This window comes from Bradyrhizobium sp. USDA 241, assembly GCF_049739505.1.
GTDB classification, from domain to species: domain Bacteria; phylum Pseudomonadota; class Alphaproteobacteria; order Rhizobiales; family Xanthobacteraceae; genus Bradyrhizobium; species Bradyrhizobium liaoningense.
This window is the reverse complement of record NZ_JBMGPZ010000005.1, coordinates 1-115,343: the sequence shown is the minus strand read 5'-3', so window position 1 is coordinate 115,343 and position 115,343 is coordinate 1. Positions and strand designations below refer to the sequence as shown.

General features: G+C 59.8%; 91 protein-coding genes and 28 pseudogenes (1 of these 119 running past the window's edge). 57 read left to right on the top strand and 62 right to left on the bottom strand.

The window, feature by feature from the left end:
* Both sctJ and ABIF91_RS22305 read right to left on the bottom strand, forming a co-directional pair.
* A protein-coding gene (sctJ, locus tag ABIF91_RS22310) for a type III secretion system inner membrane ring lipoprotein SctJ (RefSeq protein ID WP_011084621.1) crosses the window boundary here: on the bottom strand, positions 1-851 show its 5' portion. The gene continues 13 nt to the left of window position 1, outside the view; 851 of the gene's 864 nt are visible here — the first part of the coding sequence; it begins with the start codon at positions 849-851; its stop codon lies off the left edge, out of view.
* Between the two features lie 8 nt (positions 852-859).
* Positions 860-1,360: a nodulation protein NolB gene (locus tag ABIF91_RS22305; protein ID WP_424579396.1), complete on the bottom strand. Its 501-nt coding sequence runs from the start codon at positions 1,358-1,360 to the stop codon at positions 860-862.
* Between the two features lie 182 nt (positions 1,361-1,542).
* Here ABIF91_RS22305 and ABIF91_RS22300 point away from each other — a divergent pair, with 182 nt between their 5' ends.
* A complete protein-coding gene (locus ABIF91_RS22300) occupies positions 1,543-2,235 on the top strand; it encodes a secretin N-terminal domain-containing protein (RefSeq protein WP_020608155.1) in 693 nt (230 codons plus the stop codon).
* Positions 2,236-3,384: 1,149 nt separating this feature from the next.
* Positions 3,385-3,588, top strand: a complete 204-nt coding sequence (locus tag ABIF91_RS22295; RefSeq protein ID WP_011084616.1) for a hypothetical protein — start codon at positions 3,385-3,387, stop codon at positions 3,586-3,588.
* A 200-nt stretch (positions 3,589-3,788) separates the two neighbouring features.
* Here ABIF91_RS22295 and ABIF91_RS22290 read toward each other — a convergent pair.
* Positions 3,789-4,984, bottom strand: a protein-coding gene (locus ABIF91_RS22290) for an IS3 family transposase (protein ID WP_424578816.1) whose coding sequence is annotated in 2 segments (ribosomal slippage) — positions 3,789-4,733 and positions 4,736-4,984 — 1,194 coding nt in all. Because the reading frame shifts where the segments join, the coding sequence is not laid out codon by codon here.
* A 509-nt stretch (positions 4,985-5,493) separates the two neighbouring features.
* Here ABIF91_RS22290 and ABIF91_RS22285 point away from each other — a divergent pair.
* Positions 5,494-6,254, top strand: a protein-coding gene (locus tag ABIF91_RS22285; RefSeq protein ID WP_110115998.1) for an IS5 family transposase whose coding sequence is annotated in 2 segments (ribosomal slippage) — positions 5,494-5,833 and positions 5,833-6,254 — 762 coding nt in all. Because the reading frame shifts where the segments join, the coding sequence is not laid out codon by codon here.
* 22 nt (positions 6,255-6,276) lie between these two features.
* Here ABIF91_RS22285 and ABIF91_RS22280 read toward each other — a convergent pair.
* Positions 6,277-7,341 carry an IS630-like element ISRj1 family transposase gene (locus tag ABIF91_RS22280; protein ID WP_424579395.1) on the bottom strand — a complete coding sequence of 355 codons (1,065 nt, stop codon included), beginning with the start codon at positions 7,339-7,341 and terminating at the stop codon, positions 6,277-6,279.
* 154 nt (positions 7,342-7,495) lie between these two features.
* A complete protein-coding gene (locus tag ABIF91_RS22275) occupies positions 7,496-8,950 on the bottom strand; it encodes a DUF1521 domain-containing protein (protein WP_028181670.1) in 1,455 nt (484 codons plus the stop codon).
* 908 nt (positions 8,951-9,858) lie between these two features.
* Here ABIF91_RS22275 and ABIF91_RS22270 point away from each other — a divergent pair.
* The 9 genes from ABIF91_RS22270 (at position 9,859) to ABIF91_RS22230 (ending at position 17,540) form a co-directional block, all read left to right on the top strand.
* Positions 9,859-10,167 carry a hypothetical protein gene (locus ABIF91_RS22270; RefSeq protein ID WP_028181671.1) on the top strand — a complete coding sequence of 103 codons (309 nt, stop codon included), beginning with the start codon at positions 9,859-9,861 and terminating at the stop codon, positions 10,165-10,167.
* 42 nt (positions 10,168-10,209) lie between these two features.
* Positions 10,210-10,401, top strand: coding sequence for a hypothetical protein (locus tag ABIF91_RS22265; RefSeq protein ID WP_014497948.1), 192 nt, complete (start codon positions 10,210-10,212; stop codon positions 10,399-10,401).
* A gap of 116 nt (positions 10,402-10,517) precedes the next feature.
* Positions 10,518-11,411: a SctD/MshK family protein gene (locus ABIF91_RS22260; protein ID WP_011084612.1), complete on the top strand. Its 894-nt coding sequence runs from the start codon at positions 10,518-10,520 to the stop codon at positions 11,409-11,411.
* A 33-nt stretch (positions 11,412-11,444) separates the two neighbouring features.
* On the top strand, positions 11,445-11,981 hold the full coding sequence (locus ABIF91_RS22255) for a hypothetical protein (RefSeq protein ID WP_011084611.1): 537 nt from the start codon (positions 11,445-11,447) through the stop codon (positions 11,979-11,981).
* A 2-nt stretch (positions 11,982-11,983) separates the two neighbouring features.
* Positions 11,984-12,412 (top strand): tetratricopeptide repeat protein, encoded by a 429-nt coding sequence (locus ABIF91_RS22250; RefSeq protein ID WP_011084610.1) that lies wholly within the window; start codon positions 11,984-11,986, stop codon positions 12,410-12,412.
* A gap of 9 nt (positions 12,413-12,421) precedes the next feature.
* Positions 12,422-14,521 carry a type III secretion system export apparatus subunit SctV gene (gene sctV / locus ABIF91_RS22245; RefSeq protein ID WP_011084609.1) on the top strand — a complete coding sequence of 700 codons (2,100 nt, stop codon included), beginning with the start codon at positions 12,422-12,424 and terminating at the stop codon, positions 14,519-14,521.
* Positions 14,522-14,551: 30 nt separating this feature from the next.
* Entirely contained in the window at positions 14,552-15,142 is a 591-nt protein-coding gene (locus tag ABIF91_RS22240; protein WP_011084608.1) for a tetratricopeptide repeat protein, read from the top strand.
* A 672-nt stretch (positions 15,143-15,814) separates the two neighbouring features.
* Complete coding sequence (locus ABIF91_RS22235; RefSeq protein ID WP_038952271.1) at positions 15,815-17,083, top strand: IS256 family transposase; 1,269 nt, start codon at positions 15,815-15,817, stop codon at positions 17,081-17,083.
* 34 nt (positions 17,084-17,117) lie between these two features.
* Positions 17,118-17,540 carry a hypothetical protein gene (locus tag ABIF91_RS22230; protein ID WP_424579394.1) on the top strand — a complete coding sequence of 141 codons (423 nt, stop codon included), beginning with the start codon at positions 17,118-17,120 and terminating at the stop codon, positions 17,538-17,540.
* Between the two features lie 534 nt (positions 17,541-18,074).
* Here ABIF91_RS22230 and ABIF91_RS22225 read toward each other — a convergent pair.
* The 6 genes and pseudogenes from ABIF91_RS22225 to ABIF91_RS22200 form a co-directional block, all read right to left on the bottom strand.
* Positions 18,075-18,359 (bottom strand): annotated as a pseudogene (locus ABIF91_RS22225) (transposase); the annotation flags it as partial.
* Positions 18,360-18,406: 47 nt separating this feature from the next.
* Positions 18,407-18,844, bottom strand: coding sequence for a UPF0149 family protein (locus ABIF91_RS22220; protein WP_424579393.1), 438 nt, complete (start codon positions 18,842-18,844; stop codon positions 18,407-18,409).
* A 210-nt stretch (positions 18,845-19,054) separates the two neighbouring features.
* Complete coding sequence (gene tnpC, locus ABIF91_RS22215) at positions 19,055-20,605, bottom strand: IS66 family transposase (RefSeq protein WP_035681142.1); 1,551 nt, start codon at positions 20,603-20,605, stop codon at positions 19,055-19,057.
* A gap of 50 nt (positions 20,606-20,655) precedes the next feature.
* Positions 20,656-21,012 (bottom strand): IS66 family insertion sequence element accessory protein TnpB, encoded by a 357-nt coding sequence (tnpB, locus tag ABIF91_RS22210; protein ID WP_424579392.1) that lies wholly within the window; start codon positions 21,010-21,012, stop codon positions 20,656-20,658.
* A complete protein-coding gene (tnpA, locus tag ABIF91_RS22205) occupies positions 21,009-21,431 on the bottom strand; it encodes an IS66-like element accessory protein TnpA (RefSeq protein WP_424578819.1) in 423 nt (140 codons plus the stop codon). The genes tnpB (ABIF91_RS22210) and tnpA (ABIF91_RS22205) overlap by 4 nt, the downstream gene beginning before the upstream one ends.
* Positions 21,432-21,520: 89 nt before the next feature.
* Positions 21,521-22,374, bottom strand: a pseudogene (locus tag ABIF91_RS22200) (IS3-like element ISRj2 family transposase); the annotation flags it as partial.
* 89 nt (positions 22,375-22,463) lie between these two features.
* Between ABIF91_RS22200 and ABIF91_RS22195 the strand changes: the two are divergent.
* From ABIF91_RS22195 to ABIF91_RS22175, 5 genes and pseudogenes are all read left to right on the top strand, one after another.
* Positions 22,464-22,694: pseudogene (locus tag ABIF91_RS22195) on the top strand (IS256 family transposase); the annotation flags it as partial.
* A 35-nt stretch (positions 22,695-22,729) separates the two neighbouring features.
* Positions 22,730-23,345, top strand: a pseudogene (locus tag ABIF91_RS22190) (M16 family metallopeptidase); the annotation flags it as partial.
* Positions 23,346-23,864: 519 nt separating this feature from the next.
* Complete coding sequence (locus ABIF91_RS22185) at positions 23,865-24,614, top strand: hypothetical protein (RefSeq protein ID WP_424579391.1); 750 nt, start codon at positions 23,865-23,867, stop codon at positions 24,612-24,614.
* 54 nt (positions 24,615-24,668) lie between these two features.
* Positions 24,669-25,397 carry a hypothetical protein gene (locus ABIF91_RS22180; protein ID WP_028182371.1) on the top strand — a complete coding sequence of 243 codons (729 nt, stop codon included), beginning with the start codon at positions 24,669-24,671 and terminating at the stop codon, positions 25,395-25,397.
* A gap of 59 nt (positions 25,398-25,456) precedes the next feature.
* Positions 25,457-26,586, top strand: a protein-coding gene (locus ABIF91_RS22175; RefSeq protein ID WP_129557670.1) for an IS3-like element ISRj2 family transposase whose coding sequence is annotated in 2 segments (ribosomal slippage) — positions 25,457-25,709 and positions 25,709-26,586 — 1,131 coding nt in all. Because the reading frame shifts where the segments join, the coding sequence is not laid out codon by codon here.
* Between the two features lie 167 nt (positions 26,587-26,753).
* Here the strand turns inward: ABIF91_RS22175 and ABIF91_RS22170 are convergent.
* Both ABIF91_RS22170 and ABIF91_RS22165 read right to left on the bottom strand, forming a co-directional pair.
* Entirely contained in the window at positions 26,754-27,050 is a 297-nt protein-coding gene (locus ABIF91_RS22170; protein ID WP_161170740.1) for a hypothetical protein, read from the bottom strand.
* 109 nt (positions 27,051-27,159) lie between these two features.
* Complete coding sequence (locus ABIF91_RS22165) at positions 27,160-28,428, bottom strand: IS256 family transposase (RefSeq protein WP_038379337.1); 1,269 nt, start codon at positions 28,426-28,428, stop codon at positions 27,160-27,162.
* A 1,655-nt stretch (positions 28,429-30,083) separates the two neighbouring features.
* Here ABIF91_RS22165 and ABIF91_RS22160 point away from each other — a divergent pair.
* From ABIF91_RS22160 to ABIF91_RS22090, 15 genes and pseudogenes are all read left to right on the top strand, one after another.
* On the top strand, positions 30,084-31,352 hold the full coding sequence (locus ABIF91_RS22160) for an IS256 family transposase (protein WP_038952271.1): 1,269 nt from the start codon (positions 30,084-30,086) through the stop codon (positions 31,350-31,352).
* Between the two features lie 581 nt (positions 31,353-31,933).
* Complete coding sequence (locus ABIF91_RS22155; protein WP_245285620.1) at positions 31,934-32,380, top strand: ATP-binding cassette domain-containing protein; 447 nt, start codon at positions 31,934-31,936, stop codon at positions 32,378-32,380.
* A 37-nt stretch (positions 32,381-32,417) separates the two neighbouring features.
* Positions 32,418-32,546 (top strand): annotated as a pseudogene (locus tag ABIF91_RS22150) (transposase); the annotation flags it as partial.
* A 178-nt stretch (positions 32,547-32,724) separates the two neighbouring features.
* Positions 32,725-34,266 (top strand): IS21-like element ISFK1 family transposase, encoded by a 1,542-nt coding sequence (gene istA, locus ABIF91_RS22145; protein ID WP_424578664.1) that lies wholly within the window; start codon positions 32,725-32,727, stop codon positions 34,264-34,266.
* 18 nt (positions 34,267-34,284) lie between these two features.
* Positions 34,285-35,046 carry an IS21-like element ISFK1 family helper ATPase IstB gene (istB, locus tag ABIF91_RS22140; protein ID WP_011090937.1) on the top strand — a complete coding sequence of 254 codons (762 nt, stop codon included), beginning with the start codon at positions 34,285-34,287 and terminating at the stop codon, positions 35,044-35,046.
* Positions 35,047-35,143: 97 nt separating this feature from the next.
* Positions 35,144-35,511 (top strand): annotated as a pseudogene (locus ABIF91_RS22135) (IS3 family transposase); the annotation flags it as partial.
* Between the two features lie 105 nt (positions 35,512-35,616).
* A complete protein-coding gene (locus tag ABIF91_RS22130) occupies positions 35,617-36,885 on the top strand; it encodes an IS256 family transposase (protein WP_038952271.1) in 1,269 nt (422 codons plus the stop codon).
* A gap of 43 nt (positions 36,886-36,928) precedes the next feature.
* Positions 36,929-37,114: pseudogene (locus tag ABIF91_RS22125) on the top strand (IS3 family transposase); the annotation flags it as partial.
* A gap of 106 nt (positions 37,115-37,220) precedes the next feature.
* The gene (gene istA / locus ABIF91_RS22120) at positions 37,221-38,978 is read left to right on the top strand and encodes an IS21-like element IS1631 family transposase (RefSeq protein ID WP_100214066.1); all 1,758 of its coding nucleotides are present in this window, start codon (positions 37,221-37,223) and stop codon (positions 38,976-38,978) included.
* Between the two features lie 4 nt (positions 38,979-38,982).
* Positions 38,983-39,372, top strand: a pseudogene (gene istB / locus ABIF91_RS22115) (IS21-like element IS1631 family helper ATPase IstB); the annotation flags it as partial.
* Positions 39,373-39,467: 95 nt separating this feature from the next.
* Positions 39,468-40,736 (top strand): IS256 family transposase, encoded by a 1,269-nt coding sequence (locus tag ABIF91_RS22110; RefSeq protein ID WP_038952271.1) that lies wholly within the window; start codon positions 39,468-39,470, stop codon positions 40,734-40,736.
* Between the two features lie 23 nt (positions 40,737-40,759).
* Positions 40,760-41,158, top strand: a pseudogene (gene istB / locus ABIF91_RS22105) (IS21-like element IS1631 family helper ATPase IstB); the annotation flags it as partial.
* Between the two features lie 69 nt (positions 41,159-41,227).
* Positions 41,228-41,677: pseudogene (locus ABIF91_RS22100) on the top strand (transposase); the annotation flags it as partial.
* A 427-nt stretch (positions 41,678-42,104) separates the two neighbouring features.
* Positions 42,105-42,657 (top strand): annotated as a pseudogene (locus ABIF91_RS22095) (peroxiredoxin).
* A 6-nt stretch (positions 42,658-42,663) separates the two neighbouring features.
* Entirely contained in the window at positions 42,664-43,212 is a 549-nt protein-coding gene (locus ABIF91_RS22090; RefSeq protein ID WP_011084585.1) for a carboxymuconolactone decarboxylase family protein, read from the top strand.
* A gap of 211 nt (positions 43,213-43,423) precedes the next feature.
* Here the strand turns inward: ABIF91_RS22090 and ABIF91_RS22085 are convergent, their stop codons facing one another.
* From ABIF91_RS22085 to nifH, 6 genes are all read right to left on the bottom strand, one after another.
* A complete protein-coding gene (locus ABIF91_RS22085; protein WP_011084584.1) occupies positions 43,424-43,720 on the bottom strand; it encodes a ferredoxin family protein in 297 nt (98 codons plus the stop codon).
* A 38-nt stretch (positions 43,721-43,758) separates the two neighbouring features.
* A complete protein-coding gene (locus tag ABIF91_RS22080) occupies positions 43,759-45,066 on the bottom strand; it encodes an FAD-dependent monooxygenase (protein WP_011084583.1) in 1,308 nt (435 codons plus the stop codon).
* Positions 45,067-45,077: 11 nt separating this feature from the next.
* Positions 45,078-46,187, bottom strand: a complete 1,110-nt coding sequence (locus ABIF91_RS22075) for an electron transfer flavoprotein subunit alpha/FixB family protein (protein ID WP_424579390.1) — start codon at positions 46,185-46,187, stop codon at positions 45,078-45,080.
* A 950-nt stretch (positions 46,188-47,137) separates the two neighbouring features.
* On the bottom strand, positions 47,138-47,479 hold the full coding sequence (gene nifW, locus ABIF91_RS22070) for a nitrogenase stabilizing/protective protein NifW (RefSeq protein WP_011084580.1): 342 nt from the start codon (positions 47,477-47,479) through the stop codon (positions 47,138-47,140).
* A gap of 654 nt (positions 47,480-48,133) precedes the next feature.
* Positions 48,134-48,952 (bottom strand): nitrogen fixation protein NifQ, encoded by an 819-nt coding sequence (locus ABIF91_RS22065; RefSeq protein WP_011084579.1) that lies wholly within the window; start codon positions 48,950-48,952, stop codon positions 48,134-48,136.
* Between the two features lie 109 nt (positions 48,953-49,061).
* A complete protein-coding gene (gene nifH / locus ABIF91_RS22060; protein ID WP_011084578.1) occupies positions 49,062-49,946 on the bottom strand; it encodes a nitrogenase iron protein in 885 nt (294 codons plus the stop codon).
* 567 nt (positions 49,947-50,513) lie between these two features.
* On the opposite strand from nifH, the gene ABIF91_RS22055 reads away from it, so the two are divergent.
* From ABIF91_RS22055 to ABIF91_RS22040, 4 genes and pseudogenes are all read left to right on the top strand, one after another.
* Positions 50,514-50,939 carry an ArsC/Spx/MgsR family protein gene (locus tag ABIF91_RS22055; RefSeq protein WP_011084576.1) on the top strand — a complete coding sequence of 142 codons (426 nt, stop codon included), beginning with the start codon at positions 50,514-50,516 and terminating at the stop codon, positions 50,937-50,939.
* 297 nt (positions 50,940-51,236) lie between these two features.
* Positions 51,237-51,896: pseudogene (locus ABIF91_RS22050) on the top strand (OmpW/AlkL family protein); the annotation flags it as partial.
* A 415-nt stretch (positions 51,897-52,311) separates the two neighbouring features.
* Entirely contained in the window at positions 52,312-53,376 is a 1,065-nt protein-coding gene (locus ABIF91_RS22045; protein ID WP_424579389.1) for an IS630-like element ISRj1 family transposase, read from the top strand.
* Positions 53,377-53,508: 132 nt separating this feature from the next.
* Positions 53,509-53,826: pseudogene (locus tag ABIF91_RS22040) on the top strand (IS256 family transposase); the annotation flags it as partial.
* 24 nt (positions 53,827-53,850) lie between these two features.
* Here ABIF91_RS22040 and ABIF91_RS22035 read toward each other — a convergent pair.
* A pseudogene (locus ABIF91_RS22035) lies at positions 53,851-55,118 on the bottom strand (IS256 family transposase).
* A gap of 100 nt (positions 55,119-55,218) precedes the next feature.
* Between ABIF91_RS22035 and ABIF91_RS22030 the strand changes: the two are divergent.
* A pseudogene (locus ABIF91_RS22030) lies at positions 55,219-56,184 on the top strand (IS256 family transposase); the annotation flags it as partial.
* Here ABIF91_RS22030 and ABIF91_RS22025 read toward each other — a convergent pair.
* Positions 56,071-56,583: a Mu transposase domain-containing protein gene (locus tag ABIF91_RS22025; protein ID WP_424579388.1), complete on the bottom strand. Its 513-nt coding sequence runs from the start codon at positions 56,581-56,583 to the stop codon at positions 56,071-56,073. The pseudogene ABIF91_RS22030 and the gene ABIF91_RS22025 sit on opposite strands and share 114 nt — an antisense overlap.
* Positions 56,584-56,702: 119 nt before the next feature.
* Between ABIF91_RS22025 and istA (ABIF91_RS22020) the strand changes: the two genes are divergently transcribed.
* Together istA (ABIF91_RS22020) and istB (ABIF91_RS22015) are read left to right on the top strand one after the other, a co-directional pair.
* The gene (gene istA, locus ABIF91_RS22020; RefSeq protein WP_100214066.1) at positions 56,703-58,460 is read left to right on the top strand and encodes an IS21-like element IS1631 family transposase; all 1,758 of its coding nucleotides are present in this window, start codon (positions 56,703-56,705) and stop codon (positions 58,458-58,460) included.
* A gap of 4 nt (positions 58,461-58,464) precedes the next feature.
* Entirely contained in the window at positions 58,465-59,232 is a 768-nt protein-coding gene (istB, locus tag ABIF91_RS22015; RefSeq protein WP_038952109.1) for an IS21-like element IS1631 family helper ATPase IstB, read from the top strand.
* Here istB (ABIF91_RS22015) and istA (ABIF91_RS22010) read toward each other — a convergent pair.
* The 11 genes from istA (ABIF91_RS22010) to ABIF91_RS21960 all read right to left on the bottom strand — a co-directional run bounded on the left by istA (ABIF91_RS22010) (position 59,186) and on the right by ABIF91_RS21960 (position 67,449).
* Positions 59,186-60,073: an IS21 family transposase gene (gene istA, locus ABIF91_RS22010; RefSeq protein WP_424579169.1), complete on the bottom strand. Its 888-nt coding sequence runs from the start codon at positions 60,071-60,073 to the stop codon at positions 59,186-59,188. The two genes, istB (ABIF91_RS22015) and istA (ABIF91_RS22010), sit on opposite strands and share 47 nt — an antisense overlap.
* Positions 60,074-60,229: 156 nt before the next feature.
* Positions 60,230-60,655 (bottom strand): IS66 family transposase, encoded by a 426-nt coding sequence (locus tag ABIF91_RS22005; RefSeq protein ID WP_424579387.1) that lies wholly within the window; start codon positions 60,653-60,655, stop codon positions 60,230-60,232.
* The gene (locus ABIF91_RS22000; RefSeq protein WP_424579386.1) at positions 60,607-61,284 is read right to left on the bottom strand and encodes an IS66 family transposase zinc-finger binding domain-containing protein; all 678 of its coding nucleotides are present in this window, start codon (positions 61,282-61,284) and stop codon (positions 60,607-60,609) included. The genes ABIF91_RS22005 and ABIF91_RS22000 overlap by 49 nt, the downstream gene beginning before the upstream one ends.
* 50 nt (positions 61,285-61,334) lie before the next feature.
* Positions 61,335-61,691 carry an IS66 family insertion sequence element accessory protein TnpB gene (gene tnpB, locus ABIF91_RS21995; protein ID WP_018273742.1) on the bottom strand — a complete coding sequence of 119 codons (357 nt, stop codon included), beginning with the start codon at positions 61,689-61,691 and terminating at the stop codon, positions 61,335-61,337.
* Positions 61,688-62,110: an IS66-like element accessory protein TnpA gene (gene tnpA, locus ABIF91_RS21990; protein WP_424578819.1), complete on the bottom strand. Its 423-nt coding sequence runs from the start codon at positions 62,108-62,110 to the stop codon at positions 61,688-61,690. The genes tnpB (ABIF91_RS21995) and tnpA (ABIF91_RS21990) overlap by 4 nt, the downstream gene beginning before the upstream one ends.
* A gap of 245 nt (positions 62,111-62,355) precedes the next feature.
* A complete protein-coding gene (locus tag ABIF91_RS21985) occupies positions 62,356-62,670 on the bottom strand; it encodes a nitrogen fixation protein NifZ (RefSeq protein ID WP_028153326.1) in 315 nt (104 codons plus the stop codon).
* A 250-nt stretch (positions 62,671-62,920) separates the two neighbouring features.
* Positions 62,921-63,145 carry a 4Fe-4S binding protein gene (locus tag ABIF91_RS21980; RefSeq protein ID WP_011084569.1) on the bottom strand — a complete coding sequence of 75 codons (225 nt, stop codon included), beginning with the start codon at positions 63,143-63,145 and terminating at the stop codon, positions 62,921-62,923.
* A gap of 10 nt (positions 63,146-63,155) precedes the next feature.
* Positions 63,156-64,655 (bottom strand): nitrogenase cofactor biosynthesis protein NifB, encoded by a 1,500-nt coding sequence (nifB, locus tag ABIF91_RS21975; RefSeq protein WP_085966638.1) that lies wholly within the window; start codon positions 64,653-64,655, stop codon positions 63,156-63,158.
* Between the two features lie 747 nt (positions 64,656-65,402).
* Complete coding sequence (gene nifT / locus ABIF91_RS21970; RefSeq protein ID WP_011084566.1) at positions 65,403-65,627, bottom strand: putative nitrogen fixation protein NifT; 225 nt, start codon at positions 65,625-65,627, stop codon at positions 65,403-65,405.
* Positions 65,624-66,805 carry a cysteine desulfurase NifS gene (gene nifS / locus ABIF91_RS21965; RefSeq protein WP_011084565.1) on the bottom strand — a complete coding sequence of 394 codons (1,182 nt, stop codon included), beginning with the start codon at positions 66,803-66,805 and terminating at the stop codon, positions 65,624-65,626. Before nifS ends, nifT begins: the two co-directional genes overlap by 4 nt.
* Before the next feature lie 323 nt (positions 66,806-67,128).
* The gene (locus tag ABIF91_RS21960; RefSeq protein WP_028181931.1) at positions 67,129-67,449 is read right to left on the bottom strand and encodes an iron-sulfur cluster assembly accessory protein; all 321 of its coding nucleotides are present in this window, start codon (positions 67,447-67,449) and stop codon (positions 67,129-67,131) included.
* A 259-nt stretch (positions 67,450-67,708) separates the two neighbouring features.
* Between ABIF91_RS21960 and ABIF91_RS21955 the strand changes: the two genes are divergently transcribed.
* Complete coding sequence (locus ABIF91_RS21955; protein WP_014497969.1) at positions 67,709-68,299, top strand: hypothetical protein; 591 nt, start codon at positions 67,709-67,711, stop codon at positions 68,297-68,299.
* Between the two features lie 21 nt (positions 68,300-68,320).
* Here ABIF91_RS21955 and ABIF91_RS21950 read toward each other — a convergent pair whose 3' ends face one another.
* The 3 genes and pseudogenes from ABIF91_RS21950 to ABIF91_RS21940 all read right to left on the bottom strand — a co-directional run bounded on the left by ABIF91_RS21950 (position 68,321) and on the right by ABIF91_RS21940 (position 70,735).
* Positions 68,321-68,704 (bottom strand): Rieske (2Fe-2S) protein, encoded by a 384-nt coding sequence (locus tag ABIF91_RS21950; RefSeq protein ID WP_011084562.1) that lies wholly within the window; start codon positions 68,702-68,704, stop codon positions 68,321-68,323.
* 185 nt (positions 68,705-68,889) lie between these two features.
* Positions 68,890-69,465, bottom strand: a pseudogene (gene istB / locus ABIF91_RS21945) (IS21-like element ISFK1 family helper ATPase IstB); the annotation flags it as partial.
* A 140-nt stretch (positions 69,466-69,605) separates the two neighbouring features.
* Positions 69,606-70,735, bottom strand: a protein-coding gene (locus tag ABIF91_RS21940) for an IS3-like element ISRj2 family transposase (protein ID WP_129557670.1) whose coding sequence is annotated in 2 segments (ribosomal slippage) — positions 69,606-70,483 and positions 70,483-70,735 — 1,131 coding nt in all. Because the reading frame shifts where the segments join, the coding sequence is not laid out codon by codon here.
* Between the two features lie 337 nt (positions 70,736-71,072).
* Here ABIF91_RS21940 and ABIF91_RS21935 point away from each other — a divergent pair.
* A complete protein-coding gene (locus ABIF91_RS21935) occupies positions 71,073-71,417 on the top strand; it encodes a peptide ligase PGM1-related protein (RefSeq protein WP_354269217.1) in 345 nt (114 codons plus the stop codon).
* Positions 71,418-72,810: 1,393 nt separating this feature from the next.
* Here the strand turns inward: ABIF91_RS21935 and ABIF91_RS21930 are convergent.
* From ABIF91_RS21930 to ABIF91_RS21890, 9 genes and pseudogenes are all read right to left on the bottom strand, one after another.
* Positions 72,811-72,996 (bottom strand): annotated as a pseudogene (locus tag ABIF91_RS21930) (IS256 family transposase); the annotation flags it as partial.
* 107 nt (positions 72,997-73,103) lie between these two features.
* Positions 73,104-74,233, bottom strand: a protein-coding gene (locus ABIF91_RS21925) for an IS3-like element ISRj2 family transposase (RefSeq protein ID WP_129557670.1) whose coding sequence is annotated in 2 segments (ribosomal slippage) — positions 73,104-73,981 and positions 73,981-74,233 — 1,131 coding nt in all. Because the reading frame shifts where the segments join, the coding sequence is not laid out codon by codon here.
* Positions 74,234-74,321: 88 nt separating this feature from the next.
* Positions 74,322-74,543: pseudogene (locus tag ABIF91_RS21920) on the bottom strand (IS21 family transposase); the annotation flags it as partial.
* 76 nt (positions 74,544-74,619) lie between these two features.
* A pseudogene (locus ABIF91_RS21915) lies at positions 74,620-75,237 on the bottom strand (transposase); the annotation flags it as partial.
* Positions 75,238-75,464: 227 nt separating this feature from the next.
* Entirely contained in the window at positions 75,465-76,142 is a 678-nt protein-coding gene (locus ABIF91_RS21910; RefSeq protein WP_014497804.1) for a 2OG-Fe(II) oxygenase, read from the bottom strand.
* Complete coding sequence (locus ABIF91_RS21905; RefSeq protein ID WP_424579385.1) at positions 76,127-77,278, bottom strand: GFA family protein; 1,152 nt, start codon at positions 77,276-77,278, stop codon at positions 76,127-76,129. Before ABIF91_RS21905 ends, ABIF91_RS21910 begins: the two co-directional genes overlap by 16 nt.
* Before the next feature lie 1,211 nt (positions 77,279-78,489).
* Positions 78,490-79,356: an electron transfer flavoprotein subunit beta/FixA family protein gene (locus ABIF91_RS21900; RefSeq protein ID WP_028181712.1), complete on the bottom strand. Its 867-nt coding sequence runs from the start codon at positions 79,354-79,356 to the stop codon at positions 78,490-78,492.
* Between the two features lie 517 nt (positions 79,357-79,873).
* The gene (nifA, locus tag ABIF91_RS21895; RefSeq protein WP_028152566.1) at positions 79,874-81,622 is read right to left on the bottom strand and encodes a nif-specific transcriptional activator NifA; all 1,749 of its coding nucleotides are present in this window, start codon (positions 81,620-81,622) and stop codon (positions 79,874-79,876) included.
* A gap of 252 nt (positions 81,623-81,874) precedes the next feature.
* On the bottom strand, positions 81,875-82,711 hold the full coding sequence (locus tag ABIF91_RS21890; protein WP_011084833.1) for an SDR family NAD(P)-dependent oxidoreductase: 837 nt from the start codon (positions 82,709-82,711) through the stop codon (positions 81,875-81,877).
* Positions 82,712-83,511: 800 nt separating this feature from the next.
* On the opposite strand from ABIF91_RS21890, the gene tnpA (ABIF91_RS21885) reads away from it, so the two are divergent.
* From tnpA (ABIF91_RS21885) to tnpC (ABIF91_RS21865), 5 genes and pseudogenes are all read left to right on the top strand, one after another.
* Complete coding sequence (gene tnpA, locus ABIF91_RS21885) at positions 83,512-83,934, top strand: IS66-like element accessory protein TnpA (protein WP_424578819.1); 423 nt, start codon at positions 83,512-83,514, stop codon at positions 83,932-83,934.
* A pseudogene (gene tnpB, locus ABIF91_RS21880) lies at positions 83,931-84,059 on the top strand (IS66 family insertion sequence element accessory protein TnpB); the annotation flags it as partial. The gene tnpA (ABIF91_RS21885) and the pseudogene tnpB (ABIF91_RS21880), both read left to right, overlap by 4 nt.
* A gap of 88 nt (positions 84,060-84,147) precedes the next feature.
* A protein-coding gene (locus ABIF91_RS21875; RefSeq protein ID WP_129557670.1) for an IS3-like element ISRj2 family transposase occupies positions 84,148-85,277 on the top strand; the annotation gives its coding sequence in 2 pieces (ribosomal slippage) (positions 84,148-84,400 and positions 84,400-85,277; 1,131 coding nt in all).
* A gap of 107 nt (positions 85,278-85,384) precedes the next feature.
* On the top strand, positions 85,385-85,654 hold the full coding sequence (gene tnpB / locus ABIF91_RS21870; RefSeq protein WP_424579811.1) for an IS66 family insertion sequence element accessory protein TnpB: 270 nt from the start codon (positions 85,385-85,387) through the stop codon (positions 85,652-85,654).
* A 50-nt stretch (positions 85,655-85,704) separates the two neighbouring features.
* A pseudogene (tnpC, locus tag ABIF91_RS21865) lies at positions 85,705-86,898 on the top strand (IS66 family transposase); the annotation flags it as partial.
* A gap of 57 nt (positions 86,899-86,955) precedes the next feature.
* Here tnpC (ABIF91_RS21865) and ABIF91_RS21860 read toward each other — a convergent pair.
* Genes ABIF91_RS21860 through tnpA (ABIF91_RS21845) form a run of 4 tightly spaced genes read right to left on the bottom strand, consistent with a single transcriptional unit; the run spans position 86,956 to position 89,979 of the window.
* Positions 86,956-87,606, bottom strand: coding sequence for a UPF0149 family protein (locus tag ABIF91_RS21860; RefSeq protein ID WP_063712394.1), 651 nt, complete (start codon positions 87,604-87,606; stop codon positions 86,956-86,958).
* Positions 87,603-89,153, bottom strand: coding sequence for an IS66 family transposase (gene tnpC / locus ABIF91_RS21855; RefSeq protein WP_035681142.1), 1,551 nt, complete (start codon positions 89,151-89,153; stop codon positions 87,603-87,605). The genes ABIF91_RS21860 and tnpC (ABIF91_RS21855) overlap by 4 nt, the downstream gene beginning before the upstream one ends.
* A gap of 50 nt (positions 89,154-89,203) precedes the next feature.
* Positions 89,204-89,560 (bottom strand): IS66 family insertion sequence element accessory protein TnpB, encoded by a 357-nt coding sequence (tnpB, locus tag ABIF91_RS21850; protein ID WP_018273742.1) that lies wholly within the window; start codon positions 89,558-89,560, stop codon positions 89,204-89,206.
* Positions 89,557-89,979, bottom strand: coding sequence for an IS66-like element accessory protein TnpA (gene tnpA / locus ABIF91_RS21845; RefSeq protein WP_424578819.1), 423 nt, complete (start codon positions 89,977-89,979; stop codon positions 89,557-89,559). The genes tnpB (ABIF91_RS21850) and tnpA (ABIF91_RS21845) overlap by 4 nt, the downstream gene beginning before the upstream one ends.
* A 97-nt stretch (positions 89,980-90,076) precedes the next feature.
* Here tnpA (ABIF91_RS21845) and ABIF91_RS21840 point away from each other — a divergent pair.
* Together ABIF91_RS21840 and ABIF91_RS21835 are read left to right on the top strand one after the other, a co-directional pair.
* Positions 90,077-90,424: pseudogene (locus tag ABIF91_RS21840) on the top strand (IS66 family transposase); the annotation flags it as partial.
* Positions 90,421-91,071, top strand: coding sequence for a UPF0149 family protein (locus ABIF91_RS21835; RefSeq protein ID WP_063712394.1), 651 nt, complete (start codon positions 90,421-90,423; stop codon positions 91,069-91,071). The pseudogene ABIF91_RS21840 and the gene ABIF91_RS21835, both read left to right, overlap by 4 nt.
* Positions 91,072-91,144: 73 nt before the next feature.
* Here the strand turns inward: ABIF91_RS21835 and ABIF91_RS21830 are convergent, their stop codons facing one another.
* Complete coding sequence (locus ABIF91_RS21830) at positions 91,145-92,257, bottom strand: nodulation protein NodZ (protein ID WP_080660152.1); 1,113 nt, start codon at positions 92,255-92,257, stop codon at positions 91,145-91,147.
* 439 nt (positions 92,258-92,696) lie between these two features.
* Here ABIF91_RS21830 and ABIF91_RS21825 point away from each other — a divergent pair.
* A protein-coding gene (locus ABIF91_RS21825) for an IS5 family transposase (RefSeq protein ID WP_110115998.1) occupies positions 92,697-93,457 on the top strand; the annotation gives its coding sequence in 2 pieces (ribosomal slippage) (positions 92,697-93,036 and positions 93,036-93,457; 762 coding nt in all).
* A gap of 2 nt (positions 93,458-93,459) precedes the next feature.
* Here ABIF91_RS21825 and ABIF91_RS21820 read toward each other — a convergent pair.
* The 8 genes and pseudogenes from ABIF91_RS21820 to ABIF91_RS21785 form a co-directional block, all read right to left on the bottom strand.
* Positions 93,460-95,285: pseudogene (locus ABIF91_RS21820) on the bottom strand (carbamoyltransferase family protein); the annotation flags it as partial.
* A gap of 256 nt (positions 95,286-95,541) precedes the next feature.
* Positions 95,542-96,330, bottom strand: a complete 789-nt coding sequence (locus ABIF91_RS21815; RefSeq protein WP_011084828.1) for an ABC transporter permease — start codon at positions 96,328-96,330, stop codon at positions 95,542-95,544.
* A 3-nt stretch (positions 96,331-96,333) separates the two neighbouring features.
* Positions 96,334-97,254, bottom strand: coding sequence for a nodulation factor ABC transporter ATP-binding protein NodI (nodI, locus tag ABIF91_RS21810; protein ID WP_424579384.1), 921 nt, complete (start codon positions 97,252-97,254; stop codon positions 96,334-96,336).
* Position 97,255: 1 nt separating this feature from the next.
* On the bottom strand, positions 97,256-98,959 hold the full coding sequence (gene nodU, locus ABIF91_RS21805) for a nodulation protein NodU (RefSeq protein ID WP_424579383.1): 1,704 nt from the start codon (positions 98,957-98,959) through the stop codon (positions 97,256-97,258).
* Positions 98,960-98,972: 13 nt separating this feature from the next.
* The gene (gene nodS / locus ABIF91_RS21800) at positions 98,973-99,602 is read right to left on the bottom strand and encodes a nodulation methyltransferase NodS (RefSeq protein WP_014497813.1); all 630 of its coding nucleotides are present in this window, start codon (positions 99,600-99,602) and stop codon (positions 98,973-98,975) included.
* A complete protein-coding gene (gene nodC / locus ABIF91_RS21795; RefSeq protein WP_035718548.1) occupies positions 99,529-100,986 on the bottom strand; it encodes a chitooligosaccharide synthase NodC in 1,458 nt (485 codons plus the stop codon). The genes nodS and nodC overlap by 74 nt, the downstream gene beginning before the upstream one ends.
* Before the next feature lie 14 nt (positions 100,987-101,000).
* Positions 101,001-101,660 carry a chitooligosaccharide deacetylase NodB gene (gene nodB / locus ABIF91_RS21790; RefSeq protein ID WP_011084823.1) on the bottom strand — a complete coding sequence of 220 codons (660 nt, stop codon included), beginning with the start codon at positions 101,658-101,660 and terminating at the stop codon, positions 101,001-101,003.
* Positions 101,657-102,289 carry a NodA family N-acyltransferase gene (locus tag ABIF91_RS21785; RefSeq protein ID WP_011084822.1) on the bottom strand — a complete coding sequence of 211 codons (633 nt, stop codon included), beginning with the start codon at positions 102,287-102,289 and terminating at the stop codon, positions 101,657-101,659. Before ABIF91_RS21785 ends, nodB begins: the two co-directional genes overlap by 4 nt.
* Before the next feature lie 663 nt (positions 102,290-102,952).
* On the opposite strand from ABIF91_RS21785, the pseudogene ABIF91_RS21780 reads away from it, so the two are divergent.
* Positions 102,953-103,404: pseudogene (locus ABIF91_RS21780) on the top strand (IS3-like element ISRj2 family transposase); the annotation flags it as partial.
* A 34-nt stretch (positions 103,405-103,438) separates the two neighbouring features.
* Here the strand turns inward: ABIF91_RS21780 and ABIF91_RS21775 are convergent.
* Positions 103,439-104,707 carry an IS256 family transposase gene (locus ABIF91_RS21775; RefSeq protein ID WP_038952271.1) on the bottom strand — a complete coding sequence of 423 codons (1,269 nt, stop codon included), beginning with the start codon at positions 104,705-104,707 and terminating at the stop codon, positions 103,439-103,441.
* Positions 104,708-104,806: 99 nt separating this feature from the next.
* Here ABIF91_RS21775 and ABIF91_RS21770 point away from each other — a divergent pair.
* Positions 104,807-105,037, top strand: a pseudogene (locus ABIF91_RS21770) (IS3 family transposase); the annotation flags it as partial.
* A gap of 32 nt (positions 105,038-105,069) precedes the next feature.
* Here the strand turns inward: ABIF91_RS21770 and ABIF91_RS21765 are convergent.
* A complete protein-coding gene (locus ABIF91_RS21765) occupies positions 105,070-106,338 on the bottom strand; it encodes an IS256 family transposase (RefSeq protein ID WP_014497957.1) in 1,269 nt (422 codons plus the stop codon).
* Positions 106,339-106,426: 88 nt separating this feature from the next.
* Here ABIF91_RS21765 and ABIF91_RS21760 point away from each other — a divergent pair.
* The 3 genes and pseudogenes from ABIF91_RS21760 to nodD2 all read left to right on the top strand — a co-directional run.
* Positions 106,427-106,894 (top strand): annotated as a pseudogene (locus ABIF91_RS21760) (IS3-like element ISRj2 family transposase); the annotation flags it as partial.
* A 367-nt stretch (positions 106,895-107,261) separates the two neighbouring features.
* Complete coding sequence (gene nodD1, locus ABIF91_RS21755; RefSeq protein ID WP_018646994.1) at positions 107,262-108,206, top strand: transcriptional regulator NodD1; 945 nt, start codon at positions 107,262-107,264, stop codon at positions 108,204-108,206.
* A gap of 633 nt (positions 108,207-108,839) precedes the next feature.
* Positions 108,840-109,832, top strand: a complete 993-nt coding sequence (gene nodD2, locus ABIF91_RS21750) for a transcriptional regulator NodD2 (RefSeq protein ID WP_035696200.1) — start codon at positions 108,840-108,842, stop codon at positions 109,830-109,832.
* Between the two features lie 440 nt (positions 109,833-110,272).
* On the opposite strand, the gene ABIF91_RS21745 is transcribed toward nodD2, so the two are convergent.
* Positions 110,273-111,337 carry an IS630-like element ISRj1 family transposase gene (locus tag ABIF91_RS21745; RefSeq protein WP_026192128.1) on the bottom strand — a complete coding sequence of 355 codons (1,065 nt, stop codon included), beginning with the start codon at positions 111,335-111,337 and terminating at the stop codon, positions 110,273-110,275.
* A gap of 533 nt (positions 111,338-111,870) precedes the next feature.
* Here ABIF91_RS21745 and ABIF91_RS21740 point away from each other — a divergent pair.
* From ABIF91_RS21740 to ABIF91_RS21730, 3 genes are all read left to right on the top strand, one after another.
* Complete coding sequence (locus ABIF91_RS21740) at positions 111,871-112,584, top strand: MerR family transcriptional regulator (RefSeq protein WP_424579810.1); 714 nt, start codon at positions 111,871-111,873, stop codon at positions 112,582-112,584.
* 316 nt (positions 112,585-112,900) lie between these two features.
* Positions 112,901-113,299, top strand: a complete 399-nt coding sequence (locus ABIF91_RS21735; RefSeq protein WP_424579382.1) for an ABC transporter substrate-binding protein — start codon at positions 112,901-112,903, stop codon at positions 113,297-113,299.
* Positions 113,300-113,330: 31 nt separating this feature from the next.
* Positions 113,331-113,999 carry a branched-chain amino acid ABC transporter substrate-binding protein gene (locus ABIF91_RS21730; RefSeq protein WP_080670247.1) on the top strand — a complete coding sequence of 223 codons (669 nt, stop codon included), beginning with the start codon at positions 113,331-113,333 and terminating at the stop codon, positions 113,997-113,999.
* Positions 114,000-114,656: 657 nt separating this feature from the next.
* Here ABIF91_RS21730 and ABIF91_RS21725 read toward each other — a convergent pair.
* A pseudogene (locus ABIF91_RS21725) lies at positions 114,657-115,070 on the bottom strand (transposase); the annotation flags it as partial.
* 30 nt (positions 115,071-115,100) lie between these two features.
* A pseudogene (locus ABIF91_RS21720) lies at positions 115,101-115,343 on the bottom strand (IS256 family transposase); the annotation flags it as partial.

Below are 115,343 nucleotides of genomic sequence, written 5' to 3'. Positions count from 1 at the left end.
GCAATCATCTTGCCCGCCGCTTGGTCAGCAGACAGGCGCGAGCCCCTACCGAACACGCTCAGCTTACGCGATGATTTTCCAAACTGACGCATGCGCGGGCCCAGCAATACGCAAGCGACGATGCCGAATACCGCTCCGGCGCTTCCTACAGCAAGCGCAAGTAACGGCGATGAGCCGGCTCTTGCTGACTGAGCCACAGGGACTCCCGGACCGGCAGACTGCTCGACTGGAGCGCGCTCGACCGGCACGAAGACAACGGCGACCTTGTCATAGGACAGCCCTTCAATGCTGTTTGCGACGAGCATCTTGATCTGCGGCAATAGTGCCGAAAGCCTCGCGCTGGAGCCATGTCGAATGAAGACCGATGCCGAGGACGGGGTCGCACCTTGCCGCAACAAGTCGTTCTTCGGCAGAACGACGTGAACGCGTGCTGAAAGGACGCCATCTATATCGCTGATCGTGCGCGACAATTCTTCGCTTAGAGCATAAACGTATCGTGCCCGCTCCTCGATCGGCGAGGCAACGAGGCCCGATCCCTTGAACACCTCGCCGAGATTCTTGAAGGATTGGCGCGGCAGCCCCTCAACATTGAGCAGGTCAATCGAATAAGCGAGCTGCTTTTCCTCGACCTGGATTGTGCTGGTTCCGTCCTTGGCGACAACACGGACAGCATCAACGCCCTTGCCAAGGAGAAGCGCGAGCATCTCATTAGCCTCGCGCTCCTGAATTTTGGTGTAGAGATCGGTCTTACAGCCGATCAGCGAGAGGAGAAGGGGCATAGCAAGAAACACGCGAAGCCGTCGCCACGATTGACGGCCGCCGGAGCTCCCCCTCTTCATATCGCCAGTCATCAGCTTACTCAGCCGGCCGATAGCAGCTTGTTTAGCGACGAGCTGACGGCGCTGGTGCCCTTGGAGACGAGGGAAACCTGAACAACGTCTTTGTAGACGTCTCGCAGATTCGTCATCATCGATTCGAAATCAGCTCCAACCGGCTTAACAGCCGCATTGGCTCCGGCGTTATCCACCGGCAAAAGTGGCTGCGCAGCCGGCCCAGGCTGCACCCCATTTACGACAGCCGGCGCAATCGCCGGAGAAACGGCTCGACCCTGGTAGATGCCGGAAAGGGTTTGGAGGATTCGGTCGCCCGGCGGACTTGCCAGCACATTCGTGCGCTGGACCTCCAATATCGGAGGAGTCGCTGCGGGTGGATTCGCGGACGGGAAAGCAGCCCCCTGATTGGGAGCTACTTGCGCCAGGGACTGCTCGAAACGCGCCTGCTCGCCAGCAGCTGCCGGAGAGCAGGCACCGGAAAGACAACCGGCTGAACTGGGAGGGATCGGCGTTGCGCCTAACAACATGGAGTGTGTCATTGTGCTGGTTTGATGACCTAAGCTTTAGCCGATGAACCGATCAAGTTCATAGGCTGCCGAGCTGACGAAAACCTGACGGAGATCAGGTTGACTTGGTCATCTAATGATCACGTTTGGCTTCCAAGCTGCGGCGAAACTCTAACTTCATAATGAGCGGAAGGCGTCAAGGAATGCTCGCGCGGTCCACGGTGGTACATATCTTAAAAAGAATTTTTTGTGCCGGTGTTCTCATCTGTGTCGGAATTTTGCGCACGTCTGCTGCATCCCTTTCGCTGCCGCCCGCCCCTTATAGCTACACCGTTCTCGATCAGGATCTTGCTGCGGCGCTGCAGGAGTTCGGAAACAATCTCAATATCAGGGTCAATGTCAGCGCCGACGTCAGGGGCCGGATTCGTGGACGAATGCCGGACCTGCCGCCACGAGAATTCCTTGACCGTTTGACTGCTTTGTACAATCTCCAGTGGTACTATGACGGACTTGTCCTTTACATCTCCGCCGCCCAAGAGGCGCAAAGCCGGCTCATTGTATTGAACCCAATCAGCTTCGATGCGCTCAAGGCCGCGCTCGACGCGCTCAACATCTCGGATGAGCGCTATATCGTGAAACCTGCCCCGGGAGAGGGCCTCATCCTTGCTTCTGGCCCACCCAGATTTGTTGCGCTGGTGGACCAGACCCTCAAGGGCCTTGTGGCGGAAGCGCAGGCCCGGCGCAGTCCCGCCGCCGAGAGGTCACAACACGAGTCGGTTTTGATGTTGTTTCGCGGCTCCTCGAGCACGGTCTTCCGGGACGGGCGGCCGGAAGCTTCTCCCGAAACGCCGCTTCATGGGGGCGCTGTGCGCGAAGCCGGTCCAGGCCAGAAGTGATGGTCGAAGATGCAAGACCGCTCCGACTGAAGTCGCATCCGATCGTCAGCTTTTCGAAAGCTAAAGCCCCCAGCATGAGCCTGCGAGGTCTTGACGGCTGCCCTGCTTGAGGCAGCCCGATAGATGGATAAGAGACCGGATGCTCGAGGGAAATTGGGTAGCGCTGCCTTCACGCAGTGCGAGGCATTAAAGATCAATGTGGGCCTCCGCACGCGCGCTTCCGAGCTAGCTGAGGCTTCGCATAGCTCAATGCGCGTCATCAGTTGGAAGGAGAAACAGGGTGGATTTCAATGCAGTCGCCCGGGCGAATACGAGCCCGGAGCCCGACACAGCACGGACGGCTACAGATGCAACCGAGTTCGAGCGGCAGCTCAGCGGTTCAGAGGCTCCCGCTTCGGCGCAGGGAGTCGCCCATCCAGTGCTGCAGGGCGAGGCTTATTCACCCTATCTCGACGCGGGCCATCCCTACTCTCCATACTTGGAGACAGGACACCTCTATCCGCCTTACCCAGATTTAGCGCATCCCCTTGGGCCAGACTCGGGTTGGCAGGATAATCTATATGCCGCGCCTGCGGCCGTCGCTGCGCCAGAGCCGGACAACGGCCAGCAGCATCTCTCGCCGCAGGCCATAGCTCAGGCGATCGAGGAACATCCCGGCTTCGATCAAGATGTGATATGGCAGACTCTGGATGTCGGCCCCTCGGAAGCCGAGCCACGGCACGGTGAGCCTCAAGCGGGGACATCGCATGCAGGACCATCGCGCACCGCCCCTTTTTCAGGATGAGCCGCCGCACGCCGGCCCCTCGCATGCCCGGCCATTGCAGGCGGGACCGCCCCAACCTGGGTCTTCTGAAGCTCCGCCAGAAAGGACCGCGAGGCGATCCATGTCGTCGAGATGAAGGTAAGCGCGTTGCGGATCAGGATAGTCTGGGTATGACCGGCCCCCCTAAATACCTTCAACATACCGGTTGTTAGAACCAGCACAGTTCTTCGCACAAACCTCCAAACACCGGACCACCTGAGATCACTCGGGGCACGAATCGCGGCATCAATCCGGCCTCACTCTTCGTCAGCTTCTTGCAAGCTGCCCCTGCTAGCACGAAAGGAATAGGTCATCTCGCGGCACCGCCGCTATCTGAGTTTTATGACATGGACACAGGCGCAGCCGATATCGCAGCAACGGCGCCAGACGCTGGCACAAACACCGATAACGCCGCGAACGGCGGCGACAACTCGCACGCAGCATTGTTGCAGCGGGCCTTCGAAAAAGCTCTGGTTGCCGTCGCTACCCAGGTCATAAGCGATACCCAGTCAGACATGGATGACGCTATGAGCGAGCTAGATGATGGCTGAAGGCCGGATTATCAGACGCGCACAGGGAGGACCTGACGGACGGCAAGCCGAACCGAAAACGATCGGGTGAAGCAGGCGGACTTGGCAACAGCAGCCGCTAGACCGTCTTAGGTGATCCTCCAGGCAGGCGGTGCGGCCGTTCTGCAGGACCTCGCAACTTTCGGAAGACGCCGCAGCGACTTTGGTCTGAGCCCCTCGCTTCATCCAGCAATGGAAAGAGTCCCGGTTGAATATGAGCCCAAGGGGCTCGGTGAAGCAACGGGGCGGGGCGCGGAGCCCTCGGCATAGCGCAGCGTCCCGTCCCGTTGCGGCCCAAGAGCGTTGCGTTTGGCGTATTCGGTCGGCGTGAGGTTGCCCAGGGCGCTGTGCGGCCGGGCGTTGTTGTAGTCGTCTTTCCAGGCCGCCAGCACGGCTCGCGCCTGTGCGAGCGAAGTGAACAGCGTCTCATTGAGAAGTTCATCGCGCAGGCGGGCGTTAAAGCTCTCGATGAAGGCATTCTGGGTCGGTTTGCCGGGCGCGATGTAGTGCCACTCGATCTGCCTCTCTTGGCTGAAGCGCAGCACGGCCATTCCGGTCAGCTCAGTGCCGTTGTCGGACAGGCACATCGCCGGCCGGCCGCGCCAGGCAATGATGACATCGAGCTCGCGTGTGACCCGCAGGCCCGACAGCGAAGTATCGGCGACGAGCGCCAGGCATTCGCGAGTGAAGTCGTCGACCACAGCCAGAATCCGGAACCGTCGGCCATCGGCGAACGCATCCGACAGAAAGTCGAGACTCCAGCGCTGGTTGGCGCCTTGCGGGATCGCCATTGGCGCCCTGCTGCCGAGCGCCCGTTTACGGCCGCCACGCCGGCGGACTTGCAGCCGTTCCTCGCGATACAGACGTCGAAACTTCTTGTGGTTCATGACCAGCCCCTCGCGGCGCATCAGCACCAGCAGACGACGGTAGCCGAACCGGCGGCGGATGGCCGCCAGCTCGCGCAGGCGGGCGCGTACGGCCGCATCATCGGCTCGCCCGTTGCGATAGCGCACCGATGCGCGATCTGCCCCCAAGGCTTTGCACGCCCGCCGTTCGCTCACTTCGAAGTTGGTCCGCAGATGAGCGACGGCCTCTCGCCTCGCGGCGGGCGTCACCATTTTTTTGACGCAACGTCCTTGAGCATGGCGTTGTCGAGCATTGCCTCGGCCAGGAGCTTCTTCAGCTTGGCGTTCTCGTCCTCCAATGCCTTCAGCCGCTTGGCATCGGATACCTCCAGGCCACCGTACTTGGCCTTCCATTTGTAGAATGTTGCGCTCGAGATCCCGTGTTTGCGGCAGACATCAGCCGTCGCCACACCCGCCTCCTGCTCCCGCAAAATCCCGATGATCTGCTCTTCCGTGAACCGACTTGGCTTCATGGTCCATCTCCTCAGAGGTGACGGACTCTACCCATTCTTGGAGGAGTTTGCGGGGCTCAGACCAACTTGCTCATGCCGCCGTGTCACATATTCTTCGATGAGGGTTCATCAGGAGCGCTCTTTAGCCAGGGCACCAGACGTTCTAAGCGAGCCCGAGCGCTCCCCGCCGATGAACTTCGTCAGCTATTATCCTCGATTGGTTCTGCAGCCGCCCGCGAGATCGTGCGCTAGAGAGATCCTCCGAGATTTTCCGGAACATAGGCAGACTTGGCGCTCGCTGCGCCCATATCTGCAGAACTCCGGGGACCGCTACCCCTCAGCATCGAGGCATGTTGCTGCTGCCTGATCCTGAGTTATGGCGTATTTGTCGCTACGAATTGGCGCCAAAGCTCAGACTGCCCCTATCACGCTAAGAGCTAAGATCCTCATCGAGGCCGCCGCACCTAGGGTCTGTACCTAAATAGCGCCACGTGATTCTCTTGCCTACGTGTTGATTCGGGGGCGAGAGAATGCGCGCTGGTTTGTTTTGGCTGAACGACAGGCAATGGGCGCGTATCGAACCGCATCTGCCGAGGGGACTGACGGGGCCGGATCGGGACGACGACCGACGCATCGTCAGCGGCATCATTCACATGCTGCAATCGGGTGCACGATGGCGTGATTGTCCACGTGAATACGGCCCTTACACGACGATCTACAATCGCTTCAATCGCTGGGCCAAGCGAGGACGATGGTGCGCAATCTTCGAAGCGCTGGCCAAGCCTGGCGAAGACGGCGTCGTACTGTCGCTCGACTCGACCTCGATTAAAGCTCACCGGTGTGCCTCCGGCGGAAAAGGGGGGAGCACAATCAAGCAATCGGCCGCTCGCGCGGAGGCCGCACGACAAAAATCCATGCGCTGAGCGATCCGCTCTGCCGGCCGGTCGTCCTGCATCTGACTCCAGGCCAGGATGCCGATATCGCTGCGGCTCCCGATGTCCTGGCGCTCGCGCCACCCATGAGCGTGCTCCTCGCCGACAAAGGGTATGATGGCGACAAGCTTCGCGGCGAAATCATTCGTCGTGGCGCCAAGCCCGTAATCCCCAATAAATCTAACCGTGTCGTCATCCATCGCTTCAACAAACGCGCCTACAAAGGACGAAATGTCATCGAACGCTGCTTTTGCAGGCTCAAGGACTTCCGGCGCATCGCCACGCGATATGACAAGCTCGCCCGTAATTTTTTGGCCGCTGTTCATCTCGCCGCTCTCGTCGCATATTGGCTCAATTGAGTCTGGACCCTAGTACCCGGAATCAGAGCTGAGTGATACGGCGGCCTTTGAAACGGCGTTGACGGACCTTTTTCTTGGTCCAGACGAAGGGCTCGGCTCTGTCGTTGTATGCGTTGACGTAGGCATCGATGTGTTCCTGAAGCTGCTTGAGGCTCGTGAAGGAGGTGCCGCTGAGCGACTGCCCCTGCAAGATGGAAAACCATACTTCGACCTGATTGAGCCATGGCGCACTTGTCGGCGTGAAATGAAATTGCACGTTGGGGTGGGCCTTGAGCCAGTCCTCGTTCTTTTTATGGGTGTTGAGGTTGTCGAGGATGACGTGAAGCTTGCGGTTCGGAAAAGCCGCGGTGACGCTGTTCATGAAATCGAGAAACTCGACGCGGCGCCGGCGTTTTGAATGGGTCGCGATGATCTTTCCGGTGGCGACTTCGAGCGCCGCAAACAATGTTGTGGTGCCATGCCGCTTGTAATCGTGGCTTTGGCCGGTCAAGGCGCGGCCATTGGGCAACTTCAGATAACCCTGCGCTCGCTCCAAAGCCTGGATCGAGGGCTTCTCGTCCACGCACAGCACAATGGCCTTCGTCGGCGGCGCGACATAGAGGCCGACAACATCGGCGGCTTTGGCCGTAAAGTTCGGGTCGTTGCTCTCGCACCAGGACTTGCGAGCCACCAGGTCAATCTTGTGGCTGCGCAGGAACCGCCAGACATATTGGACATCGACATCGCCCAGCGCCTCGGCCAGCAGGGGGCCGGTCCAGCGCGCAAACCCTTGCGGTGGCGGCTTATCCAGCAGCTTCAGAATCCGCTTGTCGGTCGTCTTCGTATAGATCGGCTGCTTGCCAGGCCGCGGCTTGTCTTGCAGCCCTTCAAGGCCATGGTCGGCATAGCGATGCCGCCAAAGGCTGACAATCCGCGGCTGGACCCCAACTTCCTTGGCGATCGACCGGGTGCTGCGCCCATCCGCCGCCAACAGAACTATCCGCGCCCGCTTCAAATCGCGCTGCAACGTCACCGGTGAGCGACAGCACGCCTCAAGCACCTTGCGATCTTTCCTCGAAAGGTGGACTTCTCTTGCTTCGGGTATCATCCCGACCTTGAATCACGACTCACGTTCCAAGAAAAGTGGGTACTAGTATCTTCATCTCCTCACTGAACACGAAAAGCGGGCGCTAGCGCCCACTTCAGTGACTTATCCCATAAGCTGGAACCGCTTCGCAGTACCAGCCAGACCTCAGGCCAACTCAAGCATCGGACGTTGTGCCTGGATTCTCATTGCTGTCGATGATTTCCTGGTTCACCTGGCGTCCAGACCGGTCAACCCAGCCCGAGCCTGGTTGCTCATAAATCGTCTGGGCTCCGTCCGAAGTCAATTGATCAAGCGTACGGCCCGCATTCGACTGCGTCACCTTGAGATTGTTCTTACCGTCAAAGCGGTCTCCAAGCCCTTCGACGACCATGGCATTGTCGCCGTTAGTAATGGTCAGCTTCGAGGCCATCGTTTTGCCCTTGCCGATATCAACGGTGTCGACAGTAATCTTCGTGCCGTCGTCGAGCTGGAAAGTCATGTTCTTCTTGAAGTCAAAGTCGACCTTGCCGTCACCGTCGGCATCGACGTGGGGATCGCCTTTAATCGAGGTGATCTTGCCTGTTTGACTGTTACGAATGAGCACTGTTCCGTCATTTTCGTCGACCAAGATCGAATACTTATCACCAAGCTTGATCTCAGCCTTGCCGTCCCTGACCTCATGTGACCACACTGGCGCCGGCTGAGAAGACTGCGTGGGCACCTGGGCAGCCGCAACAGGCACCATCGCAAGAGGCGGCGGCGGAGGAGGAACGAAGAAGACGGGCGCCGTAGAGGTGGGCGCTCCGCTTGCATACTGGTAGTTGCCCGGCCCACGCCCTTGCTCGCCGTCGTCGATACTCGCCTGATTCACGGCGCGTCCGGCGCCATCGACCCATCCCTGTCCACTCTCATGGATCGTTTGGGCACCATCAGACGTCAACTCGTCAAGGGTCATCCCAGCGTTGGACTGCGTCACCCTCAGATTGTTTTTGCCATCCTTGTCGTCGCCGAGCCCCTCGACAACGATCGCGTTGTGGCCGTTCGTAATCGTAAGCTTTGAAGAGATGGCCTGGCCATTGCCGTAGTCGACATTATTCACAGTAATCTTCGTGCCGTCGTCGAGCTGAAACGTCATATCCTTCTTGAAATCGAAGTCATCCTTGCCGTCTCCGTCGGCATCAACGTGCGGGTCGCCATGAATGACCGTGACATGGCCGGTCTGGTTGTTGCGGACTGTCCACGTGCCATCCTTCTCATTGGCCGTAATCGTATACTTGTCCCCAAGGTTGATCGTGGCCTTGCCATCCTTGACCTCATGCGTCCACACCGGATCCACAGCAGGCTCGGCATTCTGATTCAGCTGGCTCATCAGCATGGTGGAAGGAGGAGGCGCCATCATGTACGCCTGCGTCGTAACGACGGCTGGCGCCACGACGACCGGAACGACACTCCCAACGGCCGTACCGACGAGGGCTGGTGAGGCTACCGGCAAGTACTGGTAGCTCGCCGGGGCATATTGCCCCAACATGGCGTTGAAGGTGGGAGTGACAACAGCGCCCTCCGGCGCCACTCCGTTCATCGAGTCGGGCGCACCCACCACTGGCAGGCCAACCACGGGAAGATACTGCATTTAGTTCACTCCTGTTGCATAGACGACATCTGTAAAACTGTGAGCGTTACGCGCATAGTCACCCAAGATCCGCCGCTTCAGATCTGCATGAGAGCGCCTGATCAGCTCATCCGAACGAACGACTAATTCCCTTGCCAGAACCGGCAGCCTATGGAGATCCTCTCTCGCCCCATCACCGTAACCGCACGAGCACATCACGCGCATTCAACTCACAGATACGGTAGCCCGAACACCTGTCGAAAAGCTGACGATGATCAGCGAGCCAAGCCGCACGCACTTTGGCATCGATCGGATGTCCGAAACGCATCCTTCGCTGAACGTATCGCAAGATTTAATATTCCCTCCTGGCAAGATTCGTCTGGTACCAGCGGCGCTCCCATGTCTTCAGGCAAATGACACGACGTTGCCGGTTATCAGCCAATCATCTCATCCTCACCGCAATCAGCGCTCCCGCCGGAACTGCACATCATCTGCGAGGAGCGATCAACAGCTTGAACTCTCGCTGCATTTTCCCAGGCATCAAGACTTCGCGAAAGGTGAGCTTTCGCAAGCCGCCATCTTAGCCAAACGGGACAAGCGAGGGCTGAGATCCGCACGGCTCGATGACCTTATCCCGCTTCCGTGCTCCACCCTGCAAGCCACGCGCCTGCGAAGGTTCCGCCAAGTCAAATCATTCCTGAACGCGCAGCTAAGCACGGCTCAACTCGCCTTCATCCAAGCCGGCTATAGGGCGCCGCCGGGAGCGACAGGGCGATCCGATGATTGCGAGCAGATGCAAGCCTGCCGCAAAATATCACTCGCCTCAACGTGAGGCTCGTCAGCTTTTCGAAAGCTAGCGCCCCTAGCATGAGGCCGCTGAAGCTAGGCGAACAGTCTTCTGCGCAACAAGACGAACATAGGAGAACGCAATGATCGGAGAAATGATTGGAAGCGCCGCCGGCGGTTACCTAGGCGGCCCGGCCGGAGCGGCAATTGGTTCGGCACTGGGCGGGACCGTGGACAAGGTCTTTGACAAGGTGGTCCACACCTTGGTGCCCGACGAGGGTCACCATGATAAGGCCGAAGACCACAAAGACGCCGGCGAAAAGACCGAGGTGCAATCCAAGCACGACACTGCCTGCAAGAGCCCGGAGCTGAACCTCGGGCTCAGCACGCTCGGCGGTACGCCCATGTTCCTTTCCATTCCTGCGATCGTCTCGCCGGCCCGCACCTCGTAACAAATCAGAACCAGCGTTATCCCAAAAGAAAGGCAAATAGACATGGCGGTTGACAATGTTGGCGGAAATGGCGGCGCTGCTGGTGCCCAGCAGACCGGCGATAGCGGCTTCCAGAACCAGATGGCTGAATTCGAGCGTGTGAGCCAGAAGGTTCAGGCCCAGGCCGTGGCAATGCGCAGAATTACGACCGAACTCTCGTCCGAGAAGAAGGTCGCCGACGAGCGCGTCCAGTAATTCTGCAAGACGGGTGGCTCACCGCAGTTGCTACCGTCGCCGCGCTGTGAATGACGAAGTCTGGATGAGCCGTACGGCACCGCCGTACGGCTTCTCTCGTTATTCGGGGGATTATCGTGAACGACTCTGTTTCGCTTGAGTTCGAGGTGCTTTCGGGGGTCTATACCGGGCTCAAAGGAAAGACGGCGGGCGGCGAGAGCATTGTGGGCAGCGGCCTCGATGCGGACATGATCTTCGTTGAACAAGGGCTCGAACCGCATCATCTTCGCGTCATCCCGCAGCGCGATTCGATCGAGCTCGAAGCGCTCGCTGCCAGAATCAGCATTGACCGTCACGCTAGCATTGCAACAGGTGAGCGCGTCAGAGTGCCGCTTCCCGCGATCATTCATGCCGGCGCGATGTCCATCCGCTGGTCGGCAGAGGATTTCCAACCAATTGCTTCGAGCAAGCGATCTCGCCGCTCGATCGTGGCACTCAGCCTGATCTTGCTCAGCTCTGTCGCGATCGGCACCGTCTCAATCATCTTTGCCCCCGGCGATAGGGCGGTGGCGCCAAGCACCGGATCATCGCACGCGGTCGAAATTGCCGCTAAACCAACCGTCGATCATTTTGACGCGAGAGCTGCTGATGAAATGGCCGCATCACTGCGCCAACAGATCGAACGAGAGGGCCTTCCTGACGTCAAGATCGGGCACGGGCCCGGCGTCGTGACCGCGGAAGGGACGATTGCGCCGGACCTCGTCGCAAAATGGAAAGAAATCCAGCAATGGTTCGATCGTCAAAGCAATGGTACCCCGACCCTTGTGAACGCTGTCGCGGTGAAAGAGGAAAAGATGCCGTCTTCGATTGCTGTCCAAGCCGTCTGGCGCGGAAGCGAACCTTATCTGCTTATTGCCGGGCAGAAGTATTTCGTCGGCGCGCTCTTAAGTAATGGATGGACCGTTGATCGAATCGAGGATGGACGAGTTCTGCTCAGCCGCAACGGCCGATCTGCCGCTTTGCCCTATTAAGGTCTCTACCCTGCAAAAGAGAAGGAGAAGGCTATGGCTAGGCTGCCTCAGAACTCCGTAGGGCCCGGCAACTCATCGCAGGGGTTAGATGCGGGCCAGCACGCACCAGTCATCGGCTCGCCTCCTTCGCGAGGTGATAAGCTCGAAGTCGGAGGCGCCCATGCGGATAGCGGCACGAAGCGGGCGTCGTGGCAGGATGCGGCTTCGTATGATCTGCCAATTGATGGCGCGAGCGAAGCGGCGCTCGGGGTCGATTCCGTCGGCGCCATCTCACGCGTCACTTTATTCGAAAGCGAAGCAGGAGCGAATGAGGTAGATGCACGCGCGAGATTGGCTTCGCTTTATGGTCCCAATCTGTCCCGCGGACTACTCTCCTTCGTAGTTCCGCGCCTTCGTCATCCCGACGTACTGCGCGCTGACAAGCATGGTGTTCTTCTGGAACGCTTGACGCGAACATTGGAGGCGACGCCGGAAGACAAGACGGCGCGAGAGTGCTTGGCAATCCTGCAGCAGGAGCTGCAGCGGTTACTAATGCTCCGACAAAACCAAAACAGCTTAATCAAGGGTTAGCCATGGCCGATCCTGATGGATTGCATCGCGTCGCCGTTCCCCTGGCTCCAGGAGTCTCAAAATCCGGCGATATTCCGTCGATCTCCGGGCCAGAGCGCGACCTGCTTTGCGCACTCTCATATGTCCATCTCGCGTGCGGGCAGAGCGCACACAGCCTGGCTCTGTTGCGAATTGCAGCTCGCGAGCATTCCAACGACGTCGGTCTACTCCGCATTCTAGCCTACACGCTCATCGCCGAGGGCCTCGGCGAGGAAGCACTCCATGTGCTGGACCGGCTGGACGCACTTGATACGCAACCCTCTTCTCGCATACCGATGACGCTGTTGCGCAGTCACGCGCTACGGCACGCTGGCCGCATGGCCGAGGCTCGCGAGGTCTTCCAGACCTATGTGTCATTGCGCGCGAGTACAGCCCTCATCCGAAAGCAATAGGGATCTATCATGGCCAACACCTTGCGCGGCTTTGTCGTGCGCGCTCCGGCCCACCCGGATTTCATGGTTGCCTTGATGCTGCTTCTAGCGATCGGCATGATGATCATGCCAATCCCAATCATCGTGATCGACATGCTGATCGGCTTCAATCTTGGCTTTGCCATATTGCTGCTGATGGTTGCCCTCTATCTCAGCACACCGCTTGATTTCTCGTCCTTGCCGGGCGTCATCCTGATCTCCACCGTATTTCGGCTGGCGCTGACGATTGCAACAACACGGCTGATCCTCGCCGAAGGCGACGCGGGCAGCATCATTCACACCTTCGGCGACTTCGTCATTTCAGGGAATATTGCGGTCGGAATTGTCATATTCTTGATCGTGACCATGGTCCAATTCATGGTTCTTGCCAAGGGTGCCGAACGCGTCGCAGAGGTGTCTGCGCGCTTCACGCTTGACGCGCTACCAGGCAAGCAGATGGCGATCGATGCGGAGCTACGCAACAGCCACATCGATCAACACGAAGCACGCCGCCGACGTGCCGCCTTGGAACAAGAGAGTCAGCTTCATGGCGCTATGGATGGTGCCATGAAGTTCGTTAAGGGAGACGCGATCGCCGGGCTGATCGTGATCTGCATCAATATGCTTGGCGGAATAAGCATCGGCCTGCTCTCCAAGGGCATGTCGCTCGATGAAGCGCTGCATCAATATACTCTTTTGACGATTGGTGATGCGCTCATTTCGCAGATTCCGGCGCTGCTGCTGTCAATTACCGCCGCGACCATTGTCACGCGCGTCAACGGACCCTCCAAACTCAGACTCGGCGCCGATATCGTTCACCAACTTACCGCAAGTACGGAGGCACTTAGGCTAGCCGCTTGCGTCTTGGTATTCATGGGGCTCGTTCCTGGCTTTCCTTTGCCCCCGTTTGCCGTGCTGGCCGTCCTGTTCGCTGCCGCAAGCTACGTCAAGGTCGGCCCCAAAGACGACAAGCCTGCCGCCAAAATAGGAGCTAGCGCCGCGGCATCGGCGCCGGTTCCTGCAGCGGTCCAAAAGCAGGCCGCACATGCGGAAGCGCTTCCGATCGCGTTGTTCCTTGCACCAAACCTGACGGATTCGATCGACAAAGACGAGCTGGAAGAGAGCATTTCGCGTGTTTCAAGGCTCGTGTCGGCGGACCTTGGCATCACCATTCCGCGGATCCCTGCGCAGATTGGCGACAGCTTGTCCTCGTCGCAGTTCAGGGTCGATGTCGATAGTGTGCCAGTTGAGCGTGATGTGATCAATCCCGGGCACTTGGCACTCAACGACGATGTCGCGAACATCGAATTGAGCGGCATCCCCTTTCAACAAGACCCTGAAACGAATCGGGTCTGGATCGAAGAACGGCATGCAGCGGCTCTCAAGGCCGCCGGAATCGGATATCATCGGCTAAGCGAAGTTCTTGCCTTACGTCTCCATTCCACATTGACGCGCTTTGCACAGCGCCTGGTCGGTATTCAGGAAACCCGCCAATTGCTCGCTCGGATGGAGCAGGAATACCCTGATCTGGTGAAGGAGGTACTGCGTACGGCCACCGTCCCTCGGATCGCCGAGGTCCTGCGCCGCTTGCTCGATGAAGGCATTCCAATCCGCAATACCCGCTTGCTTCTGGAGGCATTGGCAGAATGGAGCGAGCGCGAGCAAAACGCCGTCCTGCTCACCGAGTATGTTCGTGCTACCTTAAAACGCCAAATCTGCTTCCGGTATGCTAATGCCCATCGCGTCGTGGTCGCCTTTATCATCGAGCGTGAGAGCGAGGAAATCATCCGCGGCGCAGTACGGGAAACGGCCGTAGGCCCATATCTCGTCTTGGATGAATGGCAGAGCGAAAAGCTGCTTGCACAATTTCGTCAGATTCATGCGACCATCGCGCAAAGTAAGAGCCAGCCTGTCGTCCTCGGTTCGATGGATATCCGGCGTTTCGTGCGCGGTTTTCTCACGCGCAACGGAATCGACTTGCCTGTTCTGTCCTATCAAGATCTCGCCGCGGACTTCACGGTCCGGCCGATCGGATCCGTCAAGCTTCCAAAGGCGCCTTCCTCAGGAGGGCTCCTAACAGCTGCAAGCTAAGAGTGCGCAGCACTACCTTGTGAGTAGCCGATGAAATCTAATGACACCAGCTTCCGCCGATATCTGTGCTCCGCCAGTCCAAGGCTGCGGCCGGCTCTGCTTGCGATGCTGACTGTTGTGCTGCTCGCTGGTTGCGCTACCGCAGACAAACATGGCCTTTCACCGCAGCAGAGGTCCGCATCAGACCTCGCAGACAGCGAAGAGATCGACCCCGCCGCGCGCGAGCGCATTTCGCACGCGCTTGGCCGAGATGCTGATGAAGGGGCTCTGCGCGACGCATTGAAGCAACAGCCGAACAACATTGATGCGGCTATTCCTCTTGCGCGAGCCCTGCTGGCACGCAACTGTCCGAATGATGCGCTTGAGGTGCTCGACGGCGTGTTATTGGCAACCCCTGGCGACCTGCGCGCATTAAATGCCAAAGCAGTTGTTCTCGATCACGAGGGCCGTCATCAGGAAGCCCAAGAGCTATACCGCCAAGCTCTCGCGGCGGAACCTGCAAACCCGATGCTGCGCAACAATTTCGGACTGTCCCTCGCCCTTCAAGGCAAGATGGACGCCGGCGATGCCAGCGCAGCACCTCAGGCGGGCAGCCGGAAAGCATTGGCTCGTTCAAGATAAGGCGATCAAGAGCGGGCAGGAATAGCGAAGCGTGATGCTTAGCTGTCAGCTTGCCGACAGCTAGGCTTACTATGAGCGCGGAACCCCACTCCGGCGCGGCCTCGCCGACATAACAGGACGTGTTATGTTTCAAAACACTAAAGCTCTATCTAACAGCGAACGTGCGTCCGAGCTCGATGAAATGGGAACGAGCTCGGACGATGGCTCCCACACGGATAGCCAAAGATTCTTGGATGTATTCTCTGCTCTGAGTTTGGCGCCATCGAGCTGCTCCGTTGATGCATCTTTGGCAGCAGTCCCGCCATACGCGCTGGTTGACGAGCGGCCGGTGGTTGAGATCTCAAAATCTTCGTTTGAGAATAAGCTGGCAGATTTTTATGGAGGAGACATAGAGGATATTGCTGCCAATCCGCAGCGATACTCGCGCTGGGTTTCCGAAAAGGCTCACGCACAGCGGACACTGCATTTCGCTTCGGCACGAAGTCTATTTCGGAGAAATCGTGCTTTTTCAGCTATCAGCTTGGGAACAAGAGCGTCGGGCTTCTGAGAACGGAACCCGGAGGCCGCATGAGTGAGAGCTATGGCGGAATCTGGGTGATGACGGTGTGAGGAAGGCGGCGTATCGAGGCGGGTGACGAGCCTGCCAGAACCTCTCGAGGAGAGCGATACGCCATGACCGAGACTACCAATGTTCTTGCTTTCCGTCAGCCGTCCGCGGTTGATGATCCACTGACCGATATCGTTCGTGCCGGCGCGCGGGACCTGCTTGCCAGGGCGATCGAGATCGAGGTTGGCGCGTTTCTGGCCAGCACGGCCAATCTGACGCTGCCCGACGGTCGAGCGCGCCTGGTCCGACATGGGCACGGTCCGGTGCGCGAGATTGCGACCGGCATCGGTCCGGTGGAGGTCGCTCGTCCCAAGGTCCGCGACCGCGGAGCGAGCGGGCCAGGCGACCGCCTCCGCTTCAGTTCGGCAATCCTGCCGCTATGGGCGCGGCGGACGAAGAGCCTGGATGCCTTGATCCCGGTCCTCTATTTGCGCGGCATCTCGACCGGCGACTTCCAGGAGGCGCTCTCGGCGCTGCTCGGCAAGGATGCGCCGAACCTGTCGCCTTCGGTGATCGCCGGCCTGAAGGCCGATTGGCAGGTCGAGTACGAACGCTGGCAGAGACGCGATCTGTCGGCGCGTCGCTATGTCTACATCTGGGCCGATGGCGTGTACCTGCAGGCCCGCATGGAAGATCACAGCGAATGCATGCTGGTGCTGATTGGCACCACGCCGGAAGGCAAGAAGGAGCTGATCGGCTTCCAGGTCGGCGTGCGCGAGAGCGCGCAGAGCTGGCGCGAACTCCTGATCGACCTGCGGCAACGCGGGTTACGGATTGCCCCGCAACTCGCCATCGGCGACGGCGCCCTCGGCTTCTGGAAGGCACTGGACGAGGCCTTTCCCGGCACGCGGCACCAACGATGCTGGTGCCATAAAGTGAGCAACGTACTCGACAAGGTCGCCAAATCCGTGCAGGGCCCCATGAAGAACGACCTGCGGAACATCTATCTGGCCCCACACCGGGCCGAAGCTGAAACCGCGATCGACGTCTTCGTCGAGAAATACCACGTCAAATACGGACGTGCGGTGGAGTGCCTGATCAAGGATCGCCATGCGCTGCTCGCCTTCTTCGACTTCCCTGCTGAGCACTGGATCCACCTACGCAGCTCGAACCCGATCGAGAGCGTCTTCGCCACGGTGCGCCACCGAACGGTGCGGACCAAGGGATCGCTGTCGCAACAAACTGCGAAGCTGATGGTGTTCAAGCTCATCGACGCCGCATCGAAGACCTGGCGGCGATTGAAGAGCACGAACCAGTTGCCGAAAGTCATCGCCGGTGTAAAGTTCATCGACGGAATCGAAGTCATTCCGAACACTGAAAGCCACGCCGCCTGATCAGGCCGCGTCACCCAAAATCAGCCATAGCTCCATGAGTGAGCTGTTCAAGGGCAACAATGATTCGCGCCATCAATTTCCTGGACGAGATGAAATCACCTCAACAATAGCTTTCCGGGTTACTCATCCGCTCGTCGAGAACGCGGGCGATATCTTGCTTGAACATCAGCTCCAGATCGACGGAAACAAACCGCTCGTTCTCTCCCACTCTTCCAATCCGGAAGCGAAAGCCCGCGCGGCAGCGTTGGGCTTTCTTGAGGTTAGTGACTCGATGATGGTGCTAGATCCCACCAAGCACGATGACAAATGGAAGAACGAAGGCGGCAATTGGCAGCGGGCGGGTAAGCCGCCTTTGTATCTTGCCGCGACTGAAGACAACAGCGGCAATGCCAAGTATACCGAGAGTGTAGCGAAGCCCGCGAACGATCCGTATGATGAGGAATATGACTTTATGTAGAGCCTACAGGCATCACACGAAGAGCAATTGGCCGGATCGGCGGGGCAAGATCAGGCCTCCATCTCATTTCCTGCTGCATGTACTCTTGAGCACCGACATCTTTTCCGTATCCGCAGGCGGAGTTGGACTGCGCTGTGGGTCCTTTCGTCTGGCGGAATCAAGCCGGACGAGCAGCAGATCGATTATCTCTCGGACTCCGCAGCCTCGTGTTCCTCCTGATCTGCAGCTTGCGCCAGCAAAGAGCCTCCTTGTATCAGCCGAAATGACGCGGTCTATCGGCACTGCGAAGCTACAGCGCGCGATGGCGGCGCACGATCTCCATGACACCCGGTCCTGCCATGTGAGGATCTCCTCCTCTGCCTTCCCGGGAAAAAACTTGCTCGCAAACAGAGCTGGCCCCGGTTGTTTGGACAGCGCCCCGCTGGATTTAAGTGGATTCCTGCCGGGTTATGCTGAACGCGGGGCTTTACGGTTTTGTCGTTGCGTCGGGAGGGCGTAGCCCGACCAGAGCGACGACAAAACCGTCGGCGACGGTCATGCGGCCATCACCATAGCTTGCGTGCCGAAGTAAGCCTCGTCGGGCGTGCGCCCGTCAAGGCTCGAGTGAGGGCGTCCCTGATTGTAGAAGGCCAGATACTTGGCAATTGACGCTCGCGCCTCGGACACGCTGTCGTAGGCGCGGAGATATACTTCTTCGTATTTGACCGTGCGCCAGAGCCGCTCGACAAACACGTTGTCGCGCCAGGCGCCCTTGCCGTCCATGCTGATGGCGATCTTCGCGTCCAGCAGCACATCGGTGAACTCGAGGCTGGTGAACTGTAAACGGTACGAGAGGCCCACGGAGCCACGGACTTGGTGCGGACGGCCTACGCACCGCGCTTGAAGCGTATAGGCATCCAGAACTGCCGGAGGGCCTCGACGGTTGCTGGAATGTTGCGCCAGGCGTTTTGGATGATGGGCTGCGTTCCCAGCGTGCGCCGGGCCGGGGGTAGCAAGGGTCGACCGGCGTCGTCGATGCAATGGACCAAGATCGGCCGCAGCATAAGGTGTTCGGTTCCATTCGGGGGGAGAAGCCGCGACCAGACGAGAAGCCGAAGCTTCATGACGGCGTAGAAGCCCATGCACCAGGGCTGCGGGTCGACTTCGCCGTCCGGTGATCGCACGAACAGCGGCTCGAAGCTCTCCGGTCTCGTCGACAGCGTCTCGCTGATAGCGTTGTGGCGCATCAGCGTGGCGGCGATTGCCGAGAACTCCTCGGTGTCGTGATTGAAGGCGTCGGGATCTACGCCGAGGAGCGGGCACACCCCATTCCTCGGACGCCATCGAGACCGGCCCGGCGACGACCGCGGCCACCGCGCCATCGAGCATGGAGAGCGACGTCGCCCGCGGATGCCGAAGCGTCGGCGACCTGGCGCGCTTGCTGATCCATTGCCCGAGCCGTTCGAACGACATGGCATAGTCCGCCATCGTCGTCTTGCGTGCTTTTCGCGTTCCCCGCCCTTGCTTCGGCTTCGTCATGCCACGGCCCGCTTTTCGGCTTCGCGTGCGGCCTTCCAGTTCCAGGCCAGAAGTTCGTGAAGCTGGTTGGTCTTCGTGGCGCCGCTCACCATGCGATCGAGAACGTCGACGAGATACGCCTCGGGGTCGAGGCCATTCAATTTCGCTGTGTTAAGAAGCGAAGCGAGTATCGCCCAGGTCTCGCCCCCGCCTTCGTCACCACTGAACAACGAGTTCTTTTTTCCGATCGCAATTGGCCTGATCGATCGTTCGACCGTGTTGGTGTCCGGCTCGAGCCGCCCGTCATCCAGGAACGTCGTCAGGCCCTGCCAGCGTTCGAGCATGTAGTCGATCGCCTTGATGAGCGTCGAGCGGCGGGAGATCCCGTCCTTCACCGCGATCAGACGGGCCCTCAACGCCTCCATCAGCGGCTTCGTCTCGGCCTGTCGCGTCGCGCGGCGTTCCCCAGCATCGAGACCGCGGATCCTCTCCTCGATCGCGTAGACGGCCGCAATGCGCTCGATGACCTCCGCGGCGAAGGGTGAGTTCGTCGTCTTGTGCACCCTCACGAAGTTGCGGCGCGCGTGAACGAGACAATACGCCAGCTGGATCTGGCCCGACATCATCGCATCGCCCGCCAGCGAGGCGTAGGCGGCATAGCCGTCGACTTGCAGCACGCCTTCGAAGCCGGCTAACTGCGCCACGATCTCCTTTTTGCCGCGACCACCTGCGAACACGTAGGCGACCGCCGGCGGCGCCGGCCCCTTCCACGCCCGATCGTCCGTCGCGTGCGCCCAGAACTGGCAGATCCTCGTGCGGCCGCGTCCCGGATCGAGCACTGGCATCGGCGTCTCGTCGCAGAACAGCCGCTCGAAGCCGTGCATAGTCTTCAGTTGCAGATCGTAGAGGCCCCTGACCAGCCACGCCGCGCTCCCCATCCAGCGCGCCAGCGTCTGACGGTCGACGACGACACCCTGACCCGCCAGGATCTGCGTCTGGCGATAGAGCGTCGATTGCCAGGCATATTTGGCCGCGGCGATATGCGCGATCAGCGCCGTCGTTGCCATGCCGCCCTCGACGAGCCGCGCCGGTGCCGGGGCCTGGACAATCGGGCCCTCACAGGAGCGGCAGGCGTATTTTGGACGGATCGTGCGGAGCACGCGCAGCCACGCGGGAACCCGATCGAGCGCTTCGCTGCTCTCCTCGCCGATCCGATGCATCTGACCCGTGCAGCACGGGCACAGCGTGGACGCCGGCTCGATCACCCGCTCGACCCGAGGCAGATGCGCCGGCAGCGCGCCGATGTTGCGCTTCGCTTTGCGCCGCTCCGGCCGCGGCGCGTCCGGTTTGTCGTCATTGGCCGGGAGCTGTGAGCCGGCGGTCCGTTCCAGATCAAACGCGATCTGTTCGGCGCAGACGATCGCCGCGCGCTCCGATCGTGCGCCGAAGATCAGGCTCTTCAACGTGGCGATCTCTGCGCGCAGATCATCGTTCTCGCCTTCGAAAGCCAGCACCATCTCGGCAAGAGCCGCAGGGTCAGAGGGGAGATCTTCGGGGCGAAGCGCCATATCGCAGAGCTACACGAACGCACTCGCAATCGCCAGCAAAACAAGACGCTTCAGGCAACCTTCGTCGGCCGCTTCGTCACCTTCGGGACCACACGCGACCACTCCGCAAGACCTTCAATCAGCATCGCCAGTTGCGCCCCCGTCACCGGCATCGTACCCTCGCGAACAGGTGGCCAGGCAAAGCCCCCATTCTCCAGCCACTTCGTCGCTAGAACCATTCCCGAGCCGTCAAAAACCAGTAGCTTCAAACGATCCGATCGCTTCGATCGGAAGACATAAACGTCACCGCTGTAGGGCTTGCCGCCTAATCCCTCCGCTACCAGCGCGACAAGGCCATGAACGCCTTTACGAAAGTCAATCGGCTGCATCGCGACGAACACACGGACCATTGGACCGAAAGAGATCATCGCGTCGATCTCACCGCCGCCAGCACGCGCTCCAGCGTCGCGGCGTCGACGCCGACGGGCACGCGCACCGTCGCGCCCGCGATCATCACCTCGATCCGCTCGGCCGGATCCGTCAGAACATGCGCCTTATCGATCGCGTTCGGCTGCGCCTCGACGGCGGCCTGGAGCCTGACTTGCACGAACTGCGGCGCTTCGCTCGACGCGAGCCGCGCCTGGCGCCGCCACACACTGAGCAGTCCCCGGTTCACCCCGTTGCGTCGAGCCACCTCGGAAATGCTCGTCTCCGGATCGGCACTCTCGGCCACGATCCGCGCCTTCTCCGCATCGCTCCAACTGCGCCGTCGCCTCTCCCCTGTGATCACCTCGATCCGCTGATAGGAGGCGGCATCATGCCCGTCTTGATGTCTGTCTTGATGCATGGAACGAGCGTCCCTCGCGTTGTCAAATCCACGCGCGAGTCTCGCTCATCCCGTCCACCTAAACGAGGTGGGGTCGTCGTACCGCTATCGGTGAACTGGCTGCCCTGATCCGTGTTGAAAATCTCGGGCCTGCCGTGCTTCGCCAACGCCTCCTGGACCGCTTCGACGCAGAAGGCCGCCTCCATTGTGATCGAGACGCGATGGGCCAGGACCCGTCGGCTGAACACATCGACGACCGCCGCGAGATAGACGAAGCCACGCCGCATCGGAATGTAGGTGATGTCCATTGCCCACGCATGGTCGGGCCGCTCGATCTTCAATCCGCGCAACAGGTACGGGTAGATCTTGTGACCCGGAGCCGGCTTGCTCGTGTTCGGGCGACGATAGACCGCCTCGATCCCCATGCGCTTCATCAGCGTCGCGATGTGGCGGCGACCGGCGTATACGCCCTCCCGCCGCAGCAACGATCGCAGCATACGCGCTCCCGCGAAGGGATAATCGAGATGCAGCTCATCGAGCCGACGCATCAAGGCAAGGTCCTCGGCCGAAACTGGCCGAGGTTCATAGTAGACCGTGCTGCGAGCCAGCTTCAGGACCTTCGCCTGGCGCACGATAGAAAGATCATGATCGCGGTCGATCATCGCTTTGCGCTCAGCAGGCCCGCCTTGGTGAGCGCGCCGGACACAAAATCGTTTTCCAACGCCAGCTCGCCGATCTTGGCATGTAACGCCTTCAAATCGACCGGCGTCTCGGCCGATGTCTTGTCATGCCCAAACACGCCGGCGGCGCCTTCCAGGAGCTGGTTTTTCCAGATCGTGATCTGGTTCGGATGAACATCAAACAGTTGCGCCAGCTCCGCCAGTGTCTTGTCGCCTTTGACCGCAGCCAAAGCAACCTTCGCCTTGAATGCCGGAGAATGCGTCCGGCGGCTCTTCTTCGTCATCTTCGCTCCTGATTCGCAGCAAGAATCCTCGCCGCTGTCAGGCAGAAAATCCACTCAAGCTACTGTCCGAATTTGCGGGGCCAGCTCTCAGCTCGAACCCGATCGAGAGCGTCTTCGCCACGGTGCGCCACCGAACGGTGCGGACCAAGGGATCGCTGTCGCAACAAACTGCGAAGCTGATGGTGTTCAAGCTCATCGACGCCGCATCGAAGACCTGGCGGCGATTGAAGAGCACGAACCAGTTGCCGAAAGTCATCGCCGGTGTAAAGTTCATCGACGGAATCGAAGTCATTCCGAACACTGAAAGCCACGCCGCCTGATCAGGCCGCGTCACCCAAAATCAGCCATAGCTCGTCCAGCCGTCCGTCGCAGCGAGCCGGGTTTCATGCCCGCCTGTATCGTCAACCACATTCTCGGCGGCGGCGGCCTGACGTCACGCCTGTTCCGCGAAGTCCGCGAGAAGCGCGGACTGGCTTATTCAGTCCGTGAGCAGCTTGTCTGGCTGGATCATTCAGCCATGTTTCTCGGTACCAGCGGCACCTGCGCCGATCGGGCCGGCGAAACGGTTGAAGAAATCGAGAAGCAGGTCCGACAGATCGCCGCGGAAGGACCGACTCAGCAGGAGCTCGATGACGCAAAGTCCTACCTGAAGGGCTCGCAACTGGTAGCTCTCAACACATCATCAAAACTGGCGCGAACGCTACTGCAGCATCAGCTTGACAAGTTGCCTATCGACTATCTCGAAAACCAGAATGCCGTCGTCGATGCGGTGACGCTGGAAGACGCCAAAGAGAGCAGCGCAGCGGCTGTGGGGCGGGGGTCTGCTCACAATTATCGTCGGCCGCGCCCCAAAGGACGCAGCGCAGGCGGCCATTGTGCCGTCCAGGACTACACCCCCGCCGGGCGCCGATCAGCTAGACACCGGCCCGACGACGCCGCCCAATTTATTTTCTAGCAGCCCATGTGCTTAGCTCTCGCGCGCAGAGAGGCCTTTAGCCACTCACCTTTAGCTCGTGGAGATATTCCTCGGCATGCCGAAAAGACGGCGATCTGATTCAGTAGACCTTTGATGGTCTGCGAAGCCATAGTCGGACCGCCTAGCATCCCCCCGATTTGCGCTTTCATCGAGCTCGCAATCTGACGCTACGTAAGACTCGGTCTCCCATTAAAATTTGATAGCGGCAGCGACAGCATCCATAGCGAACCTACGGCAATCCAACGATCACCATGGGCAGACTTTGACTCTTGCCCCGCATATTCCAGCCGCACACAAACCTCACGTAAATCACCAGTACAAGTGATTACTCCCATTGCCGGAGCTGCATCATCACGCGACGTTACTCGCTAGATGTTGAAAACGCTTATCAGTTGCAGAGCTCTCGCATCGGCGGTTCATTGCCCCTTCTTTCCGCCATGTTCGCACCCAAAGCAGTGACGCGCCGATAGCGCACTTTGCGCGCGGCAATAGCAAGAGCTCAGGAGATGTTTCTATGGTGAAGCCAGTGGTAATTGTAGTCGGTGCGGACAAGGGAGGAGTCGGCAAGACGACCGTATCACGAACGCTACTGGACTACTTTAGCGTCAATAACGTGCAAATACGCGCGTTCGACACGGAGTCGCCCCGGGGAACGCTGAAGCGCTTTTACCCCGGGATCACTGAGATCGTCGACATGACTGCGACGGCGGACCAGATGAAGATCTTCGATACCTTGAACTCAGGGCTGTCCGTCACTGTCATCGATGCTCGCGCAGGCCTACTGTCCTCTGCGCTGGCTTCCTTGCGCAACATCGGCTTTCTGGACTCGGCACGGTCTGGCCAGATCACATTTGCCGTGTTCCACATCCTGGGATCATCTATCGCGTCGCTAGACGAGATCGAGGAAACCGCGACTTTCATGACCGGTGCAAAGTACTACCTGGTCAAGAACTTCATCAACGACACTCAATTCTTCCAGTGGGATCAAGCCACTTATAATTCCTATTTTCATCGCATCAAACATGCGACTGAGTTGACCATCCCGAAGCTTAACGAGATGGCGTATGAGCAGGTGGAAGTCGCGTCCGTCCCGTTCATAGACTTCGTCGCGAACAAGGGACGCAATGAAGAACCTGCGAACAACTCCTTCGTGCTGCGCGGCTATGTCCGGCACTGGCTGGCAAATGTCTGGAGCGAATTTGATCGCATCAACTTGACGGAATTGGCCGGGGCCAAGTCCGCCACCCGGGCCGGCGAGAAGTAGCCGTATATCCGGCAAGCTCGAGCCCACGCACGGAACGAAATTGATCTGCTGGCTATGTTAGCGACCCCCATCTACATCATCTGCTCACCTAGCCCGCAGGTCGGTAAAACCCTCATCGCTCGGGCCATGAGCGAGTTCTTGCTGCTGAAAGACGGTACAACGCTGTCGTTTGACGTCAACTTGAAAGAGCCATCATTGCTCGACTACCTGCCCAACATCACGGAGACCGCGGATGTGATCGACACATACGGCAAGATGCAGCTGATGGACCCTCTCATCGTTCACGATCGTGTACCCAAAGTAATCGATCTCGGCTTTCACGCCTTCGACGAATTCTTCAAGATGTGCGAGGAGATTGGCTTCGTCAAGGAGACGGCGCGGTGCTGTGTCACCCCTGTCGTACTCTTCGTCGCGGGCGCAGATCGCATCTCCTTTCGTGGTTACGAGATGCTGCGGCGGCGAATTCCCCCGGCCTCGCTGGTCATCATCCACAATGAATTCGCACTGCGCGGCGGATTACCTGAAGCGATGGACGGCGATCGGGTGATTCGAATTTCCGCACTACCGCTGTTCCTTAAGAGATATATAGATCGGCTTGGCTTTTCCTTCACTGGGTATCTGCGCAACGAGAAGGACTGGTCCACCGAGCTGCATCAATGGATCCGGCGGAATTACGGCATGTTTCGCGATCTGGATTCGAGTGTGACGCTGCGAAGGTGGGATCGGCCGCGGGGGACGGACATCGGTAGCCTACAGAGCTGGCCCCGCAAATTCGGACAGTAGCTTGAGTGGATTTTCTGCCTGACAGCGGCGAGGATTCTTGCTGCGAATCAGGAGCGAAGATGACGAAGAAGAGCCGCCGGACGCATTCTCCGGCATTCAAGGCGAAGGTTGCTTTGGCTGCGGTCAAAGGCGACAAGACACTGGCGGAGCTGGCGCAACTGTTTGATGTTCATCCGAACCAGATCACGATCTGGAAAAACCAGCTCCTGGAAGGCGCCGCCGGCGTGTTTGGGCATGACAAGACATCGGCCGAGACGCCGGTCGATTTGAAGGCGTTACATGCCAAGATCGGCGAGCTGGCGTTGGAAAACGATTTTTTGTCCGGCGCGCTCACCAAGGCGGGCCTGCTGAGCGCAAAGCGATGATCGACCGCGATCATGATCTTTCTATCGTGCGCCAGGCGAAGGTCCTGAAGCTGGCTCGCAGCACGGTCTACTATGAACCTCGGCCAGTTTCGGCCGAGGACCTTGCCTTGATGCGTCGGCTCGATGAGCTGCATCTCGATTATCCCTTCGCGGGAGCGCGTATGCTGCGATCGTTGCTGCGGCGGGAGGGCGTATACGCCGGTCGCCGCCACATCGCGACGCTGATGAAGCGCATGGGGATCGAGGCGGTCTATCGTCGCCCGAACACGAGCAAGCCGGCTCCGGGTCACAAGATCTACCCGTACCTGTTGCGCGGATTGAAGATCGAGCGGCCCGACCATGCGTGGGCAATGGACATCACCTACATTCCGATGCGGCGTGGCTTCGTCTATCTCGCGGCGGTCGTCGATGTGTTCAGCCGACGGGTCCTGGCCCATCGCGTCTCGATCACAATGGAGGCGGCCTTCTGCGTCGAAGCGGTCCAGGAGGCGTTGGCGAAGCACGGCAGGCCCGAGATTTTCAACACGGATCAGGGCAGCCAGTTCACCAGCCTCGAGTTCACCGATGTGCTGCTGGACGCGAAGATCGCCATCAGCATGGACGGCAAGGGCGCCTGGCGCGACAACGTGTTTGTCGAGCGGCTCTGGCGCACGGTCAAATACGAAGAAGTATATCTCCGCGCCTACGACAGCGTGTCCGAGGCGCGAGCGTCAATTGCCAAGTATCTGGCCTTCTACAATCAGGGACGCCCTCACTCGAGCCTTGACGGGCGCACGCCCGACGAGGCTTACTTCGGCACGCAAGCTATGGTGATGGCCGCATGACCGTCGCCGACGGTTTTGTCGTCGCTCTGGTCGGGCTACGCCCTCCCGACGCAACGACAAAACCGTAAAGCCCCGCGTTCAGCATAACCCGGCAGGAATCCACTTAAATCCAGCGGGGCGCTGTCCAAACAACCGGGGCCAGCTCTGAGCATCGCCATGTTTTACACTTAAGGATCAACATCCGTGATGACTTCGATTGATGATACGCTAAGTGAGATCAGATGGCTGCGAAACGGAATCTGGCGCTGCCGCCGGCTACTTAACACCGACCTGCCTGGCACCGAACGCAAGGCCCTTGAGAAGCGTCTGCATGAACAGCTCTCTGCCTTTGAACGGCTCTCGTCGACGGCGTTTCCTTTCGCCTTGAGCTCTAAAGTGTATTCGGTCAGGAGCACCACAATCGGGCGAAGCGACTCCCCTGAAGCGCCCATAGAGAACGCCGCAATGGTATCAAGCGGTTGCATGGGGAAATCGATCAGCGGCTAACAAAAGAGGTTTCCTAGCCCAATCTGTTACAGCTCAGTCTAGCCGAAGGTAATCGAGCTATGGCTGATTTTGGGTGACGCGGCCTGATCAGGCGGCGTGGCTTTCAGTGTTCGGAATGACTTCGATTCCGTCGATGAACTTTACACCGGCGATGACTTTCGGCAACTGGTTCGTGCTCTTCAATCGCCGCCAGGTCTTCGATGCGGCGTCGATGAGCTTGAACACCATCAGCTTCGCGGTTTGTTGCGACAGCGATCCCTTGGTCCGCACCGTTCGGTGGCGCACCGTGGCGAAGACGCTCTCGATCGGGTTCGAGCTGCGTAGGTGGATCCAGTGCTCAGCAGGGAAGTCGAAGAAGGCGAGCAGCGCATGGCGATCCTTGATCAGGCACTCCACCGCACGTCCGTATTTGACGTGGTATTTCTCGACGAAGACGTCGATCGCGGTTTCAGCTTCGGCCCGGTGTGGGGCCAGATAGATGTTCCGCAGGTCGTTCTTCATGAGGCCCTGCACGGATTTGGCGACCTTGTCGAGTACGTTGCTCACTTTATGGCACCAGCATCGTTGGTGCCGCGTGCCGGGAAAGGCCTCGTCCAGTGCCTTCCAGAAGCCGAGGGCGCCGTCGCCGATGGCGAGTTGCGGGGCAATCCGTAACCCGCGTTGCCGCAGGTCGATCAGGAGTTCGCGCCAGCTCTGCGCGCTCTCGCGCACGCCGACCTGGAAGCCGATCAGCTCCTTCTTGCCTTCCGGCGTGGTGCCAATCAGCACCAGCATGCATTCGCTGTGATCTTCCATGCGGGCCTGCAGGTACACGCCATCGGCCCAGATGTAGACATAGCGACGCGCCGACAGATCGCGTCTCTGCCAGCGTTCGTACTCGACCTGCCAATCGGCCTTCAGGCCGGCGATCACCGAAGGCGACAGGTTCGGCGCATCCTTGCCGAGCAGCGCCGAGAGCGCCTCCTGGAAGTCGCCGGTCGAGATGCCGCGCAAATAGAGGACCGGGATCAAGGCATCCAGGCTCTTCGTCCGCCGCGCCCATAGCGGCAGGATTGCCGAACTGAAGCGGAGGCGGTCGCCTGGCCCGCTCGCTCCGCGGTCGCGGACCTTGGGACGAGCGACCTCCACCGGACCGATGCCGGTCGCAATCTCGCGCACCGGACCGTGCCCATGTCGGACCAGGCGCGCTCGACCGTCGGGCAGCGTCAGATTGGCCGTGCTGGCCAGAAACGCGCCAACCTCGATCTCGATCGCCCTGGCAAGCAGGTCCCGCGCGCCGGCTCGAACGATATCGGTCAGTGGATCATCAACCGCGGACGGCTGACGGAAAGCAAGAACATTGGTAGTCTCGGTCATGGCGTATCGCTCTCCTCGAGAGGTTCTGGCAGGCTCGTCACCCGCCTCGATACGCCGCCTTCCTCACACCGTCATCACCCAGATTCCGCCATAGCTCAAGGTAATCCTGAGAAATCTAAGGCAACCGCGATGAAACAAACGCGCTGATATTCCGGCAATCATTGGCTGTCGCAGCCGACTTAGCCACTTCCGCAAAAATACGTAGTCGCGGGCCACAATGCCATAAATTGATGACAGTACGGTCCACTGCCTCCACAGCTGACGCTGATTGCCCTTGGGACCAGCCACAGAGAGACGAAAGCAACTTCACAAAACCTCGAAGCCGCGAATGGCTACAGCGCTGAACAAAGCGCAACTGCTGCAGCACGAAACTCGAAATTCAAGGCCGCACCACGCCTGGGCAACTGTATCGCTAATCGAGCCAATCCAATCACGGATCGGTCCCACCCAGCCGACTGCGCCTCGGCAGGCTGATGCTCCAGCCCGGTCGACCTTCAGCCACCAAGCTGGCCAACCCCGCCGCCCGTCAGTCTGAATACTTCACTATCGTTCGAGTTCGCAACTGCCGCGTCTCTCGATGAGGGCCTACCGGGCGCCTGTTGAGCGATTGTCTCGGTGCATCGTTTTCGTTTGCCGCGGTTGGCATCATGCGCCGGCATTCGCGGTGCAAGTTTTTGAAATTGTCCCTAAGACAAAACATGGCCACGTCAACATCGTTACGGCCTGTAAAGCGGTCACAGAAGCGGATCACGTCTGATTTGCACGACGCCAAGACTTCCTCGGCTCGCCGATCTCGCGCGCGAGCGTGTCCTGTGCACCATGTCGCAGCGATCGCGATCGCAGCGAGGACGGCTGCAAAGCGATGCGCATTGCAAGTCCAGCCCATTCGTCGCTCTTGATTGACCAAACCCCTCATAAGACGCCTGTGCTTCTCTGTTTTTCTTTGCCCCGAGAGGTGATCTGTTTACCGGATTGGAATGCCTCGGCAGCCATGAGTCTCGCTTCTCGCGGGCCGGCTGCAATGATTGCCGCGCTCCGAATCATTATCCCGCCACTCGCAACACGCATTGCGAAGACCGCGACAAACAGAGATCGGCCGTTTAGCACTTATGTGCCCATGTTGGCTCCCAATATGGTGTTCTGCTTCGCCATGCCTACAACCTGACGTTACGGTCGATTCAAGCACTTTGAGCGCGCGGGCACCGCATATCATCTCGGTCAGCGCTTTCGCCAAGCGACCGTCTACAGGCCTTCTCCGCCGAGTAGATCGGATGGCGCGTCAGTCGGATGGCATGGAGTTGTGCATCATTGACGAGCTCTACGGCCGCATATTCGCCAAAGCACGATCTCGAACGCGAGAGGCTTGGCATGATCCTTGGGTGCCGCCTCACGGCCCTGCATGTGCGGTTGGAGACGCGAGCGTCAAAGTCCTACAATAGGATGCGGCGATTTAAGACGCGGAGTGGAGACAGATAAAACGCCTCCCTTGCCGCTAACCGCCCAGTTATCACTTCGAACGGCACGCGGATTGCTGGGTAAGTATCAGCCAGTTGCCGGGGAGCTATGGCGGAATCTGGGTGATGACGGTGTGAGGAAGGCGGCGTATCGAGGCGGGTGACGAGCCTGCCAGAACCTCTCGAGGAGAGCGATACGCCATGACCGAGACTACCAATGTTCTTGCTTTCCGTCAGCCGTCCGCGGTTGATGATCCACTGACCGATATCGTTCGTGCCGGCGCGCGGGACCTGCTTGCCAGGGCGATCGAGATCGAGGTTGGCGCGTTTCTGGCCAGCACGGCCAATCTGACGCTGCCCGACGGTCGAGCGCGCCTGGTCCGACATGGGCACGGTCCGGTGCGCGAGATTGCGACCGGCATCGGTCCGGTGGAGGTCGCTCGTCCCAAGGTCCGCGACCGCGGAGCGAGCGGGCCAGGCGACCGCCTCCGCTTCAGTTCGGCAATCCTGCCGCTATGGGCGCGGCGGACGAAGAGCCTGGATGCCTTGATCCCGGTCCTCTATTTGCGCGGCATCTCGACCGGCGACTTCCAGGAGGCGCTCTCGGCGCTGCTCGGCAAGGATGCGCCGAACCTGTCGCCTTCGGTGATCGCCGGCCTGAAGGCCGATTGGCAGGTCGAGTACGAACGCTGGCAGAGACGCGATCTGTCGGCGCGTCGCTATGTCTACATCTGGGCCGATGGCGTGTACCTGCAGGCCCGCATGGAAGATCACAGCGAATGCATGCTGGTGCTGATTGGCACCACGCCGGAAGGCAAGAAGGAGCTGATCGGCTTCCAGGTCGGCGTGCGCGAGAGCGCGCAGAGCTGGCGCGAACTCCTGATCGACCTGCGGCAACGCGGGTTACGGATTGCCCCGCAACTCGCCATCGGCGACGGCGCCCTCGGCTTCTGGAAGGCACTGGACGAGGCCTTTCCCGGCACGCGGCACCAACGATGCTGGTGCCATAAAGTGAGCAACGTACTCGACAAGGTCGCCAAATCCGTGCAGGGCCCCATGAAGAACGACCTGCGGAACATCTATCTGGCCCCACACCGGGCCGAAGCTGAAACCGCGATCGACGTCTTCGTCGAGAAATACCACGTCAAATACGGACGTGCGGTGGAGTGCCTGATCAAGGATCGCCATGCGCTGCTCGCCTTCTTCGACTTCCCTGCTGAGCACTGGATCCACCTACGCAGCTCGAACCCGATCGAGAGCGTCTTCGCCACGGTGCGCCACCGAACGGTGCGGACCAAGGGATCGCTGTCGCAACAAACTGCGAAGCTGATGGTGTTCAAGCTCATCGACGCCGCATCGAAGACCTGGCGGCGATTGAAGAGCACGAACCAGTTGCCGAAAGTCATCGCCGGTGTAAAGTTCATCGACGGAATCGAAGTCATTCCGAACACTGAAAGCCACGCCGCCTGATCAGGCCGCGTCACCCAAAATCAGCCATAGCTCGTTGCCGGGAAGGAAGCGGCTCAGGCGGAGCCGGAGTTCCAATGAGACTTATTCGATTCATGTTAATCGACCTGGCGCTGATGCTGGTCGCACCTGAGAGTGCAGAGGCTACGATCAGCTACTGGGCAGACTTCAAATCGGCTCGCGAAGCTGTGGGATCATTGATGCCGATTTCCGGCCGCGGGCCAGTATTCAGCTTTGGCGTGAGCCGGCATCTTTGCCCCCCAACCTCTCAAGCCGCGCCATTCAACATTCACCAGAAGGCCTCGGCCCGGCCAAGCAGACCAAAGACCTCGCGTTGTTGGAAAGGCGGCGCTTAACTCTTAAGGTAAGCGCGCCGGCCACCGTACCGATTGCCACGATCCACCGGCGTGGAGCTGCTCAACAAGGCTCCGGACTTGAAACCGCTCTGCACGCCTCCCTCCCACTTTATACCCTCTTGCGAGCAGCAGCGCCGTGCTGGAGCGGAATAGACTGGATGGCCAGCAGCATAACGATCACCTCCAGTGCAGCCGCTAGGCTCCTCACTTAGATGGAAGATACAGCACATGGGCGGGTTCACCAAAGAAGCCAAGAAGGGCTATATTGAGGTTGCCTTCAACGGCTCGCTCGCGAGCATTCTGCTTGATACGCAGTTCAGCGTACCGGCCAAAGGCGTCACAGCGATTTTTGGTCCGCCTGGGTGCGGCAAAACTACACTCGCGCGCTGCATCGCTGGCGTGCAGCGTCTGCCGAATGGCTTCTGTGCGATTGATGGGGAGATTTGGCAAGATGAGACGACGTTTCGACCGCCTCATCTGCGTCGCGTCGCATATGTATTTCAGCTACCGATCCTCTCTTCTCATTTGTCGGTACGACGCACCCTTTTATACAACGCGTCAAACTCGGGGCCGACACTGATCGATTTTGATGGTGTGGTCGAATTGCTCGGCTTGGCGCCACTGAGAGCTGGCCCCGCAAATTCGGACAGTAGCTTGAGTGGATTTTCTGCCTGACAGCGGCGAGGATTCTTGCTGCGAATCAGGAGCGAAGATGACGAAGAAGAGCCGCCGGACGCATTCTCCGGCATTCAAGGCGAAGGTTGCTTTGGCTGCGGTCAAAGGCGACAAGACACTGGCGGAGCTGGCGCAACTGTTTGATGTTCATCCGAACCAGATCACGATCTGTGCGCGTTTCGCGGGATCGTGAGCGCGGATTTCAGGGGATCGTGAGCAGAGATTTCAGATGATCGTGAGCAACGATTTCGCGGGATCGTGAGCAAGGCTTTCGGAGCCTTGCAGCGCTTCGGCCGACAACTCAACCGGCTTAGGGATGACCTCGTGGTTAACGAGGAAGTCCAATGCCTACCCAGAGATTGTCGATGCGCCGGATCAAGGAAGTCCTTCGGTTAAAACATTTTCAAGGCCTGCCAGAGCGGGCCATCGCGCGGAGCGTGGGCGTCAGCAACGGCGTTGTGCACAGCTACCTGAGCCGCGCCCGCTCTGCTGGGTTGAGCTGGCCGCTTCCGGAGGGAATGACCGATGAAGACCTGGAGCTTTTGCTTTTCCCGGCCCCACGACCAGCGTCTCAGAGCCCGCAGCGGCCGGTGCCCGACTGGAGCTACATCGATAAAGAGCTCCGCCGGCGCAACGTAACCGGTCGCCTGCTCTGGGAGGAGTATCGCGCCGTTAATCCCGACGGTTTCGGGTACACGTGGTTCTGCACTACCTACGAGGCCTGGAAGGGGCGGGTCCGACCTTCGATGCGGCAGATTCATCTGGGCGGCGAGAAGGTGTTCGTGGATTTCGCCGGCGACACCATCGACATCGTCGATCCCCTGACCGGGGAAGTGCAGCCGATGAAGCTGTTCGTCGCGGCGATGGGCGCTTCGAACTACACCTACGCCGAGGCCTGCCCCAGCGAGAGCTTGGCCGACTGGATCCGGGCCCACGTCAACTTGTTCACGTTTTTGAGCGGAACGCCGACGTTCGTGGTCTGCGACAACCTCAAAGCCGCCGTCAGCAACCCCGACCGCTACGATCCCGGCCTCAATCGCACTTATGCCGAGATGGCGAGCCATTACGGCACGGCCATTCTCGCCGCACGGCCGCGGCGCCCAAAAGACAAGGCGAAGGTCGAGGTCGCGGTGCAAATCGCCCAGCGCTGGATTCTGGCCCGGCTGCGCAATCAGCGCTTCTTTTCCCGGGCCGAGCTCAACGCCGCCATCAAGACACTCGTCGACGAACTCAATGCTCGTCAAATGCGTGGCTTCGGCTCAAGCCGCGCCGAACTGTTTGCCGAACTCGACAAACCCAAGCTAACCCCGCTGCCAGATCAGCCTTATGCCTTCGCACGCTGGAAGCGCTGCCGCCTCGCTCCCGATTATCATGTCGAGGTCGACGGCCATTGGTACTCCGCGCCGTATCGTCTGATTGGCGAGCTGGTCGATGCCCGTATCGACGATCGGACGGTCGAGATCTTCCACAAGGGCCAGCGGATCGCCAGCCATGCCCGCGCGCCCAACCGACGCGGACACACCACCATCGCCGACCACATGCCCAGCGCCCATCGCCGCTACGGCAAATGGACCCCCGCCGCGGTGATCGCCGCCGGCGAGCGGATCGGTCCTTCGACAGCAGCGTTTTTCCAGGCCGTGATCGACGCCCGCCCCCATCCAGAACAAGGCTTTCGAACCTGCCTTGGCATTCTGGCGCTCGTCAAAAGCTACGGCGCCGAACGCCTCGACGCAGCCTGCCGGAGGGGCATCCTCATCAAGGCGCGCTCCGTCGCCTCGATTAGATCGATCCTCCAGAACGGCCTCGATCGCACGTTCTTCGACGAATCTTTCGAGCACCAGCCCCTGCGCCACGGCAACATCCGCGGACGCGACTACTTCCACTGAAGCAAGGAGAGACCCGGCATGCTTAACCACCCAACCCACGAACGGCTGATCGAGCTTGGCCTGACCGGAATGGCCAAGGCCTTCGAGGAGCAGCGCCGATCGCCCGATCTCGAAGCCCTGCCGTTCGAAGATCGCATCGGCCTGTTGGTCGACCGCGAAGCCGCCGAACGCGACACCAGGCGGCTCACCACGCGCCTCAAGATCGCCGCACTGCGCCAGACTGCTTGCGTCGAGGACGTCGATCTGCGCACCCCGCGGGGCATCGACCGCGCCGTTTTCGCCAAACTCGTCGAAGGTCGCTGGATCGATCGCCACGAGAATTTGCTCGTCACCGGGGCAACCGGCCTGGGCAAAAGTTGGTTAGCCTGCGCGCTCGGCCACAAGGCCTGCCGCGACAACCGATCAGTCCTCTATCATCGCGTTCCAAGGCTGTTCGAGGCGCTCGCGCTCGCGCGCGGAGACGGACGTTACGCTCGGCTCCTCAAAAGCCTCGGCCGCGCTCAGCTTCTGATTTTGGATGATTGGGGACTATCGGTGCTCACCGCCGCGGAACGCCGCGATCTGCTCGAAATCCTCGAGGACCGCCATGGCCGCGCATCCACCATCGTCACAAGTCAGCTCCCCGTGGACACCTGGCATGGAGCCATTGGGGACCCCACGGTCGCCGACGCCATTCTCGATCGCCTCGTCCACAACGCCCACCGCCTCCAGCTCACCGGAGAAAGCATGCGAAAACGCAGCGCCAAAACCATCACCCTTGACGGCCAACCAGAACACTGACTCTATCTCCCATCGGCCGTAGCGGGCTGCTCACGATCGTCTGAATTCAGTGCTCACGATCGCGCGAAATCGATGCTCACGATCCGTGAAATCCGCAATCTGGAAAAACCAGCTCCTGGAAGGCGCCGCCGGCGTGTTTGGGCATGACAAGACATCGGCCGAGACGCCGGTCGATTTGAAGGCGTTACATGCCAAGATCGGCGAGCTGGCGTTGGAAAACGATTTTTTGTCCGGCGCGCTCACCAAGGCGGGCCTGCTGAGCGCAAAGCGATGATCGACCGCGATCATGATCTTTCTATCGTGCGCCAGGCGAAGGTCCTGAAGCTGGCTCGCAGCACGGTCTACTATGAACCTCGGCCAGTTTCGGCCGAGGACCTTGCCTTGATGCGTCGGCTCGATGAGCTGCATCTCGATTATCCCTTCGCGGGAGCGCGTATGCTGCGATCGTTGCTGCGGCGGGAGGGCGTATACGCGAGCTATGGCGGAATCTGGGTGATGACGGTGTGAGGAAGGCGGCGTATCGAGGCGGGTGACGAGCCTGCCAGAACCTCTCGAGGAGAGCGATACGCCATGACCGAGACTACCAATGTTCTTGCTTTCCGTCAGCCGTCCGCGGTTGATGATCCACTGACCGATATCGTTCGTGCCGGCGCGCGGGACCTGCTTGCCAGGGCGATCGAGATCGAGGTTGGCGCGTTTCTGGCCAGCACGGCCAATCTGACGCTGCCCGACGGTCGAGCGCGCCTGGTCCGACATGGGCACGGTCCGGTGCGCGAGATTGCGACCGGCATCGGTCCGGTGGAGGTCGCTCGTCCCAAGGTCCGCGACCGCGGAGCGAGCGGGCCAGGCGACCGCCTCCGCTTCAGTTCGGCAATCCTGCCGCTATGGGCGCGGCGGACGAAGAGCCTGGATGCCTTGATCCCGGTCCTCTATTTGCGCGGCATCTCGACCGGCGACTTCCAGGAGGCGCTCTCGGCGCTGCTCGGCAAGGATGCGCCGAACCTGTCGCCTTCGGTGATCGCCGGCCTGAAGGCCGATTGGCAGGTCGAGTACGAACGCTGGCAGAGACGCGATCTGTCGGCGCGTCGCTATGTCTACATCTGGGCCGATGGCGTGTACCTGCAGGCCCGCATGGAAGATCACAGCGAATGCATGCTGGTGCTGATTGGCACCACGCCGGAAGGCAAGAAGGAGCTGATCGGCTTCCAGGTCGGCGTGCGCGAGAGCGCGCAGAGCTGGCGCGAACTCCTGATCGACCTGCGGCAACGCGGGTTACGGATTGCCCCGCAACTCGCCATCGGCGACGGCGCCCTCGGCTTCTGGAAGGCACTGGACGAGGCCTTTCCCGGCACGCGGCACCAACGATGCTGGTGCCATAAAGTGAGCAACGTACTCGACAAGGTCGCCAAATCCGTGCAGGGCCCCATGAAGAACGACCTGCGGAACATCTATCTGGCCCCACACCGGGCCGAAGCTGAAACCGCGATCGACGTCTTCGTCGAGAAATACCACGTCAAATACGGACGTGCGGTGGAGTGCCTGATCAAGGATCGCCATGCGCTGCTCGCCTTCTTCGACTTCCCTGCTGAGCACTGGATCCACCTACGCAGCTCGAACCCGATCGAGAGCGTCTTCGCCACGGTGCGCCACCGAACGGTGCGGACCAAGGGATCGCTGTCGCAACAAACTGCGAAGCTGATGGTGTTCAAGCTCATCGACGCCGCATCGAAGACCTGGCGGCGATTGAAGAGCACGAACCAGTTGCCGAAAGTCATCGCCGGTGTAAAGTTCATCGACGGAATCGAAGTCATTCCGAACACTGAAAGCCACGCCGCCTGATCAGGCCGCGTCACCCAAAATCAGCCATAGCTCCGTATACGCCGGTCGCCGCCACATCGCGACGCTGATGAAGCGCATGGGGATCGAGGCGGTCTATCGTCGCCCGAACACGAGCAAGCCGGCTCCGGGTCACAAGATCTACCCGTACCTGTTGCGCGGATTGAAGATCGAGCGGCCCGACCATGCGTGGGCAATGGACATCACCTACATTCCGATGCGGCGTGGCTTCCCCGTGGGTCGGTCAAAATCCCCCGGGTATGGTCACTTGAAACTCCCCCACCTGATGATCGCCGTCAGCGCCGCTGAACAGCAGTAGCCGGTCAGGCAGGACGTTTATGTTCGACCCCTTTAGCCAGCAAGGGGCCGGGGAGTTGAACGTCTTGAAGCGACATCTGCAAAGCACCGTACTTACATTACTTGATCGCAACACCAGCCAGCGCGAGATTCACCGGCTGACGGGTGTCGATCGCAAGACGATCCGGCGTTATCAGGCGCTGCGGGCCGGTGCGGAGGCAAATTCCCCCGGGGAAGTGACCACCGGCTCGGTGAGCGCGGACGGCCAAATTCCTCCACCCCGACCACCGGCTTTTGGGACATCGGAAGCGACGGTCACCAGCAGCCTGGCCCGTTCGGCTTGCGAAGCGCATCGGACGTGGATCGAAGAACAGGTCCGGCTGAAGCGGAACGCGCAGGCGATTTACCAGGACCTGGTTGATCAATTTGGCTTTCCGTCCAGCTACCAGAGTGTCAAGCGGTTTGTGCGCCGGTTGCGGCACGCTGATCCTGAGCAGTTTGATCGTCTTGAGTTCCTCCCCGGCGAGGAAGCTCAGGTCGACTATGGCGAGGGCGCGCCGACGGTTGATCCGAAGAGCGGGCGGTACCGTCGTCCCCGCCTGTTCGTGATGACGCTACGCTACTCGCGGCGCAGCTTCCGGCGGGTAGTCTGGAAGTCCAGCCAACAAGTCTGGGCGCAGCTCCACGAAGAGGCGTTCCGGTATTTTGGCGGGGTCCCCAGCTATGTCGTGCTCGACAACCTGAAGGAAGGCGTCCTCAAGCCGGATTTGTACGAGCCCCAGCTCAACCCGATTTACAGCGCGATGCTGGCTCATTACGCCGTGGTCGCCGATCCCGCGCGCGTGGCCGATCCAAATCGGAAAGGATGCGTCGAGAATGCGATTCAACATACCCAGGGCACTGCGCTGGCCGGACGGCGCTTCGAGACGCTGGAGGCGCAAAACGAGTTCTTGAGGCACTGGGAGGAGAACTGGGCTTCCAAACGCATCCACGGCAGCACGCGCCGTCAGGTCGAGGCGATGTTCCAGGAAGAGAAGCCGCACCTGCGGCCGCTGCCTGTCGCTCCCTTCCGCATCTTCACCGAAGTCGTCCGGACTGTCTGCGACGACACCACCGTACGCGTCGACAACAGCTATTACGCCGCGCGGCCCGCGCCGATCGGCAGCCAGGTCGTCGTGCGCATCTACACCACCACGATCGAGATCCGTGATCGCCACACCCGTGCGCTGCTGCGTGTTCATTCCCGGATGGCGCACCCCGGTTCTGTCGTCCTGCCGACCAGCGAACGGCCGTTCAACCCGTCGCGGCAAACCGCCGTGCTGCTGGCGAGCGCCGAGCGCATCGGACCGCAGACCAGGGCCTTGTGCCAGCAGGTGTTCGACACCGAAGGGCGCCCCGGACAGCGCGCGATGTGGGGCATTGTCGGGCTGGGCCGGAAGTATCCGGCGCGGCTGGTCGAGCAGGCCTGCGCGCACGCCATCGACAACCGCATCTACCGCTACAAGCACGTGCGTGCGACCGTCGAGCGGTTGTTCGAACAGGCGATCGAGCAGGTTGGAGTGACGCCACAGCCGGCATCGCCGCTCACCCAGGATCATCCGCTGATCCGTACCCCCGCGGAATACGGCGACCTCTTCAGCCGCGCTGTGCGGCGCGACGCCGACGACAATGGTCGGCAGGCCGAGGCTCACGACGATCACGCCACGGCAATCCGCGCTCGTGTCGCCTGCGCAACCCCGGCCAACTCCGGCGCCACGAGCGCTCCCGCTGCACCTTCTCACCTTAAACTGGAGACCTAGCCACATGATGACCATGCCGGAAATTGAGCGTTGCCTACGACAGCTGCGCCTGTCGGGTGTCCGCGACACGCTGCAGACGCGCGTGCTCCAGGCGCAGGGCGCCAACCAGCCCTTCCTCGAGACCTTCTCCCTTATCCTGCAGGATGAACTGGACCGTCGTCAGTCCCGTCTTATCGAGCGGCGATACCAGCAATCCGGGCTCGACGAAAAGCTGACGCTCGCCGAGTTCGACTGGTCCTTCAATCCCAAACTGCCACGTCAGACCTGCTTCCAGCTCCACACCCTGGCGTTCATTGCCGCTGGCGAGAACGCTCTGCTTGTTGGCAAACCTGGCACCGGGAAGTCGCACATCGCCAAGGCGATTGCCTATCAGGCGATCCTGCAAAGCCACAGAGCTATGGCGGAATCTGGGTGATGACGGTGTGAGGAAGGCGGCGTATCGAGGCGGGTGACGAGCCTGCCAGAACCTCTCGAGGAGAGCGATACGCCATGACCGAGACTACCAATGTTCTTGCTTTCCGTCAGCCGTCCGCGGTTGATGATCCACTGACCGATATCGTTCGAGCCGGCGCGCGGGACCTGCTTGCCAGGGCGATCGAGATCGAGGTTGGCGCGTTTCTGGCCAGCACGGCCAATCTGACGCTGCCCGACGGTCGAGCGCGCCTGGTCCGACATGGGCACGGTCCGGTGCGCGAGATTGCGACCGGCATCGGTCCGGTGGAGGTCGCTCGTCCCAAGGTCCGCGACCGCGGAGCGAGCGGGCCAGGCGACCGCCTCCGCTTCAGTTCGGCAATCCTGCCGCTATGGGCGCGGCGGACGAAGAGCCTGGATGCCTTGATCCCGGTCCTCTATTTGCGCGGCATCTCGACCGGCGACTTCCAGGAGGCGCTCTCGGCGCTGCTCGGCAAGGATGCGCCGAACCTGTCGCCTTCGGTGATCGCCGGCCTGAAGGCCGATTGGCAGGTCGAGTACGAACGCTGGCAGAGACGCGATCTGTCGGCGCGTCGCTATGTCTACATCTGGGCCGATGGCGTGTACCTGCAGGCCCGCATGGAAGATCACAGCGAATGCATGCTGGTGCTGATTGGCACCACGCCGGAAGGCAAGAAGGAGCTGATCGGCTTCCAGGTCGGCGTGCGCGAGAGCGCGCAGAGCTGGCGCGAACTCCTGATCGACCTGCGGCAACGCGGGTTACGGATTGCCCCGCAACTCGCCATCGGCGACGGCGCCCTCGGCTTCTGGAAGGCACTGGACGAGGCCTTTCCCGGCACGCGGCACCAACGATGCTGGTGCCATAAAGTGAGCAACGTACTCGACAAGGTCGCCAAATCCGTGCAGGGCCCCATGAAGAACGACCTGCGGAACATCTATCTGGCCCCACACCGGGCCGAAGCTGAAACCGCGATCGACGTCTTCGTCGAGAAATACCACGTCAAATACGGACGTGCGGTGGAGTGCCTGATCAAGGATCGCCATGCGCTGCTCGCCTTCTTCGACTTCCCTGCTGAGCACTGGATCCACCTACGCAGCTCGAACCCGATCGAGAGCGTCTTCGCCACGGTGCGCCACCGAACGGTGCGGACCAAGGGATCGCTGTCGCAACAAACTGCGAAGCTGATGGTGTTCAAGCTCATCGACGCCGCATCGAAGACCTGGCGGCGATTGAAGAGCACGAACCAGTTGCCGAAAGTCATCGCCGGTGTAAAGTTCATCGACGGAATCGAAGTCATTCCGAACACTGAAAGCCACGCCGCCTGATCAGGCCGCGTCACCCAAAATCAGCCATAGCTCAAAGCCACAAGGTCCAGTATCTTGAGACCGACGACTTCTTCCACCGCTACGCCCTGAACTCTCCGGCACAACGCGAGGTCCGGCTGCGAACCATCATCGACTGCGATCTCCTCGTGCTGGACGATCTATTCCTCGCACGCGCCATCCCCGACGACGCCGGCACTTTGCTGCAGACCCTGATCCATCAGCGTTACAAACTGCGCCGCAGCGTCATCGTCACCTCCAATCGCGTCGTGCAGGATTGGGGGGCATACCTTGGGGACAACACTATGAGCACGACGATCCTCGATCGCCTTATGCATCATTGCCATCTGCTTGAGTTCGACGGACGCAGCTATCGGCTCAAAGAAGCCGCTGAAGCTCTTGCCCGGGAAACAAACTCAAACTAACAGTCCCTTGTCCTGCCTCGCGGGTGGAGGAATTTGACTGACCACACCCGGAGGAATTTGAAGTGACCCGCGGGGGGCTTCGTCTATCTCGCGGCGGTCGTCGATGTGTTCAGCCGACGGGTCCTGGCCCATCGCGTCTCGATCACAATGGAGGCGGCCTTCTGCGTCGAAGCGGTCCAGGAGGCGTTGGCGAAGCACGGCAGGCCCGAGATTTTCAACACGGATCAGGGCAGCCAGTTCACCAGCCTCGAGTTCACCGATGTGCTGCTGGACGCGAAGATCGCCATCAGCATGGACGGCAAGGGCGCCTGGCGCGACAACGTGTTTGTCGAGCGGCTCTGGCGCACGGTCAAATACGAAGAAGTATATCTCCGCGCCTACGACAGCGTGTCCGAGGCGCGAGCGTCAATTGCCAAGTATCTGGCCTTCTACAATCAGGGACGCCCTCACTCGAGCCTTGACGGGCGCACGCCCGACGAGGCTTACTTCGGCACGCAAGCTATGGTGATGGCCGCATGACCGTCGCCGACGGTTTTGTCGTCGCTCTGGTCGGGCTACGCCCTCCCGACGCAACGACAAAACCGTAAAGCCCCGCGTTCAGCATAACCCGGCAGGAATCCACTTAAATCCAGCGGGGCGCTGTCCAAACAACCGGGGCCAGCTCTGACGTCGCAGTTACCAGCGGCGAGCGCCAAACTGCCATAGCCCGGCCAGGCCGGCTGTGCAGTGCCTACCGGTCGGGGACGAGATTGCTTCGGTTTAGGTCTGGCTGCCGTCTTCCCGCCAACCGCCTAGCCAGCGCCCGTGTACTTTCGTGCTCAAAGGCGCCTGTATCCAAGCCGCTGGGCTGGTCTTGTTGCGCCAATTCTAGGTCTAAGAATGCGTGGCATATGGTTTGCTCCACCAGTGAGGTCACGATCTACAAAAGCAAGTTTGTGAGGACACCATGCTCGGAATTGGAAGTCAGTTGCCGCCATTCGACATCACAGGCGTGAAGCCCGGTTTTCAAGCGCAGGAAGAGGAAGGCAGAGTGCGTTTGAGACGCTGACCGAAATGAGCTTTCCGGAGAAATGGAAGATCATCTTCTTTTACCCAAAGGACTTTACCTTCGTCTGCCCGACAGAGATCGCAGAATTTGCTCGGCTTTCCAAGGAATTCGCTGACCGAGATGCGGTTGTACTGGGTGGCTCGACTGACAACGAGTTCTGCAAGCTTGCTTGGCGGCGCTCACATGTCGACCTGCACAATCTACCAATCCGCAATTTGCCGACACAAAGGGAACGCTCGTCGATGGCCTCGGGGTGCGTTCACCCGAAGGGGTTGCCTATCGTTATACCTTCATTGTTGACCCCCAAAACACGATTCAGCACGTCTATGCGACCAATCTGAGTGTGGGCCGCAGTCCTAAGGACACACTCCGCGTTCTAGACGCGCTGCAAACCGACGAGCTCTGTCCCTGCAACCGCGAAATCGGCGGGGAAACACTGAAGGTTGCGTGACGCAGCATGTCGCCGATCGAACAAATCTACGACAAGATTCCCGATTTCGCGAAGGATGTCAGGATTAACTTGACCTCCTTGATGGCCGATGAGACGCTTTCGCCGCGGCGAAAATACGGGGTGCTGGTAGCGAGTGCAGTTGCCACCCGCAATTCAGCCCTGATTGCCGCGGTGGAATCGGCAGCCTCGGGCGTGATGACATCTGTGGCGATCGCCGCAGCGAAAGCTGCGGCCTCCGTAGTGGTAATGAACAATGTCTACTACCGCTTCGTTCACCTCGCTTCCAACCCAGAATACAAGACGATGCCGCCGCGGCTGCGCATGGACGTGATTGGCAATCCCGGCGTGGACAAGTCCGATTTCGAGCTGTGGTCGCTTGCTGTCTCCTCCATAAACGGCTGCGGTATCTGCATTGATGCCCATGAGAGGACATTGAGAGCCGCGGGCGTCAATTCGGAGACGATCCAGACCGCCGTGCGCTTTGCTGCGATCACACAGTCAGTGGCGATCGCACTCGAGGCCGCTGGGCCTGCCTCCCCTCAGGCAGGAGACTGATCTTTTCTCTGCCATCAGATCGACGGCATCGTGGCGCTACTCAGTGGCGCCACAACGAGCCTTTTGCTGCTTATCTGCATGTCACGTCTTGCGTCGCGTTGCGATGACGGGTGTCTTCTCAAACAACCCGGCGCTATGCAGGTGACAGTGAGCGCGCCACAGATACAGTGAGATCGCGTCGGCTAACGCCGCACCACCCTTCGCTCTGTCATCACCCAAACTTGAACAGAACACCATATCCGCCGCGCGGGTGGCTCCATTCGATGTCGCCGGTCGGCTCGGCGATCACGCGGCAGGTACCGCATTCAATGCAGCCATCAACTGTAACTTCGACCTGGCCGTTGTCGTTGAGCTCGTAGCATCGCGCCGGGCAGGCCTTCAAAAGTGTGAGGAGCTGCGGCGATGGCGTCTTGTGCGCACGTACCCTGACGTGAGGGTGCCCGGCGTCGACAAGATAACGGTTGTAGTACAGCTTGTCTTCGACGCGCACGGAGGGTTCGACATTCATGCTTTTGCCTTCCACTGTTGGACTTCACACTGTCGCGATCACCGCCAGGCCCTGGCAAAACGGTAAGCATCGCCGACCAGACCTGACCATGACCGCGTCTTGACAAAGGATTTGAGGCTCGCCTTCTCCTTCTCAACCTTGGGCGTACCATCGACGCGCACAAAGTTCTGCATCGCCTTGGAGATAAGCTGCGGATAAGTGAGAAAGAAATTTTCGGAGTGGGTATGCATGAGGGGTGGCAAATCCTTGTACTTCTTGAGATCTTTGATGACGAAAGAATCGTCCAACATCTTTTTGTAGATTGAGAGATTTGTTGCACTCATCGGTTCGCCGCGCGATTTGACCAGACCTATCGCTTCGGCCGCGATACGGCCCGATGTCATCGCGAGATTGGAGCCCTCACGATGAACGGCATTGTTGAGTTGGGCGGCATCGCCCACGACGACCCAGCCCTCCCCATAAAGCTGTGGGATCGATTTGTAACCGCCTTCGGGAATGAGATGCGCCGAATATTCCTTTACTTCGGACCCTGCTATCAGTGGCGCCACAGAGGGATGCCTTTTGAATTCATCGAGCAGGCCATACGGCGTTTGGCCCGTGCGTTGGAAGTCGGCGACGAGACAACCGATGCCAAGCGAAATGCACTCTTTGTTGGCGTAGATGAAACCCATCCCGGTCATGCCGCGGGAAATGGTACCGGCAGCCTCTATCACGACGCCTTCATCCCCCTTAAGATTGAAGCGTGCTTCGATGGTTTCACGGGGCAAGAAGTGCATTTCCTTCACCGCGAGCGCAACGTTATCGGGTGCCGGACGGGCGCGCAGGCCCGCACGCGTGCCGAGCAAGCCATTGACCCCTTCGGCCAGAACGACGACGTCAGCATGTATCTCGCCGTCACGGCGATCTGTACGAACACCGACGACCCTGTTACGATCGTCCTGCGCGAGCTCTGTGACGGTGGTCTCGCAAAGCACGATCGCGCCAGCTTCCCGCACCTTTGAAGAAAACCATTTGTCAAACTGGGCGCGTATAATCGTATAGCGGTTCGGCCTCTGCTCGTTGAAGTCCTCCGAACGGTAGTGCATGCCGACATGCGAGCGATCGTCCATCATCCAGAACCGCTGTTCGATCAGGTGGCGTTCGAGTGGCGCCTCCTCTCGAAACTCGGGGATCAGCTTTTCCATCATGTCGGCATAGAGGATGGCCCCCTGCACATTTTTCGATCCGGGATATTCGCCCCGCTCGAGCTGCAGCACCTTCATGCCCTGTTTGGCCATCGTCAATGCCGCCGCGTTGCCGGCCATACCGGCTCCGACCACGATCGCATCGAATCTCTCTTCAATCATCAATATCTCCTCTAGACCGCGATCCTGGCGCGCGAATCTGGCAGAAGCCGCGCGCGAAATGCAGCCGTCAGGGCTGGCAACAATTGCATAGCATCACTGACGATCGCGAGATGGGCGAAGTCGAAGATCGGAGCGTTTTTGTCCGTGTTAACGGCGACGATCAGATCCGCGCCCTCGACGCCGACCCGGTGCTGGATCGCACCGGAAATGCCCGCGGCAATATAGAGCTTCGGCCGGATGGTTTTGCCTGTCTGACCGACTTGCCGGTCAGACGTAACCCAGCCCTTTTGCACGAGAGGACGCGAGCAGCCATATTCAGCCCCAAGCAGAGCTGCGAGCTCGCGTACCAACCGGAAGTTCTCAGGCGATCCCAGTCCAAGGCCGCCCGCAACCACAACATCGGCATAGGCCAGAGTGGAAGTTTCTGCATCGCGGTCGGGTAGGAAGGACAATACTTTCGTGACTATATCGTCTTCTACAAGGCCGAGCGGATGAACGACGATACGAGCGGCATCGCGCATAACGCGTGCAGGCATCGGCATCACTCGCGGGCGGACCGTGGCCATCTGCGGGCGGTAATTCAAGGTATAGATTGTGCAGAGCAACGAGCCGCCAAAAGTTGGCCGCGTCGCCGCAAGTGAACCGTCGGCGTCCACGTCCAGCGTGGTGCAGTCGGCAGTAAGCCCCGTCGATAGATTCGTCGCCACGGAACCTGCGAGATCGCGACCAAGCGTCGTGGCACCCAACAGCAATATCTCGGGCTTGTAGGTGTTGACGAGTTCGGTGAGCGCTTTCGTATAAGATTCGTTGCGGTAATCCGACAACACATTGTCGCTCACGAGATAGGCCAGATCGGCGCCGTAGCAAAAGGCTTCAAGTGCGGCGTTGCGTGTGTGCTGCCCCTCCGGACCGACAACGACAGCGGCAAGATTCACGTTTAGCCTGTCGGCAAGACCACGCCCCGCACCCATGAGCTCCCAGGAAACGGGATGCACTTGGCCCCGCTCCAGCTCGACGAAGACCCAGACGTGCTTGTACGACTTGAAGTGCTCCGGCAGTTCTTTTTTGGCTGCTCCGCGGCCGGCCCCTGCTGGCATCGCCGTTTTGCTGACCTTGCTCATAGTCTAAATTCCTCTCGACGATAGGCGCGCCCGCGCCACGGGTTGCTTTTTCGCTTTCGTTAACCGAAGTTCACTTTTGGCCGGCAAGTGGCTGGCTGCTCTGCCCGCCTGCGCGCTCGGACCAGTCGCACCACAATACGCGTCGTCGCAATTGGCGCACCCATTCGGCCGGCTTTGGAGGGATCTTGCAAACTGAATCCTTGGGTGCCGGGCTCGACGAGCGCCACCGTGGCCGGCCAGGACGAGGTGATCCTGACCGGCCACTTCCATGCCTTAGTTGACTAGTCCGTTCGCGGCGCCTCGCCGGTACCATCGATGGAGGTCCTGGCAAGGCTTCTGTCACGCGACCGTGCCGAGCCTCCAGCGCTGGCACTCCGTGTGGGAGGAGGGCACCACTTTTCGTAGCGCAGTTTCTATCTGCGATGAGATGCAGACACATTTGAGCGGGATCGGGGGCCGATTTGATGCGGACGCTACTGTGCATAGCCGCCGCAAGAGCCGCGCGAAGGGGACACCTATTATTGACTACCATCTCACCGTCACTACGAAACTGCGACCGCGTCAAAGACCGTTGCGAACAGACCTGACGGCATCGTAGGCCTCGATATGATGCCGCAGGGGGCTCGGCAGGCAATGTAAGCAGCATCATGGGTCCTCCTTCAAACTCACCGCGGGCGCCACCATCTGTCGGCATCGATGATCAGATCAGCAGGACAACAGCAAGTGTCGTACCAGTTGCAAAGACGATTGAAGTCAGTGGGACGTATTGGCTTGCGCCACACATCAAACAGCTGCTGATACCTGGTCACGAATAATCCGGACATGGGTCGGGAATACGACAGCCGTTGGCCGGGCCATGACTAAGAGACTTGCCGCGATAAATAGAAAGCCGCATTAACGGAGCGCCTCGGCGTCCGCCGGACAGACTTCGCTTACAGTGGAACGCTAGGTCACTTCAACTCGCTCAAAGGAACGAAGGCCGCAGCCTTCTTGGAGTCTGAGACGGCATCCTTCAAAACCTTGAACACTCGCTCGTCGATCGGTGACGATGCCACGAAATCTCCATATGCCCGTTCCAGCATCGCCTTGCATCGAGTTCTGATTTCCGGCTCTGCGGCACCAGCAAATTTCTCCTGTGCGAGGTATTGTCCCATGCGCTTCAAAATGTGAAGGCGCGCGACATTCACGATCTTAGGGTCGTACTCGACGCCAAGCAGCGAAAAAAACTCCTCTGCCGATGAGGCCTTGCCGAGTCGATCTAGAATACCGGTTGCTGGGGATGAGCTGATCATCGAATATTCTCCTTCGGTTTAGCTCTGGTGAGCGCCCACATTGAGCGGATCCGAAACAGTAACGACAACGCGCCCGCGGGTTTTGCGGTTGCGCTCAATCTGATGAGAACTCGGTGACGGCGCGGAAAGACTTCTCATGACTGACACCTGAAGTTCGCGGGCCCGGTATATCCTAACACTTGGTTGACCTTTTCCATCGTTAGCTCCTGATGACTACACAGCCCGAAGACGGCATGGATATTGTGGCAAGGGACCACATATTTCATCGACACCCTTGCGTCGACCCTCGCGTCGGCGCCTCTTTCCCGGGTCCGTGCGGCACTCCATCATGGTAAGCGGAAGATCTGCTTCGATAATTGCGCGGACGCGATGTTTTTGTTGACCGCGCCCGCCGTTACCGCCGCAGTCTTTGTGATCCTAACGGCCGACCTAGTGCAAGAAGTCACGCTTCTCTTTATGACCTTGTTCAGCAAATGCATCGTGGCAAATGCGACAGCGCTATGAGGCCGAACGCGTTGCCCTTTGGTGCGACAGGTCCGTTGCGGCGCACCAACACGGGTGAACTGTAGCCTAGCACTCGATCTTGCCGCCTTAACCACACGGCCGTCCGCTCGCATCCAAGTTGGTGATCCGCGCCCTCCTCCGACCTGCGGCCTACAAATGCGGTGAAGCCTTTTCGGATAACGATGCGACTGCGGTCTCTCCTGGCGTTTCAGATGCCCGGCCGCTGGACACAGCCGGCCATGCTGCGGCCTGCAACAGCAAATCGCGCCGACGCTCGGCCATCCGGCTCTCACCGCTTTCTTCACCGAAACAGATGTTGAATTCGTTACATTGATTGCACACGGGTGTCGTGCACATCGCAAGGCCTTCGTCCTCGCAAAGCATGCGGTAGAAGAAGCGCTTCCAACGCATATTGTTGACATTGCTCGCGGCGAGCGGCGCGAAATGCCGGCTCATCACGAGCGAGAGTTCGCCACGATCACGCAAGCCGAGAGCTTCCCAAAGATGGTCCGGCTCCATGGCGCGGCGCGCGATCATCGCAGCCAGCCACCGGCCGATATCCCCTTCCGTCGAGCGATGCTTGAGCAACAGATCGCGAAGCATTGCGATCTCCTCATCCTCTTCCCGCTTGAAGGGCGCGGCCTGCTCCGGGGCCCTGATCCCGGTTGGGAGAAAGTGCTGCTCCAGTAAGACCGCCAATTCAACGCCGGACAGGCCAACTTTCTCAGACAGACAGCCACCATCCATCGTGGCAGCCGCCAGGATAGACGCCAGGGCATGGCGATCGAGATTGCTGTCGATGGCGATATCGGCATTTGCAGGATGTTCACCGGTGAGCAGCCGGTAGGTTGAAATTCCCTTGTGCAACTGGCTATTGGCGTCAGCAGCACAGGCAGTCGTGAACGGAAGGACGTGCGGCTCGGACATAACTCTGCGGTTTTTCACAATGCGTGGTTCGTCACGGCGCACTCTGGTTTTCGCGGCCGATCGTCAGTATGCCGGCCCCCCCCCCCGGGAAGGGGGGGTGAGGGAGACCGGCATCTGTCGCTCGCCTTCGCAAGGCGGCGACTCGCGGCCTTTACGAAGCTGCGAGTTCGGCGGCGGTTTTGCCGATGATTGATTCATCCACGGCCTTTATAATGCCATGCTCCATCAGCATGTCCTCGAGCTCATCCATTGAGATCGGGGTCGGGATGATGCCCTTGCCGCCATTATTGTGAACCTTGGCCGCTAGTTTCCGATAGTGATCAGCCTGCTTGGAATCGGGTGCATATTCAAGCACCGTCATGCGACGCAGCTCTGCATGCTGCACCACATTGTCACGCGGCACGAAGTAGATCAGTTGAGTGCCAAGCTTCTTGGCCAACGCTTCCGCCAGTTCCAATTCCTTGTCGGTCTGCCGCTCGTTGCAGATCAGGCCGCCCAACCGCACCCCACCTGAGTTCGCGTATTTCAGGATCCCCTTGGAAATATTGTTTGCGGCATACATTGCCATCATTTCACCAGACATCACGATGTAGATCTCCTGCGCCTTGTTTTCGCGGATTGGCATCGCAAAGCCACCGCAAACAACGTCGCCAAGCACATCGTAAGAAACATAGTCAATGTTCTCGTAGGCTCCGTTCTCTTCAAGAAAATTGATCGAGGTGATGACACCGCGGCCGGCGCAGCCGACACCTGGCTCAGGGCCACCGGACTCAACGCAGCGAATGTCCTGGTAGCCAACCTTCATTACGTCCTCGAGCTCTAGATCCTCCACGCTGCCGGCGCTCGCGGCAAGACTCAAAATCGTGTCTTGAGCCTTGGCGTGCAGAATAAGGCGAGTCGAGTCCGCTTTCGGATCGCACCCTACAATCAGGATCTTCTGACCCATCTCTGCCAGCGCCGCTAGCGTGTTCTGCGAAGTGGTGGACTTGCCGATTCCGCCCTTCCCGTAGAAGGCGATTTGTCTTAGTGAAGCCATGCTGCTCTCCATCAACCGATTTGCCAAACGTTGCGCGCTTCTTTTGCGAGCTTTGCTTCCCTCGCAGAAGCGGGGGCACACGGGTTCAAGGGAAGGAGCGCATCGCTCGCCTTACACGTCGGCGTGCACTCAGCCCTCACTCAGTGTTGCTGCCGCTTATCAGCAACAGCCGTGCCAAGGTCTAACCCGGCACCTTAAGCTTCTGATTACGTTTCCAAAAGCAACCAGCCGGCGCGTGATCGTAGGCTGTTTTGGATCTGACAAGATCTGCCCGGCTGTCAGACAACGAACAAACAATCGCAAACATGAACGCCAACAGCCGAATAGGCTGACTTAGCCGATGCCGCCATTGTGGAACAGAGCTTGCTCCCGCTCGCGCAAGCTCAGCCATGTGAGGAGTAAAGATGCCGGACGGAGTCAAAATGAGACGGGCCAGCGGCTTTGCAAATTCGCTGAGGGCGCACCATGCGCTGATATTGACGTTGACTGTCAAGAACTTCGAATGGCTCCCGGGAAGCAGCAGCCCTGTGCTATTCGCCCAGCATAGCACGCCTACATAGGTACGCCGTGGCTACAATCATCTTTTATCAGAAGCCCGGCTGCGCCACGAACGCGCGTCAGATTCAAGCGCTAAAGTCCGCCGGTCATGACGTGGTCGTCCAGGACATCTTGAAGGAGCCATGGCATGCGGACGAATTGCGCAGCTTCTTTCGCAATATGCCCGTCGGCTCCTGGTTCAACCGAGCCGCGCCTCGTGTCAAGTCGGGCGAAGTCAATCTCGATTCTATCGACGCGGCGAGCGCACTCGCATTGATGGTGAGTGATCCACTCCTGATACGACGACCGTTGATCGACTTAGACGGAATACGATGTGCCGGGCTCGATCGCGAGCCCGCGCTGTCGCTGCTTGGCCACCAGACGCAGGAGCATCTCCAGGGATGCCTGCACCAAGCAACTCGCACGCGCTGCCCGAAGATGGGATCAAGCGAATGAGCCTGTTCCGGACGATCACACCAGAAGAATGACGTTCTCGACTTGCGGCTTGCTTGGCGCGAGTATTTCCTTTAGCAAAACGTGTTTCGCAGCTGTGATCCTGATGCAACTGAGCGGCACGATCGCTCCCATATTTGATTGGTATCAAATCTTTCGCCGTTCCTTATGTGTGACAGAGACCTTGCGCGGCTTCTCGCGCGACTTCTGGAATGGAGAATTCGATGAGAGCAAGAACAGTCCTGGCAACTGTATCGGTCTTCGTGCTAGCGACCTCGTTCGTTGGCCAGCAACTCGGTACGTGGTGCTGATCTGGGTCCGGCGCCGGTCTACTATAAAGCTCCCCCTATTGAACCCCGCAACCCGTGGATGATCCGCCTGCGCGTGCTTGGCGTTTTGCCGGATACCGCAGGCAGTTCTGTCAACGTTCCAGGGACGCCGTTGCTGTCATCACCCAACTCTGGGCTTTCGATCAGCGATCAAGCTATACCAGAGCTCGACATCACCTATTTCTTCACAGCTAACTTAGCCGCCGAACTCATTCTCGGCGTGACCAGCCATCACGTCAGCGGCAATGGCGCGCTCACAGGGCTCGATATCGGCAAAGCCTGGCTCTTGCCTCCTACACTGACCCTGCAATATCACTTCACCGATTTTGGGCCGCTTAAGCCCTATGTCGGCGCGGGCATCAACTACACTGTATTCTTCAACCAATCGGCAGCCAATACTTCGCTCGCCGGGCTTTCCGTCACGGATCTAAACATCAAAAACCAATTCGGCGCGGCAGTCCAATTCGGTTTCGATTACATGCTCGATCGCCACTGGGGCCTCAACTTTGACGTTAAAAAGCTGTGGCTGCGGCCGGAGTACTCGGCCACCTTAAACAATGCGATTGCCGTTACGGGCCGCGCCCATATTGATCCATGGCTCGTCAGCGGCGGCGTCGCTTACAAGTTCTGACGTTAGAGCAGAGCCAGAGTGGAGAGGCCGTTTGATAAACTCGGATCCCAGCAGGATCATCGAGCTCGTCTCCTACTCTCGCCGGACTGACACGGAAAGCCGGCTGACGCGCCATCGACGCGTCAGCTCGCAAGAGAGGGAACCGCTGGCGTTGCTCGCGCTGCAAGTTACGAATCGCGCAGCACGTGAGTAACATTACACAAACGTCGACTCAGAATATGATCATACGTCTGTTTCGCCACGCTTAAGACCGAAGCCATTTTCCCATTTGCCTGATAAGAAGGCGATACGCCGCTGACAGCCTAATCTTGGCCGCGAAGTGCCCGGTTAATCTCAGACGATCCGCCCCCCAACGTCGAGCCGACCATGCTAGTACCCACTTTTCTTGGAACGTGAGTCGTGATTCAAGGTCGGGATGATACCCGAAGCAAGAGAAGTCCACCTTTCGAGGAAAGATCGCAAGGTGCTTGAGGCGTGCTGTCGCTCACCGGTGACGTTGCAGCGCGATTTGAAGCGGGCGCGGATAGTTCTGTTGGCGGCGGATGGGCGCAGCACCCGGTCGATCGCCAAGGAAGTTGGGGTCCAGCCGCGGATTGTCAGCCTTTGGCGGCATCGCTATGCCGACCATGGCCTTGAAGGGCTGCAAGACAAGCCGCGGCCTGGCAAGCAGCCGATCTATACGAAGACGACCGACAAGCGGATTCTGAAGCTGCTGGATAAGCCGCCACCGCAAGGGTTTGCGCGCTGGACCGGCCCCCTGCTGGCCGAGGCGCTGGGCGATGTCGATGTCCAATATGTCTGGCGGTTCCTGCGCAGCCACAAGATTGACCTGGTGGCTCGCAAGTCCTGGTGCGAGAGCAACGACCCGAACTTTACGGCCAAAGCCGCCGATGTTGTCGGCCTCTATGTCGCGCCGCCGGCGAAGGCCATTGTGCTGTGCGTGGACGAGAAGCCCTCGATCCAGGCTTTGGAGCGAGCGCAGGGTTATCTGAAGTTGCCCAATGGCCGCGCCTTGACCGGCCAAAGCCACGATTACAAGCGGCATGGCACCACAACATTGTTTGCGGCGCTCGAAGTCGCCACCGGAAAGATCATCGCGACCCATTCAAAACGCCGGCGCCGCGTCGAGTTTCTCGATTTCATGAACAGCGTCACCGCGACTTTTCCGAACCGCAAGCTTCACGTCATCCTCGACAACCTCAACACCCATAAAAAGAACGAGGACTGGCTCAAGGCCCACCCCAACGTGCAATTTCATTTCACGCCGACAAGTGCGTCATGGCTCAATCAGGTCGAAGTATGGTTTTCCATCTTGCAGGGGCAGTCGCTCAGCGGCAACTCCTTCACGAGCCTCAAGCAGCTTCAGGAACACATCGATGCCTACGTCAACGCATACAACGACAGAGCCGAGCCCTTCGTCTGGACCAAGAAAAAGGTCCGTCAACGCCGTTTCAAAGGCCGCCGTATCACTCAGCTCTGATTCCGGGTACTAGCTAACCCGGCAAGCAGCCGCCAAGGAGCTATGCGGGAAACTGGGTGATGACGGAATGAGATAGGCGGCGTATCGAGGCGGGTGTCGAGCCTGCCAGAACCTCAAGGAGAGCGATACGCCATGAACGAGCATAGCAACATTGTCCCACTGCGTCAGCCCGATGAGATCGACGATCCACTGACGAATATTTTGCGATCTGGAGCTCGGCAGCTGCTTGCGCAGGCTGTCGAGATGGAAGCCGAGGCGTTTCTCGCCGCGATGAAGGGCTTGAAGCTTCCCGATGGCCGCGACCGCCTCGTGCGACACGGCCATGGTCCAGTGCGGACGATCCAGACGGGGATCGGCGCCGTCGAAGTCGCCCGGGTAAAGATTCGCGATCGCGCGGTGACCAGCGATGGCGAGCGGATCCGCTTCACCTCGGCGATCCTGGAGCTATGGCTGATTTTGGGTGACGCGGCCTGATCAGGCGGCGTGGCTTTCAGTGTTCGGAATGACTTCGATTCCGTCGATGAACTTTACACCGGCGATGACTTTCGGCAACTGGTTCGTGCTCTTCAATCGCCGCCAGGTCTTCGATGCGGCGTCGATGAGCTTGAACACCATCAGCTTCGCAGTTTGTTGCGACAGCGATCCCTTGGTCCGCACCGTTCGGTGGCGCACCGTGGCGAAGACGCTCTCGATCGGGTTCGAGCTGCGTAGGTGGATCCAGTGCTCAGCAGGGAAGTCGAAGAAGGCGAGCAGCGCATGGCGATCCTTGATCAGGCACTCCACCGCACGTCCGTATTTGACGTGGTATTTCTCGACGAAGACGTCGATCGCGGTTTCAGCTTCGGCCCGGTGTGGGGCCAGATAGATGTTCCGCAGGTCGTTCTTCATGGGGCCCTGCACGGATTTGGCGACCTTGTCGAGTACGTTGCTCACTTTATGGCACCAGCATCGTTGGTGCCGCGTGCCGGGAAAGGCCTCGTCCAGTGCCTTCCAGAAGCCGAGGGCGCCGTCGCCGATGGCGAGTTGCGGGGCAATCCGTACCCGCGTTGCCGCAGGTCGATCAGGAGTTCGCGCCAGCTCTGCGCGCTCTCGCGCACGCCGACCTGGAAGCCGATCAGCTCCTTCTTGCCTTCCGGCGTGGTGCCAATCAGCACCAGCATGCATTCGCTGTGATCTTCCATGCGGGCCTGCAGGTACACGCCATCGGCCCAGATGTAGACATAGCGACGCGCCGACAGATCGCGTCTCTGCCAGCGTTCGTACTCGACCTGCCAATCGGCCTTCAGGCCGGCGATCACCGAAGGCGACAGGTTCGGCGCATCCTTGCCGAGCAGCGCCGAGAGCGCCTCCTGGAAGTCGCCGGTCGAGATGCCGCGCAAATAGAGGACCGGGATCAAGGCATCCAGGCTCTTCGTCCGCCGCGCCCATAGCGGCAGGATTGCCGAACTGAAGCGGAGGCGGTCGCCTGGCCCGCTCGCTCCGCGGTCGCGGACCTTGGGACGAGCGACCTCCACCGGACCGATGCCGGTCGCAATCTCGCGCACCGGACCGTGCCCATGTCGGACCAGGCGCGCTCGACCGTCGGGCAGCGTCAGATTGGCCGTGCTGGCCAGAAACGCGCCAACCTCGATCTCGATCGCCCTGGCAAGCAGGTCCCGCGCGCCGGCACGAACGATATCGGTCAGTGGATCATCAACCGCGGACGGCTGACGGAAAGCAAGAACATTGGTAGTCTCGGTCATGGCGTATCGCTCTCCTCGAGAGGTTCTGGCAGGCTCGTCACCCGCCTCGATACGCCGCCTTCCTCACACCGTCATCACCCAGATTCCGCCATAGCTCGCGATCCTGCCGTTGTGGGCACGGCGCACGAAGAGCTTGGATGCACTTTTGCCGGTTCTGTACCTGCGAGGCATCTCGACGGGCGACTTCCAGGAGGCGCTGGCGGCGCTCTTGGGCAAGGATGCGCCGAATCTTTCTCCGGCGGTGGTTTCCAGACTGACGACGGAGTGGCAGCTCGAGTACGAGCGTTGGCAGAAGCGCGATCTGTCGGCGCGCCGGTACGTATACGTGTGGGCGGACGGCGTCTTCCTGCAGGCTCGCATGGAAGACCACAGCGAATGCATGCTGGTGCTGATCGGCGCGACGCCGGAAGGCAAGAAGGAACTCATCGGCTTCCAGGTCGGCGTGCGCGAGAGCACGCAGAGCTGGCACGAACTGCTCGTCGAGGCGAAAACCCGAGGGCTGAAGATCGCCCCGGAAATCGCCGTCGGTGACGGCGCGCTCGGCTTCTGGAAGGCGCTCGACGAGGTCTTTCCCGCCACGCGACATCAGCGGTGCTGGGTGCACAAAACCGCGAATATCTTGAACAAAGTCGCAGTGTCGGTACAGGCCAGCATGAAGAAGGATCTGCGCGAGGTCTATTTGGCGTCCAACCGAGCTTCGGCCGAAGTGGCGATCGATGTCTTTGCCGAGAAATACGGAGCGAAGTACGACAAGGCGGTCGAGTGCCTGACGAAAGATCGCGACGCAATGCTTGCGTTCTACGAATTCCCCGCCGAGCATTGGGACCACTTGCGGACGACGAATCCCATCGAAAGCGTGTTCGCGACGGTCCGGCACAGAACGGTGCGCACGAAAGGTTCGTTATCGTCAACGACTGCCAAGTTGATGGTGTTCAAGCTGCTCTGCGCCGCATCAAAGACCTGGCGGCGGCTGAAAGGCACAAATCAGTTGCCGAAGGTCAGCGCAGGTGTCAGATTCGAAAACGGCATCGAGGTCATCCAAGTGCCGGAAAACCACGCCGCCTGATCGCCTCGTCACCCAAAATCCCGCATAGCTCGCAACACGCGAACCCCGATGGAACAGCTCGATGGTCCGGGTGGTGGCGCGGACGTCGACCTGCTCCCGGATCAGGCCGTGTGGAACTGAGTAGAAGAAGCCGTCGATCTCGACATGATAATCGAGCGAGACGCGGGCCACGCGCCATTCCGCAAACTGATAATCGGCGTCCGGCAACGACGCCAGGACCGACATCTCGACCGTCTCGAACAATTGACGGCGACTGACACCGAGCCGGCGCATGATGTGCGCGTTGATCCGCTCCAGCGCAGCGGCAATGGCTGCGTTCGCCTCGGCCAACGAGAAGAAGGTCTGGCGACGAAGCCGCCCGAGGATATAGGTCTGGGCAAACCGAACCCCGGCCTCCACTTTTGCCTTATCCCCCGTGGGTCGGTCAAAATCCCCCGGGTATGGTCACTTGAAACTCCCCCACCTGATGATCGCCGTCAGCGCCGCTGAACAGCAGTAGCCGGTCAGGCAGGACGTTTATGTTCGACCCCTTTAGCCAGCAAGGGGCCGGGGAGTTGAACGTCTTGAAGCGACATCTGCAAAGCACCGTACTTACATTACTTGATCGCAACACCAGCCAGCGCGAGATTCACCGGCTAACGGGTGTCGATCGCAAGACGATCCGGCGTTATCAGGCGCTGCGGGCCGGTGCGGAGGCAAATTCCCCCGGGGAAGTGACCACCGGCTCGGTGAGCGCGGACGGCCAAATTCCTCCACCCCGACCACCGGCTTTTGGGACATCGGAAGCGACGGTCACCAGCAGCCTGGCCCGTTCGGCTTGCGAAGCGCATCGGACGTGGATCGAAGAACAGGTCCGGCTGAAGCGGAACGCGCAGGCGATTTACCAGGACCTGGTTGATCAATTTGGCTTTCCGTCCAGCTACCAGAGTGTCAAGCGGTTTGTGCGCCGGTTGCGGCACGCTGATCCTGAGCAGTTTGATCGTCTTGAGTTCCTCCCCGGCGAGGAAGCTCAGGTCGACTATGGCGAGGGCGCGCCGACGGTTGATCCGAAGAGCGGGCGGTACCGTCGTCCCCGCCTGTTCGTGATGACGCTACGCTACTCGCGGCGCAGCTTCCGGCGGGTAGTCTGGAAGTCCAGCCAACAAGTCTGGGCGCAGCTCCACGAAGAGGCGTTCCGGTATTTTGGCGGGGTCCCCAGCTATGTCGTGCTCGACAACCTGAAGGAAGGCGTCCTCAAGCCGGATTTGTACGAGCCCCAGCTCAACCCGATTTACAGCGCGATGCTGGCTCATTACGCCGTGGTCGCCGATCCCGCGCGCGTGGCCGATCCAAATCGGAAAGGATGCGTCGAGAATGCGATTCAACATACCCAGGGCACTGCGCTGGCCGGACGGCGCTTCGAGACGCTGGAGGCGCAAAACGAGTTCTTGAGGCACTGGGAGGAGAACTGGGCTTCCAAACGCATCCACGGCAGCACGCGCCGTCAGGTCGAGGCGATGTTCCAGGAAGAGAAGCCGCACCTGCGGCCGCTGCCTGTCGCTCCCTTCCGCATCTTCACCGAAGTCGTCCGGACTGTCTGCGACGACACCACCGTACGCGTCGACAACAGCTATTACGCCGCGCGGCCCGCGCCGATCGGCAGCCAGGTCGTCGTGCGCATCTACACCACCACGATCGAGATCCGTGATCGCCACACCCGTGCGCTGCTGCGTGTTCATTCCCGGATGGCGCACCCCGGTTCTGTCGTCCTGCCGACCAGCGAACGGCCGTTCAACCCGTCGCGGCAAACCGCCGTGCTGCTGGCGAGCGCCGAGCGCATCGGACCGCAGACCAGGGCCTTGTGCCAGCAGGTGTTCGACACCGAAGGGCGCCCCGGACAGCGCGCGATGTGGGGCATTGTCGGGCTGGGCCGGAAGTATCCGGCGCGGCTGGTCGAGCAGGCCTGCGCGCACGCCATCGACAACCGCATCTACCGCTACAAGCACGTGCGTGCGACCGTCGAGCGGTTGTTCGAACAGGCGATCGAGCAGGTTGGAGTGACGCCACAGCCGGCATCGCCGCTCACCCAGGATCATCCGCTGATCCGTACCCCCGCGGAATACGGCGACCTCTTCAGCCGCGCTGTGCGGCGCGACGCCGACGACAATGGTCGGCAGGCCGAGGCTCACGACGATCACGCCACGGCAATCCGCGCTCGTGTCGCCTGCGCAACCCCGGCCAACTCCGGCGCCACGAGCGCTCCCGCTGCACCTTCTCACCTTAAACTGGAGACCTAGCCACATGATGACCATGCCGGAAATTGAGCGTTGCCTACGACAGCTGCGCCTGTCGGGTGTCCGCGACACGCTGCAGACGCGCGTGCTCCAGGCGCAGGGCGCCAACCAGCCCTTCCTCGAGACCTTCTCCCTTATCCTGCAGGATGAACTGGACCGTCGTCAGTCCCGTCTTATCGAGCGGCGATACCAGCAATCCGGGCTCGACGAAAAGCTGACGCTCGCCGAGTTCGACTGGTCCTTCAATCCCAAACTGCCACGTCAGACCTGCTTCCAGCTCCACACCCTGGCGTTCATTGCCGCTGGCGAGAACGCTCTGCTTGTTGGCAAACCTGGCACCGGGAAGTCGCACATCGCCAAGGCGATTGCCTATCAGGCGATCCTGCAAAGCCACAAGGTCCAGTATCTTGAGACCGACGACTTCTTCCACCGCTACGCCCTGAACTCTCCGGCACAACGCGAGGTCCGGCTGCGAACCATCATCGACTGCGATCTCCTCGTGCTGGACGATCTATTCCTCGCACGCGCCATCCCCGACGACGCCGGCACTTTGCTGCAGACCCTGATCCATCAGCGTTACAAACTGCGCCGCAGCGTCATCGTCACCTCCAATCGCGTCGTGCAGGATTGGGGGGCATACCTTGGGGACAACACTATGAGCACGACGATCCTCGATCGCCTTATGCATCATTGCCATCTGCTTGAGTTCGACGGACGCAGCTATCGGCTCAAAGAAGCCGCTGAAGCTCTTGCCCGGGAAACAAACTCAAACTAACAGTCCCTTGTCCTGCCTCGCGGGTGGAGGAATTTGACTGACCACACCCGGAGGAATTTGAAGTGACCCGCGGGGTATCCCGCGGCTTTCTTGGCCGTGCCGGAAGGACGCCAACGCCGTAATGGGACGCCATCATCCCGTAGCTGCGATTGATTTCAGGGTCGTAGAACGAAGCCCGGTGCACGCCGGACTTCAGATTGTCAGGGACGACGAGGCGCGGCACCCCGCCAAAGAACCGGAACATCCGGACATGGGCCTCGATCCAGTCCGGAAGTGTCTGCGTCCAGGTCGCCTCGGCGTAGGTGTAATTCGAGGCGCCAAGCACGGCGACGAAGATCTCCGCATCGCGTACAACCCCGGTTTCGCGATCAACGATCATGATCTTCTTGCCGGAGTAATCGACAAAGACCTTGTCGCCGGCCGGATGGTCCTGCCGCATCGTCGGAGACAGCCGCCGGTCGAATTCTCGGAATAAATCGCAGAACCGGCTGTAGCCATAACCTTCCGGGTGGACCGCCCGGTACTCCTCCCACAGCACCATCAGATTGACGCCAGGCCGCTTCAGCTCACAGGCCAGCGAGGCCCAATCCGGCTCCCGGCGCCGGCGAAAGCCGCGCCTGACGCCGGCATGGGCAAACAGACGTTGTTCAAGAACGGCGTCGGTCAGATCGCCCGCCAAAGGCCACGCCAGCCCGGCAGTCGAGGCACGCTTGAGGTTGTCCTGGATGGTGCTGCGCGCCACGCCGAGCGTGCGCCCAATCTCCCGGGCGCTCACCCCATCACGGGCAAGCCGCAGCATCTGTCGTATCTGTCGCATGGTCAGTTCTCTCTTGGCCGGCATCCGCTTCCCCACGTTGATCAACGCGGGACTTGATGCCTGAGGGACTGATCCAAACGAAAACGCCGACTTCCAAAAACCCGGCCGACTTCAAATCGGAATGCCGGCCGGTTTCATTTCGGAATCGTGGCCGGCTTCAAATCGGAACGATGGCCGGCTTCAAGTCGGAATACCCGGCCGGAATAAATCGGAATCCGCAGTCTTGTGCACCCTCACGAAGTTGCGGCGCGCGTGAACGAGACAATACGCCAGCTGGATCTGGCCCGACATCATCGCATCGCCCGCCAGCGAGGCGTAGGCGGCATAGCCGTCGACTTGCAGCACGCCTTCGAAGCCGGCTAACTGCGCCACGATCTCCTTTTTGCCGCGACCACCTGCGAACACGTAGGCGACCGCCGGCGGCGCCGGCCCCTTCCACGCCCGATCGTCCGTCGCGTGCGCCCAGAACTGGCAGATCCTCGTGCGGCCGCGTCCCGGATCGAGCACTGGCATCGGCGTCTCGTCGCAGAACAGCCGCTCGAAGCCGTGCATAGTCTTCAGTTGCAGATCGTAGAGGCCCCTGACCAGCCACGCCGCGCTCCCCATCCAGCGCGCCAGCGTCTGACGGTCGACGACGACACCCTGACCCGCCAGGATCTGCGTTGGCGATAGAGCGTCGATTGCCAGGCATATTTGGCCGCGGCGATATGCGCGATCAGCGCCGTCGTTGCCATGCCGCCCTCGACGAGCCGCGCCGGTGCCGGGGCCTGGACAATCGGGCCCTCACAGGAGCGGCAGGCGTATTTTGGACGGATCGTGCGGAGCACGCGCAGCCACGCGGGAACCCGATCGAGCGCTTCGCTGCTCTCCTCGCCGATCCGATGCATCTGACCCGTGCAGCACGGGCACAGCGTGGACGCCGGCTCGATCACCCGCTCGACCCGAGGCAGATGCGCCGGCAGCGCGCCGATGTTGCGCTTCGCTTTGCGCCGCTCCGGCCGCGGCGCGTCCGGTTTGTCGTCATTGGCCGGGAGCTGTGAGCCGGCGGTCCGTTCCAGATCAAACGCGATCTGTTCGGCGCAGACGATCGCCGCGCGCTCCGATCGTGCGCCGAAGATCAGGCTCTTCAACGTGGCGATCTCTGCGCGCAGATCATCGTTCTCGCCTTCGAAAGCCAGCACCATCTCGGCAAGAGCCGCAGGGTCAGAGGGGAGATCTTCGGGGCGAAGCGCCATATCGCAGAGCTACACGAACGCACTCGCAATCGCCAGCAAAACAAGACGCTTCAGGCAACCTTCGTCGGCCGCTTCGTCACCTTCGGGACCACACGCGACCACTCCGCAAGACCTTCAATCAGCATCGCCAGTTGCGCCCCCGTCACCGGCATCGTACCCTCGCGAACAGGTGGCCAGGCAAAGCCCCCATTCTCCAGCCACTTCGTCGCTAGAACCATTCCCGAGCCGTCAAAAACCAGTAGCTTCAAACGATCCGATCGCTTCGATCGGAAGACATAAACGTCACCGCTGTAGGGCTTGCCGCCTAATCCCTCCGCTACCAGCGCGACAAGGCCATGAACGCCTTTACGAAAGTCAATCGGCTGCGTCGCGACGAACACACGGACCATTGGACCGAAAGAGATCATCGCGTCGATCTCACCGCCGCCAGCACGCGCTCCAGCGTCGCGGCGTCGACGCCGACGGGCACGCGCACCGTCGCGCCCGCGATCATCACCTCGATCCGCTCGGCCGGATCCGTCAGAACATGCGCCTTATCGATCGCGTTCGGCTGCGCCTCGACGGCGGCCTGGAGCCTGACTTGCACGAACTGCGGCGCTTCGCTCGACGCGAGCCGCGCCTGGCGCCGCCACACACTGAGCAGTCCCCGGTTCACCCCGTTGCGTCGAGCCACCTCGGAAATGCTCGTCTCCGGATCGGCACTCTCGGCCACGATCCGCGCCTTCTCCGCATCGCTCCAACTGCGCCGTCGCCTCTCCCCTGTGATCACCTCGATCCGCTGATAGGAGGCGGCATCATGCCCGTCTTGATGTCTGTCTTGATGCATGGAACGAGCGTCCCTCGCGTTGTCAAATCCACGCGCGAGTCTCGCTCATCCCGTCCACCTAAACGAGGTGGGGTCGTCGTACCGCTATCCTTTGTTGTTGAGAGTATCGATGACGGTCTGGCGGCTCGGCCTGGCGGCGAGCGAAGCTCCGTCCGTCTCCGTATCGACCGATGAGCGGTGCTTGATCAGGTCGGCTGTCGGCTTACCCCGCTGGCCCCACCAATATTTTGGAAAACCTCGCTGAGTCATGACTCCTCCGGTAGTGGCAAATCATCGACCTCCTCGCCTGCATCCACTGGCTCAAGTTCCTTGCGTTTCATGCCAACGCGGTAGCCGCTTTCCAAAAATTCCACGCCGTAGATGTAGAATTGCTGCAAGAACGTGCCGATCGAGACGACGTAGCCCACCTCCCCCTTCTTGACCAAGACGTCTCCGATCTCCTTGCCGGGATAGGTGCCATCATTCCGGATGACGCGATTGGCGCGAAGCTTTTGGCCAAAGCTGAAGGCGGGTGGGTCGCTTAGCTCGACGGCGTCGCTATCCCGGAGAATTCTGTTCATATTTCGCTCCTCATGCACCGACGGCGCGGGGGCACGCCGAGGGGACACTCTGCTCCGCATCACGAGGCGCCCTCGAGCGCCGAAATGTCGCCAGGCTGTGCTGCCCGCCAGCAACAGCCCCATCGCAGGAATCCAGAGCGGCCACCGTCCGTAAGAGCAGACGCCGGCGCCTGCGGAGCCGCCAGTTCGCAGCGCGACGTTTGGGACGTGTTCAGCACCAGCGATTGCATTGCCGGTCAGGCTCCACACTTCAGACGGGCGCCTGGTAGCGAGGCAAGGCCCTGTCAACCACGCAGGTGTTGTCGACCGGACAGGCAGCGGCACATTGCGGTTCGTCAAAATGCCCCACGCATTCGCTGCATTTCGCCGCTTCAATGACAAAGTTTCCCCCCTTCTCCGAAATAGCAACGTTCGGGCATAAAGGCTCGCAAGCTGAGCAGCTCGTGCACTGCGAGGCGATGATTTTGAATGGCACATATTCCTCCTTACGCCGCAGAGATCCGATCTCCAGGCCAACGCGGGGGCACGCCGCGCTGCACATGCTGGATCTCCCCGCGCTTTACTTTGCCGACATAGGCCCTGAACCAAGCGATCGTCGACTTCTCAATGTACTCATAGGCGAATTGATCGACCGGCTCGATCCCAGCCTTGATCAGGCCGCTCTTGGGGCAGCCGCCGATCTTAGCCACGAAGACCGCGTGGCAGTCACGGATGTCGCGCATGATCACGGATAGCCTATCTTCCTCGCCATAGCCGGCCTGGCAGTAACCCTCCACACGACGTAGCCCGACGAACTTGGCGCCGGATGTGGAGAGCTCGTACAGTTGGAATTCATTTGCATGTCCAAAGTGCTCGTTGATCAATCCCGAGCCCTTAGTTGCGACGGCTACTAGAACAGTGATCGCGCTCATCTCTCCGGAGACTCCCGCCAACTCCTTTTGACCGGCCGCGACTTTGGAGACGCGCTCATTCTCTACCCTTTTTTGATAAGCCTTGCGCATCTCCAGGTCATAATGGACGTCCATTTTCATCACCTGATCATTGGTGAACTCCGCGCTGCGATCCTCGCCGAGTAGACCGACCGCATCAGCGCGGCACTGCCGGCAATGCCGCATCATGTTTATCTTCCCTTCGCAAGCATCTTGCAGCGTTTTCAATTCTTGAGCCGTCGGACCGCGCTGACCGTTGAGGCCAAATGCTGTTCCGTGCTCGGGTACGGAGATCAGCGGCATGATATTGTGAAGGAAGGCACCGCGCGACGTGACCGCCTTGTTGACCTCGACCAGGTGGTCATCATTGATATTGGGGATCATCACCGAGTTGATCTTGCACAAAATGCCCCGTTCGCTAAGCATCTCGAGCCCTTGAAGCTGGCGATTGGTGAGTATCCTTGCCGCCTCGATGCCGGTGTATCGCTTGTGGTTGAAGAAGATCCATGGATAAATCTTGGCTCCGATTTCAGGATCGACCATGTTGATGGTGATGGTGACGTGGTCAACTTTGGCCCTCACGATGGTATCGACATAGTCTGGCAGCGCTAGTCCGTTGGTTGACAGACACAGCTTGATGTCAGGAGCAGCCTCGGTGACCAACGCGAGCGTTTTGAACGTCTTTGCTGGATTGGCCAGGGCATCGCCGGGACCAGCGATGCCAAGTACCGTCATCTGCGGAATGGTCGTCGCGACCGCGATCACTTTTCTCACTGCCTGCTCAGGGGTGAGCTTCTCGCTCACCACACCCGGACGCGATTCATTGGCGCAGTCGTATTTTCGGTTGCAGTAATTGCACTGGATATTGCAGGCAGGTGCGACCGCGACATGCATGCGAGCGTAATGATGGTGCGCATCCTCGCTGTAACAGGGATGGTTTTTCACCCTTTCCCAGATTTCGACCGGCAGATCGCCTCGGCCGGCCTGCGAGCCGCAGCTCGCCCGCCCGGTCTTCGCCGAAGCGCGGCAGCCCTTATGCTCGGTTATGGACTGCATGATCTTCCCGCTATTGACCGCTGCTTTGATATATTTTCCGCGCTCCACGACCGAGATCACTCCCCTGCAAGCATCGACGCCCACAGATCATCCTAGAGCGCGTTTCAGGAAGATTAGCAACTTGCATGCCGTGGCGAGGATGATGCGAATGCAACCACAGTACACCGAGTAGGCGCAGCGATAGCGTTGGCACTTGCAAGACAGCAATGATGAGCTTGTTGGCAAAGCGACAGATGCGTCGCCATTCTCACTCGGGGCTCCATCTCGTGTGCTTTTCACTCTCGCGGGGCTCGCCCCGATCCAGCTCATCTGAACGGGCTTTCGCGCGCTGCCGCTCTCAATTGGCCCGATCCGAACTGGGGAAGCCGGACATCATAAGGCCAATACTAGGGCAACACGCGTCCGAATATGACAGGCAGCAATGAGGGCCAAAGATGATGGTGCAATCGCCTTGTCCCGACTGGCTGAGTAAACCCCGCCTCATCAATGCCGTCGCGGCGGGCCGACGTTTGCTGATCTTGATATGCTGCGCCGCAGCCAGTCGACCCCCAAAGCCCCGAGACAGCGCCGACTTACCGGCGAATAAGCCGACCGATGCATCTGCTGTGCTCAGCACATCGCATTTTCAATTCCCTGATGCCAGGACGAGAGAGACGACAATGATCTCGGTCCCCAGGGCGGGCGCCAAGGTCCGCGAGAGTAACCTTTGCATCCGCCGCATCGACAGCGCTCATCTCCGTGAGCGCTTCATGGATCGTCGCCGCTCTCATCCCGCTTCTTCGCGTCGATTGTGATCGGTAACCGTGTGTCGCTCGCCATCTCGGGCAAATCGAGCACCCAACCGTTAGCGACTTTGATCCAGCCGCCCCATAGGGTCTCGTACTCGGAGGCCACGATTGACTCTTCGATATCCTTTTTTGGCACGTAGATTGACAAGCCCGTGTCCGGAGAGCGGCGGATCATGATTTTCACGAGGTCTGCTCCCTGACCGTGGCGCGGGAGCTGGCGCGCATGCGAGTCACGATATCTGACACAGCGCACACGGCCTCATCGACTTCGGCGAGGGAGGTTTCGCGCGAAAGAGAAAAGCGCACGGCGCCGTGCATCCGCCACGCAGGCACCTGCATGGCACGCAGAACATGCGATGGCTGCATTGAGCCCGACCTGCAGGCTGACCCGAGCGATACGGCGATGCCCGCCCGGTTAAGACGGTGGGCAATCGCTTCACCTTCGAGATGGTCGAAGGCAATATTAGTCGTATTCGCCAAACGATTGCGAATGTCGCCAAGCACAACGCACTCGCCATTGCGCAAAATTCCCTGCTCAAGGCGGTCACGTAACGCGCCAATGCGGATGCGCTCGGGTTCAAGCCGCTCCGCCGCAAGTTCGGCAGCTTTTCCTAGTCCGACGATTCCGGGAATATTCTCGGTCCCAGCGCGCCGCCCTCGTTCCTGTGATCCGCCGCAGATCAGCGGCTGGAATTTTGTCCCTTTACGCAAATATAACGCACCTACCCCCTTCGGGCCGTGCAGTTTGTGCGCGGATAGTGAAAGCATGTCGATCGTGCTGTCCTTTAGGTTTAAGCGTACTTTACCAATGGCCTGCACCGCATCTGTGTGAAATAGCGCTCCCGCCTCACGGGTCCACCCGGCCAGACACTTCACGGGAAATATCGTTCCGGTCTCGTTATTGGCCCACATAACCGAGGCAATCGCTGTGCGTGGCCCAAGCGCGCAGCGAAACGCCTCGATGTCGAGCCGGCCGCAAGCATCTACGGCAATAATGCGCGTCTTGACTCCCCTTGCCGCCAATTGCTCCGTTAGCGCAAGTACGGCGGAGTGCTCAACCGAAGTGGTGACAACCTCGTCTCGACCTTCCTGGGTTGCAAGTGCCGAGAGGATTGCGGCATTATTGGCTTCGGTCCCTCCCGAGGTGAAGACGATTTCGTGATCGTATGCACTACCTAGCAGGCCGCTCAAGCTTCTCCGTGCCTGCCTCACCGCAATTGCGGCCTCGTTGCCAAAGGCATGCGCGGACGAGGCATTGCCGAATTGCTCAGTGAAGAAAGGCAACATGGTTTGCACGACGGATGGATCAGTTCGCGTCGTTGCATTGTTATCGAGGTAAATCGGCGCTCGATTCTCGCTCACTGCACCACCCCGCCTGCAGCAACAACGAGGACCAGGCGATCCAAACCTCCGATCTTACCTACCAGATGCCCCTGAATCCCTTCTAGACTCACGCTCGGAAGCTTGTACGGCTTGCCAGCATTGTCGAGCCGCGCCAAGAGCATGCTGCTATCGTGCCGATCAGCTAACAGGCGCCAGCTTCGGCTTGGCGATTGGGTCCGATCTCTTCGTTCGCGCAGCGAACGGGACCCTCTCGCATCGTGGGGATCGACGAGTTCTTCAGTCGGTCTGGTTCGGCCGGTGTGGTTCATTGCCCTTTCCTTATCGCCTGATCAATGTTTCCATCAGCCGAATGATTTTCCACAGGAGCAGTTGGTGGCCGCGTTCGGGTTATGAAAGGTAAAGCCAGAGCTCTCCGGTGCCAGCACGAAATCGATGGTTGTGCCGGCCAGATGCTCTCGGCTCTTGCTATCGACAAACACCTTGAGCCCACCGCAGTCGATCACGGTGTCGTCAGGCTTTGGCTCATCGGCGATGCCCATCTTGTATTTGAATCCATTGCAGCCGCCTGCTTCGATCATGACGCGCAGACCACCCGCCCGCCGCTCCGAAGATGAAATCGCGCTCTTGATTGCATTGACTGCGCTATCGGTCAGGTTGATCACGTCTTTGCCTCGTCAGCTTAGGCCCAGCTAAGAGCAAGTCACGTGCCAGCGCGCAGACGCCTGATGATGCTCATTTCCGCGCCCCTTGGCTGGCAACGGATGTCGGGTTCCTGACAAGGCACGTAAGGCGGTGCCAGCCACCGGCGCGTTTTCTTTCCGAGCTTCACTGAACGCCGCCACGCAGGCGACGGCAGGCAATTTGCATCGCATCTGGCTCCGACAACGCGTCGGTGAAGAGCATAGATCAAGGACAGATTTAATGACCGCTATCGAGAACACTGCACTCGGCAGACTTGAGAAGGAGAGCCGCCTTCTCAACGCCGTATTCAAAGGCGCGACCACCAAGCCGGGCCGGTTCGGCTTTCGCGGCGACGTCGCACTAAAGTTCCAGACTCAGGTCGCGGACGAGAAACGACCGCCAGACTATTCCATTGAGCAGGTTCTGACGATCGCCCAAAACGGAGAACGCACTATCCCCGTGCTGGCCGGCTACCTACATTCCTTCGCGTATCTTGTTGACGTCGCGACCGTCCTCGACGGTGCCTTGAGCCCAATCGGCAGCTATTTCATTTTCTGCAACAACATCGATTTGCTGGCGAAGTATCGAGTTAAGCTCGGCGATATTAACTTCCACGTCTTACCCTGCGATGAATCCACGGTTTGGAAGGAGATGATGGACTTGGTCGGGCTGAACAAGGACGACATCAAGAAGCTCGATCCGGCCGGCAAGCTTGATTACCTCCTCGATGCCACAAGGGATCTCGATCTATCCTATGAGGAAATCTCGTATGACGACGGACTAAAGAGGATGGAGGCTGTGAAAAACCGCAACGAGAACCGCCCGGTCTGAGGGCGGTCTTCAGTTGTTGGCTCATGCATCGTCCTCCGCGAGATGCACACCGACGGCGCAGATGTCGCCATCCACAACTACCAACGCGATCGGCGTAAGCGCTCTACCTTGACATGGACCTTCGACGCACCGCCCGGTGCCGAGTTCGAAGGTCGAACCGTGCTTGCCGCACATCAGCCGGATACCGTTTGGATCGAGGAATTCGTTCTGCTCCCAGTCCAAATTGACGCTGTGGTGCGGGCATTTATTGACATAGCCAAGCACCTTCTTGCCCCATCGCACCACAATGATGGGCCACGGCCGGTGATTGCCGTCATCTTCGAGGACCATAAGATGAAATCCGATGGCCTGGCGGCTCGGAATGTCGTTAAAGCTGCAAATCGCATAGACGAGAGTTGGCTGCATAGGTTGCTCTTGCAAGACTTATGTCGCTGTGCAATTGCCCCTGCAATAACCGTACGAGCGCCGAAACGAATCGTGTCTGGTCATCCGATGCGGATTTCACGGATCGTGAGCATCGATTTCGCGCGATCGTGAGCACTGAATTCAGACGATCGTGAGCAGCCCGCTACGGCCGATGGGAGATAGAGTCAGTGTTCTGGTTGGCCGTCAAGGGTGATGGTTTTGGCGCTGCGTTTTCGCATGCTTTCTCCGGTGAGCTGGAGGCGGTGGGCGTTGTGGACGAGGCGATCGAGAATGGCGTCGGCGACCGTGGGGTCCCCAATGGCTCCATGCCAGGTGTCCACGGGGAGCTGACTTGTGACGATGGTGGATGCGCGGCCATGGCGGTCCTCGAGGATTTCGAGCAGATCGCGGCGTTCCGCGGCGGTGAGCACCGATAGTCCCCAATCATCCAAAATCAGAAGCTGAGCGCGGCCGAGGCTTTTGAGGAGCCGGGCGTAACGTCCGTCTCCGCGCGCGAGCGCGAGCGCCTCGAACAGCCTTGGAACGCGATGATAGAGGACTGATCGGTTGTCGCGGCAGGCCTTGTGGCCGAGCGCGCAGGCTAACCAACTTTTGCCCAGGCCGGTTGCCCCGGTGACGAGCAAATTCTCGTGGCGATCGATCCAGCGACCTTCGACGAGTTTGGCGAAAACGGCGCGGTCGATGCCCCGCGGGGTGCGCAGATCGACGTCCTCGACGCAAGCAGTCTGGCGCAGAGAGCTGGCCCCGGTTGTTTGGACAGCGCCCCGCTGGATTTAAGTGGATTCCTGCCGGGTTATGCTGAACGCGGGGCTTTACGGTTTTGTCGTTGCGTCGGGAGGGCGTAGCCCGACCAGAGCGACGACAAAACCGTCGGCGACGGTCATGCGGCCATCACCATAGCTTGCGTGCCGAAGTAAGCCTCGTCGGGCGTGCGCCCGTCAAGGCTCGAGTGAGGGCGTCCCTGATTGTAGAAGGCCAGATACTTGGCAATTGACGCTCGCGCCTCGGACACGCTGTCGTAGGCGCGGAGATAAACTTCTTCGTATTTGACCGTGCGCCAGAGCCGCTCGACAAACACGTTGTCGCGCCAGGCGCCCTTGCCGTCCATGCTGATGGCGATCTTCGCGTCCAGCAGCACATCGGTGAACTCGAGGCTGGTGAACTGGCTGCCCTGATCCGTGTTGAAAATCTCGGGCCTGCCGTGCTTCGCCAACGCCTCCTGGACCGCTTCGACGCAGAAGGCCGCCTCCATTGTGATCGAGACGCGATGGGCCAGGACCCGTCGGCTGAACACATCGACGACCGCCGCGAGATAGACGAAGCCACGCCGCATCGGAATGTAGGTGATGTCCATTGCCCACGCATGGTCGGGCCGCTCGATCTTCAATCCGCGCAACAGGTACGGGTAGATCTTGTGACCCGGAGCCGGCTTGCTCGTGTTCGGGCGACGATAGACCGCCTCGATCCCCATGCGCTTCATCAGCGTCGCGATGTGGCGGCGACCGGCGTATACGCCCTCCCGCCGCAGCAACGATCGCAGCATACGCGCTCCCGCGAAGGGATAATCGAGATGCAGCTCATCGAGCCGACGCATCAAGGCAAGGTCCTCGGCCGAAACTGGCCGAGGTTCATAGTAGACCGTGCTGCGAGCCAGCTTCAGGACCTTCGCCTGGCGCACGATAGAAAGATCATGATCGCGGTCGATCATCGCTTTGCGCTCAGCAGGCCCGCCTTGGTGAGCGCGCCGGACAAAAAATCGTTTTCCAACGCCAGCTCGCCGATCTTGGCATGTAACGCCTTCAAATCGACCGGCGTCTCGGCCGATGTCTTGTCATGCCCAAACACGCCGGCGGCGCCTTCCAGGAGCTGGTTTTTCCAGATCGTGATCTGGTTCGGATGAACATCAAACAGTTGCGCCAGCTCCGCCAGTGTCTTGTCGCCTTTGACCGCAGCCAAAGCAACCTTCGCCTTGAATGCCGGAGAATGCGTCCGGCGGCTCTTCTTCGTCATCTTCGCTCCTGATTCGCAGCAAGAATCCTCGCCGCTGTCAGGCAGAAAATCCACTCAAGCTACTGTCCGAATTTGCGGGGCCAGCTCTCTGGTCGTGGAATCGTACCACTTGGCCCGATCTTTATTCTATCTCGAGTATACAATCCAGGATGATGCATCAATCGCTTTTGTCAATAGTGGAAGCATACGTCTGCGTAAAAGCGCAGACCGATCCGAAAGAGCTCTGATCTGGACGGGACTTGAGCTTCCAAGCGACTTGGAGGACGAGCAATTGTTAGCTGCCCAGGCCCATGCCTACCGTTTTGTGGCACTCGCGCGAGACCTGGGGTATCGCGGAATGATCAACATCGACGCCATTTTCGCACAAGACGGGCGGTTGCTGTTCAATGAAGCGAACGGCCGCTGGGGTGGCGGCTCGGTGTTACACAACATTGCCGTCCGGCTGCTAGGCGTCGACTATTTCGGCTGTAACGTTATTTTATCTGTGAGAAATGTGCGATCAGCATCCTTCCGGGCGGCGCATGATCGTCTCGTCAAGGATGGACTTATATTCGACCACACACGTAAGGAGGGCGTGATCCCGCTTGCTGCCGATGAAAAGGCTGGCACTGTGGAGTGCGTTGTGATTGCGCCGAACAGGCCCGCGGCCCACGATCAGCAACACCGACTATTGAAGTCGTAGCAAACATCGTCAGCCGCTCAATTCATCGCTTCGAAGCCTGGGATACACCATCGCGCACCGGGAACGCGCGCCTCCCTTCCTTCACGTGGCGACGAAGGTGCCCCAATCACCGAGCAAGCTTTGGTCGGACGATGAATGGTGGCCCTATGAGAGTGCTCTTGTTCGGCCCGGACGAGACCAGCGGTGCGCCGAAGCTTGTACAGCGACGAGCGTCATGGCGTAAGGCTGCCAGCGCAGTTGCCGACCCCAAAAGCTAATCGCATTGCACGTCCTGCTTGGCCGATTTGCGACGCCTACGTTGAAACTCGACAATACGATGGGCGATTGCACTCGCTGGCTTGGGTTTATGCGAGTTTCACTATGAAATAAGCGGCCCCAAAAGACCGCACTTTGCCGGCACGTAAATTGCTGCATAGGAGCAGGAGAGTTGCCGCAAAGAACGCGGCCGCAGCAGCTATCTTCGGAGCCCCAATGAGGCTGATCCGATTGATCTTGTTCGACTTGGCTTTGATTCTGCTTGCATCTGGAGTTGCAAAAGCCATGAATGTGGCCGCTGGCGCAAGTTCCGCATTTGTCAGGCAGACTGCTCTGCGCGAGGTGGCACCGAGCTCCAAGCATGGTGGTCCCTACTACAGCCAAACGCCGCTCGTTCCCGGGCAGCCGCCGGACAACCCCGGTCGGGACCAGCTGGCTGACAATTCCGCGGGGATGCAACCCAGCTTTGGATGTGTGGTCCGTGAGTCCCGACGCCCGACTAGCTATATCTTCGATAGCACTGAGAGGCTCAATCTCCCGCCCCGTGTGATGCCGTCGATCTGCAATCCTATCGCCTCGCCTCTCAGCCTCCTACCTGCGGGCAGCGGAATGGTCATCATGGCCTTTGCGACCACTCTCCTCGTGATTGTGGTGATTGTGGTGGAAATATTCGGCCCATTGTAACGGCGTGAGGCCCCAACCGCTCCCCTTTCGGCGCCCGCGATACAGCTCGGCATGAGCGGATCCGTGGAGGAGGAACGATGGCAAATACCATGCTCGAGCCAGTAGCAAGGTGATCGTCGCGTCGAGGTGATCACTGGGATCGTCGCCGACGATGGACGGGCGAGGAAAAGGCCCGGATCGGGGCGCAGAGCTTGGAGTAACAATGACACGACCAAAGCGATCACTTCATCGCCACAGCCAAGCCCTAGATCCACAGGCTTGTGCTGGCCTGCCTGCTGGATCATCTCGCCAAGCGCGTCCACGAACTCACGCCCGGAATTGGTAACCTCAGAACGTCGCTCATGCCCCATGAGCGAGGTCGGCCATCCGCTCAAGACGCCCAACTAGGGGCCGTCACCGGACGCGTACGATCAATGTAAGCGAGCTATGGCTGATTTTGGGTGACGCGGCCTGATCAGGCGGCGTGGCTTTCAGTGTTCGGAATGACTTCGATTCCGTCGATGAACTTTACACCGGCGATGACTTTCGGCAACTGGTTCGTGCTCTTCAATCGCCGCCAGGTCTTCGATGCGGCGTCGATGAGCTTGAACACCATCAGCTTAGAGCTGGCCCCGGTTGTTTGGACAGCGCCCCGCTGGATTTAAGTGGATTCCTGCCGGGTTATGCTGAACGCGGGGCTTTACGGTTTTGTCGTTGCGTCGGGAGGGCGTAGCCCGACCAGAGCGACGACAAAACCGTCGGCGACGGTCATGCGGCCATCACCATAGCTTGCGTGCCGAAGTAAGCCTCGTCGGGCGTGCGCCCGTCAAGGCTCGAGTGAGGGCGTCCCTGATTGTAGAAGGCCAGATACTTGGCAATTGACGCTCGCGCCTCGGACACGCTGTCGTAGGCGCGGAGATAAACTTCTTCGTATTTGACCGTGCGCCAGAGCCGCTCGACAAACACGTTGTCGCGCCAGGCGCCCTTGCCGTCCATGCTGATGGCGATCTTCGCGTCCAGCAGCACATCGGTGAACTCGAGGCTGGTGAACTGGCTGCCCTGATCCGTGTTGAAAATCTCGGGCCTGCCGTGCTTCGCCAACGCCTCCTGGACCGCTTCGACGCAGAAGGCCGCCTCCATTGTGATCGAGACGCGATGGGCCAGGACCCGTCGGCTGAACACATCGACGACCGCCGCGAGATAGACGAAGCCACGCCGCATCGGAATGTAGGTGATGTCCATTGCCCACGCATGGTCGGGCCGCTCGATCTTCAATCCGCGCAACAGGTACGGGTAGATCTTGTGACCCGGAGCCGGCTTGCTCGTGTTCGGGCGACGATAGACCGCCTCGATCCCCATGCGCTTCATCAGCGTCGCGATGTGGCGGCGACCGGCGTATACGCCCTCCCGCCGCAGCAACGATCGCAGCATACGCGCTCCCGCGAAGGGATAATCGAGATGCAGCTCATCGAGCCGACGCATCAAGGCAAGGTCCTCGGCCGAAACTGGCCGAGGTTCATAGTAGACCGTGCTGCGAGCCAGCTTCAGGACCTTCGCCTGGCGCACGATAGAAAGATCATGATCGCGGTCGATCATCGCTTTGCGCTCAGCAGGCCCGCCTTGGTGAGCGCGCCGGACAAAAAATCGTTTTCCAACGCCAGCTCGCCGATCTTGGCATGTAACGCCTTCAAATCGACCGGCGTCTCGGCCGATGTCTTGTCATGCCCAAACACGCCGGCGGCGCCTTCCAGGAGCTGGTTTTTCCAGATCGTGATCTGGTTCGGATGAACATCAAACAGTTGCGCCAGCTCCGCCAGTGTCTTGTCGCCTTTGACCGCAGCCAAAGCAACCTTCGCCTTGAATGCCGGAGAATGCGTCCGGCGGCTCTTCTTCGTCATCTTCGCTCCTGATTCGCAGCAAGAATCCTCGCCGCTGTCAGGCAGAAAATCCACTCAAGCTACTGTCCGAATTTGCGGGGCCAGCTCTGTCCGCGCTCACCGAGCCGGTGGTCACTTCCCCGGGGGAATTTGCCTCCGCACCGGCCCGCAGCGCCTGATAACGCCGGATCGTCTTGCGATCGACACCCGTCAGCCGGTGAATCTCGCGCTGGCTGGTGTTGCGATCAAGTAATGTAAGTACGGTGCTTTGCAGATGTCGCTTCAAGACGTTCAACTCCCCGGCCCCTTGCTGGCTAAAGGGGTCGAACATAAACGTCCTGCCTGACCGGCTACTGCTGTTCAGCGGCGCTGACGGCGATCATCAGGTGGGGGAGTTTCAAGTGACCATACCCGGGGGATTTTGACCGACCCACGGGGAGCATGCATTCGCTGTGATCTTCCATGCGGGCCTGCAGGTACACGCCATCGGCCCAGATGTAGACATAGCGACGCGCCGACAGATCGCGTCTCTGCCAGCGTTCGTACTCGACCTGCCAATCGGCCTTCAGGCCGGCGATCACCGAAGGCGACAGGTTCGGCGCATCCTTGCCGAGCAGCGCCGAGAGCGCCTCCTGGAAGTCGCCGGTCGAGATGCCGCGCAAATAGAGGACCGGGATCAAGGCATCCAGGCTCTTCGTCCGCCGCGCCCATAGCGGCAGGATTGCCGAACTGAAGCGGAGGCGGTCGCCTGGCCCGCTCGCTCCGCGGTCGCGGACCTTGGGACGAGCGACCTCCACCGGACCGATGCCGGTCGCAATCTCGCGCACCGGACCGTGCCCATGTCGGACCAGGCGCGCTCGACCGTCGGGCAGCGTCAGATTGGCCGTGCTGGCCAGAAACGCGCCAACCTCGATCTCGATCGCCCTGGCAAGCAGGTCCCGCGCGCCGGCTCGAACGATATCGGTCAGTGGATCATCAACCGCGGACGGCTGACGGAAAGCAAGAACATTGGTAGTCTCGGTCATGGCGTATCGCTCTCCTCGAGAGGTTCTGGCAGGCTCGTCACCCGCCTCGATACGCCGCCTTCCTCACACCGTCATCACCCAGATTCCGCCATAGCTCATGTAAGCCATCGCTTGCGACCAGACTCGTGTCGGACCTCACGAAGGACCCGCAAGATGGGAAAGCCATCAATTCCCCGGAGAGCTCGCTCAGCCCACGATTTGCAGAGACCCATACCAGGCGCGGCACGCTAGGGCCGAGCGTTAGAACCCTCGATGATCCGGCGGTTCACGCCGCTGCGTTTTGAACAGAAGTATACGAGGGATCGGCGCTCCCCGCTTGATACCGGCTTTACCTCATGCCGGACCTTACAGGTTGTGACAAGCACAGCGCCAAATGGCGGCCGGAATACGTGTTGTTCGTACCCGGTTGGATATACCACGAATTCACCGCCGTCGAAGTCTCTCGCTAGCTGCACAATCACCGAGTACTCGAAATCCGGATCACTCGCCGCATCCAAATGAATGCCGATAAAGGACCCCGGCGGCATACGATGCATCTGGCATCGGCGAACCACGTAATCTGCGGATGCTCCGAAGATCTTTCTTAGCGCGAAGCTGCGATCTCTACTTTCGAGCAGCTCCATGATCTGACCCGAAGCAGTACCACTCACGTTGCTAGGCGCGTGGCCGGGCGGGTCTACCCTCACGCGCTGGACAAAGACGCTGTGCAAGTCGCCCGCATCTCCCTCCCGCACTTCTTCTTCCGGAATCTCAGCCTGCAGCTGATCGATCCTGGCTATGTCGTCTTGAGTGAATAACATTTGCGGGGCGATTACGACGGACCCCTTTACTAGCAGCTCAATCCGGTACTTTGTCAGGACTTCTTCTGAAAGAAGACAGGATTTATCTTTCATTGCGCGCGCCATTCGAGCTCACTCCTTTGATCTTCGAAGCATGACTCCGGGTCCTGCTGCATTGACAGGAATGCTTGCTCCCAATGCGCGCCATCGAACTCAGATATTCTTAAGTGCTCGATGGTCTTTCTATCCAGACATCGGATATTTACGCTGTACCCGGAGGGATTCGACCTCGGCCTATAGAATGGCTTTACGCCACAAAGCCGGCAAAACGTGTGCCGCGCAATATTCTTGTTGAACTGGTATGTCGTGAGGAACTCTTCGCCGCACTCGATGCGCAGCTTATCGCCAGGTACGAGCAAGTGGACAAATCCAGACATTTGACAAATTGAGCAATTGCATCGAACTGCAGAGAGCTCTCGAGGTGCATTGACGTAGAATTTGATAGCGCCGCAATGACAACGGCCATGATGTTGCATCTCGGAGTGATCATCTCCCGTACGCGCCGCCGTTCCGAGCAGATCGCGACACCACTGGACGCTGAGCCGATAGGCTCGGCCGAATTCATTCAAAAAGCGATCATTAAGGCCAGGCTGCACAAGTTCACCAATCAGCCGGCCTGTCATTTCTCCGTGGTACTTCTCCGCGGAATCTTCTCCGCCGACATGGCCGCGAAAATACTCAAGATCGTCCGGCCGCGCCTTGAAGGTTTTGACCAGAGTGGTCCACAGCGACTGGATCATGTCTGCAGCATGGAGCTCAAAGGCGACCATGTAGGCGCAACGAACCAGGGGGTCTTTCGATGACAATCCGGCATAGAGAGAATGCAGGTACTGCTTCGTCCTGTCGCTATAGTTGGGCCTTATCGCTCTGCCGAGTAGTCGTGCAGCATCCTTTCTCAAGAGGTTGGAGTGAAGGTTTTCTGTCAAAAGAATATCGGGCAACGCCGCCTTGCCGCCCCGGAGAATCCCGCCATGGCCACCGGTCTCATCCCAGCAGATAAAATTCGCGACCACGCTGGTCAGTTCAATGTCCCTCCCAATGTCCCGATTTTGATGCATTGCATCGAATATGAGGTCCCTTTGCGACCCTGCCTGCAGGTACGGGAACGCCTGTGACATCGCTAGGTATTCAGGCAGCAGGCTGGCGACCTGGTCTCCGGACATCTGGGAGGCGAACGGATGCGGGCCGAACAAGGCTCGCACTCGCTCAGTCAAGTACTCGCAGGATAACTTCGGAGGCTGATCCGGTGCAAATCGAGACGCTTGAGATATCATTTGACTCCCTGCAGATGAGAAGCGAAACGGTCCTTGACGAAGCTACCTTCATGTCCGGGCCGACTATTGACCGCGCTGAGTTCATTGGCTTCAAAGGGCCTAATGTTGCGTTCACCTTTCACGCAAACTTTCGTCGTTCTCCTGGCCACGGCAGATTGCGGTCTTCTCTGTCCTGGTCATGCGCATCGAAGGGACTTCGTTCATTGAGGGAGCGGCGAGGATCCGGTTGGCTTCCAGTCCAGCAGCAATCCGATGCCGCAATGGCAGCCACGGCGAGCATGCGCGCGGAGAATCGTCTTGGATACTTCGCCGCGCATGCCATTCTGATGCTAATGCCGCATGCGCGAATGACACGCCTAGTCGCGCGGTGCAGCTTTGGCTGCCTGAGCAAATGAATGAAGCCCTCGCGGTTGCTGCTGCCGCCATTTCATCGAACCGCTGTCAACTTGGTACAGCATTGTAAAATCCAATTCGTGCCTACCGACCTCACAGGGCCTCAGGTCGTTCGTGGCATGCCGCTCGCCTGTTCTTCGCATTCGCGGTTACCCCCTCTTAATTTTTACTGGCTAACAGCAACCATCATGCCAACTCTTGAATTTGCTCCGTCAGATTCCGAAGAAGCTGGTATAACACTTGTGACCTATCCTCATAGCAAGTGCATAGCACTTGAGAGGCTGCGCACCGCCGTCAGGAACGAAACAGCGGCTGTTCACATACACACGGCTGCTGAATTGGCGGATTGCTTCAAAGGCGCCGCATAGGTTGGCTTTGCTCCTTAAAGCCAGCGACAGGGCTTTGGACGTGCAGACGGCAGCGCTAGCATGGTGACCCGGGTTGCTGACGTATTCCGTCTTTGCTCGCGACCGGTACGGAGGAAGCAATGGTCTTCCACGGTCGAACACGACAAAACGGAAGATCTGAAATATGCGCAGGCCTGTTTGGCCGTGCCCCGGCAATCCTGGGCGGCTCCGGACTCGATCGTAGCGATAACGTGCTCTACGGAACATGCGGCCTCAGCCGATGGCGAGATCGACGGATGGCATAGCAAACTCTTATGGTAGCTTACCGCGTTGCACAACGACATGTTGCGCTCTCATCGACTCGGGTGCGAGCGTTGATACATTTCTTGGAGCGCGTTGCTAACATTGCCCGGACAGTCCAGATCGGGCGTCACGAGCAAGTGTCGCCAGATCGGTTTCGAGCTTCGGTTGATTCAAGAAGATTGCGTCTATTAGCGCCTGCGCCGGCTGCTCGGCGGACTCAACCAGCGCCGCCCTCTCGGCCCGCGCAGGGGGAGCGAACACACGTTTGACGACAGTCGGCGAGCCCTTGAGCCCACATTTGGAGATGTCTTCGACACCTGCATCTTGCGCGCTCCATTTCACGATTTTGGCTCGCGCGGCACGCAAGGCATCCGCCATCGCGCCTCGCCGAATCTGATTCGTCGCCTCAAGCATGGTGATGAGGCAGGGCAACCTAGTGTGCAGAACCTGCACACCGCCTTCCGAGCGCCGCTCCGCTTCAATTGTTTCATTGGCGACGTCCACGGATCTGACCTTCGCAACGTAAGTTAGCTGCCCTACGCCCAGTCGCTTCGCGATGCCAGGACCAACCTGCGCTGTATCGCCGTCGATGGTCTGCTTTCCCGTGAAGATGAGGTTTGCCGGACCATATGCCTTGCCAATTTTCCGGATCGCTGTTGCAAGCGCATACGTAGTGGCCAGCGTATCCGAGCCCGCAAAGCAGCGATCAGTAAGTAGGACGGCGCGATCAGCACCATAAGTCAGCGCCTTTCGCAACGACTCCTCTGCCGATGGCGGCCCCATGGTAAGCACGGTAATTTCGCCACCGAACCGATCGCGCAGCCCCAGCGCGGCCTCGAGCGCGAATAGGTCATACGGGTTGATGATGGTCGGCACTCCCTGACGCATGATTGTATTGGTCACGGGGTGCACGCGGATCTGCGCCGAGTCCGGAACTTGCTTGATGCAGACAATATTATGCAAGGTGTTGCTCCTAAAGTTACGTCAGCTGGGAAGAGAACAGCAAGTGTTGTACCATCCCCGCCGCTTGGGACCGCTCGCTGTCACAAGGCTTAAGACCGGGTAGTGCGCCCTCTCTACCCCGCGCTTCCTGAAAGGGATGCCGGCACAAAGCAGGCTCGGACAGCGCTGTTTCGCAGCACCACGCTGGCAAGTGGCGGCGGGACTGCTTGCGGATTGACTGCCGCTAATCCCCTGCAGGCCCGGACCGGTCGATGGTCATTAAGCATTGCGTTCGCCAATCCGGCTTGATTGAGATAAGGATCATAGCTCTTTGCATTTCGAGCAACCGGCGGTTCGCGATTGTGCGACTCGCAAGTGAGGCTCTCCGCCCCATCTGTCGCTGAATAGTTGAGCCCTTCTCGGGGTCGCGGCAAGCCGACGCCCCCGGCGGTCCATTCCCCTCAGATTGCTAGATTAACTACGCGGACCGTCTTCACTTATCGATTTGGCGGAATCAGTCCAGGCCGATGCGGGGCGCTCAGAACCGCTTTATCTCGATTCCGTATTTCCTCAGCGCGTAGCCGACTTGGCGCGGGGTTAGCCCGAGTAGGCGCGCTGCCTTGGCCTGCACCCAGCCAGACTTTTCCATAGCCGCAACGACCCGCTCGCGATCAGCCATTCTCGCACCACTAACGAGAACTGTGCCGGAAGGTGCCAATGAGCCCGGTTCGCAGACAGCCTGCGGCGGAGGGGCCGTTTCAGCCAGCGGGATGATGGACTTTGCAGGCACCGGTTGCATCGGTGCCGCCGGGTCTGTCTTGCCATACGATGTGCTTTTCCAAAGCGTCGTGGAAAGGCATTGGCCTTGGCTGCATGCAAAGTCACTTCTTACAATCGATGATCCGGCACTGAGTGTCGCGGTCCGCTCGATGCAGTTCTCGAGTTCGCGGACATTTCCCGGAAATTTACAGCTCATCAGTACATCGATCGCACTCGCCTCCAGAGTAAGAGAGCGGCCGTTCTCGCTGTTAAACTTTCTGAGGAACTCTCTTGCGAGCAGCGGAATATCACTGCGTCTTTCGCGAAGCGGCGGCAACAACAAGGGAACTACGCTAATACGATAGTAGAGGTCCGCGCGGAATTCGCTCCTTGCCACAGCCTCTTCAAGGTTCCTGTTGGTCGCAGCTATCACCCGAACATCGACTTTAATCGTGTGATTGCTGCCGACGCGCTCGAACTCCTGCTCTTGCAGAACTCGCAGCAACTTCGCCTGGAACGGAGGTGAGATCTCTCCGATCTCGTCAAGAAATAGCGTCCCTTTGTCAGCAAGCTCGAAGCGCCCCTTGCGGGCGCTGACAGCACCGGTAAAGGCACCTTTCTCATGGCCAAACAATTCCGATTCCAGGACCGTCTCGGGGAGCGCCGCGCAATTCAGCTTAACGAACGGCCGCTTAGCACGAACGGACGACTCGTGAATGGCCTTGGCTACCAGCTCCTTCCCGGTACCGGATTCGCCACGCAGCAGAACCGTGCTGTTTGATCTGGCTACAACGACAATCTTCTCAAGCAGTGCGCTCAGCGCCGGGCTGTCGCCAATGATCCCGTGTGCCTGAAGCTGCTTGCGCTCGCGAGCGGGCGGCCCACGATCAACTGTCTGTTTCTCTAGCCGGTCCTTGTCCACCAACGATTGTTCGCGATCGCCGGCGAACAAGCGATGTAACTTGATCGTTTGTCCTATCACGTTCGCGACCATGGCGAGCAGCCGCGCATCGTACTCGAGAAGACTTGAACTGCCTTCCGGGATACGGTCGATCGTCAGCGTACCAACGACCGTCGAATCAACGCGAATCGGGACCCCGATGAACGCTACCGGTATACTATCAGAGGCGCCGAGAACCTCCCGGTCGGCAGCGCTGAAGGCCGTCTCGGCGGCTACATTCTCGACCATAAGAGACCTGCCTGTCGCTACGATCTCGTGGATTGCTTTCTGCGGCACGCACGTCCGGTAACGTTCGTCAGTGCCTTCGCTCCAGCCGGCGCCAACTGTAAGTTCTGGAACGCCGTCATCGTTGAACAGCGAGACGAGGCCGTGTCGCATCTGCACAAACGATTGCAGAAGACCGAGAACGTTGGCCAAGGTGACTTCGAGCCGGCCGGGAGCATTTAGTATTTTCGATATTTCGTAGATGCCGGCCAGCGCGCTCTCATGCGACGGCTCCCCCGGGGGGGCACGCTCCGGTTCCGGCTGCGAGGCAGGTCTTTCGCTCGAGGAGGGGATATGCAGCATAAGCCTGTCTCCGTTTCCTTGATCATCCTCCCTGGACCCATGTCCGGATTGGCGAGGTTCGTTTTGCATGTCACTCTCGATCTAGCGCCAAGTGTTGACGCGATGACATCGAACCGTGACACTTTTTCATGGCACGACAGTAAACTTGCCGTGTGCCTTCGATTCATTTTCTGTTGATTGTATGCGCGTGGTCAGCGGAGAACGTGAGTCCGTTGGGAAGCTCAAGTCAGCTTCGCCGCCGGGCCGGCCGCTTCACAGATGCTGGCCACCGTTGATCGGCACCTCGGCACCCGTAACATAGCTCGCCGCATCCGAGCATAGGAAGAAGATGACCTTGGCCACTTCGTCCGGAGTACCCACTCTGCGCAGCGGGATACTTGCCACGACGCGCGCTTCCGCGTCGGGCGACAGCATGTCGGTCCTGATTTCGCCGGGCGCGATCGCATTGACGCGAATGCCATGCGGCGCATAGTCGTGGGCCAATTCGCGTGTGAGGCTCGCAAGCGCAGCTTTCGAGGTCGCATAGGCGCTACCGGCGAATGGGTGCACCCGCGAGCCCGCGATTGAAGTCACATTCACGATCGATCCTGACGCGGCTCTTAGCTCATCAAACAAACCCTGCGCCAGCAGGATCGGAGCCACCAGATTAAGATGAAAGACCCTCATCCAGGTATCGGTTGAGGTGGTCAACGATGTCATCCGATCGCCTGTGGGCGTTTTCGGCGACACACCCGCATTATTCACCAGCGCGTGCAAGGGCGCACCGGCCAAGCGTTTCTTAACCTCGGTGATTGCGCGCGGCAGCATTCGATGATCGCCGAGGTCGACCTGGAAATGATCGTCATTCCCAGCCTCCCAGGGGCATCGCTCGCCGTCGAACGGTTGGCGTGCGCAAGAAATGATGCGCCAGCCTGCCTCCGAGAATAGCTTGGCAGTGGCATGGCCAATTCCGCGCGATGCCCCGGTGAGTAACATCACCTTCGGTTCTCCACGATCAACGCGCGCATTAACGGCGTCAACGAGGCGATCCAAATGTGCTTCGGGCAGCGGACCTCGGATCAGATTGTCATTTGGCAGATCGAGACCCACGGCCGCCTCCTCTACTTTTGCGCCCGCGCACGCGTAGCAGGATTTGCGCCACTGCGATGTACGTAAATGCGCTTCCGTTTTGCGTCCTAATGTCGCGCACGCGGAATGCTTGGCGCATTCAAGACAGCGGAGGTGAGCTTTCTGACAGCGATGGTGACTCTGCTACGTAAGTTCGCGAGCACTCGCCCGCTTCATGAAAGGGCTACCCAGCCCGCGTTCGCTTTCACGATCGCACAACCGTACGAGCCTGCGGCTGGCCGGCGCCTCTCGTCGAAGTCGAAAAATGCCCGGGGATAACGGCCACGGCCATCAGCCGCCCCAACATAAAACTGATGTACCAAGCTTGCACGTTAGATTCGTCGGCGGCCACTTTTGATCTATCGCGCCATGCTCTGAGCGGCACTGGATTTCGCGGCGCTAGTTCCAAGCATGAGCTGGCGAGCTGAAATGTTCATCCGTGATTGAGCGTTGTTTAGCTTCCGTCTGCGGCCCGCCCGAAGCGAAGACGAAGGCGTGCTCCTTCTGTAAAACGCAGCGGCACTTTAGGGCCGTTGTTGTCGAAGCCGCGCCTTAGCCGAACGCATTCGGCCGCGGCTTCGTTCTCTTCGCCCCTGGAACGTTGCGGCAATGACAGCCCGCGGGCCAGAAAATCGTCGCCCGGAGAAGAACTTCCACGGCTATCGGACGTAAAGAGCGGCGGTGAGATCGATCGATAGCGGTACGACGACCCCACCTCGTTTAGGTGGACGGGATGAGCGAGACTCGCGCGTGGATTTGACAACGCGAGGGACGCTCGTTCCATGCATCAAGACAGACATCAAGACGGGCATGATGCCGCCTCCTATCAGCGGATCGAGGTGATCACAGGGGAGAGGCGACGGCGCAGTTGGAGCGATGCGGAGAAGGCGCGGATCGTGGCCGAGAGTGCCGATCCGGAGACGAGCATTTCCGAGGTGGCTCGACGCAACGGGGTGAACCGGGGACTGCTCAGTGTGTGGCGGCGCCAGGCGCGGCTCGCGTCGAGCGAAGCGCCGCAGTTCGTGCAAGTCAGGCTCCAGGCCGCCGTCGAGGCGCAGCCGAACGCGATCGATAAGGCGCATGTTCTGACGGATCCGGCCGAGCGGATCGAGGTGATGATCGCGGGCGCGACGGTGCGCGTGCCCGTCGGCGTCGACGCCGCGACGCTGGAGCGCGTGCTGGCGGCGGTGAGATCGACGCGATGATCTCTTTCGGTCCAATGGTCCGTGTGTTCGTCGCGACGCAGCCGATTGACTTTCGTAAAGGCGTTCATGGCCTTGTCGCGCTGGTAGCGGAGGGATTAGGCGGCAAGCCCTACAGCGGTGACGTTAGAGCTGGCCCCGCAAATTCGGACAGTAGCTTGAGTGGATTTTCTGCCTGACAGCGGCGAGGATTCTTGCTGCGAATCAGGAGCGAAGATGACGAAGAAGAGCCGCCGGACGCATTCTCCGGCATTCAAGGCGAAGGTTGCTTTGGCTGCGGTCAAAGGCGACAAGACACTGGCGGAGCTGGCGCAACTGTTTGATGTTCATCCGAACCAGATCACGATCTGGAAAAACCAGCTCCTGGAAGGCGCCGCCGGCGTGTTTGGGCATGACAAGACATCGGCCGAGACGCCGGTCGATTTGAAGGCGTTACATGCCAAGATCGGCGAGCTGGCGTTGGAAAACGATTTTTTGTCCGGCGCGCTCACCAAGGCGGGCCTGCTGAGCGCAAAGCGATGATCGACCGCGATCATGATCTTTCTATCGTGCGCCAGGCGAAGGTCCTGAAGCTGGCTCGCAGCACGGTCTACTATGAACCTCGGCCAGTTTCGGCCGAGGACCTTGCCTTGATGCGTCGGCTCGATGAGCTGCATCTCGATTATCCCTTCGCGGGAGCGCGTATGCTGCGATCGTTGCTGCGGCGGGAGGGCGTATACGCCGGTCGCCGCCACATCGCGACGCTGATGAAGCGCATGGGGATCGAGGCGGTCTATCGTCGCCCGAACACGAGCAAGCCGGCTCCGGGTCACAAGATCTACCCGTACCTGTTGCGCGGATTGAAGATCGAGCGGCCCGACCATGCGTGGGCAATGGACATCACCTACATTCCGATGCGGCGTGGCTTCGTCTATCTCGCGGCGGTCGTCGATGTGTTCAGCCGACGGGTCCTGGCCCATCGCGTCTCGATCACAATGGAGGCGGCCTTCTGCGTCGAAGCGGTCCAGGAGGCGTTGGCGAAGCACGGCAGGCCCGAGATTTTCAACACGGATCAGGGCAGCCAGTTCACCAGCCTCGAGTTCACCGATGTGCTGCTGGACGCGAAGATCGCCATCAGCATGGACGGCAAGGGCGCCTGGCGCGACAACGTGTTTGTCGAGCGGCTCTGGCGCACGGTCAAATACGAAGAAGTATATCTCCGCGCCTACGACAGCGTGTCCGAGGCGCGAGCGTCAATTGCCAAGTATCTGGCCTTCTACAATCAGGGACGCCCTCACTCGAGCCTTGACGGGCGCACGCCCGACGAGGCTTACTTCGGCACGCAAGCTATGGTGATGGCCGCATGACCGTCGCCGACGGTTTTGTCGTCGCTCTGGTCGGGCTACGCCCTCCCGACGCAACGACAAAACCGTAAAGCCCCGCGTTCAGCATAACCCGGCAGGAATCCACTTAAATCCAGCGGGGCGCTGTCCAAACAACCGGGGCCAGCTCTGTTTATGTCTTCCGATCGAAGCGATCGGATCGTTTGAAGCTACTGGTTTTTGACGGCTCGGGAATGGTTCTAGCGACGAAGTGGCTGGAGAATGGGGGCTTTGCCTGGCCACCTGTTCGCGAGGGTACGATGCCGGTGACGGGGGCGCAACTGGCGATGCTGATTGAAGGTCTTGCGGAGTGGTCGCGTGTGGTCCCGAAGGTGACGAAGCGGCCGACGAAGGTTGCCTGAAGCGTCTTGTTTTGCTGGCGATTGCGAGTGCGTTCGTGTAGCTCTGCGATATGGCGCTTCGCCCCGAAGATCTCCCCTCTGACCCTGCGGCTCTTGCCGAGATGGTGCTGGCTTTCGAAGGCGAGAACGATGATCTGCGCGCAGAGATCGCCACGTTGAAGAGCCTGATCTTCGGCGCACGATCGGAGCGCGCGGCGATCGTCTGCGCCGAACAGATCGCGTTTGATCTGGAACGGACCGCCGGCTCACAGCTCCCGGCCAATGACGACAAACCGGACGCGCCGCGGCCGGAGCGGCGCAAAGCGAAGCGCAACATCGGCGCGCTGCCGGCGCATCTGCCTCGGGTCGAGCGGGTGATCGAGCCGGCGTCCACGCTGTGCCCGTGCTGCACGGGTCAGATGCATCGGATCGGCGAGGAGAGCAGCGAAGCGCTCGATCGGGTTCCCGCGTGGCTGCGCGTGCTCCGCACGATCCGTCCAAAATACGCCTGCCGCTCCTGTGAGGGCCCGATTGTCCAGGCCCCGGCACCGGCGCGGCTCGTCGAGGGCGGCATGGCAACGACGGCGCTGATCGCGCATATCGCCGCGGCCAAATATGCCTGGCAATCGACGCTCTATCGCCAGACGCAGATCCTGGCGGGTCAGGGTGTCGTCGTCGACCGTCAGACGCTGGCGCGCTGGATGGGGAGCGCGGCGTGGCTGGTCAGGGGCCTCTACGATCTGCAACTGAAGACTATGCACGGCTTCGAGCGGCTGTTCTGCGACGAGACGCCGATGCCAGTGCTCGATCCGGGACGCGGCCGCACGAGGATCTGCCAGTTCTGGGCGCACGCGACGGACGATCGGGCGTGGAAGGGGCCGGCGCCGCCGGCGGTCGCCTACGTGTTCGCAGGTGGTCGCGGCAAAAAGGAGATCGTGGCGCAGTTAGCCGGCTTCGAAGGCGTGCTGCAAGTCGACGGCTATGCCGCCTACGCCTCGCTGGCGGGCGATGCGATGATGTCGGGCCAGATCCAGCTGGCGTATTGTCTCGTTCACGCGCGCCGCAACTTCGTGAGGGTGCACAAGACGACGAACTCACCCTTCGCCGCGGAGGTCATCGAGCGCATTGCGGCCGTCTACGCGATCGAGGAGAGGATCCGCGGTCTCGATGCTGGGGAACGCCGCGCGACGCGACAGGCCGAGACGAAGCCGCTGATGGAGGCGTTGAGGGCCCGTCTGATCGCGGTGAAGGACGGGATCTCCCGCCGCTCGACGGTAAACGGTACGAGAGGCCCACGGAGCCACGGACTTGGTGCGGACGGCCTACGCACCGCGCTTGAAGCGTATAGGCATCCAGAACTGCCGGAGGGCCTCGACGGTTGCTGGAATGTTGCGCCAGGCGTTTTGGATGATGGGCTGCGTTCCCAGCGTGCGCCGGGCCGGGGGTAGCAAGGGTCGACCGGCGTCGTCGATGCAATGGACCAAGATCGGCCGCAGCATAAGGTGTTCGGTTCCATTCGGGGGGAGAAGCCGCGACCAGACGAGAAGCCGAAGCTTCATGACGGCGTAGAAGCCCATGCACCAGGGCTGCGGGTCGACTTCGCCGTCCGGTGATCGCACGAACAGCGGCTCGAAGCTCTCCGGTCTCGTCGACAGCGTCTCGCTGATAGCGTTGTGGCGCATCAGCGTGGCGGCGATTGCCGAGAACTCCTCGGTGTCGTGATTGAAGGCGTCGGGATCTACGCCGAGGAGCGGGCACACCCATTCCTCGGACGCCATCGAGACCGGCCCGGCGACGACCGCGGCCACCGCGCCATCGAGCATGGAGAGCGACGTCGCCCGCGGATGCCGAAGCGTCGGCGACCTGGCGCGCTTGCTGATCCATTGCCCGAGCCGTTCGAACGACATGGCATAGTCCGCCATCGTCGTCTTGCGTGCTTTTCGCGTTCCCCGCCCTTGCTTCGGCTTCGTCATGCCACGGCCCGCTTTTCGGCTTCGCGTGCGGCCTTCCAGTTCCAGGCCAGAAGTTCGTGAAGCTGGTTGGTCTTCGTGGCGCCGCTCACCATGCGATCGAGAACGTCGACGAGATACGCCTCGGGGTCGAGGCCATTCAATTTCGCTGTGTTAAGAAGCGAAGCGAGTATCGCCCAGGTCTCGCCCCCGCCTTCGTCACCACTGAACAACGAGTTCTTTTTTCCGATCGCAATTGGCCTGATCGATCGTTCGACCGTGTTGGTGTCCGGCTCGAGCCGCCCGTCATCCAGGAACGTCGTCAGGCCCTGCCAGCGTTCGAGCATGTAGTCGATCGCCTTGATGAGCGTCGAGCGGCGGGAGATCCCGTCCTTCACCGCGATCAGACGGGCCCTCAACGCCTCCATCAGCGGCTTCGTCTCGGCCTGTCGCGTCGCGCGGCGTTCCCCAGCATCGAGACCGCGGATCCTCTCCTCGATCGCGTAGACGGCCGCAATGCGCTCGATGACCTCCGCGGCGAAGGGTGAGTTCGTCGTCTTGTGCACCCTCACGAAGTTGCGGCGCGCGTGAACGAGACAATACGCCAGCTGGATCTGGCCCGACATCATCGCATCGCCCGCCAGCGAGGCGTAGGCGGCATAGCCGTCGACTTGCAGCACGCCTTCGAAGCCGGCTAACTGCGCCACGATCTCCTTTTTGCCGCGACCACCTGCGAACACGTAGGCGACCGCCGGCGGCGCCGGCCCCTTCCACGCCCGATCGTCCGTCGCGTGCGCCCAGAACTGGCAGATCCTCGTGCGGCCGCGTCCCGGATCGAGCACTGGCATCGGCGTCTCGTCGCAGAACAGCCGCTCGAAGCCGTGCATAGTCTTCAGTTGCAGATCGTAGAGGCCCCTGACCAGCCACGCCGCGCTCCCCATCCAGCGCGCCAGCGTCTGACGGTCGACGACGACACCCTGACCCGCCAGGATCTGCGTCTGGCGATAGAGCGTCGATTGCCAGGCATATTTGGCCGCGGCGATATGCGCGATCAGCGCCGTCGTTGCCATGCCGCCCTCGACGAGCCGCGCCGGTGCCGGGGCCTGGACAATCGGGCCCTCACAGGAGCGGCAGGCGTATTTTGGACGGATCGTGCGGAGCACGCGCAGCCACGCGGGAACCCGATCGAGCGCTTCGCTGCTCTCCTCGCCGATCCGATGCATCTGACCCGTGCAGCACGGGCACAGCGTGGACGCCGGCTCGATCACCCGCTCGACCCGAGGCAGATGCGCCGGCAGCGCGCCGATGTTGCGCTTCGCTTTGCGCCGCTCCGGCCGCGGCGCGTCCGGTTTGTCGTCATTGGCCGGGAGCTGTGAGCCGGCGGTCCGTTCCAGATCAAACGCGATCTGTTCGGCGCAGACGATCGCCGCGCGCTCCGATCGTGCGCCGAAGATCAGGCTCTTCAACGTGGCGATCTCTGCGCGCAGATCATCGTTCTCGCCTTCGAAAGCCAGCACCATCTCGGCAAGAGCCGCAGGGTCAGAGGGGAGATCTTCGGGGCGAAGCGCCATATCGCAGAGCTACACGAACGCACTCGCAATCGCCAGCAAAACAAGACGCTTCAGGCAACCTTCGTCGGCCGCTTCGTCACCTTCGGGACCACACGCGACCACTCCGCAAGACCTTCAATCAGCATCGCCAGTTGCGCCCCCGTCACCGGCATCGTACCCTCGCGAACAGGTGGCCAGGCAAAGCCCCCATTCTCCAGCCACTTCGTCGCTAGAACCATTCCCGAGCCGTCAAAAACCAGTAGCTTCAAACGATCCGATCGCTTCGATCGGAAGACATAAACGTCACCGCTGTAGGGCTTGCCGCCTAATCCCTCCGCTACCAGCGCGACAAGGCCATGAACGCCTTTACGAAAGTCAATCGGCTGCGTCGCGACGAACACACGGACCATTGGACCGAAAGAGATCATCGCGTCGATCTCACCGCCGCCAGCACGCGCTCCAGCGTCGCGGCGTCGACGCCGACGGGCACGCGCACCGTCGCGCCCGCGATCATCACCTCGATCCGCTCGGCCGGATCCGTCAGAACATGCGCCTTATCGATCGCGTTCGGCTGCGCCTCGACGGCGGCCTGGAGCCTGACTTGCACGAACTGCGGCGCTTCGCTCGACGCGAGCCGCGCCTGGCGCCGCCACACACTGAGCAGTCCCCGGTTCACCCCGTTGCGTCGAGCCACCTCGGAAATGCTCGTCTCCGGATCGGCACTCTCGGCCACGATCCGCGCCTTCTCCGCATCGCTCCAACTGCGCCGTCGCCTCTCCCCTGTGATCACCTCGATCCGCTGATAGGAGGCGGCATCATGCCCGTCTTGATGTCTGTCTTGATGCATGGAACGAGCGTCCCTCGCGTTGTCAAATCCACGCGCGAGTCTCGCTCATCCCGTCCACCTAAACGAGGTGGGGTCGTCGTACCGCTATCGCTCGACGCTCATCAAGGCGATCGACTACATGCTCGAACGCTGGCAGGGCCTGACGACGTTCCTGGATGACGGGCGGCTCGAGCCGGACACCAACACGGTCGAACGATCGATCAGGCCAATTGCGATCGGAAAAAAGAACTCGTTGTTCAGTGGTGACGAAGGCGGGGGCGAGACCTGGGCGATACTCGCTTCGCTTCTTAACACAGCGAAATTGAATGGCCTCGACCCCGAGGCGTATCTCGTCGACGTTCTCGATCGCATGGTGAGCGGCGCCACGAAGACCAACCAGCTTCACGAACTTCTGGCCTGGAACTGGAAGGCCGCACGCGAAGCCGAAAAGCGGGCCGTGGCATGACGAAGCCGAAGCAAGGGCGGGGAACGCGAAAAGCACGCAAGACGACGATGGCGGACTATGCCATGTCGTTCGAACGGCTCGGGCAATGGATCAGCAAGCGCGCCAGGTCGCCGACGCTTCGGCATCCGCGGGCGACGTCGCTCTCCATGCTCGATGGCGCGGTGGCCGCGGTCGTCGCCGGGCCGGTCTCGATGGCGTCCGAGGAATGGGTGTGCCCGCTCCTCGGCGTAGATCCCGACGCCTTCAATCACGACACCGAGGAGTTCTCGGCAATCGCCGCCACGCTGATGCGCCACAACGCTATCAGCGAGACGCTGTCGACGAGACCGGAGAGCTTCGAGCCGCTGTTCGTGCGATCACCGGACGGCGAAGTCGACCCGCAGCCCTGGTGCATGGGCTTCTACGCCGTCATGAAGCTTCGGCTTCTCGTCTGGTCGCGGCTTCTCCCCCCGAATGGAACCGAACACCTTATGCTGCGGCCGATCTTGGTCCATTGCATCGACGACGCCGGTCGACCCTTGCTACCCCCGGCCCGGCGCACGCTGGGAACGCAGCCCATCATCCAAAACGCCTGGCGCAACATTCCAGCAACCGTCGAGGCCCTCCGGCAGTTCTGGATGCCTATACGCTTCAAGCGCGGTGCGTAGGCCGTCCGCACCAAGTCCGTGGCTCCGTGGGCCTCTCGTACCGTTTACGATCGATCACGCGGGTTTGCGACTTTCACGAAGCCATAAGCGCTTGCGAGTTGTCTTCAATCAGGATCAACCGGCCCGGATCGTTCAAATCGAATTCTATAACGCGTGGGGCGAAAAGACGCGCATAGCGCGTAAAAGCGCTCGTTGGCGGAAAACGGATCACCGTGTCGCAGCGGGCAAGGAGATACATCTCGGTGAGGGCAGAAAAGCCGCCTTCAGCTCCGAGGGCGGGATGGTGCAATGGGCCCGCTTGAGGCGCCTGGAACTGCTTTGGAATCGCGAAGACATCGGGAAATTTAACCGAAACCTGCTCGAGGACGAGCGCACTGTCCGTGCACAGGAACGCCCTCACAGGTTTTGCGTGGGATAAACTCCTGGCCTCATCAATGGCATTGTAGATCTGCCGCAAGGCGCGCTCCGTGTCCGCCCAGTAAGGGGCATGCCCCATAATATCTTCGCCATTGCCATGCCGGACATGAATGCCGATTACGCTGTACGGCTCAAAGTGCTCGCGGTAGATAGCATCAATCCGGGCCTGAATTTCAGGCCGCGGCTTAATACTCCGGAAGATTTCTCGTTCCGCTTCCTGATCGCAGCGCCACATCAGGCAGGCATCACACACAACCGTGTTAGCGTCACTATCTCTCTGACTTTGGAACAGTTGATCGAGTTGATCGCGTTCCCTGAAAATCTGCTCGTCCGGTCGATAGATGCAATCGAAAGATGGCTTGTTCCACCATGTTGGAAAGAATGGTCCTGGAAACGAACGCGTATTGATGTCGTCATCGCAAATTACTCGCACTCCGCCAATGTCTTCAACCGGTTCGAAGAAGACTGGAAAGGCATTGGTGAATGGTTCATCAAGATAACAAGATCCCCGCCAATCAATGGCTAGCGTCCGTCCTGTCTGCTTTGCAAATCGCCAGGCTGCCGCGAGTGACCACAGACAGTCGCCAAACCCCGTACGTCGCCGGGACACTACGAACCGATCATTGCTCGAACCGCTAACCATCTGCCTTGCCTTTTCGCGCGCTCCTGGTTGGACAAGAGACGTCAGTACAGACGTCTCGCGTATCTTCTCGCCCGGCGTCACGGCCTGAAATCGCGGTGCCGGCGAGCTGCATCGGCAGAACTTCATAGCAGGGCTATCCGTGACGGGCCGCGTTCTCTCAATACGATCGTCCTTTCTTCAACGGTGTTGCATCGACCTGCCCGAAGCCCGATGCCCGATGCCCCGCTCTGCATCGGATGGCCTGGTCCCCTCACATGCACGCATGGGCGTGGCCATGCGCATGAGTCATGGCTATGTTCCGCTTTGTACATTATCGTGACCGCAAGCCGCGTGCAGCGGATGCAGGCGAACGCCCCGAAGCTCCCATACGAGCCGCAATTCCTTCACAAGATCTTCACGCTTGGCCTGGTCCAGCAGGGCTGTGTCGAAAAGCGACCCGAGCGACGCCTCGCCCTCGATTCGCATCAAGATCTCGAAAAGCTCAGGTGAGATACGCATACTAGGGTCTGTACCTAAATAGCGCCACGTGATTCTCTTGCCTACGTGTTGATTCGGGGGCGAGAGAATGCGCGCTGGTTTGTTTTGGCTGAACGACAGGCAATGGGCGCGTATCGAACCGCATCTGCCGAGGGGACTGACGGGGCCGGATCGGGACGACGACCGACGCATCGTCAGCGGCATCATTCACATGCTGCAATCGGGTGCACGATGGCGTGATTGTCCACGTGAATACGGCCCTTACACGACGATCTACAATCGCTTCAATCGCTGGGCCAAGCGAGGACGATGGTGCGCAATCTTCGAAGCGCTGGCCAAGCCTGGCGAAGACGGCGTCGTACTGTCGCTCGACTCGACCTCGATTAAAGCTCACCGGTGTGCCTCCGGCGGAAAAGGGGGGAGCACAATCAAGCAATCGGCCGCTCGCGCGGAGGCCGCACGACAAAAATCCATGCGCTGAGCGATCCGCTCTGCCGGCCGGTCGTCCTGCATCTGACTCCAGGCCAGGATGCCGATATCGCTGCGGCTCCCGATGTCCTGGCGCTCGCGCCACCCATGAGCGTGCTCCTCGCCGACAAAGGGTATGATGGCGACAAGCTTCGCGGCGAAATCATTCGTCGTGGCGCCAAGCCCGTAATCCCCAATAAATCTAACCGTGTCGTCATCCATCGCTTCAACAAACGCGCCTACAAAGGACGAAATGTCATCGAACGCTGCTTTTGCAGGCTCAAGGACTTCCGGCGCATCGCCACGCGATATGACAAGCTCGCCCGTAATTTTTTGGCCGCTGTTCATCTCGCCGCTCTCGTCGCATATTGGCTCAATTGAGTCTGGACCCTAGAGTGGGCGGAATGTCCCATGCGGATCTCGCAGACCGTTTCCTGCCGATCTGGCGCTATGTGGGAGCGAACACGATGAAGGGATGCGTACGGCGGCAATGACGCAGCCAGCGCACTCCAATCCTGCAGTGATGCTGGCCGCTTCCTGACGAGGAACGGCCCAACAACAAGTCCGTCCAGATCAGTCGTCAAAAACGTGGTGATCGCATCTGACACGGACTGCACGATCGGCTCGGCATTGTTGTTAAATGAGGTATTTAGAAGAATCGGAAGGCTCGTTCGCTTCTTGAACGCATTAATGACGTCCCAGTAGGCGGGGTTTGTCTTGCGCGATACGGTCTGCAGCCGAGCCGTCCCATCAACGTGCGTGATCGCACCGAGCACGTTACCCTTGGCTTCACGCACGCGAACTACGAAGTTCATGAAGGGGAGCTGCCGCGTGCCGTCGGGGAGCTCAAAGAACTCGCTCGCATCCTCCTCTAATGCAGATGGCGCAAAGGGGCGATAGCTCTCGCGCTTCTTGACCACCGCGTTGATGCGATCCTTGTTTTCCGCAGGCCGCGGGTCCGCTAGAATGCTGCGGTTACCAAGCGCACGTGGGCCGAACTCAGAGCGCCCCTGAACCCAGCCGATTACAGCGCCATTTGCCATCCAGTCCGCCGCACTGGATGCTATGTCATCACTTCGTTGAATGTCGAGGTGGCCTGACCATGCGTTGAGCTCAAGCTCTGTGGCTTGCTCGTTCCCAAGATCGGGCCCCCAATAAACGTCCGGCAGTCGCTCGCGCGGCGCTGGCCTGCCTAGCTCGCTTGATACCATTAATGCAGCGCCGAGTGCGCAACCGGCGTCGTGCGCCGCGGGTTGAACAAAGATGTCGTCAAGTAGCCCGGAATAAAGCAGCTTACCGTTCAGCGTGCAATTATGGGCCACCCCGCCAGCTAGGCACAGGCGTGTCATGCCCGTCGCTTTACGATGGTGCCGCAGGGTGTGAAACACGATCCGCTCCAGCGCTTCCTGCAGCGACGCGCTGACATCTCGATGCTGTTGGGTGAATGGCATTCCCTTTCGCCGAACCTGGATGTTGCGCAAAAGGGCTGGTCCGATTCGATCCAGGTGAACGCGATAGCCACCGCTGTCCAACAACTCGTAGAACTGCGCGAAGAGCTCGCGATAGCGATCGGGATCACCATACGGTGCAAGCCCCATCACTTTGTATTCGTCGAACATCCCGCAGCCGAGATATCGGATCGTCTCGAGATAGAACAGCCCAAGAGAGTTGTGTTCCGGGAAACTTACAAGCTGCGCAATTACGGTCCCGGACCCTACCGCCATTAAGCCTGAGAGAAAATCGCCCCCGCCGTCGATCGCAAACACCAGACTTTGCTCGAACCCGGACATGGCAAACGCGCTCACGGCATGTACTTCGTGGTGATTCACGAAGGAAACCCGGACGGATCGATCTCGGCCCCGAATTCCCGTGCCAACAGCTGCCGCAGCAACAGTTTGGGGTCCAACGGAACGGGCTGAGAAACAGAAAGGCGCTCGAGCATGGCTTTGCAGTAAGCTTCAGTCGCGTAGAACGCGATACGGTCGATGTCGCCGAGCTCGACTCCTGCGGTAGAAAGGCAGTATCGGATCGAATTGCTGGGGAACTTGTTGGAGTGCTTGACGCGGTTGAGGCGCTCCTCTTCGACAGCAGCAATTACGCGGCCGTCCTGCACAAGTACCGCAGCGCCATCGTGAAGAAATGTATTCGGCAGCTCCGGAGAGCTTTCATAGATTCTGTCAAGGCCGCCACTCAGTCCTATGCTCAACATCCCGTTCTCCATGGAAGGCCATGCCGTCCCACCGATCTAATCTGTACAGTCACGCGCAGCCGGTGCGCGTGCCAGGCAGCACAACACGACTTTGCAAGGTCCGATCGGCCGAACAGGCGGCCGTAGAGCTGGCTCGATCGCGGCTTCTCAAGGCCGTTTCACAAGCTGCTGTGACAGACCAGGTCACTCGCGAGCTACCGCGGAACGCATCATGACACTGCATCGCTTTGACTTTCTCCGTTTCGCTGAACTCACGTCAACGCAGCAGGCGGCGCCGAAATAACGCGATCGACGCGAAAAAGGGCAAGACCGCGTAAACGCAGAGCGCGCCTACGTGTAGGGCGGCATTGTCGGCGCCGCGCTCAAGCATCACTGGGCGAATAAGGTCGACCGAATGTGCCAGCGGCAACAAGCCGGCAAAGTGCTGAAATGAGTCGGGCATTTGGCTCGTCGGAAAGACCGCGCCACACAAGAACACCATGGGCGTAAGGACGAGCGACTGGTAAAACACGAAGTAATCGTAAGTTGGCGCAAGAGATATGACGACCATTGCCAGGCTGGCGAAGACAAGGCCCGTAAGGGCGATTGTCGGTATCGCACAAAGAACCGACGTCCAGGATGCATAACCCAGGGTGGCAGCGACAATCCCGATTGCTGTCCCGGCTAGAACGGACTTACTGGCCGCCCACACCAACTCACCTAGAACGATATCGCCAAGCGTGAGCTGTGTGAACAAAATTCCCTCCCAGGTGCGCTTGACATCCATCCGAGCAAAGGCTGCGTACAGAGTTTCAAAGGTCGCGGATGTCATAGCGCTAATCGCGACCATACCCGCCGCCAAAAACGCAATGTACGAAGTCCCCTCAACCCGTCCCACAATGAGTCCGAGCCCAAAGCCAAGGCCAAACAGATTGGTTATGGGATCTGCGAGGTTGCCGAGAAGCGATGCAAGCGCGACTTTCCTCCATGCCAAGTAATTTCGACGCCATACCGCGGTCCAATTGTACGCATTAGCCGGCATGACCGACGCATAACCATCATCCATCGCTCATTTCTCCATCTCGCGCCCGGTCAACCGCAAAAACACGTCTTCGAGATTCGGGGGGCGCTGCAGAACGCGAAGGTCCGTTCGCCCGCGCAGGTGCACGCTGATTTCGTCCGGACATCGCGCGTAACAAAAAAGCGTCTCTCCACTCACTTCGATATGCCGCGCATACGGCCTGATCAGCTCCCGGAGTTGATCTAGATCACCGCCATAGATCTCGATCACGTTGCAGCCGATATGCTCGTCGATCAAGGCGTCTGGCTTGCCTTCGGCGATTTTGCATCCACTCTCAAGCACGCATAGCCGATCGCAAAGGCGTTCGGCCTCTTCCATGAAGTGAGTGGTCAAGAGGATCGTCTTGCCGCGCGCAAGAAGAGCCCGCAGGCGTTCCCAGATCAGGTGGCGAGCATGCGGATCGAGCCCCGTCGTCGGCTCGTCCATCACGAGTAGATGTGGATCATTGATCAGAGCGCGCGCCAGCGTCAGCCGCCGCTTCATACCACCGGACAAAAGGGAGACGCGCACGTCCGCCTTGCTTTCAAGCCGCGCAAACTCAAGCAACGAGGCCACAACCGCTTCGATCGTGCGAGCGCTCATGCCGAAATAGCGGCCAAACACAAGCAGGTTCTCCCGCACGGTGAACTCGGGCTCAAGGTTATCGAACTGCGGCACCACGCCTACGCGCACGCGCGCCGCACGAGCGCGGGAAGGCACAGGCTCATCGAGGACCGTAATCTTGCCTCGATCGGGGGAAATCATGCCGAGGAGCATGCGTGCAATCGTACTTTTGCCAGCTCCATTTGGCCCAAGCAGCCCGAAGCACTCTCCGCGCGCAACCGAGAACGACAGGTCATTGACGATAACCTTGTCCCCGAATGACTTTCTCACGCCGACAAGGTCGATCGCCATATTGGACATGTTCATCTTAGGCTGACAGAAGTCGTTCCGTAGGCGATGACTTCTTGATGACCGTTTTGCTCCAGAGCATGCCCTCGCACCACACATGCTCGACGCGCCCCCATTGGCATGCCGCCGCAGCATCGGGAAAGAATCCCCGTCCATGGAGGTTGGCGCTCGTGGTGCAGAGCAGCGGAATGCCGGTGAGTTGCTCAAATTCGATGAGAAGCGCAGCAATTTTGTGAGGAGAGTTGCGGGAAATTGTCTGCAGCCGCGCCGAGCCGTCGAGATGTACCACTGCCTTGTCGCGCCAATTCGCCCGGGTTTGGTGATCGAATAGCATGTAAGGATCTGGCGTACCCGGGCTGAAGATCTCCGGCGCACGATCTTCCAGACAGATCGGCACCACCGGCCGGAAGTGTTCGCGCCGTTTGATGTCGTTGAGATGATCCTTCATCTCCGGGGACGTTGGGGCCGCAAGAATGCTTCTACCGCCCAACGCCCGCGGCCCGAGCCCGGCACACCCGGAAAGAAAGATGACGGGCTTGTTGTCAGCAAGAATCGAGGCAAGTTCAGGCAGACTGCACGGCGCCGCCTCCCAGTCCGGCGGAACCTCGCTCTCCTGCAGGGCGGGGCCACTGTAAACTGACCATTCCAACGGCTCGAAGCCATCTTGCGCTGCCATAGCGCCGCACGCCGCGCCGATTGCCGAGCCACTGTCATTTGGAAACGGCGGCACCCAGACATCATCGAATAATCCGGTCGCGCGAAGCGCGCTGTTCCATTTGATGTTGAGACCGCAACCTCCGGCGATGCATAGATTTCGCGCTCCCGGAAGCGACGAGTGCCGTAGCAGAACCATCGCGATCTCCTTAACGAGAAGACGTTCCAGAAACACATGAAACGACGCGAGGACGTCCTCCGCGCGCTTGGCCTTCAGGCGCAATGCGCTTGACTCGAAGAAGTCGTGAATAACTGCGAGAGACGCTTCCGCATTTTTGATGTTTTCGCGGTAGCGACGAGCCTGCTCCGTGTCAGCCGCTAAGCGCGTTTCATAAAGCTCCTGGAACACTTCCACGATGCTTTCGTCCACGGAACCAAGCTCGATGTAGGCCATCAGCTTGCCAGCAATGCCCAAATCCCAACTGGAGCGGTTCGGCTGCCGGTATGGGCCGAAGTGAAGGCCCGCGGCGGCATAGGCATGGCCAATCATCGGAAACAGCGATCCGATGAGCCGCGCGCCCTGGGGCTCGACATAGTAAAGGCGTGGAAAGATACAGCCGTCCCATACCAGACACAACGCGGGTTTCCCCGCGCTGGCGAAAGGACTGGTGCTATATGCTGAGGCGACATGGCCCGTGACATGCGGGTAGCTCTTATATGGAAACTCCTCGCCTCCGAGGAGGAGGCCATAGCAGTCGACGGAATCAAGGAGGCCCTCAGCATGACGCTCGACATATGGCGCGCCTTTTAGCGCGACCGGCACCGCTCCGCTTAGGAGCTGGAACTGCGATTCATTCTCCCCGTCCCAGCCATCAATCACGAACTGATCGATGTCGCGCGGATTCAGGCCATGCTCCGCCAAGGCGAAGTCGACTGCATCGAGATTGTCGACGGACTGATAGCGAGGACCATTGCCGCGCTTCTCTTGCTCGACGCAAAAAAGACGCCGACCGTCCTCGACGACAGCAATTGCTCCGTCATGTGTCAACTTTATTCCGCAGATGCGCATACGTCCTCCTGGCCTAATGACCGGCGTTTGATTGTGCCGACGCGCCGCCCGGCTTCAGAAACCGGACGATCAAGCAGTCTTCGCTCGCCGACCCGGTGCAGCAGTGCCGGCGCTCGATCTCTGATAGGCTCTCATTGAAGAGAGCGATCACCGTCTCAGCACCGGCAGCATGCCCCCAGCGTTGACATATTTCATCACGCGCAGACCCGAAAATGAGAGTCTCATCTGGCGCAAGCATACTCACCAGGTTGCGGATAGCCGCATGCATCTCGACGACGTCCCTGAGGTAGTAAAGAACCTCAGCCACGACAATCAAATCGAATTGCTCAGTGGTCGAGAACCGCTGAATGTCGCAGGTCACCCAACTAATATGTGACCATTTCCCGGTCCGCAGTCGCGTTCGCTCGATTGCCTGCGGCATGACATCCACGACCGTAAGTCGCTCGCATAGCGGCGCCAGCATCTCCGTGAATGCACCGGCTGCACATCCTACTTCGAGCGCAGACGCCGCATCTCCGTCGCGGCGCGACATCCGGAGCATTTGCGCGTATCGCTGCTGCTCGAACGCACTAGTGTCGAGGCGCCACGGGTCGTCGACAGCCAACTCTCGCTCTAATAACTGATGGTTTTCGTCCTGAGTCATCAGCCGACCACTTATTTGTAGACAGTCGAACGATCGCGACCGGAAACACTCTCCGTCGCCGCCAGGCTCGATGGAGGCTGCGATAACGCCGCCTTACGAATAGGAGCAGGCGCCCCCCTACACCAGCAGGACTTCGTCCGGCATTCGGGTGCAGGATGACAGGCTGTTTCCCCTCTTCCGTCGGCATATCGGTGACTTTCCGAGATAGCCAATCGCTATTGCTCAATGTACAAAGCGCATAGGCCTTCAAAGGCAGTAAGAGACAGATATTGATCGGCGTGTGGAGCGAGAAGCCGATAAACCGCAGCTCGCGGGCACGAAGCGCTGCCACACAGCACCGGACCGTAGTCATTGCAGCAATCGTCAATCCCGTCCACCAGGGTATAGAGCCATCGATCAGGAGCTGTGCGAGCGCAGCAAGTGATGAAATGGCGAGGAGCAATGGGCCGAGATTTTGCCCGATAACGTCTAGCGTCAAATAACCATCGAGCTCTGGCAGCAGGCGCCAAGCAAGAAACGTATCTCGAAAGGTACTTCGCGCCCAGCGGAGTTGCTGTCGTAGATATGGCCGAAGACTGTGCGGGACGACTGTGGCTGCTATGGCGTCCGGAACGTATTCGGTTCGAAACCCCGCCTTGAGCATGAGTATCGTTAGGTGGCGGTCCTCGCCGAAATCGCTCGGCTTCCCACGAAAGAATTGGGCTTCATATTGATCAAGAAGCAAGGCGAGCGCGGAACGCCGATACATGGCACATGGGCCGCAGCAACACATGACGGCACCGAAGCGCGCCTGTGCCGCGCGCTCTTCGTTGCACGCGAGCCAATATTCCATGTCGATCAGCCTGGTCAGCCAGGTCTGGTTGCGATTGCTCGCGATCAGCTGACCCATGGCCGCACCGATTCCCGGGTCATGCATCTTCAATACAAGCTTCGTGACGACGTCGGCAGCAAGTATCGTATCGGAATCGACGTTGAGAACCAGATCACCGGATGAGCTGCGTATCGCTGCGATCTGCGCCTTGCGCTTTCCCACATTGTTCGCCAACAAGATAAAACTGAATCTCGGATCGCTCGCATATATCCGGTGTACAGGCGCGACAACGTCGCGGTTTGCCGATCCGTCATCGACCACATATACCTGCATCTTTCCGGCGTAGTCTTGACTGGCAATCGACTCCAGACATTCGGCGAGTGTGTTCGGATTCTCGTTGAAGCACGGCACGATCACGTCCACAGCAGGAACGACCACCTCGGCTTGTCCAAGGTTGTCCAGCGATGAGTTGATCGCCGGCTGAGCATAAAGCGCTTGCACGCTCTTATAGATCGTCGATAGGAGCGCATAAGATGAAATGGCGGCAGCACTGGTCGTCGCGAGCAGGTCCATGGGGTGTCGTTTTTTCAGTGGAGTTGAGGGAGTGGACGGATTACAAACCCGCGCCGTTGTAGTGCTGGAATGAGATATGCCAGCGCCGTCCTGGTCTGATCGCGCAGCGTAGAGCCACTGGGCAATCCCTCCTCATCGGGAGGATATCCGTCGTGCAGGAGCACAATTGCACCCGGGCGTACGTTCGCCAGTACGGAATTCACAATTGCATCAACCCCGGGGCGGGACCAATCTCTAGGGTCGACCGACCAGTGCAGAGCCGTGAGACCAGCGCTCGCCGCCACTGCGAGCACATCTCGCGTCCATATGCCGTAAGGCGCTCGCATATGCCTGGGCGAGGCCAGCGGGCACGCCAGACGGATGGCTTCGCTCGCCGTCAGCACCTCGTCGTGTAGCTCCGTAGGTCCGCATCTGGATAGATCAGGATGGGTCATCGTATGGTTCGCAACCTCATGCCCTTCCGCAATCATTCGTCGGATGAGTTCAGGATGCTCCGTCGCGTACGTCCCGATGACGAAGAATGTCGCGGGGACCCGATGTTGCGCCAGGACATCGAGCACCTCTGGCGTACAAAATGGATTTGGCCCATCGTCAAAAGTCAAATGGACAGCTCGACTTCCGCCCGCGTCAGCGTAGTCGCAGCGGACAGTAGATAGGGTGGAACGCTCTGTCACAACTCAGGCCCGTTACGATCGATGACAGTCCCGGCCGGCCATTCGCTTATCGAGCGTCCGACCGGAAACACCACGACGATCACGTCTTCGATGCGCGTCGGCGATAAATTTGGATAGACATCCGGCAAGGTGGAGCGGACGCGAATGCCACGCATCAGGGTGGCGAGCCCCTGCCTTTCGACCAGTCGGGTCAAATGTTTTTCGAGGGCCGAGCGAACCGCGCCAAATCCGAATGGAACGCCGAGCTCCTGGAGTGCGGGATACATCACGCGCATTGCGTGGCCTATCCCGTGCCCCTCGAGATCGGGGCGCACCGCATACAACCCCAGTTCGGCCACAGGGAGATCGACTTCACCAACTTTGATGAAGCGGCGCAGTAGCCCGATGTGAGCCGCTACCCCGCGCGCGTCGTAACCAATTACGCGGAGCTCGGGTCTTGCTCCAGCCCAACTTCGGCTCCGCTCAAACGGCTGCGCATTGAACGCACCCGTCGGTCCGTAACTCTTGCGGAAGAACTCCGCGAGCTCGGCATGATCGGCGAGCTGCAGTTCACTTTCCCAACGAAGGCTCCACTGCACTTGAGCGCGCCCAGAAGATCCTTCCGCAGTCGGGGAGACGGCAATGTTCATGGCGAGCTTCCTTGCGCCGGTGGAATGAAGAGCGGGGATGGTCACGTCAATTCGCTATTCGCCGAACCGCCGATGAATGCTGAGATGCGCCGCCATGCTCTGTCGGAGCTCGGCACTGCTCGCCTACTCCGCGCCGCTGGCCTTTGCGCGACGGAGCGATCGCTTGATTGCACCCTCGTGCGGTTGATGCCGCGCTCACGATAAATCGGAAGCTGCCGACGAGGCGGTTGGGCTAGCCAGAACCTGTCTGCACCAGCGAGCTTTTGTGCCTGCAGTCGCATCGCCCTCCGGCACTTTGACGTCTGAGGGCCGGCCATCGGCGCGCAAGCCTCATCGATGGCGCATCGGAGCGGCATCAGATCACACTGGCTTTTATACATCTTCGACACGCCCCACATGCACTGGACAGGCGAGCCATTTGGAACGGCGCCTGGAATTCTTGGCATCCGCAACCTGCGTCTGCCTCTATTCTTCGACACTAGAATGAGGCTGAACGCGCCCTCAATTGTACGCGGGTAAACCTGAAATATGGAAACGGATGATATCCGCATACCAACGTTTATCGGGACGCACTTAGAGCTGGCCCCGCAAATTCGGACAGTAGCTTGAGTGGATTTTCTGCCTGACAGCGGCGAGGATTCTTGCTGCGAATCAGGAGCGAAGATGACGAAGAAGAGCCGCCGGACGCATTCTCCGGCATTCAAGGCGAAGGTTGCTTTGGCTGCGGTCAAAGGCGACAAGACACTGGCGGAGCTGGCGCAACTGTTTGATGTTCATCCGAACCAGATCACGATCTGGAAAAACCAGCTCCTGGAAGGCGCCGCCGGCGTGTTTGGGCATGACAAGACATCGGCCGAGACGCCGGTCGATTTGAAGGCGTTACATGCCAAGATCGGCGAGCTGGCGTTGGAAAACGATTTTTTGTCCGGCGCGCTCACCAAGGCGGGCCTGCTGAGCGCAAAGCGATGATCGACCGCGATCATGATCTTTCTATCGTGCGCCAGGCGAAGGTCCTGAAGCTGGCTCGCAGCACGGTCTACTATGAACCTCGGCCAGTTTCGGCCGAGGACCTTGCCTTGATGCGTCGGCTCGATGAGCTGCATCTCGATTATCCCTGAGCTATGGCTGATTTTGGGTGACGCGGCCTGATCAGGCGGCGTGGCTTTCAGTGTTCGGAATGACTTCGATTCCGTCGATGAACTTTACACCGGCGATGACTTTCGGCAACTGGTTCGTGCTCTTCAATCGCCGCCAGGTCTTCGATGCGGCGTCGATGAGCTTGAACACCATCAGCTTCGCAGTTTGTTGCGACAGCGATCCCTTGGTCCGCACCGTTCGGTGGCGCACCGTGGCGAAGACGCTCTCGATCGGGTTCGAGCTGCGTAGGTGGATCCAGTGCTCAGCAGGGAAGTCGAAGAAGGCGAGCAGCGCATGGCGATCCTTGATCAGGCACTCCACCGCACGTCCGTATTTGACGTGGTATTTCTCGACGAAGACGTCGATCGCGGTTTCAGCTTCGGCCCGGTGTGGGGCCAGATAGATGTTCCGCAGGTCGTTCTTCATGGGGCCCTGCACGGATTTGGCGACCTTGTCGAGTACGTTGCTCACTTTATGGCACCAGCATCGTTGGTGCCGCGTGCCGGGAAAGGCCTCGTCCAGTGCCTTCCAGAAGCCGAGGGCGCCGTCGCCGATGGCGAGTTGCGGGGCAATCCGTAACCCGCGTTGCCGCAGGTCGATCAGGAGTTCGCGCCAGCTCTGCGCGCTCTCGCGCACGCCGACCTGGAAGCCGATCAGCTCCTTCTTGCCTTCCGGCGTGGTGCCAATCAGCACCAGCATGCATTCGCTGTGATCTTCCATGCGGGCCTGCAGGTACACGCCATCGGCCCAGATGTAGACATAGCGACGCGCCGACAGATCGCGTCTCTGCCAGCGTTCGTACTCGACCTGCCAATCGGCCTTCAGGCCGGCGATCACCGAAGGCGACAGGTTCGGCGCATCCTTGCCGAGCAGCGCCGAGAGCGCCTCCTGGAAGTCGCCGGTCGAGATGCCGCGCAAATAGAGGACCGGGATCAAGGCATCCAGGCTCTTCGTCCGCCGCGCCCATAGCGGCAGGATTGCCGAACTGAAGCGGAGGCGGTCGCCTGGCCCGCTCGCTCCGCGGTCGCGGACCTTGGGACGAGCGACCTCCACCGGACCGATGCCGGTCGCAATCTCGCGCACCGGACCGTGCCCATGTCGGACCAGGCGCGCTCGACCGTCGGGCAGCGTCAGATTGGCCGTGCTGGCCAGAAACGCGCCAACCTCGATCTCGATCGCCCTGGCAAGCAGGTCCCGCGCGCCGGCACGAACGATATCGGTCAGTGGATCATCAACCGCGGACGGCTGACGGAAAGCAAGAACATTGGTAGTCTCGGTCATGGCGTATCGCTCTCCTCGAGAGGTTCTGGCAGGCTCGTCACCCGCCTCGATACGCCGCCTTCCTCACACCGTCATCACCCAGATTCCGCCATAGCTCATTATCCCTTCGCGGGAGCGCGTATGCTGCGATCGTTGCTGCGGCGGGAGGGCGTATACGCCGGTCGCCGCCACATCGCGACGCTGATGAAGCGCATGGGGATCGAGGCGGTCTATCGTCGCCCGAACACGAGCAAGCCGGCTCCGGGTCACAAGATCTACCCGTACCTGTTGCGCGGATTGAAGATCGAGCGGCCCGACCATGCGTGGGCAATGGACATCACCTACATTCCGAGAGCTATGCGGGATTTTGGGTGACGAGGCGATCAGGCGGCGTGGTTTTCCGGCACTTGGATGACCTCGATGCCGTTTTCGAATCTGACACCTGCGCTGACCTTCGGCAACTGATTTGTGCCTTTCAGCCGCCGCCAGGTCTTTGATGCGGCGCAGAGCAGCTTGAACACCATCAACTTGGCAGTCGTTGACGATAACGAACCTTTCGTGCGCACCGTTCTGTGCCGGACCGTCGCGAACACGCTTTCGATGGGATTCGTCGTCCGCAAGTGGTCCCAATGCTCGGCGGGGAATTCGTAGAACGCAAGCATTGCGTCGCGATCTTTCGTCAGGCACTCGACCGCCTTGTCGTACTTCGCTCCGTATTTCTCGGCAAAGACATCGATCGCCACTTCGGCCGAAGCTCGGTTGGACGCCAAATAGACCTCGCGCAGATCCTTCTTCATGCTGGCCTGTACCGACACTGCGACTTTGTTCAAGATATTCGCGGTTTTGTGCACCCAGCACCGCTGATGTCGCGTGGCGGGAAAGACCTCGTCGAGCGCCTTCCAGAAGCCGAGCGCGCCGTCACCGACGGCGATTTCCGGGGCGATCTTCAGCCCTCGGGTTTTCGCCTCGACGAGCAGTTCGTGCCAGCTCTGCGTGCTCTCGCGCACGCCGACCTGGAAGCCGATGAGTTCCTTCTTGCCTTCCGGCGTCGCGCCGATCAGCACCAGCATGCATTCGCTGTGGTCTTCCATGCGAGCCTGCAGGAAGACGCCGTCCGCCCACACGTATACGTACCGGCGCGCCGACAGATCGCGCTTCTGCCAACGCTCGTACTCGAGCTGCCACTCCGTCGTCAGTCTGGAAACCACCGCCGGAGAAAGATTCGGCGCATCCTTGCCCAAGAGCGCCGCCAGCGCCTCCTGGAAGTCGCCCGTCGAGATGCCTCGCAGGTACAGAACCGGCAAAAGTGCATCCAAGCTCTTCGTGCGCCGTGCCCACAACGGCAGGATCGCCGAGGTGAAGCGGATCCGCTCGCCATCGCTGGTCACCGCGCGATCGCGAATCTTTACCCGGGCGACTTCGACGGCGCCGATCCCCGTCTGGATCGTCCGCACTGGACCATGGCCGTGTCGCACGAGGCGGTCGCGGCCATCGGGAAGCTTCAAGCCCTTCATCGCGGCGAGAAACGCCTCGGCTTCCATCTCGACAGCCTGCGCAAGCAGCTGCCGAGCTCCAGATCGCAAAATATTCGTCAGTGGATCGTCGATCTCATCGGGCTGACGCAGTGGGACAATGTTGCTATGCTCGTTCATGGCGTATCGCTCTCCTTGAGGTTCTGGCAGGCTCGACACCCGCCTCGATACGCCGCCTATCTCATTCCGTCATCACCCAGTTTCCCGCATAGCTCACATTCCGATGCGGCGTGGCTTCGTCTATCTCGCGGCGGTCGTCGATGTGTTCAGCCGACGGGTCCTGGCCCATCGCGTCTCGATCACAATGGAGGCGGCCTTCTGCGTCGAAGCGGTCCAGGAGGCGTTGGCGAAGCACGGCAGGCCCGAGATTTTCAACACGGATCAGGGCAGCCAGTTCACCAGCCTCGAGTTCACCGATGTGCTGCTGGACGCGAAGATCGCCATCAGCATGGACGGCAAGGGCGCCTGGCGCGACAACGTGTTTGTCGAGCGGCTCTGGCGCACGGTCAAATACGAAGAAGTATATCTCCGCGCCTACGACAGCGTGTCCGAGGCGCGAGCGTCAATTGCCAAGTATCTGGCCTTCTACAATCAGGGACGCCCTCACTCGAGCCTTGACGGGCGCACGCCCGACGAGGCTTACTTCGGCACGCAAGCTATGGTGATGGCCGCATGACCGTCGCCGACGGTTTTGTCGTCGCTCTGGTCGGGCTACGCCCTCCCGACGCAACGACAAAACCGTAAAGCCCCGCGTTCAGCATAACCCGGCAGGAATCCACTTAAATCCAGCGGGGCGCTGTCCAAACAACCGGGGCCAGCTCTCTTGGCGTTCGAACGGCCACGCTTAAGGAGAAACAACAACGCGCGCCCATGGTGCGCTCCCACGTCTGGGAGCTCTTCTCTTAGCTCACGTGAACTACCGGAAACCATCGTGGCGCGTCTAATTGCTTTTTCCAAACTTCAGTTTGCTATCCAACCTCCCCCAGTTTGGTAAAATCGATTGTTTCGATAGAACACATCCACACGATGGATAGACTCATCACATGCGGTTCAAGGGACTTGATCTAAATCTTCTCGTTGCGCTCGACGCCGTGATGACGGCGCGCAACCTCACAGCGGCGGCTCGCAAAATCAATCTGAGCCAGCCTGCTATGAGCGCTGCGATCGCACGGCTGCGCACCTATTTCCGCGATGAACTCTTTACTATGAGAGGTCGCGAACTCGTCCCGACACCTGGCGCGGAAGCGCTTGCAGGTCCGGTTCGCGAGGCCCTGCTGCACATCCAGCTCTCAATCATATCGCGGGACGCGCTCGACCCTGCTCAATCGAGCCGACGCTTCAGGGTCATTCTCTCAGATTTCATGACGATCGTTTTTTTCCGCAGAATTGTGGACCGCATGGCGCAAGAAGCCCCCGCGGTGCGCTTCGAACTGCTGCCATTTTCTGATGAACCGGATGAGCTGCTGCGGCGGGGCGAGGTCGACTTTCTCATTCTGCCGGAACTTTTCATGTCGAGCGCGCACCCTAAGGCGACGCTGTTCGACGAGAGCCTCGTATGCGTCGGATGCCGCGCGAACAAGCAGCTATCCCGGCAGCTTACGTTCGAACAATACATCTCGATGGGGCACGTTACTGCCAAGTTCGGACGCGCACTGAGACCGAACCTCGAAGAATGGTTTTTGCTTGAGCACGGCCTGAGGAGACGAATTGAGGTCGTCGTGCAGGGCTTTAGCCTGATTCCGCCCCTGTTGCTAGACACGAGCCGTATCGGCACGATGCCCTTACGACTGGCCAGGCACTTCGAAAAGCGGATGCCGTTGCGGATCATCCAACCGCCCCTCCCCCTGCCCACATTCACAGAGGCCCTGCAGTGGCCCTCATTCCACAATACCGACCCCGCGAGCATCTGGATGCGTCGGATATTGCTCGAGGAAGCATCCAACATGGCATCTGGGGACCAGGAGCCTCCAACTCGCAGGCGCTGTTAGGCTTACCTTAAGCTGCGCTCTGAACATCCCCGGCACACTGTAGAACCTTCGACGTGCCCCGTTTTCTTTCGTCTCTCCAGGGTATGGAGGTGAGAAGGAGCCAGAGACGCGCAATGCGACGATCGGTCGCGAAGCCTTTTCCAGTTGTGCGCGTGGTGACCTCGAAGGTGCGGTTTGATGCGCTCACGACGCATTCAGGCTACGTCCGGCAACCATCGCAGAAGAATATGCCTCCCGTGCAAATGTTTGGCTCTATCACTAAAATGTCTTGAACCGCACATTGCGTCAGGTTGTAGGTTGCTCTCGTGACAAGCGCTGCACGACCCAGCTGTCGACACCGCGCTTTGGCACGCTGACGAACACTGGGCTGATCTGCCATCAGCGGACTGAACGACCCTGCTGCGTGGCCGGCCGGAACCGGCAAGACCAATTAGCTTGGAGCTCCCGACGCTTTCCCGCCGCTGCCGATCGGCTTTCCGCTTGCTCTCCATTGTTGCGGTCATCTCGCAAGCTTCCTTTCCCGGGCGCAGGAATGAGCCGATGTCCATTGGGGCGGGCCAAGACGATTGCTCCAGGCGCTGGCGCCACCGCACGCTATTGCGCAGCAACGACGTTTGTGCCGGATAGGAAGAGATGCGTTTCAAAGGTCTGGATCTAAATCTTCTGGTCGCGCTGGATGCTCTAATAACTGAGCGCAACCTCTCGTCAGCCGCACGCAAGATCAATCTTAGTCAGCCGGCAATGAGCGCAGCCGTTGCCCGGCTGCGCAAGCATTTCCGTGATGAACTGTTTGGAATGAGGGGGCGCGAACTTGTCTTGAGCTCACGCGCGGAAGGGCTCGCGGCTCCTGTGCGCGAGGCTCTGATGCACATTGAACTCTCGATTATGGCCCGACATCCGTTCGACCCAGCTCGATTGAACCGCCGATTCAGGATCGTCCTTTCTGACTTCGTAACAGTTGTGCTCTTCCGAAATGTCGTAGCACGCGTCACGCGAGAAGCCCCCGCCGTCAGCTTCGAATTGGCTGCGCCGACCGATGAACACGAGCTGCTCCTCCGCCGCGGTGAAGTCGATTTTGTTATCCGGCCAGATTTTTTCATGTCCAGCACGCACCCCAGAGCGGCCCTTTTCGAGGAGCGACTCGTCTGCGTAGGCTGCTGCACCAATAGGGAATTACAACCCCGGCTTACATTCGATCGATATATGTCGATGGGTCACGTTGCAGTTAAGCACGGAGGTGCGCCCCGGACGCCAGTTGAGCATTCCTTTTTGACTGATCTCGGACCCACGCGGCGCATCGACATCCTCGTGCAGAGCTTCAGCATGATCCCGCCTCTCATAGTTGGGACGAACCGCATAGGCACGATGCCATTAGGGCTCGTGAGGCATTTCCAAAGAACGATGCCCCTTCGGATCGTTGAGCTTCCGCATCCATTCCCCGCCTTCACCGAGGCGGTCCAATGGCCCTCACTTCACAACAGCGACCCGGGAAGTCTGTGGATGAGGGACATTTTGTTGCAGGAGGCCACCCGCATGGCAACTACACAAGAGCTCCGTGTGACCAGCAGCCCGGAAGACGCGGAGCCCCCGGGACATTTCGTGCGATCCGTCTCACCGTTGCCGTAAGCACATTCGCGAAGTCTACGAACCTCACATTCCAACACTTGTCTCAACACACAATTCCTGCTCGCCTGGCTTGCTCTTATTGCCGGGGGAAAGGATCCTTGCGGCAGGCAAGAGGCGCTTTCGCTCTTCGCACCTCCGCCTCGGGGGCGAGAAACGGCAGACTGCCGACTTGATGCTTTTAGGGACGGGAACGGAACGGGGCCGGCGAGCGACGGAGCAATGCCTTCGCACTGAAGCTAGGCGTTTACGTTGCAACGGCCGCGGCAGGGCGCAGCTCTCTCAAGAAGGTAGGCCAGGCACGGAGCTCTTGCCGTCAACTCCCTGGGTCGGTAGTTGCTCCCGATGAACGGAGATGATCAGCTTATTCGGATTCCTACCACCGTTCATTGTGAGCATAGAGATCGTCGGACTTGCCGTGCCGTCGAAGCTAGTACCCGGAATCAGAGCTGAGTGATACGGCGGCCTTTGAAACGGCGTTGACGGACCTTTTTCTTGGTCCAGACGAAGGGCTCGGCTCTGTCGTTGTATGCGTTGACGTAGGCATCGATGTGTTCCTGAAGCTGCTTGAGGCTCGTGAAGGAGGTGCCGCTGAGCGACTGCCCCTGCAAGATGGAAAACCATACTTCGACCTGATTGAGCCATGACGCACTTGTCGGCGTGAAATGAAATTGCACGTTGGGGTGGGCCTTGAGCCAGTCCTCGTTCTTTTTATGGGTGTTGAGGTTGTCGAGGATGACGTGAAGCTTGCGGTTCGGAAAAGCCGCGGTGACGCTGTTCATGAAATCGAGAAACTCGACGCGGCGCCGGCGTTTTGAATGGGTCGCGATGATCTTTCCGGTGGCGACTTCGAGCGCCGCAAACAATGTTGTGGTGCCATGCCGCTTGTAATCGTGGCTTTGGCCGGTCAAGGCGCGGCCATTGGGCAACTTCAGATAACCCTGCGCTCGCTCCAAAGCCTGGATCGAGGGCTTCTCGTCCACGCACAGCACAATGGCCTTCGCCGGCGGCGCGACATAGAGGCCGACAACATCGGCGGCTTTGGCCGTAAAGTTCGGGTCGTTGCTCTCGCACCAGGACTTGCGAGCCACCAGGTCAATCTTGTGGCTGCGCAGGAACCGCCAGACATATTGGACATCGACATCGCCCAGCGCCTCGGCCAGCAGGGGGCCGGTCCAGCGCGCAAACCCTTGCGGTGGCGGCTTATCCAGCAGCTTCAGAATCCGCTTGTCGGTCGTCTTCGTATAGATCGGCTGCTTGCCAGGCCGCGGCTTGTCTTGCAGCCCTTCAAGGCCATGGTCGGCATAGCGATGCCGCCAAAGGCTGACAATCCGCGGCTGGACCCCAACTTCCTTGGCGATCGACCGGGTGCTGCGCCCATCCGCCGCCAACAGAACTATCCGCGCCCGCTTCAAATCGCGCTGCAACGTCACCGGTGAGCGACAGCACGCCTCAAGCACCTTGCGATCTTTCCTCGAAAGGTGGACTTCTCTTGCTTCGGGTATCATCCCGACCTTGAATCACGACTCACGTTCCAAGAAAAGTGGGTACTGCCATCGCGAACGCGTGTGGCCTGAACGCATCACACAGCAGCACATCACATCCTCATCGCTTTGCGCCGCAGGTATGACTTCTTTTGGCCCTACCGCAGCCAAACGTCTTGACGACGTGCGCTGCGCTTGACTCAATTTCAAACAAGGAGCTGAACGTTGAAGCTTTGCAGCGGGGTGTTCGATCCAGAAGAGCTATCTGCCCTCGGACGGCTTTATGACGGCGCCGTCGACGCGCTACCTCCGTCGATGCGGAGTCCAGAAAACTGCGCAGCAATCGCCAAACTTATCCTGGAGCGTACGGCGGCTGGCGAGGCTGAACTGGCACGCCTGGCGAACTTGTTGATCACCCTTTCTCCTGAGGGTTGATCAGCCGCCATTCTAAGGATAGTCACCACTCGCGCGCATGAATTAAAGGCGATTCAACTGGAGCTTAGAAATCCGCTTGAATCATACGTGACGTCAGGTTGTAGGCTTTGAAATTGAACAACATGAACAGAGTTACACCAAGACGGCGTCGATGGCGCATTGGCGAACTTGCAGAGGCGACCGGAGTAACGGTGCGCACGCTGCACCATTATGAGCACACTGGACTGCTAGCAGCGACAGAGCGCACTGAGGGCGGTCACCGGATGTATGACCGCGAAAGCGGGCAACGGGTTCATCAGATTCGCGCGCTGCGTGAGCTTGGCTTCTCGCTCGTGGAGATCCGTAAAGCTATGGAGGGGACGACCTCACTCACGGACTTGCTGCGCAAACATCTAGAGCGCATAGAAGTCCAAGTCGCGCGCACAACTCTGTTGCGCGACCGTTTGCGCAACATGACCATCGACAGCGAGGCGCAGGTAAGTGTGGATGAGCTGCCTGCCACCCTGAACGCCATGTCGCGCGCCGAGACGCGGAGTCAGACGTCCCGGTGCACCTGCAATTTAGCTGCGGAGCGAGAGGACCGCTGGCGGCGAATCCGTGATGATCTTCGCGACTGCATGGATGGGGGCGAGCACCCTTGCGGAGAGCGCGCAAAGGCTGTCGCGGTTGCAGCACGCTTGCTGATCAGCGAAATCGCCGGCGACGATTCACGTGTTTCGATGATCCTGAAGGTACTTGCACGATTAAGCGCGCCCCGCAGTCTGGCTGGTTGGGATCCCTGTCTAATGCAATATCTCGATCTTGCCCTTGGCGGATTGGAGGATCAGCCTTACTGACGCATTCATGGCGGGTTCCACACGCCGGTTAGGGCAAGCTAAGAAACGCTAGGTGAACCGGCCGCTCTCCGACGCGGCTTGGAGTTTTACGGAATCAAACGGAAGGATTGTCACCGCCGGTCGATCCGCGTCCCTGACGCCTCCATCGCTCTTCCCAAAAGGGCTTGATCCGCGCGTAACGTCAAGTTGTAGATCTTACCGTAGTTGGCGGCTCGCCCGGCCAACGCAGGTTTGCCCAGCAAGCAACGCCTGTCTACAGGCGTGGTTGACTACAACCAGTTGCGGTTCACTTCAGGTGAGCATTGGAAGCTCTACAATGGTAAATAAGCGGCATGCCTCTCTTGCGCCTGCGGCGCTTCTCTTCTGCGCTCTCGTCGCTCCGTCTGCGCGCGGCTCTGAAATAAAGATCGCCGTGGCTGGCCCAATGACCGGAAGCAGCGCTGCATTCGGCGCGCAAATGCGCGATGGTGCGGCTGCGGCGGTCGAGGTCCTGAACGCCTCAGGCCAGCTTCCCGATAATGCCAAAACTATATTGAGCGTCGCTGACGACGCCTGCGACCCGAGGCAAGCTGTCGCAGTCGCGAATAAGCTCACGACAGAGCGGATCCTGTTGGTGGTTGGCCATTTTTGTTCCTCTTCGTCGATCCCGGCCTCCGACATCTACGCGAAGCTGGCATCGTCCAGGTGTTACCAGGCTTGTCAACTCCTCAACTAACAGAGCACGGCCTTGAGACTGTCTTTCGGATCTGCGGCCCGACGACCAACAGGGAGCCGTTGCCGCCGAGTACATTCACACGAATTATCGCCTCGAGAAAATCGCGGTGCTGGACGACAAGAGGACTGCTGGCAGGGGGATTGTCGACGTGGTTGAAGCCCGGCTTCATCGATTGGGACGGCAGGTGAGCCGGCAAAGCTATGTTGCCGGTGAAAGGGGCTTCAGAGCCTTGCTCTCAAGAATGGAGAAGGACCGGCTGCGCGTCGCCTATATCGGCGGCTACCACACCGAAGTCGGATTGTTGGTACGCCAGGCAGCAGAAGCAAAAGCAGACCTCACGGTCATGGCGAACGATCCGCTGATGACCTCCGAATTCTGGGCCATTACCGGCAGCGCTGGGAATGGCACATTGTTTACCTTCATGCCCAACCCCGCTGGGAACGCCAATGCTGCCAGTGCGGTCGCCGGACTCAAAGCTTCCGGGCTGCCCGGTGAAGGCTACACACTATACGCTTGTGCCGCTGTGCAAGCCTGGGCAGAGGCGGTGAACCGGAGCGGCTCCTTCAATGCTGACCGGGTCGCCAGCGCGCTTCGTTCCCGACCGATCGACCGGTTCGACAAAAGGAGGGACAACTCGGCTTCTGGATTTTTGGTTTATCGCTGGCGCGACGGTCATGTCGAGCGTGTCAAGAAGTACTGATTTTCATGCAACGCAGCATTCCCCACGCGAAGTATCTCGAATGATGAGACGCCCTCAGAACGTTGTCGCAGCAATGCTCGCTAGCGCTTTTATATTCGCTGCTTTTGCAGCGTTTTTCGCGCTCGCTGCGGCGCTCGCAGAGCTACCGAGCGCCGCCCTGCCGAAGGTGCTACGCCCGATGATAGACAAATAGCAGCCCCCTTGTCTGATCCCGTCTGCAGCACTGGCCTCGGAGGCGGCCATTTACCGTTCTGCTAGGTTTGAAGGCATGCCCCTTATGCAGCCAGTGATCGAAGGTTGAGGACTAGGAAAGCGAAGCTAACGATTCTTTATGGACAAGCACGGATTTTGTTGGAGGCGTTCGCCTTCTGTCAGATTCGTGCCCGACCAGCATCTACGCATTCTCTAGCCTGGATTATATCGCGCAATCTCAGATCCACGAATGGAAGAGACAGCGGGACGGCACGAAGCAATCAGGCCCACTACCTAGACTATAGCCGAGTATACGGGTAGCGAGAGCTGGTGGATAGCCGGCGCCGGGATGCATGTCTCTCTTGGCCGCGGGGGCACCAAGGTTTTGGCGTCCAAGTCAACGCTACTCGTTCCGCTACTTCGTGCGCTCTCAAGAGCTATGCGGGATTTTGGGTGACGAGGCGATCAGGCGGCGTGGTTTTCCGGCACTTGGATGACCTCGATGCCGTTTTCGAATCTGACACCTGCGCTGACCTTCGGCAACTGATTTGTGCCTTTCAGCCGCCGCCAGGTCTTTGATGCGGCGCAGAGCAGCTTGAACACCATCAACTTGGCAGTCGTTGACGATAACGAACCTTTCGTGCGCACCGTTCTGTGCCGGACCGTCGCGAACACGCTTTCGATGGGATTCGTCGTCCGCAAGTGGTCCCAATGCTCGGCGGGGAATTCGTAGAACGCAAGCATTGCGTCGCGATCTTTCGTCAGGCACTCGACCGCCTTGTCGTACTTCGCTCCGTATTTCTCGGCAAAGACATCGATCGCCACTTCGGCCGAAGCTCGGTTGGACGCCAAATAGACCTCGCGCAGATCCTTCTTGAGCTATGGCTGATTTTGGGTGACGCGGCCTGATCAGGCGGCGTGGCTTTCAGTGTTCGGAATGACTTCGATTCCGTCGATGAACTTTACACCGGCGATGACTTTCGGCAACTGGTTCGTGCTCTTCAATCGCCGCCAGGTCTTCGATGCGGCGTCGATGAGCTTGAACACCATCAGCTTCGCAGTTTGTTGCGACAGCGATCCCTTGGTCCGCACCGTTCGGTGGCGCACCGTGGCGAAGACGCTCTCGATCGGGTTCGAGCTGCGTAGGCCCCG

Excerpts from the sequence above, each read along its gene's own strand:
- ABIF91_RS22305 (WP_424579396.1), bottom strand. The coding sequence starts at position 1,360 with ATGTTGTTAGGCGCAACGCCGATCCCTCCCAGTTCAGCCGGTTGTCTT.
- ABIF91_RS22300 (WP_020608155.1), top strand. The coding sequence starts at position 1,543 with ATGCTCGCGCGGTCCACGGTGGTACATATCTTAAAAAGAATTTTTTGT.
- ABIF91_RS22295 (WP_011084616.1), top strand. The coding sequence starts at position 3,385 with ATGGACACAGGCGCAGCCGATATCGCAGCAACGGCGCCAGACGCTGGC.
- ABIF91_RS22280 (WP_424579395.1), bottom strand. The coding sequence starts at position 7,341 with ATGATACCCGAAGCAAGAGAAGTCCACCTTTCGAGGAAAGATCGCAAG.
- ABIF91_RS22275 (WP_028181670.1), bottom strand. The coding sequence starts at position 8,950 with ATGCAGTATCTTCCCGTGGTTGGCCTGCCAGTGGTGGGTGCGCCCGAC.
- ABIF91_RS22270 (WP_028181671.1), top strand. The coding sequence starts at position 9,859 with ATGATCGGAGAAATGATTGGAAGCGCCGCCGGCGGTTACCTAGGCGGC.
- ABIF91_RS22265 (WP_014497948.1), top strand. The coding sequence starts at position 10,210 with ATGGCGGTTGACAATGTTGGCGGAAATGGCGGCGCTGCTGGTGCCCAG.
- ABIF91_RS22255 (WP_011084611.1), top strand. The coding sequence starts at position 11,445 with ATGGCTAGGCTGCCTCAGAACTCCGTAGGGCCCGGCAACTCATCGCAG.
- ABIF91_RS22250 (WP_011084610.1), top strand. The coding sequence starts at position 11,984 with ATGGCCGATCCTGATGGATTGCATCGCGTCGCCGTTCCCCTGGCTCCA.
- sctV (WP_011084609.1), top strand. The coding sequence starts at position 12,422 with ATGGCCAACACCTTGCGCGGCTTTGTCGTGCGCGCTCCGGCCCACCCG.
- ABIF91_RS22240 (WP_011084608.1), top strand. The coding sequence starts at position 14,552 with ATGAAATCTAATGACACCAGCTTCCGCCGATATCTGTGCTCCGCCAGT.
- ABIF91_RS22235 (WP_038952271.1), top strand. The coding sequence starts at position 15,815 with ATGACCGAGACTACCAATGTTCTTGCTTTCCGTCAGCCGTCCGCGGTT.
- ABIF91_RS22230 (WP_424579394.1), top strand. The coding sequence starts at position 17,118 with ATGAGTGAGCTGTTCAAGGGCAACAATGATTCGCGCCATCAATTTCCT.
- tnpC (WP_035681142.1), bottom strand. The coding sequence starts at position 20,605 with ATGGCGCTTCGCCCCGAAGATCTCCCCTCTGACCCTGCGGCTCTTGCC.
- tnpB (WP_424579392.1), bottom strand. The coding sequence starts at position 21,012 with ATGATCTCTTTCGGTCCAATGGTCCGTGTGTTCGTCGCGATGCAGCCG.
- tnpA (WP_424578819.1), bottom strand. The coding sequence starts at position 21,431 with ATGCATCAAGACAGACATCAAGACGGGCATGATGCCGCCTCCTATCAG.
- ABIF91_RS22185 (WP_424579391.1), top strand. The coding sequence starts at position 23,865 with ATGGTGAAGCCAGTGGTAATTGTAGTCGGTGCGGACAAGGGAGGAGTC.
- ABIF91_RS22180 (WP_028182371.1), top strand. The coding sequence starts at position 24,669 with ATGTTAGCGACCCCCATCTACATCATCTGCTCACCTAGCCCGCAGGTC.
- ABIF91_RS22170 (WP_161170740.1), bottom strand. The coding sequence starts at position 27,050 with ATGCAACCGCTTGATACCATTGCGGCGTTCTCTATGGGCGCTTCAGGG.
- ABIF91_RS22165 (WP_038379337.1), bottom strand. The coding sequence starts at position 28,428 with ATGACCGAGACTACCAATGTTCTTGCTTTCCGTCAGCCGTCCGCGGTT.
- ABIF91_RS22160 (WP_038952271.1), top strand. The coding sequence starts at position 30,084 with ATGACCGAGACTACCAATGTTCTTGCTTTCCGTCAGCCGTCCGCGGTT.
- ABIF91_RS22155 (WP_245285620.1), top strand. The coding sequence starts at position 31,934 with ATGGGCGGGTTCACCAAAGAAGCCAAGAAGGGCTATATTGAGGTTGCC.
- istA (WP_424578664.1), top strand. The coding sequence starts at position 32,725 with ATGCCTACCCAGAGATTGTCGATGCGCCGGATCAAGGAAGTCCTTCGG.
- istB (WP_011090937.1), top strand. The coding sequence starts at position 34,285 with ATGCTTAACCACCCAACCCACGAACGGCTGATCGAGCTTGGCCTGACC.
- ABIF91_RS22130 (WP_038952271.1), top strand. The coding sequence starts at position 35,617 with ATGACCGAGACTACCAATGTTCTTGCTTTCCGTCAGCCGTCCGCGGTT.
- istA (WP_100214066.1), top strand. The coding sequence starts at position 37,221 with ATGTTCGACCCCTTTAGCCAGCAAGGGGCCGGGGAGTTGAACGTCTTG.
- ABIF91_RS22110 (WP_038952271.1), top strand. The coding sequence starts at position 39,468 with ATGACCGAGACTACCAATGTTCTTGCTTTCCGTCAGCCGTCCGCGGTT.
- ABIF91_RS22090 (WP_011084585.1), top strand. The coding sequence starts at position 42,664 with ATGTCGCCGATCGAACAAATCTACGACAAGATTCCCGATTTCGCGAAG.
- ABIF91_RS22085 (WP_011084584.1), bottom strand. The coding sequence starts at position 43,720 with ATGAATGTCGAACCCTCCGTGCGCGTCGAAGACAAGCTGTACTACAAC.
- ABIF91_RS22080 (WP_011084583.1), bottom strand. The coding sequence starts at position 45,066 with ATGATTGAAGAGAGATTCGATGCGATCGTGGTCGGAGCCGGTATGGCC.
- ABIF91_RS22075 (WP_424579390.1), bottom strand. The coding sequence starts at position 46,187 with ATGAGCAAGGTCAGCAAAACGGCGATGCCAGCAGGGGCCGGCCGCGGA.
- nifW (WP_011084580.1), bottom strand. The coding sequence starts at position 47,479 with ATGATCAGCTCATCCCCAGCAACCGGTATTCTAGATCGACTCGGCAAG.
- nifH (WP_011084578.1), bottom strand. The coding sequence starts at position 49,946 with ATGGCTTCACTAAGACAAATCGCCTTCTACGGGAAGGGCGGAATCGGC.
- ABIF91_RS22045 (WP_424579389.1), top strand. The coding sequence starts at position 52,312 with ATGATACCCGAAGCAAGAGAAGTCCACCTTTCGAGGAAAGATCGCAAG.
- istA (WP_100214066.1), top strand. The coding sequence starts at position 56,703 with ATGTTCGACCCCTTTAGCCAGCAAGGGGCCGGGGAGTTGAACGTCTTG.
- istB (WP_038952109.1), top strand. The coding sequence starts at position 58,465 with ATGATGACCATGCCGGAAATTGAGCGTTGCCTACGACAGCTGCGCCTG.
- istA (WP_424579169.1), bottom strand. The coding sequence starts at position 60,073 with ATGCCGGCCAAGAGAGAACTGACCATGCGACAGATACGACAGATGCTG.
- ABIF91_RS22005 (WP_424579387.1), bottom strand. The coding sequence starts at position 60,655 with ATGGGGAGCGCGGCGTGGCTGGTCAGGGGCCTCTACGATCTGCAACTG.
- ABIF91_RS22000 (WP_424579386.1), bottom strand. The coding sequence starts at position 61,284 with ATGGCGCTTCGCCCCGAAGATCTCCCCTCTGACCCTGCGGCTCTTGCC.
- tnpB (WP_018273742.1), bottom strand. The coding sequence starts at position 61,691 with ATGATCTCTTTCGGTCCAATGGTCCGTGTGTTCGTCGCGACGCAGCCG.
- tnpA (WP_424578819.1), bottom strand. The coding sequence starts at position 62,110 with ATGCATCAAGACAGACATCAAGACGGGCATGATGCCGCCTCCTATCAG.
- ABIF91_RS21985 (WP_028153326.1), bottom strand. The coding sequence starts at position 62,670 with ATGAACAGAATTCTCCGGGATAGCGACGCCGTCGAGCTAAGCGACCCA.
- nifB (WP_085966638.1), bottom strand. The coding sequence starts at position 64,655 with ATGCAGTCCATAACCGAGCATAAGGGCTGCCGCGCTTCGGCGAAGACC.
- ABIF91_RS21955 (WP_014497969.1), top strand. The coding sequence starts at position 67,709 with ATGACCGCTATCGAGAACACTGCACTCGGCAGACTTGAGAAGGAGAGC.
- ABIF91_RS21950 (WP_011084562.1), bottom strand. The coding sequence starts at position 68,704 with ATGCAGCCAACTCTCGTCTATGCGATTTGCAGCTTTAACGACATTCCG.
- ABIF91_RS21935 (WP_354269217.1), top strand. The coding sequence starts at position 71,073 with ATGATCAACATCGACGCCATTTTCGCACAAGACGGGCGGTTGCTGTTC.
- ABIF91_RS21910 (WP_014497804.1), bottom strand. The coding sequence starts at position 76,142 with ATGGCGCGCGCAATGAAAGATAAATCCTGTCTTCTTTCAGAAGAAGTC.
- nifA (WP_028152566.1), bottom strand. The coding sequence starts at position 81,622 with ATGCTGCATATCCCCTCCTCGAGCGAAAGACCTGCCTCGCAGCCGGAA.
- tnpA (WP_424578819.1), top strand. The coding sequence starts at position 83,512 with ATGCATCAAGACAGACATCAAGACGGGCATGATGCCGCCTCCTATCAG.
- ABIF91_RS21860 (WP_063712394.1), bottom strand. The coding sequence starts at position 87,606 with ATGACGAAGCCGAAGCAAGGGCGGGGAACGCGAAAAGCACGCAAGACG.
- tnpC (WP_035681142.1), bottom strand. The coding sequence starts at position 89,153 with ATGGCGCTTCGCCCCGAAGATCTCCCCTCTGACCCTGCGGCTCTTGCC.
- tnpB (WP_018273742.1), bottom strand. The coding sequence starts at position 89,560 with ATGATCTCTTTCGGTCCAATGGTCCGTGTGTTCGTCGCGACGCAGCCG.
- tnpA (WP_424578819.1), bottom strand. The coding sequence starts at position 89,979 with ATGCATCAAGACAGACATCAAGACGGGCATGATGCCGCCTCCTATCAG.
- ABIF91_RS21835 (WP_063712394.1), top strand. The coding sequence starts at position 90,421 with ATGACGAAGCCGAAGCAAGGGCGGGGAACGCGAAAAGCACGCAAGACG.
- ABIF91_RS21830 (WP_080660152.1), bottom strand. The coding sequence starts at position 92,257 with ATGAAGTTCTGCCGATGCAGCTCGCCGGCACCGCGATTTCAGGCCGTG.
- ABIF91_RS21815 (WP_011084828.1), bottom strand. The coding sequence starts at position 96,330 with ATGGATGATGGTTATGCGTCGGTCATGCCGGCTAATGCGTACAATTGG.
- nodI (WP_424579384.1), bottom strand. The coding sequence starts at position 97,254 with ATGAACATGTCCAATATGGCGATCGACCTTGTCGGCGTGAGAAAGTCA.
- nodU (WP_424579383.1), bottom strand. The coding sequence starts at position 98,959 with ATGCGCATCTGCGGAATAAAGTTGACACATGACGGAGCAATTGCTGTC.
- nodS (WP_014497813.1), bottom strand. The coding sequence starts at position 99,602 with ATGACTCAGGACGAAAACCATCAGTTATTAGAGCGAGAGTTGGCTGTC.
- nodC (WP_035718548.1), bottom strand. The coding sequence starts at position 100,986 with ATGGACCTGCTCGCGACGACCAGTGCTGCCGCCATTTCATCTTATGCG.
- ABIF91_RS21785 (WP_011084822.1), bottom strand. The coding sequence starts at position 102,289 with ATGAACATTGCCGTCTCCCCGACTGCGGAAGGATCTTCTGGGCGCGCT.
- ABIF91_RS21775 (WP_038952271.1), bottom strand. The coding sequence starts at position 104,707 with ATGACCGAGACTACCAATGTTCTTGCTTTCCGTCAGCCGTCCGCGGTT.
- ABIF91_RS21765 (WP_014497957.1), bottom strand. The coding sequence starts at position 106,338 with ATGAACGAGCATAGCAACATTGTCCCACTGCGTCAGCCCGATGAGATC.
- nodD1 (WP_018646994.1), top strand. The coding sequence starts at position 107,262 with ATGCGGTTCAAGGGACTTGATCTAAATCTTCTCGTTGCGCTCGACGCC.
- nodD2 (WP_035696200.1), top strand. The coding sequence starts at position 108,840 with ATGCGTTTCAAAGGTCTGGATCTAAATCTTCTGGTCGCGCTGGATGCT.
- ABIF91_RS21745 (WP_026192128.1), bottom strand. The coding sequence starts at position 111,337 with ATGATACCCGAAGCAAGAGAAGTCCACCTTTCGAGGAAAGATCGCAAG.
- ABIF91_RS21740 (WP_424579810.1), top strand. The coding sequence starts at position 111,871 with ATGAACAGAGTTACACCAAGACGGCGTCGATGGCGCATTGGCGAACTT.
- ABIF91_RS21735 (WP_424579382.1), top strand. The coding sequence starts at position 112,901 with ATGGTAAATAAGCGGCATGCCTCTCTTGCGCCTGCGGCGCTTCTCTTC.